The sequence below is a fragment of the Paenibacillus phytohabitans genome (assembly GCF_013141775.1).
GTDB lineage: Bacteria > Bacillota > Bacilli > Paenibacillales > Paenibacillaceae > Paenibacillus_AQ > Paenibacillus_AQ phytohabitans.
The window spans coordinates 1-100839 of sequence record NZ_WHOB01000041.1; the positions used below are offsets into that span (position 1 = coordinate 1).

General features: G+C 52.7%; 82 protein-coding genes, 1 pseudogene and 1 riboswitch. Of the genes and pseudogenes, 64 read left to right on the forward strand and 19 right to left on the reverse strand.

All coding sequences use genetic code 11. From position 1 onward, the window contains the following. Positions 1-105: 105 nt before the first annotated feature. The gene (locus GC101_RS15025; RefSeq protein ID WP_171717897.1) at positions 106-906 is read right to left on the reverse strand and encodes a polysaccharide deacetylase family protein; all 801 of its coding nucleotides are present in this window, start codon (positions 904-906) and stop codon (positions 106-108) included. Between the two features lie 635 nt (positions 907-1541). Between GC101_RS15025 and bglB the strand changes: the two genes are divergently transcribed. The 8 genes from bglB (at position 1542) to GC101_RS15065 (ending at position 15961) form a co-directional block, all read left to right on the forward strand. Then, a complete protein-coding gene (gene bglB / locus GC101_RS15030) occupies positions 1542-2606 on the forward strand; it encodes a beta-galactosidase BglB (RefSeq protein WP_171717898.1) in 1065 nt (354 codons plus the stop codon). Beyond that, positions 2599-3624 carry an SGNH/GDSL hydrolase family protein gene (locus tag GC101_RS15035; RefSeq protein ID WP_171717899.1) on the forward strand — a complete coding sequence of 342 codons (1026 nt, stop codon included), beginning with the start codon at positions 2599-2601 and terminating at the stop codon, positions 3622-3624. Before bglB ends, GC101_RS15035 begins: the two co-directional genes overlap by 8 nt. A gap of 192 nt (positions 3625-3816) precedes the next feature. Beyond that, the gene (locus GC101_RS15040) at positions 3817-4746 is read left to right on the forward strand and encodes an ABC transporter permease (protein ID WP_171717947.1); all 930 of its coding nucleotides are present in this window, start codon (positions 3817-3819) and stop codon (positions 4744-4746) included. A 12-nt stretch (positions 4747-4758) separates the two neighbouring features. Continuing rightward, entirely contained in the window at positions 4759-5634 is an 876-nt protein-coding gene (locus tag GC101_RS15045) for a carbohydrate ABC transporter permease (RefSeq protein ID WP_042239768.1), read from the forward strand. Positions 5635-5691: 57 nt separating this feature from the next. After that, positions 5692-7356: an extracellular solute-binding protein gene (locus GC101_RS15050; protein ID WP_171717900.1), complete on the forward strand. Its 1665-nt coding sequence runs from the start codon at positions 5692-5694 to the stop codon at positions 7354-7356. 30 nt (positions 7357-7386) lie between these two features. Further along, entirely contained in the window at positions 7387-9162 is a 1776-nt protein-coding gene (locus tag GC101_RS15055) for a hypothetical protein (RefSeq protein WP_171717901.1), read from the forward strand. A 368-nt stretch (positions 9163-9530) separates the two neighbouring features. After that, a complete protein-coding gene (locus GC101_RS15060) occupies positions 9531-13607 on the forward strand; it encodes an Ig-like domain-containing protein (RefSeq protein ID WP_171717902.1) in 4077 nt (1358 codons plus the stop codon). 83 nt (positions 13608-13690) lie between these two features. Further along, a complete protein-coding gene (locus GC101_RS15065) occupies positions 13691-15961 on the forward strand; it encodes a helix-turn-helix domain-containing protein (RefSeq protein ID WP_171717903.1) in 2271 nt (756 codons plus the stop codon). Positions 15962-16274: 313 nt separating this feature from the next. Here GC101_RS15065 and GC101_RS15070 read toward each other — a convergent pair whose 3' ends face one another. Continuing rightward, positions 16275-17141 carry an AraC family transcriptional regulator gene (locus tag GC101_RS15070; RefSeq protein ID WP_171717904.1) on the reverse strand — a complete coding sequence of 289 codons (867 nt, stop codon included), beginning with the start codon at positions 17139-17141 and terminating at the stop codon, positions 16275-16277. 97 nt (positions 17142-17238) lie between these two features. Here GC101_RS15070 and GC101_RS15075 point away from each other — a divergent pair, with 97 nt between their 5' ends. From GC101_RS15075 to GC101_RS15105, 7 genes are all read left to right on the forward strand, one after another. Beyond that, positions 17239-17904, forward strand: coding sequence for a hypothetical protein (locus GC101_RS15075; protein ID WP_246354345.1), 666 nt, complete (start codon positions 17239-17241; stop codon positions 17902-17904). Next, positions 17901-22076, forward strand: coding sequence for a glycoside hydrolase family 2 TIM barrel-domain containing protein (locus GC101_RS36140; RefSeq protein ID WP_246354346.1), 4176 nt, complete (start codon positions 17901-17903; stop codon positions 22074-22076). The genes GC101_RS15075 and GC101_RS36140 overlap by 4 nt, the downstream gene beginning before the upstream one ends. Positions 22077-22125: 49 nt before the next feature. Continuing rightward, entirely contained in the window at positions 22126-24600 is a 2475-nt protein-coding gene (locus GC101_RS15085) for a GH36-type glycosyl hydrolase domain-containing protein (protein ID WP_171717906.1), read from the forward strand. A 909-nt stretch (positions 24601-25509) separates the two neighbouring features. After that, positions 25510-27477 carry a heavy metal translocating P-type ATPase gene (locus tag GC101_RS15090; RefSeq protein WP_171717907.1) on the forward strand — a complete coding sequence of 656 codons (1968 nt, stop codon included), beginning with the start codon at positions 25510-25512 and terminating at the stop codon, positions 27475-27477. Positions 27478-27675: 198 nt separating this feature from the next. After that, entirely contained in the window at positions 27676-28617 is a 942-nt protein-coding gene (trxB, locus tag GC101_RS15095) for a thioredoxin-disulfide reductase (protein ID WP_042217706.1), read from the forward strand. An 82-nt stretch (positions 28618-28699) separates the two neighbouring features. Further along, a complete protein-coding gene (locus tag GC101_RS15100; protein ID WP_039308604.1) occupies positions 28700-28933 on the forward strand; it encodes a glutaredoxin family protein in 234 nt (77 codons plus the stop codon). Between the two features lie 87 nt (positions 28934-29020). Next, positions 29021-29470 (forward strand): GNAT family N-acetyltransferase, encoded by a 450-nt coding sequence (locus GC101_RS15105; protein WP_171717908.1) that lies wholly within the window; start codon positions 29021-29023, stop codon positions 29468-29470. A gap of 100 nt (positions 29471-29570) precedes the next feature. Here the strand turns inward: GC101_RS15105 and GC101_RS15110 are convergent, their stop codons facing one another. Both GC101_RS15110 and GC101_RS15115 read right to left on the reverse strand, forming a co-directional pair. Further along, on the reverse strand, positions 29571-29771 hold the full coding sequence (locus GC101_RS15110) for a hypothetical protein (protein WP_039308602.1): 201 nt from the start codon (positions 29769-29771) through the stop codon (positions 29571-29573). 229 nt (positions 29772-30000) lie between these two features. Beyond that, the gene (locus GC101_RS15115) at positions 30001-31161 is read right to left on the reverse strand and encodes an ROK family transcriptional regulator (protein ID WP_171717909.1); all 1161 of its coding nucleotides are present in this window, start codon (positions 31159-31161) and stop codon (positions 30001-30003) included. 456 nt (positions 31162-31617) lie between these two features. Here GC101_RS15115 and xylA point away from each other — a divergent pair, with 456 nt between their 5' ends. The 9 genes from xylA to GC101_RS15160 all read left to right on the forward strand — a co-directional run bounded on the left by xylA (position 31618) and on the right by GC101_RS15160 (position 46807). Further along, positions 31618-32937, forward strand: coding sequence for a xylose isomerase (gene xylA, locus GC101_RS15120; RefSeq protein ID WP_171717910.1), 1320 nt, complete (start codon positions 31618-31620; stop codon positions 32935-32937). Positions 32938-33389: 452 nt separating this feature from the next. Beyond that, entirely contained in the window at positions 33390-34886 is a 1497-nt protein-coding gene (gene xylB / locus GC101_RS15125) for a xylulokinase (RefSeq protein WP_171717911.1), read from the forward strand. A 383-nt stretch (positions 34887-35269) separates the two neighbouring features. Next, on the forward strand, positions 35270-36826 hold the full coding sequence (locus tag GC101_RS15130; RefSeq protein WP_171717912.1) for a response regulator transcription factor: 1557 nt from the start codon (positions 35270-35272) through the stop codon (positions 36824-36826). 175 nt (positions 36827-37001) lie between these two features. Then, a complete protein-coding gene (locus tag GC101_RS15135) occupies positions 37002-38792 on the forward strand; it encodes a sensor histidine kinase (RefSeq protein ID WP_171717913.1) in 1791 nt (596 codons plus the stop codon). A gap of 113 nt (positions 38793-38905) precedes the next feature. After that, positions 38906-39892 carry an ABC transporter permease gene (locus GC101_RS15140; RefSeq protein ID WP_171717914.1) on the forward strand — a complete coding sequence of 329 codons (987 nt, stop codon included), beginning with the start codon at positions 38906-38908 and terminating at the stop codon, positions 39890-39892. A gap of 14 nt (positions 39893-39906) precedes the next feature. After that, entirely contained in the window at positions 39907-40806 is a 900-nt protein-coding gene (locus GC101_RS15145; RefSeq protein ID WP_042140026.1) for a carbohydrate ABC transporter permease, read from the forward strand. Between the two features lie 189 nt (positions 40807-40995). Further along, on the forward strand, positions 40996-42741 hold the full coding sequence (locus GC101_RS15150; RefSeq protein WP_171717915.1) for an ABC transporter substrate-binding protein: 1746 nt from the start codon (positions 40996-40998) through the stop codon (positions 42739-42741). A 97-nt stretch (positions 42742-42838) separates the two neighbouring features. Then, the gene (locus GC101_RS15155) at positions 42839-45220 is read left to right on the forward strand and encodes a glycoside hydrolase family 95 protein (RefSeq protein WP_171717916.1); all 2382 of its coding nucleotides are present in this window, start codon (positions 42839-42841) and stop codon (positions 45218-45220) included. Positions 45221-45667: 447 nt separating this feature from the next. Continuing rightward, a complete protein-coding gene (locus GC101_RS15160; protein WP_171717917.1) occupies positions 45668-46807 on the forward strand; it encodes a transglutaminase domain-containing protein in 1140 nt (379 codons plus the stop codon). A gap of 27 nt (positions 46808-46834) precedes the next feature. Here GC101_RS15160 and GC101_RS15165 read toward each other — a convergent pair whose 3' ends face one another. Together GC101_RS15165 and GC101_RS15170 are read right to left on the reverse strand one after the other, a co-directional pair. Next, a complete protein-coding gene (locus GC101_RS15165; RefSeq protein ID WP_171717918.1) occupies positions 46835-47152 on the reverse strand; it encodes a DUF3889 domain-containing protein in 318 nt (105 codons plus the stop codon). Positions 47153-47307: 155 nt separating this feature from the next. Beyond that, complete coding sequence (locus tag GC101_RS15170) at positions 47308-47676, reverse strand: helix-turn-helix domain-containing protein (RefSeq protein ID WP_171717919.1); 369 nt, start codon at positions 47674-47676, stop codon at positions 47308-47310. Positions 47677-47797: 121 nt separating this feature from the next. Here GC101_RS15170 and GC101_RS15175 point away from each other — a divergent pair, with 121 nt between their 5' ends. Further along, positions 47798-48448, forward strand: a complete 651-nt coding sequence (locus GC101_RS15175; protein WP_171717920.1) for a nitroreductase family protein — start codon at positions 47798-47800, stop codon at positions 48446-48448. Positions 48449-49438: 990 nt separating this feature from the next. On the opposite strand, the gene GC101_RS15180 is transcribed toward GC101_RS15175, so the two are convergent. Then, positions 49439-50926 carry an amino acid permease gene (locus tag GC101_RS15180; RefSeq protein WP_171717921.1) on the reverse strand — a complete coding sequence of 496 codons (1488 nt, stop codon included), beginning with the start codon at positions 50924-50926 and terminating at the stop codon, positions 49439-49441. A gap of 154 nt (positions 50927-51080) precedes the next feature. Further along, a riboswitch (Lysine riboswitch) is annotated at positions 51081-51297 on the reverse strand. 97 nt (positions 51298-51394) lie between these two features. Further along, the gene (locus GC101_RS15185; protein WP_042140019.1) at positions 51395-52528 is read right to left on the reverse strand and encodes a virulence factor; all 1134 of its coding nucleotides are present in this window, start codon (positions 52526-52528) and stop codon (positions 51395-51397) included. 448 nt (positions 52529-52976) lie between these two features. Here GC101_RS15185 and GC101_RS15190 point away from each other — a divergent pair, with 448 nt between their 5' ends. Then, positions 52977-53975, forward strand: coding sequence for an MBL fold metallo-hydrolase (locus tag GC101_RS15190; RefSeq protein ID WP_171717922.1), 999 nt, complete (start codon positions 52977-52979; stop codon positions 53973-53975). Positions 53976-54241: 266 nt separating this feature from the next. Beyond that, positions 54242-55867, forward strand: coding sequence for an ABC-F family ATP-binding cassette domain-containing protein (locus GC101_RS15195; RefSeq protein WP_039309280.1), 1626 nt, complete (start codon positions 54242-54244; stop codon positions 55865-55867). A 109-nt stretch (positions 55868-55976) separates the two neighbouring features. Here the strand turns inward: GC101_RS15195 and GC101_RS15200 are convergent, their stop codons facing one another. Then, on the reverse strand, positions 55977-56162 hold the full coding sequence (locus GC101_RS15200; protein ID WP_039309279.1) for a hypothetical protein: 186 nt from the start codon (positions 56160-56162) through the stop codon (positions 55977-55979). A 138-nt stretch (positions 56163-56300) separates the two neighbouring features. On the opposite strand from GC101_RS15200, the gene GC101_RS15205 reads away from it, so the two are divergent. Next, positions 56301-57170, forward strand: a complete 870-nt coding sequence (locus GC101_RS15205; RefSeq protein ID WP_042140017.1) for a cation diffusion facilitator family transporter — start codon at positions 56301-56303, stop codon at positions 57168-57170. 211 nt (positions 57171-57381) lie between these two features. After that, positions 57382-58461: a C40 family peptidase gene (locus GC101_RS15210; protein ID WP_171717923.1), complete on the forward strand. Its 1080-nt coding sequence runs from the start codon at positions 57382-57384 to the stop codon at positions 58459-58461. A 248-nt stretch (positions 58462-58709) separates the two neighbouring features. Here the strand turns inward: GC101_RS15210 and GC101_RS15215 are convergent, their stop codons facing one another. Further along, a complete protein-coding gene (locus GC101_RS15215) occupies positions 58710-59108 on the reverse strand; it encodes a hypothetical protein (RefSeq protein ID WP_171717924.1) in 399 nt (132 codons plus the stop codon). Between the two features lie 316 nt (positions 59109-59424). After that, positions 59425-59592 carry a DUF1328 domain-containing protein gene (locus GC101_RS15220; RefSeq protein WP_171717925.1) on the reverse strand — a complete coding sequence of 56 codons (168 nt, stop codon included), beginning with the start codon at positions 59590-59592 and terminating at the stop codon, positions 59425-59427. Positions 59593-59779: 187 nt separating this feature from the next. On the opposite strand from GC101_RS15220, the gene GC101_RS15225 reads away from it, so the two are divergent. The 10 genes from GC101_RS15225 (at position 59780) to GC101_RS15270 (ending at position 70691) form a co-directional block, all read left to right on the forward strand. Next, positions 59780-60286, forward strand: coding sequence for a DUF948 domain-containing protein (locus GC101_RS15225; RefSeq protein ID WP_039309267.1), 507 nt, complete (start codon positions 59780-59782; stop codon positions 60284-60286). A 64-nt stretch (positions 60287-60350) separates the two neighbouring features. Then, positions 60351-60887: a hypothetical protein gene (locus tag GC101_RS15230; protein WP_171717926.1), complete on the forward strand. Its 537-nt coding sequence runs from the start codon at positions 60351-60353 to the stop codon at positions 60885-60887. 91 nt (positions 60888-60978) lie between these two features. Further along, the gene (locus GC101_RS15235; protein WP_171717927.1) at positions 60979-61326 is read left to right on the forward strand and encodes a YflT domain-containing protein; all 348 of its coding nucleotides are present in this window, start codon (positions 60979-60981) and stop codon (positions 61324-61326) included. Positions 61327-61540: 214 nt separating this feature from the next. Next, positions 61541-62713: a SpoIIE family protein phosphatase gene (locus GC101_RS15240; protein WP_171717928.1), complete on the forward strand. Its 1173-nt coding sequence runs from the start codon at positions 61541-61543 to the stop codon at positions 62711-62713. Further along, entirely contained in the window at positions 62710-66378 is a 3669-nt protein-coding gene (locus GC101_RS15245) for a response regulator (RefSeq protein ID WP_171717929.1), read from the forward strand. The genes GC101_RS15240 and GC101_RS15245 overlap by 4 nt, the downstream gene beginning before the upstream one ends. Positions 66379-66460: 82 nt before the next feature. Further along, positions 66461-67330, forward strand: a complete 870-nt coding sequence (locus tag GC101_RS15250; RefSeq protein WP_039309260.1) for a CheR family methyltransferase — start codon at positions 66461-66463, stop codon at positions 67328-67330. Positions 67331-67347: 17 nt separating this feature from the next. Then, positions 67348-69018, forward strand: coding sequence for a response regulator (locus GC101_RS15255; RefSeq protein WP_171717930.1), 1671 nt, complete (start codon positions 67348-67350; stop codon positions 69016-69018). A 96-nt stretch (positions 69019-69114) separates the two neighbouring features. Beyond that, positions 69115-69453: an STAS domain-containing protein gene (locus GC101_RS15260; RefSeq protein WP_171717931.1), complete on the forward strand. Its 339-nt coding sequence runs from the start codon at positions 69115-69117 to the stop codon at positions 69451-69453. An 18-nt stretch (positions 69454-69471) separates the two neighbouring features. Further along, the gene (rsbW, locus tag GC101_RS15265) at positions 69472-69924 is read left to right on the forward strand and encodes an anti-sigma B factor RsbW (RefSeq protein ID WP_042140008.1); all 453 of its coding nucleotides are present in this window, start codon (positions 69472-69474) and stop codon (positions 69922-69924) included. Continuing rightward, positions 69921-70691, forward strand: a complete 771-nt coding sequence (locus tag GC101_RS15270) for a sigma-70 family RNA polymerase sigma factor (RefSeq protein WP_039309251.1) — start codon at positions 69921-69923, stop codon at positions 70689-70691. Before rsbW ends, GC101_RS15270 begins: the two co-directional genes overlap by 4 nt. 169 nt (positions 70692-70860) lie before the next feature. On the opposite strand, the gene GC101_RS15275 is transcribed toward GC101_RS15270, so the two are convergent. Beyond that, positions 70861-71193, reverse strand: a complete 333-nt coding sequence (locus GC101_RS15275) for a DUF5665 domain-containing protein (RefSeq protein ID WP_039309250.1) — start codon at positions 71191-71193, stop codon at positions 70861-70863. Positions 71194-71372: 179 nt separating this feature from the next. Then, entirely contained in the window at positions 71373-71909 is a 537-nt protein-coding gene (locus tag GC101_RS36920; RefSeq protein ID WP_081970286.1) for a YtxH domain-containing protein, read from the reverse strand. Positions 71910-72268: 359 nt separating this feature from the next. Between GC101_RS36920 and GC101_RS15285 the strand changes: the two genes are divergently transcribed. Then, positions 72269-72988: a pirin family protein gene (locus tag GC101_RS15285; protein WP_171717932.1), complete on the forward strand. Its 720-nt coding sequence runs from the start codon at positions 72269-72271 to the stop codon at positions 72986-72988. 117 nt (positions 72989-73105) lie between these two features. Here GC101_RS15285 and GC101_RS15290 read toward each other — a convergent pair whose 3' ends face one another. Further along, on the reverse strand, positions 73106-73330 hold the full coding sequence (locus tag GC101_RS15290; protein WP_039309247.1) for a DUF1128 domain-containing protein: 225 nt from the start codon (positions 73328-73330) through the stop codon (positions 73106-73108). A gap of 146 nt (positions 73331-73476) precedes the next feature. Here GC101_RS15290 and yyaC point away from each other — a divergent pair, with 146 nt between their 5' ends. Beyond that, positions 73477-74004: a spore protease YyaC gene (gene yyaC, locus GC101_RS15295; protein ID WP_246354347.1), complete on the forward strand. Its 528-nt coding sequence runs from the start codon at positions 73477-73479 to the stop codon at positions 74002-74004. 88 nt (positions 74005-74092) lie between these two features. Then, a complete protein-coding gene (locus GC101_RS15300) occupies positions 74093-74878 on the forward strand; it encodes an alpha/beta fold hydrolase (protein WP_042140005.1) in 786 nt (261 codons plus the stop codon). Positions 74879-74954: 76 nt separating this feature from the next. Here the strand turns inward: GC101_RS15300 and GC101_RS15305 are convergent, their stop codons facing one another. After that, a complete protein-coding gene (locus tag GC101_RS15305) occupies positions 74955-76262 on the reverse strand; it encodes an MFS transporter (RefSeq protein WP_171717933.1) in 1308 nt (435 codons plus the stop codon). Then, a complete protein-coding gene (locus GC101_RS15310; RefSeq protein ID WP_171717934.1) occupies positions 76263-76829 on the reverse strand; it encodes a winged helix-turn-helix domain-containing protein in 567 nt (188 codons plus the stop codon). Between the two features lie 328 nt (positions 76830-77157). Here GC101_RS15310 and GC101_RS15315 point away from each other — a divergent pair, with 328 nt between their 5' ends. The 3 genes from GC101_RS15315 to GC101_RS15325 all read left to right on the forward strand — a co-directional run bounded on the left by GC101_RS15315 (position 77158) and on the right by GC101_RS15325 (position 82526). After that, entirely contained in the window at positions 77158-77820 is a 663-nt protein-coding gene (locus GC101_RS15315) for a DUF6483 family protein (RefSeq protein ID WP_171717935.1), read from the forward strand. 45 nt (positions 77821-77865) lie between these two features. Next, positions 77866-79059 (forward strand): class I SAM-dependent methyltransferase, encoded by a 1194-nt coding sequence (locus GC101_RS15320; protein WP_171717936.1) that lies wholly within the window; start codon positions 77866-77868, stop codon positions 79057-79059. Positions 79060-79862: 803 nt separating this feature from the next. Then, on the forward strand, positions 79863-82526 hold the full coding sequence (locus GC101_RS15325) for an O-antigen ligase family protein (protein WP_246354348.1): 2664 nt from the start codon (positions 79863-79865) through the stop codon (positions 82524-82526). A 99-nt stretch (positions 82527-82625) separates the two neighbouring features. On the opposite strand, the gene GC101_RS15330 is transcribed toward GC101_RS15325, so the two are convergent. Next, the gene (locus GC101_RS15330) at positions 82626-83279 is read right to left on the reverse strand and encodes an SdpI family protein (protein ID WP_171717937.1); all 654 of its coding nucleotides are present in this window, start codon (positions 83277-83279) and stop codon (positions 82626-82628) included. A 116-nt stretch (positions 83280-83395) separates the two neighbouring features. Further along, positions 83396-83662 (reverse strand): annotated as a pseudogene (locus GC101_RS15335) (autorepressor SdpR family transcription factor); the annotation flags it as partial. A 253-nt stretch (positions 83663-83915) separates the two neighbouring features. Here GC101_RS15335 and uptA point away from each other — a divergent pair. From uptA to GC101_RS15425, 18 genes are all read left to right on the forward strand, one after another. Further along, on the forward strand, positions 83916-84530 hold the full coding sequence (gene uptA, locus GC101_RS15340; RefSeq protein WP_171717938.1) for an undecaprenyl phosphate transporter UptA: 615 nt from the start codon (positions 83916-83918) through the stop codon (positions 84528-84530). Next, positions 84527-85093: a thioredoxin family protein gene (locus GC101_RS15345; protein ID WP_171717939.1), complete on the forward strand. Its 567-nt coding sequence runs from the start codon at positions 84527-84529 to the stop codon at positions 85091-85093. The genes uptA and GC101_RS15345 overlap by 4 nt, the downstream gene beginning before the upstream one ends. Positions 85094-85095: 2 nt before the next feature. Next, positions 85096-85728: an MBL fold metallo-hydrolase gene (locus GC101_RS15350; protein ID WP_171717951.1), complete on the forward strand. Its 633-nt coding sequence runs from the start codon at positions 85096-85098 to the stop codon at positions 85726-85728. Between the two features lie 281 nt (positions 85729-86009). Then, positions 86010-86216: a hypothetical protein gene (locus GC101_RS15355; RefSeq protein ID WP_039303119.1), complete on the forward strand. Its 207-nt coding sequence runs from the start codon at positions 86010-86012 to the stop codon at positions 86214-86216. 56 nt (positions 86217-86272) lie between these two features. Beyond that, positions 86273-86815, forward strand: coding sequence for an RNA polymerase sigma factor SigY (gene sigY, locus GC101_RS15360; protein WP_171717940.1), 543 nt, complete (start codon positions 86273-86275; stop codon positions 86813-86815). Further along, positions 86805-87131 carry a DUF5345 family protein gene (locus GC101_RS15365; RefSeq protein ID WP_171717941.1) on the forward strand — a complete coding sequence of 109 codons (327 nt, stop codon included), beginning with the start codon at positions 86805-86807 and terminating at the stop codon, positions 87129-87131. The genes sigY and GC101_RS15365 overlap by 11 nt, the downstream gene beginning before the upstream one ends. Beyond that, the gene (locus GC101_RS15370) at positions 87128-87349 is read left to right on the forward strand and encodes a hypothetical protein (protein ID WP_076248484.1); all 222 of its coding nucleotides are present in this window, start codon (positions 87128-87130) and stop codon (positions 87347-87349) included. The genes GC101_RS15365 and GC101_RS15370 overlap by 4 nt, the downstream gene beginning before the upstream one ends. Positions 87350-87405: 56 nt before the next feature. Then, on the forward strand, positions 87406-87597 hold the full coding sequence (locus GC101_RS15375; protein ID WP_042139999.1) for a PLD nuclease N-terminal domain-containing protein: 192 nt from the start codon (positions 87406-87408) through the stop codon (positions 87595-87597). Continuing rightward, on the forward strand, positions 87597-88511 hold the full coding sequence (locus GC101_RS15380) for an ABC transporter ATP-binding protein (protein ID WP_171717942.1): 915 nt from the start codon (positions 87597-87599) through the stop codon (positions 88509-88511). The genes GC101_RS15375 and GC101_RS15380 overlap by 1 nt, the downstream gene beginning before the upstream one ends. After that, positions 88508-89275 (forward strand): ABC transporter permease subunit, encoded by a 768-nt coding sequence (locus GC101_RS15385; protein ID WP_171717943.1) that lies wholly within the window; start codon positions 88508-88510, stop codon positions 89273-89275. Before GC101_RS15380 ends, GC101_RS15385 begins: the two co-directional genes overlap by 4 nt. Before the next feature lie 157 nt (positions 89276-89432). Further along, positions 89433-89816: a hypothetical protein gene (locus tag GC101_RS15390; protein ID WP_042139996.1), complete on the forward strand. Its 384-nt coding sequence runs from the start codon at positions 89433-89435 to the stop codon at positions 89814-89816. 789 nt (positions 89817-90605) lie between these two features. Next, positions 90606-90893 carry an Asp-tRNA(Asn)/Glu-tRNA(Gln) amidotransferase subunit GatC gene (gene gatC / locus GC101_RS15395; RefSeq protein ID WP_042139983.1) on the forward strand — a complete coding sequence of 96 codons (288 nt, stop codon included), beginning with the start codon at positions 90606-90608 and terminating at the stop codon, positions 90891-90893. 25 nt (positions 90894-90918) lie between these two features. Further along, a complete protein-coding gene (gene gatA, locus GC101_RS15400; protein ID WP_171717944.1) occupies positions 90919-92376 on the forward strand; it encodes an Asp-tRNA(Asn)/Glu-tRNA(Gln) amidotransferase subunit GatA in 1458 nt (485 codons plus the stop codon). A gap of 292 nt (positions 92377-92668) precedes the next feature. Further along, positions 92669-94114 (forward strand): Asp-tRNA(Asn)/Glu-tRNA(Gln) amidotransferase subunit GatB, encoded by a 1446-nt coding sequence (gatB, locus tag GC101_RS15405; protein ID WP_076248503.1) that lies wholly within the window; start codon positions 92669-92671, stop codon positions 94112-94114. A 103-nt stretch (positions 94115-94217) separates the two neighbouring features. Continuing rightward, on the forward strand, positions 94218-94691 hold the full coding sequence (locus GC101_RS15410; protein ID WP_171717945.1) for a GNAT family N-acetyltransferase: 474 nt from the start codon (positions 94218-94220) through the stop codon (positions 94689-94691). Between the two features lie 37 nt (positions 94692-94728). Continuing rightward, positions 94729-96654 (forward strand): DUF4097 family beta strand repeat-containing protein, encoded by a 1926-nt coding sequence (locus tag GC101_RS15415; protein ID WP_246354350.1) that lies wholly within the window; start codon positions 94729-94731, stop codon positions 96652-96654. Between the two features lie 125 nt (positions 96655-96779). Beyond that, a complete protein-coding gene (locus GC101_RS15420) occupies positions 96780-97211 on the forward strand; it encodes a Fur family transcriptional regulator (protein ID WP_039310392.1) in 432 nt (143 codons plus the stop codon). A gap of 179 nt (positions 97212-97390) precedes the next feature. Then, the gene (locus GC101_RS15425; RefSeq protein WP_171717946.1) at positions 97391-99112 is read left to right on the forward strand and encodes a glycosyl hydrolase family 18 protein; all 1722 of its coding nucleotides are present in this window, start codon (positions 97391-97393) and stop codon (positions 99110-99112) included. A gap of 100 nt (positions 99113-99212) precedes the next feature. Here GC101_RS15425 and GC101_RS15430 read toward each other — a convergent pair whose 3' ends face one another. Next, positions 99213-99578: a DUF2614 family zinc ribbon-containing protein gene (locus GC101_RS15430; RefSeq protein WP_039310396.1), complete on the reverse strand. Its 366-nt coding sequence runs from the start codon at positions 99576-99578 to the stop codon at positions 99213-99215. 131 nt (positions 99579-99709) lie between these two features. Here GC101_RS15430 and GC101_RS15435 point away from each other — a divergent pair, with 131 nt between their 5' ends. Beyond that, positions 99710-100585, forward strand: a complete 876-nt coding sequence (locus GC101_RS15435; protein WP_042239683.1) for a nucleotidyltransferase-like protein — start codon at positions 99710-99712, stop codon at positions 100583-100585. Positions 100586-100839 lie beyond the last annotated feature (254 nt).

Sequence of the window (100839 nt, forward strand, 5' to 3'; positions counted from 1 at the left end):
CTGTGCCCGCGCCCCCGGCCGCGCCTGCGACCGTGTCTGAGCCCGCGCCCCCGGCCGAATGCTCATAAGCCATGGATCAGCGCCCTAACAAACCCGCAGCAATTCCTAACCCAGCTGCACCGTAGCCCCTCCGGATATCCGGCAAGCCTCGTCCCCGGCGGTGATCCATACATCCACTGCTGACGGATTATAGACCATCTCCCGGGAAGCGGAGAAGCGCAGTCCTTGTACAGCGGACAAGTAGTCGGCAATCTCGATATTGGTGGCATACCAGATCTCTTCATGGCCGCCCATCATGGCGGCGAACTGCTCAAGCTCCTCCCAGTTATCATTGTCGTTGAATTCGTAGCTGTGGCCCCATACATACAGAAGCTGCATATGGGAGAACCGGGGCTGCTCCTCCAGGAACTGCTTGCCCAGCGCCAGCATGTCGCGGTGATGGCAGGTGGGATGCCAAGCCAGGAGGTTGTCCGGCAGGCTGAAGCTGCCATGGGACTTTACCGTACGTGAATATTCAATTCCCAGCGCCGGCAGAACGCTCAGCACCTGATCACTGTAATCGCCGAACGGATAGGACATGCCCCTTACGGGATAGCCCGCTATCGCTTCCAGATGTCTGCGGTCCTTCAGAATCTCTTCGGCGATGCCCTCACGCGGGGTCATGGAGAGGAAGGGATGAGTACTGGTATGTGCTGAAATTTCATGCCCCTGATAGAGCGCTGCCACTTCGTCTTCAGTGATATAGCCTTCATTGCCGAAGAACCCCGAATTCAAATGGAATGAGCCCTTCAGCCCGTGCCGGTTATGAATCTCCACAAGCCGTCTGTCGTGGATTCTTCCATCATCCCAGCTTAATGTGAGCGCTTTAGTAACGCCGCCCGGGAAAAGATCAAATTTGATTTTCATTACCTGTTAGCCTCCCTGATTTCTCTCTTATAAGACTGAACTGAAAATTTATAATTTGGGATGGGTTCCCGGCTCCGTGGAGGGTTATGCCTTCCCGGCACGGCCAGTCTGCGGATTTCCTAAAAGTTAAGAATTTATAAGCTTCGCGCAATATATATTTCTTATCTTTCCCGCGGAAACGGATGCCGTTCTTTAAAAGGACGGCGTAGCAGTTTCTACTTGATCCGCTTCTCCCCAATATAAATTTACAGGCTCAATCTATACAAGACGCACTTCAGATTTGAACTTGAAGCTTAGTCGTCACAGCGGTGAACCCTTGAACTTCCGGCCGCTACCCGCACCTAAAGTTGCAAATTTCCCCTCCGATTCTTTTCGCTTTTCGTTAATTTCTGTAGTGCTTCTTATCTTTAGAGATGGTGAACGTGAGCATGTACTCCTCCTAATGATGAATACAGCCCCATCATGAACAATGCCAGAAATGAAAGCGATTAGCAAGATTCTTGTTAATGGACGGCATTCCGCCGCTTGACTACAATGGGGGGGGCGAACAGGGCTAATCAGTCATCAACAGGCTTCAGGCTTCACATGCTCATGGCCCCAGGTTCAGAGCAGGACATTGCAGAAGGAGGAGCATTATGGAAGCAGTATCACGGACAGTACTTGAAGGACATATCGGCCGCGTCATTGAGCGGATGAAGGATATGAGAGGCTCCATTCAGGAGACCGCGCCCATCGGTATTATCTCTATGGACAATTGGGAATGGCCGCAGGGGGTTGGATTGTTTGCCTTATACAGCTATTACCGGGAAACCGGAGATGAAGAGATTCTGCACTATCTGACCGGCTGGTTCGACAGCAAGCTTGACGGGGGCATTCCCGTAAAAAACGTCAACACAATGTGCCCGATGCTTACCTTAAGCTATCTGGCGGAGGAGACCGGACGCGCAGATTATCTGAAGCTGTGCCGGGAATGGCTGGATTATGTGCTGAATGACATGCCCCGCACAGAGGAAGCGGGTATTCAGCATGAGGTTACCGGCAGCCCGAATCCCGGACAGCTCTGGGACGACACGCTGTATATGACGGTGCTGTTCGTAGCCCGGATGGGGATTGTACTGAAGGAAGAGGACTGCATACAGGAGAGTATCCGCCAGTTTCTCGTCCATCTCAAATACCTGACCGATCCCGCAACAGGGCTATTCTTCCACGGGTGGACCTTCGAGGGGGGCCATCACTTTGCCCGCGCGTTGTGGGCGCGCGGCAACTCCTGGTATACGGCGGGGCTGGTGGATTACCTGGAGATGGTGGAGCTGCCGCCGGGTGTGAGCAGCTTCCTGCTGTCCTCGCTGGAGCGGCAGGTACGCAAGCTGCTTGAGCTGCAGACGCCGGAAGGCGCGTGGCATACCCTGCTGGACGACAGCAGCTCCTATCTGGAGACCTCGGCTACCGCCGCTTTTGCTTACGGCATGCTGAAGGCAGTGCGGCAGGGGCTGCTGGATGAGAGCTGCCGCAAGCCTGCCCTGGCAGCTCTTCACTATGTGCTGGGCCAGATTGATGAAGAAGGGATAGTACAGGGTGTATCTTACGGAACGGGTATGGGAGCTACGCTTCAGGACTACCGCGAGATTCCGGTCTGTCCGATGCCCTACGGGCAATCCATGACGCTACTGCTGCTGGTGGAGGCGATGAAGCATGGTTGATTCCGCCATGGTCAAGGGGCTGCCGGGACTGGACCGGATTGCGTTCCATAACGTCGCTGAGCTGGAACTGGCAGCAGGGAATGGCGTGTATCTGCGCCGTATTCCCCGCAGCGTCAGGGAGCAGCTGAATGAGCGGGGCCGGTTCATCGCCGGGGAAGCGGGCGGCTGTGAGCTTCGTTTCGTTACAGCCGCCCCGAATATCCGGGTAACCCTGTCTTTGCCGGAGGCGGATGGCTGTGTGACCGTATTCAAGGGCGGACTGTTCCATTCCAGGCATGAGCTTCAGGCAGGGACCATCCGCACGCTTCAGTTAAGCGAGCCGCCGCGGCTGGCGATGGCCGCCCGCCAGCTGCTGATGGGAACGGGCTTTGCACCGGAGGTGTGGCGCATATGCTTCGGACGGTATGCCTGCGTGGTCTGCGGCATTGAGACCTTCGGTCATCCGCTCCGCCCGCCGGAGGAAGCAGAGACTCCCCGGAAGCGCTGGATTGCTTACGGCTCCTCCATTACCAACGGTGAGAACAGCAGCCTGCCGTACATCGGCCAAGCGGCAAGAAGGCTGGCTGCCGATGTGCTTAATCTGGGCATGAGCGGCTCCTGCCAGTGCGAACGGGAGATGAGTGATTTTCTTGCGGAGCAGCAGGACTGGTCGTTCATGACGCTGGAGCTGGGCGTGAATATGCGCGATCATATGCCGGCGGATGAATTCCGTGAGCGGACCGGCTATTTGCTGGACGGGCTGGTAAGCAGGCATCCGGAGAAGCCAGTGGCGGTAATTACGATTTATCCCAACTTTGCGAATTTCCCGGCCAGCGGGATTGCGGACAAGGATATCCAGTTTAACGGGATTCTGCGCAGTCACGTACAGCGCCTGTCACACCCCAAGCTGAGCCTGATTGAAGGAAGCCGGGTGCTGGATGACCTTAGCGGGCTGTCCTGTGATCTGATTCATCCCGGGGATGACGGACATATCCGGATGGGGGAGAATTTGGCCCGGGAGCTGGGCGGAATCCTCTAACCCCAGGCTGCATAAGGGTTCTGCGGCGATTAACAGGTAAACTGAATATTGCTCTAACCGTCCGGAGCGGCTATGGTGAGGACATGAAACGGCCATTTCAGATCAACAGCAACATTTTTTAGAAGCAAAAACAGGCAAGCGAAAGGAGGCACCGATATGAAAGCGAATGGAGCCAGCGAAGCGGTGCTGCGGATGGATACTCTGCGGAAGACGGGAAGCAAGCGCTTCTGGCAGACCCGCCGGTTCAAGAACAATTTGCCGCTGTGGGTCATGTTCGTTCCGGTCATCGCGTTCTATATTATTTTCAAATACACGCCCATGCTGGGACTGGTCATTGCCTTCAAAAATTATACCTTCTACGAGGGGGTATGGGGCAGCCAGTGGGTCGGCATGGACAATTTCACCAATCTGTTCACCCAGGCGCAATCGGTGCAGATTATCCGCAATACGCTTGTGCTCAGTATATTGTCAGTGCTGGTCAGCTTTCCGTTTCCGATAGCGCTTGCAATTATGCTGAATGAAGTCCGGAACAAGGTTTTCAAAAAATCGGTCCAGACGCTGGTGTATCTGCCCTATTTCTTCTCCTGGGTCATTGTCGGCGGACTGGTAGTGACGATCTTTGCCCAGACCGGGGTTGCCAATGTGCTGGTTGAGAAGCTGTCCGGCAAGCCGTTTCCGTTCCTCTTCAAAGAGTGGTCCTGGGTATCGATCTTCCTCGGCTCGGGCATCTGGAAGGATGCGGGCTTCAATGCGATTATCTATCTGGCTGCACTGACGTCCATTGACCCCAGCCTCTATGAAGCGGCAAGTATGGACGGAGCGGGCAAATGGAAGCAGATCCGCAACATCACACTGCCCGGGATCAGCCCGACCATTGTCATTATGCTGATTCTCGCCATGGGACGGGTGATGGAGGTAGGCTTCGACCATGTGTATGTGCTCCAGAACTCGATTGTATCGGGGATCTCCGAGGTTATAAGTACGTACATCTACGCGATTGGACTACAGGGAGGGCAGTTCAGCCTGACGGCTGCACTGGGAATGTTCGATTCCCTCGTAGCGCTGACTCTGGTGCTGATATCCAATGCCATTGCCCGGCGTTTCAATAAAGGCTTGTGGTAACGGGAGGACACTATGCAAAGTACAAAAGGTGAAAAAGTATTCTACGGCTTCAATTATCTGCTGCTGACGCTCGCAGGCATTCTCTGTCTGCTGCCGCTGCTCCATCTCGCCTCCCTGTCCCTCAGCGGCAAGGACGCGGTGCTCTCCGGTTTTGTCACCCTATGGCCGGTGGAGTTCACACTTAGCTCTTATACCATGCTCTTCGAGGGAACGCCGGTGGTGCGTGCCTTTGGCAACAGTCTCCTGATTACCCTGGTCGGTGTGGCGGCCAGCATGCTGTTCACGATCTTCGCCGCCTATCCCTTGTCCCGCCGTGATTTCTACGGAAGACGCACGCTGACGCTGGCGATTGTGTTCACGATGCTGTTTACAGGCGGCCTGATCCCGACCTATCTCGTGGTCAGCAGTCTCGGGCTGGTGGATTCCTACGCGGCACTTTGGCTGCCGGCCCTGGTCAGCACTTATAATATGATGATCATGCGTTCCTTTTTCGAGAACATTCCCGAGGAGCTGGTGGAAGCGGCCAGAATTGACGGCTCCGGCGAATGGCGGCTGCTGGCGGGGATTATTCTTCCGCTGTCCCTGCCTGTGCTGGCGACGATCGGACTCTTTTACGGCGTGTATTACTGGAACTCGTTCTTCAACGTAATGATCTACATGAACAGTCCGGAGAAAATCAATCTGACGGTTCTGATCCAGCAGATGGTGAAGAGCCAGGCCGTCCTGCAGGAGCTGAATACCATGAACTCGCAGGAGGTCGTCAATATTACACCGGAGGGCATCAAGGCCGCCGGGATTATGGTTATGGTCATTCCGATGCTGATTGTGTATCCGCTGCTGCAGCGGTATTTTGTCAAAGGTGTAACCATCGGGGCCATCAAAGGCTGATCATTGCTGCTCATATCCGTAAGTACAAGAACATCATTATAGGAGGGTCACATTCATATGTCCAAACCCATTTGGCTTAGAAAAACAACTGCTGCCGGTGCAGCATCCCTGATGCTCGCTATCGCTGTCACAGGCTGCGGCGGCAATAATGCCGCCACGCAGGGCGGAGACTCGAACAAGGGAGATACCCCGGAGAAACGCGGGTCCATCACGGTATCTTTGTATGACCGTGGCACAGTCCCTGCAGAAGAGGGGACGATGAGCGACAACCGCTGGACGAAATGGGTCAATGAGAACGGGCCGGTGAATGTCAAATACGTTACGGTTCCGCGCTTTGAATCCCTGCAGAAGTTCAATGTGCTGTTCGCATCGAAGTCTGCCCCTGACCTGATCTTTGAATTTGATACCGCTTACCAGGGACAGCTTTACAACCAGAAGCAGCTCCTGCCGCTGGATGACCTGATTGCGGGCAGCAGTACAGAATATAAGGCGATGCTGGAGAAGTATCCGGCGCTGCGCAAGGCAGGCACGATGGCAGACGGCAAGCTGTACACGGTGGGACGTCCGATCCAGTTCGGTCCGCAGCATTACCTGTTTATCCGCAATGACTGGCTGAAGAAGCTGAACTTAGAGGTTCCCACTACCCCTGAGGAGCTGCTGAAGGTGGCAAAAGCGTTCACTGAGCAGGACCCGGACGGCAACGGCAAAGATGATACGCAGGGAACCGGACTCAGCTTTGTAGCCGGGATTATTCTGAACAACATGTTCGGCACCGGATTTACGCTGTTCGGCGAAGACCAATACCCTTGGGTACTGGAGAATGACAAGGTTGTGCATGACTGGGATCGGATCAAGGCGGCGATCTCCTTCCAGAAGGAGCTGTATACAGCGGGTGTGGTGGATAAGGACTTCGTCACCGATAAGAACGGGGAGAAGCAGAAGCAGGACTGGATCTCCGGTAAGCTGGGGATTTACGGCGGCAACGGTGCCGATGTCAGCACCTATGAGACGCTTAAGAAGAACTTCCCGGAAGCTGAGGTAATTCCGATTGCCTTGCCGACGACGGAATTCGGCCAGTTCAGTCCGACGCTGACCTCTCCGATCCAGATGACCGGGATGGTGAATGCGTCAGCCAAAGACCCTGAATCCGTGATAAAGATGATTGATTTCATGGTCACAGAGAAATACACCACCACGATTCAGAACGGTATCGAAGGCGTGCATTACAACAAGACAGCCGACGGCCGCGCTGAGGTGATCGATCCGGAGAAGAACAAGAAGGAGCTGGAATACAACCGCGATATGGGCATGCTCACTCCGCTGATCGGCAAGAATTACGGGCTGAAGAACAAGGTGAACCCTACACCGGCTGAGCAGGATTTCATCGCAATCTATGAAATGGCCGAGAAGCTGTATATGAACCCGGACCGCCCGATCGTCGGCATTACGCAAAAGGCCTTTCTGCCGCTGCTGCCGCAGGATCTGACCCAGATCAACACCAATGCGAATAAAACGATCCTCGACCGGGCCATGCAGGCCATCGTCAGCTCCGATCCGGCTTCGGTGGACCAGTTCATTGAGGAAGCCAAGGGGGTCTGGAACAAGGCAGGCGGACCCAAGGTCGATGAGTTCTATGCAACCTGGTATCAGGACAATAAAGCAGATGCCATTATGCTGAAGGATATTTATGAGATGGGCGAGCAATTGAGCGCGGTCGAATAAAGGTGAAACTTAACATAGGGGGCGGCGGAGTTGAACAATCAGGTTAGACAGATTCTGGAGCAGAGCTTTGCGGCTGCCTCGGAGGATATTGTGGTCGAGGAGGGGCTGGTCCGCTACGACTGGCCGGGTCATACCCGGCAGGTCTCCAAGCTGCCGTACTGCCACGAATCCCGGTTCTCGGCAGGGTATTATGCTTACGGCACATTGCTGGGCCGGATAGATGAGGCGGCAGGGCTGGAGATGCTTGAAGCGATTGCCGGGCTGCAGTTTACAGACCCGGAGCATGCGGATTACGGAGGGTTCCTCTGGTACCGGGAGGAGAGCATGATTCAGGATTCCAATGCGGCATTCTTCATTCTTATGCCGCTTGTGGCTGTACGCCTCTGTAAGCCCGGTGTATTCCCGGCCAGCCACCTGGTGGTGATCCAGCGGATGTTCAGCCATGCGGCGGCCTGGTTCTCCCGGGAATGCCGGACACCGGAGCTGTTCTACCCGAACAAGACGATGAGCGACGGCGCCATGCTGCTGGCCATCGCCCACTTCCTGGGGGAGCCTGCGTATCTGGAGACCGCAACCGGATACTTCCGCAGATGGGAAGAATATACGGTCCGCCGGGGCTGGGGCTGGGGGGAGAACATCAGCCTGGTCTATCAAGGAGTGATGATGAACGCGCTGAGGATTGCCGGTTCTGTTCTGCAGGAGCATGACCGGGAGCTCGCCGGACGGCTGTCAGAGCGGATGGATGCACTGAAGAACATTCTTGTCTTCCATGACGGGGAGGAACTGGTTCCGTCCATCCGCAGCTACAACTTCCGGGGAGAGACGAAACGGCCGAGCCTGCTGTGGCCGATTGCTGGTGTGACGGGGCTGGGCAGTCTGGCAGAGCAGACATTCTCGCTTAATGATGCGGCGACGCTGCTGCTGTTCGAAGATGATTTCCTTCAGGGAGAAGACTCTCCGTCTGCGCAGCCTGTGCCCAGGGTTCTTGAGGAGCGGATCTTCGACGCCTCCCGTTCCTATAGCTGGATCGGACAGCGTACCCGTCTGGGCAGCATCAACCGCTTCCCGGTCATGCCCGGAAGCTACCAGCATCCCACCTGGGGGCTGGGCTGGCAGAGCTTCCCGGTCAGCTTCAGCGTAAGGGACCAGCAGGTGTCCTATCTCCGCTGGTACGTGGATGATTCCGCTGCGGTGCGTACGCATCCGGCGGAGGATTACCGCACGGCCTATCTGATGCCTGCGCTGTTCGCAGAACCGCTGTACCCGGAGGTGGAGACACGTTCGGCCCAGCAGGGGAATGCCCTGCTGGTGGTCCGCAGCATGACCCGGCTGCATAACCGGGCAGCGGAGCTTGCGGATGAATGGGTCATCCACCGCTATGCCGGTGAAGTGGAGCAGGTAATGAACACAGCCGGAGGCCGGGAATGGCTGGTGCTGCATTATCCGGGCTGTGCGGTGGCGGTCACGGCGCTGAGGGGTATTTGTGCCGGGGCGGAGACGCGCGCCGCACTGCCTGTCACGGTGGTGCGGGAGGAAGGGAGGATCAGGCTCCGCCAGATCCTCTACACCGGGGACAGCACCGTTCTGGCGCAGCCCCGCCTGGAAGCGGGCTGGGCGGTGATATGTCTGGACGAAGCTGCCGAAGCGGGCGATGTCCGCAGCCTGCTGGATACGGTGCGGATCGATGACTACGAGGCGGATGACCGTGAGGTGCCGCGGGAGCCTTGGGCCCGGGTGCGGGAGATTGTGCTGGCGGCGGGCAATCTGCCGCCGGTTCAGCTCACTGTTGATCCTTACGCACCGTGACAACAGAGTTCAAGCTGATTAATGTAATGACTGACGTATGCTTACTCTTAATTGCACTTTGTACAACTAAATCGCCTGATGTTCCACCGAATATCTGTTTAGTTGTATTTCATACAATTAAACAGCCATTTGTACCTTGGCTTCACCCATTCGGGCAGATTTAGTTGTACAGACTACAGCTATAAGAGGCAAGCCTTCCTTTTGACTTTTTTTAATTGCACATTATACAACTATCACTTGATATCACTGAATGTTCACTTCAAACTGAACTTTATAAACTTTTGCACATGGTTGAGTGAATTCACTTCTGTAGCCCTAATGTTGTACTAGAACCGGTATACTTGCTTCCATACGGAAAGGTGGCTATTATGAGAAAATCAAGCCGGAAACCATTTTTTGTATGCGTTATCATTATGATTCTGCTGATGGGCCTTCTCCCCGCAGATTTGGGCTCTGTCGCCCGGGCGGACAGCACCTATAAGCTGGAGGAGACATTCGAATCCTATGGCCTCGGCACGAAGCCGGCCGGATGGACGATCAAGACGCCGCCGCAGGGTGTGAGTGTTGCTGTGCAGTCCTGGGAAGGCTATGCCGGCAAGCTGCTGGAGATCCATCAGGCGGCCAAAACGGCAAGCAGCTACAGTATAAGCAGATCCGTTACGGATGTTACGTACAGAAGCATGTTAAGTTATTCGTTCAGAGCGGAGCAGACAGGGGCAGTGGTCTATCTCCCTACCCCGCAGAGCGGGTCCGTTCCGCTGGTGAAATTCGCCATTAACAATGGCGCATTCAGCTATATGAAGAAAGGTGCCGGATCATGGACCTCCGTGCTGCCGATTTCGGCAGGCGTATGGTATGATGTGCGCCTGGCGCTCGACGGCGGAAGCCACAGCTTCGATCTGTCCATTGACGGCAGCAGGCTGCTGACGAAGGAACCGATGGCAGAGGGAGCAGCGTTAACCTCCTTCTATATGGGATTCTACAAAGACAGCATAGGCAAGATAGGCTTTGACAATTTTATTGTAAGCGGATACAAGCAGGCGGAAAGTGCAGCCTTCTCTCAAGAGAATTACGAGCTGCGAAGAGGCGCCAAGCTGCCCTTGCCGCTCCAGTTCACACCTGCGGATGCTACGGATCAGACGGCTGTCTGGTCTACCGGCAGCGAAGAGGTGGCAACAGTGGACGGGAATGGCCTTGTGACAGGCATCCGCCAGGGAATTACGACGGTTACGGCACAGCCGAATGAGGGGCTTCCGGCAGTAACGGCTACGGTAGCCGTGTATGAAGATCCGATCACGGACATCGTGCTGGCTCCGCTGGAGCAGGCGGTTCCCGAAGGCTCCCGTGTGCTGTTACATGCCTCGGTAACTCCACTGGACAATACGGATACAGGTATCCAGTGGGGAACGGAGGACGAGAGCCTTGCCGTGATTGACCGCTACGGAGAGCTGACGGGGATAAGCGCCGGAACGACTACAGCCTTTGTCACGGATGAGACCGGGAGCGTGCGCGCCGAGACAGCCGTTACTGTGACCGGCCGGACAACCGGACAGGAGCTGTATGTTGCTCCCGGCGGATACGACAGCAATGACGGGACAGAAGCATCGCCCTTCCGGACAATTGCCCGGGCCCAGGCCGCCGTACGCCAGTTGAATGATGATATGGACTCGGACATCGTTGTGAATCTGCGGGAAGGGACCTATATCCTGACGGAACCTCTGGAATTCACACCGGAGGATTCAGGGACGAACGGGTATTTTGTCACTTACCGCAGCTATCCCGGAGAGCAGGCGGCCATCAGCGGCGGACGGACTATTACGGGCTGGACAATGTTTGACAGCGCCAAGGGCATCTACCGGGCGAATGCCGGAACCGGCCTTACGACACGCCAGCTGTTCGTGGATGGCATCCGGGCGGTCCGGGCACGGAGCGCAGCGGGACTGGTGAATCCGCTCAGGACAGCAACCGGCTATACCTCCGATAATACGGAACTGGCCGGATGGGGCAATACTGCCGATATGGAACTGGTATTCAATGAGCTGTGGACGAATTCCCGGATCAAGGTGGAGTCTGTAGCTTCATTCGGCGGCAAAGCGCAGATTGTCCTCCAGGAGCCGGGCCGGAGCGCAGTCTTTAACCGGGGATTAACTTCGGCAACGGTACCTGTATATTACGAAAATGCGTTTGAACTGCTGGATGAGCCCGGAGAATGGTACTACAACCGGGTAGAAGGCATGCTGTACTACAAGCCGCGTGCCTGGGAGGATCTGTCAACGGCTGACGTTGTAGTTCCGGTGCTGGAGCAGCTTGCTACCATGTACGGGATATCGGCTGATGAACCTGTGCGCAATCTGAATTTTGAAGGCCTGAAGTTTATGTATACCACCTGGAACCGCCCCAGTACGGCAGCGGGACATTCCGATTCGCAGAATAACCATCTGCGTTATCCGTCCATTCCCGATGAGCTGACTGATGCGGCGGTGATGCTGGAGCTGGCTAATAGCGTGAATTTCCGCAGCAATGAATTTACCAAGCTCGGCATTACGGCGGTACGGATGCAGAACGGCGTTCAGAACAGCTTAATTGAAGGCAACCGCTTCTATGATATCTCAGGCAGCGCGCTGAACGTGGGCCAGCCGGATTCCTCGGACCGCATGATCTACCACCCGGCTGACCACAGGCTGCTGATGAAAAATAATGATGTGCTAAACAATGTGATTCATGATATCGGCATTGACTACAAATCGGCATCCGCCGTATCTGCGGGGTATCCGGTAGATATGGACATCAGCCATAATGAAATGTACAATCTGCCCTACAGCGGAACGCATATCGGCTATGGCTGGGATAAGCTGTTCGATGCCGCTACCCGGAACGTGAAGATTCAGAATAATCTGATCTATGATCTCATGGGAATGGGCTTGCGTGATGGAGGCGCCATCTACAGTCTTGGACCTACCGGGGCCACAGCTGGTGAGAAAAATCTGGTCAGCGGCAATTACATCCGCAACCAGATGGACGGGAACTCCGCCTTATACACGGATGAAGGCTCCGCCTACTGGAAATTTGAGCATAATGTGATCGACCTGAAGGATACGCCGCTGTGGCATTCACCGCTCCGCTGGGCGATGGCCTATGTGCCGACGATCCATGACGTGGATTTCGTGAACAACTATACAACCACGGACGGCTATACCAACAACGGGCGCAATGTTCTGTTTGCGGACAATACGGTCCAACCGGATGCAGAGTGGCCTCAGGCGGCAATGCCGATCATTGACCAGGCCGGGCTTCAGCCGGAATATGCCTGGGCAGCAGAAGGGCAGGTCAGCCGCTGGAAGCTGGATCCGCTGAAGCTGGCTATTGGAGGGAGCGAACTTGCACCCATTCAAGCGCTGGACGGCAAAGACAGACCACTGGGCACGGCAACCAGCCGCTTCTTTTACAGTATCGTTGATCCTGCCGTGGCCTCCGTTAATGCAGCGGGCGAGGTGACCGGACTCAGCCAGGGGCAGACGAAGCTTATCGTAAGCATCATTAACGGCTCCATTCTGCGGACAATCACCACGGATGTATTCGTAGGAGACACCTTAGCCGCAGTCCGCCTGGAAGGGCATGACGGCAATGTGGCGTATGTTCATGAAGGCGCGGACATGCAGCTGCAGCCTTACGGCGAGACGCTGTTCGGCAACCGCGAGGAGCTGGAGGAGGTCACGTATACAAGCAGCGATCCTTCCATCGTCAGTGTCAGCGGGAACGGCCTGTTAACGGCACATCAGACCGGAACAGCAACGCTGACGCTGTCAGGCGGTTATCTGGGCACGGTGACGCAGGGACAATATGAGGTTAAGGTATGGAATGAGACCAGCACCTACGATCATACCCTGCAGACCGAGGTGCAGGACCCGGATGGCTGGTATGTATCGGCCACCGCCAACGGGCTGAAGGAGACCGGAGCAGACCAATTGACCCTTCGCGCTCCCGGGGGGCATGTCATTTACCAGAACCGCAAATACCAGAATGAGCTGCTGGATTTCACTATGAAGATCAATGACAGCGCGGTCTCGTCCAATTGGTATGCCCTGATGCTGAATAATCAGAGCAAGGAACTGAGCTATAGTACCGGTAGTATGTACCTGGTGGTTATAGGGACATCGGGTATTGAGCTGCACCGCTTCAACGAAGGGGTGCGGACCGTGATTTACGGCAAGATTGACGGCCTGACCAGTCTGGGCGGGCCGGCTATTCCGAATACAGCCATAACCTTCGGGGAGCAGAGCCGCGTTCAGCTTGGCGCTTTTCAAGAATCCGGGGGTGTGCGCCTGATCCTGAAGGCTGACGGGGTGCAGATCTTTAACTATCTGGACACCACCGCAGGAGCGATTGGAGAAGCGGGATACTTCGGGCTGATCTCCCGCAATGCGAGCACAGAACTGGGGTACTGAACAGACTACACTTATGAACCCGGCCCCGTAGTCAATATCACTTAAGCGATAGCCAACATCTGGACTTACAGGGGATGACACCGATGCATAAGAAATGGCTGTACCGACTGATTCTTTCCTATCTGCCGATCCTCTTTGCTGTGGTATTTTGCCTGATTATCCTCTTTTTCCTGACCTTAAATGAAGCAATGGAGAGACAGACGGCCAAGGCAAACGGTGTATACGCAGAGAATGTGCTGCAGATCGTGGATACCACCCTCCGCAACCTGGAGACTACAACGATCAAAAGCCTGCTGCTGGATGATCAGGTGAGCAGTTATTTTGACCGCCCGGGGCAGCTTGACCCTTATCATGATTACGGGGTAACGGAGGTGCTGCTGGATTTCATGTCGCCGCTGCCGATGATCGATTCGGTCTATTTGTACCGTGCGGCCGACGGCAAAGTGCTGATGCAGCATTTCTCGTCCAGTCTGCCGGATTTCGGGGACCGCAGCTTTATTGAGACAGCGATGAAGAATACGGGCGGCCCTGTCTGGAGCGGAATCCGTGATTTGCAGCTTTTCTCCGGTGAGGATCAGCCCAAATCAGTCATTTCGCTGGTGGAGCAGGTGCCTTATTTCTCCGGTGAGCAGGGATTGATTGTCATTAACGTGCGGAAGCAGTCTCTGCAGGCGCTGATTCAGGATATGAACATGGCGAATACGGAGATCTGCCTGAAGGATGCCGGAGGGCGCGCTTTTGCAGGGGCGGATACCTGCTCAGACCCGCAGGCTCAGGAGCAGGCGGTAAGCCGCATGTCCTCCTACACGGGCTGGACAATTAAGGTTGGAATGGCGCGCGCAGAGGCCTTCTCGCTGCTGTCAGCCTTCTCTAATGTCTGGGCGATTCTGGGCTTTGCGGCGGTCTTCGGCGGGATTGCGGCCATGACGTATATCAGCCACCGGAATTACCGTCCGATTGAGCAGGTAATGAGCCGGATTTACACGTTCGGAGCGGACCGTTCCTCAGGCTGGAAGCCGCAGAGCAAGGGGGATGATGAATTTTCCTTCATCGGCCATGCGCTGGAGAGTCTGATTGAGCAGACGAACAGCTATGAGAAGCAGCAGGCCGAAGGAATCCTGCACAGGCGGAATCAGTTGTTCAAAGAGCTGCTGGAGAACAGCGGTCAGGTGTCTGCAGAAATATGGAGCCGGGAATCGGAGCGGATTGGAATGGCCGGTGAATTTGCAGGCGCGGTTGTGGGCATTGCCGAGATCGATTTCTATGAGGCTTTTGCTGCAGATTACTCTGCCCGTGATCAGGCGTTGTTCAAATTCACCCTCCGCAGTGTGATTCAGGAGATCGCCGAGAAAGAAGGGGAACCGCTCTGGACAGAGTGGATTGGACCGGGGCGTCTCGGGCTGCTCTTCCGCCGTTCCGCCGCTGGAGCAACGGCTGATGGTGCCGAGAAGCCGCTGATGATTGCCGAGAGTGCCCGCTCCTGGGTGAAGCAGCATCTCAAATTCACGGTAACCTTTGGCATCAGCGGGCCGGCGGCCGGTCTCGGCGGCTTATCGGATGCTTACCGCAAGGCCGTAGGTGCGCTGGAACGCAAAATCACCGGCGGTCCCGACCGCGTCTATGCTGCACCGGCAGAAGGCAGTTCCCCGCCCCAGGCGGAAGGAATGGATGTGCTGGTGCAGGCCATCGGTGCGGTTCCCCAGCTGTACCGGCTGGGGAACGACGAGTGGAAGCCGCTGCTGGAGCGGATCTTCGGGCTGCTGGCAGGCGGCAATTACTCCAAGGAGGACATTGTCCGCCTGCTGCAGCTGCTGGAGGCTGGCCTCTCCAGGGAGATGCAGGAGCTGCCGCCGGAGATGAAGGGGATATGGAATAACGGGCGGTTGCGCGGAATTCCGCAATCTCCGGAATCCTTCGAATGGATAGAGGAGCTGCGCGGGGAGCTCCTGGCTTCTCTGGAGGAGATAGAGGAGGCGCTGCACGGCCTGCGGATGAACCGGGAGCAGTATACGCTGGCTAACAAGGTGCGTGAGTATATTGCCCTGCATTACGCCGATCCAGATTTCTCCCTGACCCATGCCGCCGACAGCTTCGCGATGAATACCAAAGCGCTGAGCCGGATCTTCAAGGAAGAAATCGGTGAGAATTTCGTCGATTATCTGGCCCGGCTGCGGATGGACGAGGCCAAACGCCTGCTGACAGAGACCTCCGAGCCTGTCCAGAATATCGCTGAGCGGGTGGGGTATTTGTATCCGATGTCCTTCATCCGCGTCTTCAAGAAGCTGGAGGGCGTAACCCCGGGAGAATACCGCAAGGAGCGGAGCGGCCCTCCGCATGGCGAGCGGCAGGGCTAGGCCCGGACCCGGGACCGGGCGGCTCTTGCCGGGGGATCAAGGGCAGTTCAGATGCATTTTCCACAGGCCCAAGGGCGGGTATATAGCTTAAAAAGGCGGCAGGGGGAGTTTCCCCTTGCCGCCTTTCTTTGTACTTGTCCCCAGAGAAGGGAAGGGAAGTGGAGGTTCTATGCACTTTGTAACGAAATGCAATAGAATATCATTTTTCCGCAATTCCAAAGGAGTTTTATTGCACAAAGTACAGTCCGCCAAACCCGCAACATTATCCCGGTTGCCGATATTGAGAAAACTGCAGTTTTCCGCTTGTCTGCCGCTACATTCCGGCCTTATGCATCCGGTACTCGGAGGGCGTGCACAGGAACACTTTTTTGAATTGTCTGGAATAATAATTATGATCCCGGAACCCGCTGTCCATGGCCACCTGTGAGATGGTTAATCCGGCATTGCGCAGCAGCGTGCAGGAATACTCCAGCCGTTTGCGGATGACATAATCCATGGGCGTCGTATGATAATTCCGGGTGAATACGCGGAGGAACTGGCGCTTCGACATATAAGCCAGATCTGCCAGAGACTGAAGTGAAACAGGCTGCAGGAAATGCTCCTCAATATAGGTAACCGCCTCACCGATCTGCAGCGCCCTGTTCTCCGTTCCGCCGCCATTCTGCCGGTAATATCGTGATAGTGTGCCGACAAGCGCGGTGAAATACGTACGGATCATCAGCCTATAGCCGTCATACTGCCGGTCATACTCCTCCAGAATCCGGTCCAGCAGAACAGTAGCCTCTTCCAGCTGCGCGGGCTGCAAGGAGAGCATGCCTTTGTAATACATCTCTTTGCGGAAGAACGGCTCCAGATAGAACAGCGCCTGAAACCCCGGCAGGAGCTTCAGCTCAGGCAGCTGCAGCAGCTGATCGGGATGGAACATCACATTGATGTACTCAATATTCTGCACATTTTTGTACCCATGCGAAATATCGCTGTGGATAAAAAACACCTGACCCGCCGATACGGGGTACTCCCTCCCTTCAATGATATGAATCGCGCTTCCCTCCAGAATGACCACCAGCTCCGAGAAATCATGGCAGTGAACATAATAATCCTGAGTCAGCGGGCATTTCTGAATGCGGAAAGTAAAGCCAGGCTCGAGTCCTAAATCCCGTGCATAGAGTTTATTTGTCATGTCGTTATTATGCTAAAGAAGGGCATGATCGTCAAGGAACCGTTCCGCCGTTTGCGTTAATCTTAAGAGGAAGATGACACACGGTTGGAGGGAATTTATGCAGCGATGTTTATATAGAGCCGAATGCAGAGAGGGATGCGGCCCGGCTGCTTTTTTGGGCTCACAGGTGGAATTGCTTAATGAACGTATGGACTGGCTGGGCATTTCTTGGCTAAGCATCTTTCAAGACGGCCAGGGGCTGTTTCTATATTACGAATGCAGCGGCAAAGAGGCTCAGCCGGAGCAGCTGTTTCCGGGCGCATTGGAGATCCTCAAGGTCTGGCCGGGCGGGGAGTATCCTCGGATGTGGGTGCCGATGATGGACATTTTTCATTATCAGCAGCCGGTGTCCGGGCAGCATTGGAAGCGCAACCAGATTCCGGGGGCGCCCTACGGCAGGCTGGCAGTACTCAAGCCGGAGCAGGTCTCAAGCTATGTCTATTACCATTATCAATATCAGGAGGAGCGCCCGGGAGACGGTGACAAATACGGGATCATCGGTCTTCATGAGAACCTGCTGTTCTTTTATTCCGAGCTTCCTGCAACTGTGGAGCCCGCTCCCTATAAGGGGAAACTCACAACGAATCTGCGTCCGGAGCAGTGGGGAGAGGTTATGGAGCCGCATTTTATCAAGTGGAAGAATGTAGAGCCGGATCAGGAAATCTGGAAAAAGCTTACGCCTGTCTTAACGATCACCCTCCCGCAAAGGGGAAAAGGAGAATGAATATGCTGCGCACATCCATATGCCTGAACGGCGAATGGGATTTCATGCCGCTCTACGATCAGCCGCGCTGCCGCAGTCTTCCTGAGAGACTGCAATATGAGGCGCGCAAGATACAGGTGCCTTCGAGCTGGCGCCACAGCTATAAGACGCCTTCGGGCAGGAAATTTGGAGAAGTACCGGACCATAACTTCGTGCCGTTTGATGTGTACGGCTACCCGGGAGAATGGGATGCGGCCGAGGCTGGGGTGCTGCACCGTTCTTTTCAGGTGCCGGAGACTATGCTGGGGCAGCGGATTGTGCTGCGCTTCGATGGAATCATGCAGAAGGCAGCGGTATATCTGGACCGCGAGCGGATTGCCGTCTGGGAGGACGGGTATTTGCCTTTGCGGCTGGATATCACCCGGCTGGTGAAGCCCGGCCGGGAGCAGCAGCTGCATGTGGTATGCGGAAGCTTCGACATGGCGGTGCTCCCCTCCGGGGAGGAGAGAATCACCGGACTTGCCGGTTCGTGGTTCGGCAGGATCGCAAGGGGAATATGGCAGGATGTCTTCCTCGAAGGCTACCCGCCTGTATCGCTGGAGGATCTCACGATCCGCACCTCTGTCCGGCAGGGCATGCTGGAAGTAGAGGCCCTTATTGGGACGGAATCCGGCGGACCTGCGGTGGAATCGCTGCAGGTGTTCCTGAAAGTCAGGGAACGGAAGGCCGGTACCCTGCCTGTGAAGGGTGCAGAGCCGCTGCCGGTGCTTGAAGCGGAAGCAGGAGTAGATGTTCTGCCTGTGCAGGCGGGAGAAGGAAGGCAATTATGCTGGAACACCGGCAGCCGGGAGTGGGGCGGAGCATCTTTTGCGCTGCCCTGGCAGGATGCCGTGCTGTGGAGTCCGGAGCACCCGGTTCTATATGAGCTGGAGCTGGAGCTTCAGGCAGACGGGGAGGTCCTTGACCGGCGGACCGATGTATTCGGCTTCCGGGAGTTCTGGTGCGAAGGCCCGCAGTTCATGCTGAACGGGATTCCCGTTAACCTGCGGGGCGATTCCTGGCATTTCCAGGGGGCGGCGCAGCAGACAGAAGACTATATCCGCAATTGGTACCGTCTGTGCAGACAGGCGGGCATCAACAGCATCCGGCTGCATGCCGAGCCGTATCCGGCTGATTATCTGCGGATTGCCGATGAGGAAGGAATGCTGATTGTCGATGAGACAGCCATCTACGGGTCGAGCAAAACCATGGATGCTGCCCACCCTGATTTCATCTCCAATTGCCGGACGCATGTGCAGCGGCTGGTACAGCGGGATAAGAATCACCCATCCGTCATTCTGTGGAGCGTGCAGAACGAGATGCGCTGGGTGGACGGCCGGGATACCTATAAACAGCATATCCCGGGTCTGATGGAGCTGATGAGAGCCCTTGATTCTACCCGCCCGATTATGGTGGAAGGGGATAACCGGTTGGTCACCAAGCAAGGGACAGAGGTGGAGAGCCGCCATTACAACATTGACGGCACGATCGCGCAGTGGGACCGCAGCGTTCCGCTCACCTTCGGCGAGCATGGCGGATGGTGGTACATCTGCCCGCAGAACAGCAGCATGTATGTCGGACTGGACGCATACCGTGACTCAGATGCAAGTGCTGCCGGCTTGGCCCAGAAGGAAAGGCTGTTCGTGGAGTATGCACGCCGCCAAGGTGTCTCCGGTATCTCTACCTTCAACTTCGCCCATTATTTCATGCGGGCGATGCCGGAACGGAATATTCAGCTGCCGCCTGCCGACCTGACCACACCAGGCCCTAAGCCTGCGGTAATTCCGGCTTACTCCCTTTCCCTGAACAACGGGCTGCTGCCGGAGGAATATCCGGCATTCAAGGCCAATCCCGCTTTTGCCATTATGGCTGAAGCCTTCAAGCCGGTGACATTGATTGCCGCCGAATATAACCGCTGCTTCTTCGATGATGAGCCGGTCCGCCGCAGCTTCGATGTCTACAACGATACGCTGGCAGAACAGGAAGTGACTATTGAATGCACCGTCCGGCAAGGCGGACATGTGGTTCATAGCCAGACGTTCCGTTTCCGCCACGAGCCTGCCGCCCGCCGGAGCATCCGGCTGGAATGGATGCCGGAACCGGTCAATGGTGAAGGAGCAGGAGTGAGAGGGGATGAAGGCGTAGGCGTAGGAGCAAGAGCAGGCGATGGGGCAGGAGCAAGAGCAGGAGATGGGGCAGGAGCATCAGCAGGAGTAGCAGAAGCGGAAGCGGTGCTGTCTGCCCGGCTGTTCCATGGCACGGAGCTGAAGCATGAGCTTCAGTTAAGCTACCGGCTGCTGTCTGGGAGCTGCAAGACAGAGCCGGTAGAAGTAGCGCTTCCCGCTTCTTATATAGGCTCTGACCGGGACTATGAGGCGATCCGCGCCCTGGTGCCCGGTCTGGTCCGGTCAGAAGCGGAGGCGGTAGAGCGGCTTGCGGGCGGGACGCTGCTGATTGTCGGCAGCCGCATGCAGGACAAGGACGGGGCGCTGGACCGGAAGCTGAGAAGCTACGTGCAGCGGGGCGGCAGATTACTGCTGCTGGAACAGCTTCACCTCTCCCCCGGCAGGCTCCCGCTGGTACGCAGGGAATTCATCCGTGCCCATGCAGGCGACTATGGGCATCCGGTGCTCCAGGGTCTGCGTGCTGAGGACCTCATGTACTGGCATGAGGGGCCGCGCGAGGACGGGCCGCTGCCGATTATCCGTGCAGCGTTCGAGAAGCCGGTGACCGGTGATTTCACCCTGCTGCTGGAATGCAGCGCGGGTGACTTTGGAGACGGCGGCGATCTGTGGTCGCCGCTGCTGGAGTACCGGAGCGGAGCGGGCATGTTCCTGGCGAATCAGCTGGAGATCATGGATCATCTCCACCGGATTCCCCAGGCCTGCCTGCTGCTGCGTAGCCTGCTCCAGTATGCGGGCCGCGCAGTCCACGCGGCCGCTGTACCGGTGCCCGCTGCGGTGTGGGTCCGCAGCGGCGGGGCGGCGGAAGCCTTGCTGGGCAAGCTCCGCCTGAAGGGCCAGAGGCTGGACAGCGCCGCAGGCTTGTCCAGCCTGAACCCCGGCCTCCTGGTCGTGGAGGCCGGACTGCTGCACGGCCCGGGCGCGGCGGAAGCCGTCCGGCAGGCGGCAAGTGCAGGCAGCGCAGTGCTGGTGCTGCCTGCAGAGCCCGGCGGGCAGGAGGCGCTTGCCCGCCTGCTGGACCGCCCCGTGCGTATAGCGCCGCACGGGACCTATCATCTGGCGGCGGACTATACGCACGCCGCCGTCCGCGGGATCAGCCCTGTCGACCTGTTCGGGTTCGACAAGGTGCATCTCTCGCCCCGGGACGTGGTCAACCGGGAGCTGGCAGGTCACAGGCTGGAGGTGCAGGGCGCGGAGGTGCTGTGCACCAGCGTGGAGGGCACAGCCTGGAAGGATTACTTCGCCGGGTTGCATACGGCGGAATACAGCAGGCTGGCGCTGGTCGAGCTGAACCGCAGCAAGGCCTGTGCTCCCGGAGCTTTTGTGATCCGCCAGGCAGTCGGCGAGGGTGAGATTATCTGCTCGCAGCTGCTCACCGACCCGGGCAGTGACAAAAGCCTGAGGCTGTACACCCGCCTGTTAGGCAATCTGGGGGCCGCCTTCACGGATGAGCTGCTGCAGCTGGATAAAGGAGATGCGCAGTGGGCGGTGGAAGCCGCAATGACGCTGTTCTGTCCGCCGTATACCGATTATCAGGCCATGAAGGATTACTATACCGACCCTGAATTCTCCCTGAACAATCTGGGCGAAGGCCTGTACGGCTGGATGAAGAAAAAAGAACGGCGCGAAGACGGAACGCTGCTGATCCCGGCGCCGGAAGGCCGTCCGCTGTTTCTGAGCTGCTTCGTGCATCTGCCTGCGCCCGTCTCCGGCAGCGGGGAACCTGCGGATATCCGAACCGGCAGGCTGCGGGTGAACTCAGAATGTGCTTACGAGATCTATATGAACGGTCAGCATGTGACTCAGCCGGAGCGCGAGATCACTCTGACAAGCGGGATTAACCGGCTGGTTGCCATCGTCCGGGGAGGCCGGGAGGATATCTCCTTCGGCATGGTTTTCCTGAACCCGGATGGCACGTATATGAATGATTTGGAGTTCCGCATGACAATGGATGAGGTTGAGCCTAAATAAGCAATAAGAATAAGCAATGAGTAATCCTAAATGGAGAGGAGCCAGACTAATGACAAAGCAACCGGGAACAATCCATCCGGCAGGCCATTCCGGCCGCACACAGAGTAACAAGGCTGCAAAGCCGGCAGCCGGGGGCAGCGCGTTTGCCCGCGAGCAGGAGCTGGACCAATATTTCACCTTCCGCGATGACGCAAAGGAGGTAGAGTTCAAGCGCCATGATATGCCGACCCCATGGCTGAACTATTTATCCAACGGCACCTTCCATACCATGCTGTCCCATGCGGGCGGCGGATTAGCCTTTTATAAATCTCCGCAGATCTGGCGGATTACACGCTACCGTTTCTTTCATCTGCCGACCGACCGCTCCGGGCCTTATATTTACCTGCAGGATGCCGGGACGGGCAGCTATTGGTGCCCTACCTATGAGCCGGCTTTTCAGAAGCCGCAGGAATGGAAGAGCAGCCACGGCATGGGGTATACCCGCTTTGAAGCCGCGCAGGATGAAGTTTCGGCAAAGACCGTTTATTTTGTCGGACCTTTCGAGAACTCGCTGATCTGGAATTTGACGCTGACTAACCATAGTACAGAGGTCAAGGAGCTGAACGTGTATGCCTATGCCGAGTTTGGCATGATGGAATTCATGCGCGAGCTGCAATGGCAATGCTACAACAAGCATCAGGTGTCGGTGCAGTATCATGACAAGGAAGCCCTTATCTACAAGTACGGAGTTGAGAATCAGCCTAAGCCGGATGAGACGCCGCTGGTCTATATGATGTCGGATGCGCCGCTGGCCGGTTATGACGGGGACCGGGAGGAATTCATCGGCAGCTACCGCAGTGAATCCAATCCGGCTGCGGTCGAGCAGGGCGGCTGTACCGGCTCGACAATACTTGGCGGAGATCCTTGCGGAGCGCTGCAGGTTCAAGTGAGGCTGCAGCCCGGCGAGACCCGTACCGTGAACTTCTTCCTGGGGACGGCGATGAATGAGGCTGAGATCGAACAGGCCATCGGCCATTCCCGGGAGGCGGATTTCGTCACCCGTTCCTTTGCGGCGCTTAAGGAGAACTGGGACAGCTATCTGGGCGCCTGGAACTGTGAATTGCCGGATAAAGATGCGCAGCGCATGATCAATATCTGGAATCCGTATCAGTCGCAGCGGAACTTTCTCTTCTCGCGCAATATTTCGTTCTATGCTACGGGGACATTCCGTGGAGTAGGCTACCGGGATACTGCGCAGGATATATTGGCCGTAGCTCCATTAGATCCGGAGGCGGCCAAAGACAAGGTCCGCCTGCTGCTTGGGCAGCAGTATCAGGACGGGCATGTGAATCATTACTTTTTCCCGAATGAGGGCTGGGACCCGGTGACCAGTATTCACTCGGATGACCACCTGTGGACGGCGCTGGCCGTATGGGATATTCTCGCAGAGACCGGCGATGCCGGATTCCTGCAGGAGAGTCTGCCTTTCTATGATGGCGGGGAAGCGCCGCTGTATGATCATTTGAAGCGTGCGGTAGACTTCACCGTCTCCCGGCTGGGGCCGAACGGCTTCCCGCTGATGCTCCGCTCGGACTGGAATGACCAGCTGTTCCGCGTCTGCCGTGAGGGCAGAGGGGAGAGCATCTGGACGGCGATGCAGTTCGGAACCGTGCTGCTGCGCATGAAGGATCTCGCGGCGGCAGCCGGTCATCCGGAGCATGCGGCGGACTATGACAGGCTGTACGAGGAGCAGAAGCGGCTGGTGAACACGCTGGGCTGGGACGGCCAATGGTTCCGGCGGGCAGTCATGGATGACGGCCGTTATCTGGGCACCGCTGAGCATGACGAAGCCCAGATTTGGCTTAACGCCCAGACCTGGGCGACCCTGTCCGGCATGGGAGAGCCTGATAAAGCGCTCCAGGCCATGGACAGTGTCCGCGACATTCTGGATACGGAGCTTGGCATTAAGAAGCTGCACCCGTCCATCACCAATTTCCCCGATCCTGCAGATCCATTGACCAATTACAACAAGGGGACAGGCGAGAACGGAGCTGTCTTCTGTCACGCCAATACCTGGGCGATTATTGCGGAATGCATGCTGGGCAGAGGAGATCAGGCCTACAAATATTACCGCCAGCTGATTCCTAATATTGCGATGGAGCAAGCCGGATTATGGCGCTATAAAGCGGAACCGTACGTCTATGCCTCCAACCTGTTCGGACCGGAATCTGACAGATTCGGGCTGGCGAATGTATCCTGGCTGACCGGAACTGCTGCGTGGATGTATGTAGCCGCTACGCAGTATATTATGGGCATTAAGCCCGTACTCGGCGGACTTTCGGTTAACCCGTGCATCCCTTCTTCATGGGAGGGCTTCTCCGTTTCCCGGAGATTCCGCGGCTGCTTGTATGAGATTACCGTGAAGAACGAGAGCGGTGTCTGCACAGGCGTCAAGGAAATCCGTGTTGACGGTGAACTGCTGGCAGGTACGGTAGTGCCTGTCTATCCGGATCGTAGCTCGGTGAAAGTGGAGGTTCTACTATAGTTATAGGCAGAGCTTAATGCATACTCAAAAGTGTCCCGCCAGCTGCACCAGCAGAATTATGGCGGGCATTTTTTATCCCTCGAAATAGAAATTATCCTCAAATTCTCCGTCACGGGATGCTGCGGCGGCCGGAAATAGCAGTTGGATTTTCTCCACTTGCTGATGAACGAAGAGCGTCTGCTGAAACAGCAGTTGGATAAACAGCACTTAAATCGCTGCGTATGAGCTACATGAAGGTAAATGAACTGAATTAAATGCCTTTTTTCCAATTGCTTGCTTGAAATCACTCCATTCGTCCGAATTAAGATACGTTTTTCCACTTATATATGCTGAACCTAAGAATGATGACCTGCCGATGGATGAACCCCTTGCTACCCAAGGGTTCCGCACATGCAACAAGTTGGATACTTAAGTTCACACTATGTAGCATCATATGGGCGGTCTCTCATAACAGCACTCAGCAGCCGGCTTATGCAAACTCCACACACCTTTCGCTCGCATCACCAGCGCCATTCTCAGCAGCCTCCGTAATTTCCGCAAAGCTTCCCTCAAAACATTCCCCAACCGGCGCGCGGGCTTTGCTCAAGGTGGTGGTCAACCCTCCGAAAAAACAGGCTTGTTTCCGGGTTTACTTTTACGCCGGGCGTGATATAGTATAGCTATAAGTTGCATTGAGGAAATATAGTTGCATTATCGCAACAATGATTATCATTCTCATTTAACATGCTGTCCCGGCTAAGCCGGGGCAGCATGTGTCATTTTAAGGGTCTTAATAATGGCTCTCATTCTCAGTCGAGTCATAATGGTTCTCATTCGGCTCCCATTCTCAGTTGCGCATAATGGTTCTCATTTTGGCTCTCATTCTCAAGTGTGCCTCTTATACAACTACAATCAGGAAGGTGATTTATAATGCAAGCAACCTCGAAACAAATGCCCAAATCCGTCGCGCGTCAAGGAGGCGCTAAGCAGCCGCGGACGCCGGAGCCGCGCCGCTTCGATCCGCTGGCGATGATCTCAAATACCGAAATGCAGGCAGCGCTTGGAAGCGGGCTGATGATGCTCATCGCCTGGGCGGCCAGCGGCTGGTCTGAGACAATATCCGTGATTCTCTATGTGATCTCCTATTCGATAGGCGGCTGGATCAAGGCGAAGGAAGGCGTAGAGACGCTGGTCAAGGAGCGTGACCTGGATGTCAATCTGCTGATGATTGCCGCGGCTCTCGGCGCAGCTTCCATCGGTTACTGGAATGAAGGCGCGATGCTTATCTTCATCTTTGCGCTGAGCGGAGCGCTGGAGAGCTACACAATGGAGCGCAGCAAGAAGGACATTTCCTCGCTGCTGGCGCTCAAACCGGCCACGGCCGTACGCATTGAGCAGGGGGCAATGAATGAGGTGGCGATTGATCTGCTGGCCATCGGAGATCTGCTGCTGGTCCGTCCCGGTGAGCTTATCCCTGCTGACGGTAAGGTATGCCGCGGGGAATCCTCCGTCAATCAGGCGTCCATTACCGGAGAATCGCTTCCCGTGGACAAGGCAGCCGGAAGTGAAGTGTTCGCCGGTACAGTCAATGGCGAAGGCCCGCTATATATTGAAGTTACCAAATCGGCAGAGAATACCCTGTTCGCCAAGATCATCCGGATGGTCGAAGAAGCAGAGAATGAGGTGCCGGATTCTCAGCGTTTCATCAAACGGCTCGAATCCATATATGCCCGTGTTGTAGTAGCGTCAACGGCCCTGTTGATCACTTTGCCGCCGTTTCTGCTGGACTGGAGCTGGAATAATACCTTCTATAAAGCAATGGTATTCCTGGTAGTGGCTTCTCCGTGTGCACTCGTATCCTCCATTATGCCGGCCATGCTGTCGGCCATCTCGAAGAGTGCGCGCAAAGGGATTCTGTTCAAGGGCGGGGTCCACCTGGAAAATATGGCGCGTACCTCCGTAGTTGCTTTTGACAAAACAGGCACATTGACGGAAGGGGTTCCGCAGGTCACGGATTTCATCGCCGGAGAAGGCTACGGACGCGAAGAGCTGCTGGCCGTCAGTGCTTCGATTGAGAAGCTGTCCGGTCATCCGCTGGCGGAAGCCATTGTTGCGCTTGCTGAAGCTGAGCAGGTAGAGTTGCATACCATTGAAGAGAGTAAATCAATTACCGGCTGGGGCATTGAGGGAACCATTAACGGCCAGCTGTGGCGGATCGGCAAGTCTAATCTGCTGGATGATGTGGACGGCGCTGTACCGCAGGAGGGTTCGGAACACTGGAGAGCACTGCGCAGCCGGCTGGAGCAGGAAGGTAAGACCGTGTCGCTGATTCTCGCCGGAGATTCAATCGCCGGAATGATTGCGCTGCAGGATACCGTGCGCGCCCAGGCAGAGACAGCAGTACGTAAGCTGCAGGAGCTGGGCATTAAGGTAGCGATGCTTACCGGCGACCGTGAGGCCACCGCACGGGTGATTGCCGGGAAGACCGGAGTGGACCTGGTATTCGCCGGTCTTTTGCCGGAAGATAAGGTATCGCATATCAAAGCGCTCCGTGAACAATACGGCCATGTAATTATGGTTGGTGACGGTGTTAATGATGCGCCTGCGCTGGCTACAGCAACGGTCGGTGTGGGGATGGGCATGAAAGGCAGCGGAGCTGCGCTGGAGATTGCCGATGTGGTGCTGATGAACGATAATATCGAGGAGATTGCTTCTACGATTGCCCTGGCCCGCCGTACACAGCGGATTGTGAAGCAGAATATGATTTTTGCCGTGACCGTAATCGCCACACTGATGATCAGCAATTTTGTACAGGGGATCGCGCTGCCGTTTGGCGTGGTGGGCCATGAGGGCAGCACTATTCTTGTAATCCTTAACGGGCTGCGTCTGTTGCGCTAAAAAAAGCCGGAAAGGCCGTTTCACCGAACCTGCCAAATATTTAATTGCTTAAAATTGAATTGTTCACAAAATAGGAACGTTTACACCGTGTCTGGCATATTGACATATTCCCTTGAGATGATCATAATAAATACTACATTATAATAATTTTAATTAAGAAATGGCGTCTTTGCCGTCCATCTCAAGGAGGATATAATCATGTACAAATCAATTATTGTAGGTACTGGACCGGCCGGATTGACGGCTGCCATATACTTGGCCCGGGCGAACCTGAACCCGCTCGTTATCGAAGGTCCGCAGCCAGGCGGACAGCTTACAACTACAACAGAGATCGAGAACTTCCCCGGATTCCCGGAAGGTATTCTGGGTCCTGATCTGATGGACAATATGCGCAAGCAGGCTGAGCGTTTCGGAGCACAGTTCGTTACCGGCTGGGTGAACAGTGTAGAGCTGGGCGAACGTCCGTTCAAGCTGAATGTTGAAGGCATGGGTACACTGGTTACAGATACATTGATTATTTCCACCGGTGCTACAGCGAAATATCTCGGGATTCCCGGGGAGCAGGATAATATCGGACGCGGTGTCAGCACCTGCGCAACCTGTGACGGATTCTTCTTCCGCGGCAAAGAAATTGTGGTTGTCGGCGGCGGCGATTCGGCGCTGGAGGAAGCAGGCTTCCTGACAAGATTCGCGTCAAAAGTAACCCTGGTGCACCGCCGTGAAGAGCTGCGTGCCTCCAAGATTATGCAGGACCGTGTACGCGATAATGCCAAAGTTACCTGGGGACTTAACCGTACGCCTGTTGAAGTGATTGCCGGAGACAAAGGTGTGACGGGCTTGAAGGTCATTAACAATGAGACCGGTGAAGAAGAATTTATTGAAGCCAGCGGTGTATTCGTAGCTGTCGGCCATCATCCTAATACTTCTTTCCTGGGCGGACAAATTACTACCGATGCTAACGGCTACATTGTGTCGAATCCCGGAACCTCCGAGACGAATATTCCCGGCGTGTTTGCTTGCGGTGACGTGCAGGATACCCGTTACAGACAAGCGATTACGGCTGCAGGCAGCGGCTGTATGGCGGCGATGGATGCCGAGAAATATATCGAGAGCCTGGAGCACAGCGCGGTTATTCTGTAAGATTCCATTTGGAATAGAAGGCACTCCGGTGCTACAATAGATCACAGATTCTTATACTTACACATTAGGAGGAAATCATACTATGGAGAATGTAATTGTGTACACTTCAACCAATTGTCCGCATTGCCGTCAGGTGAAGAGCTTCCTGAACGATAAAGGGGTAGCCTACGAGGAGCGCAATATCGAGCAGAACGATGATTATGCACAGCAGGTATGGGATATGGGCATGAGAGCTGTTCCTATTACGGTTATCGGTGAGTTCAAAATCGTCGGCATGAACAAAACCAAGTTCGACAAGGCTTTGGCTACGATTTAACATAGCAGACCGGACAGAAAAGAATACATTAGCCGCTTCCCTCCGGAGGCGGTTTTTCGTTGTCCTGAATGAGAGGAGAAGAGGGAATTGTTAATTAGCTTAAAGAATTACTGGGACAGCGATGCGGTGAAGAGCCTGCTAGCAGAATGTATGTGGGCAGATGATAACAGGGTTAATGAAGAGCTGAAGAGATATCTTGCTGCGGAGGGCTGTGAGCTGTTTGGCTGCTTCATTAACGGGGAACTGGCCGGAATCACAGGAATCAGCTGCGCTGCTGCACATGAGGTGGAGATCAGACATCTGGCTGTCCAGAAGAATTGGCGCGGACGCACGATTGGCAGCAACATGATCGCAGAAATTTCCGGTTGGGAGCAGGTAGAGCTGCTGAAGGCAGAAACGGATCAGGATGCGGTAGGCTTTTATAGCAAGGCAGGGTTTGAGATTCACAGTCTGGGAGAAAAATATCCGGGGGTTGAGCGGTTTGAGTGTGTACTGCGCACCAGGGGAACAACGGATATATCAAAAAGCAGTCATTGAATCCAGGCTGCTTTTTGTATTTCCTGCTAAAACAGATACATGAGAAGGATACAAGATATCGCTGTCTTGCAAGCGTGAACCCCGTTTGGAGGCCGCTAGGCTAAGTATGAGTAAACGACATGACAATTTGAAAAACAGCATATACGGCAATGCCGCTGCTAATAAGCATGAATCCGGATTTCTTCCTTGATTGGAACAGGCGCAGGACGCCAAGGCTGATGAGTGGGGCGATAATAAGCAGCAGCAGCAGCACGGTGATGAACATCTTCGCCGAAATATCTGACGTATCAACATAGGTCATGGACGCTCTCTCCATTCAGAAAAAGGGGTATGGTGATAAATGTCACACGTATATCCTTATTATATAGGATTGCTATTCCTTTTAGTGCAGGAAATGCGGCTGCAAATGCGGCAATTTTACGAAAATATAAGAGCTTATATGCTCTACGCTAAAATCATCCTTCTATTTCTCTCTAAAACGGGTGCCCTCCTAAAAAAAGGACGGCACCCGTTTCTACTTGTCAACATGTCTATAGGGTTACCCGGATGTTGCCGAGAAAGTGCATGACTGCAGAAAAGCCTGCGCCAATCAACGTTCCGCGGCTGCCCAGCCTGGAGAAAGTGATCTCAAGCTGCTGCTTGTGGTAAGGAAGCGTACGCTCGGCTACTACCCGGCGCAGCGGCTCGCCCAGCCACGGTTCGGCTTCAGACAGAGCTCCCCCAATGACAATCAGCTCCGGATTGAAGCTGTTGATCAGATTAGTGACTCCGATGCCCAGATATTCCCCGATGGATTCAAAATGGCGCAGGGTATCCGGCTGCCCCTCCAGCGCATACGCCACCAGTTCGGTCGTGGTGCGGGCAGGCAGGGAAAGGCCGGGATTATCATACGTTTTCTCCGAAGCATAGAGCTCCCAGCAGCCCCGGCTGCCGCAGCTGCAGGGCTTGCCTTCCGCCTCAATCGTCATATGCCCGGTCTCCCCGGCGTATCCGCGTGCACCCTTATACAATTCTCCGCCGATGATGATTCCGGACCCGATCCCCGAACCAGCGCTGATATACAGCAGATGGCGCACATCTCGCGCCGCCCCGAAGTTCAGCTCTCCTTGTGCCCCGGCATTGGCTTCATTGTCAATGGTGACCGGAACCGCGAAGGCGCTTTCCAGAATCGACCGCAGATCGACCATTTCCCAGCCAAGGTTGGGTGCAAACAGGACGACTCCGTGTTCATCCACCATTCCCGGCACGCCGACTCCGATGCCGACAATGCCATAGGGCGAAGGAGGTGCCTCGGCAATCAGCTCCGAGATCATCTGCTGCATCTGCCCAAGTACATAAGGGAAGTCGTGGGCCTCCAGCGCACAATCCCGTTCATGTAGAATACCGCCTCCCAGATTGCAGAGCACGGCCTTAAGCTGTTTAACACGCAGCTCGATCCCGATAACGCTTCCGGCCATTTCGTTGAAATGCAGCATAAGCGGCTTGCGTCCCCCGCTGGATTCTCCGGGACCGGCCTCGGTAACCAGCTCCTGCCCGCAGAGCTCGGCGACAAGATTGGAGACCGTGGCCTTATTAAGGCCTGTCATCTCGGACACCTTGGCCCGGGAGACAGGGGACTGCATACGGATCGTATGTAAAATAATCGATTTGTTGATTTTTTTGACCAGCGCCTGATCACCGGTAACTTTCAAGAAGCACACTTCCTTTTTTGAAATATAAGACTATCCGGCCTGCTGAGTACGGCACATAACAATGAGGAAGGCACTCAATCAGGGCGGTGCTTATAGGTTTCGGTTTTCCCGCATACGTAATGCAATAAGCCATGAAGCAGCGCTTACGCGGAGAAGGTATGCCATTTAGTCTAGAATGAAGAGCGGCAAAAAGCAACTAGATTAACGTCCGGGTGAGGCGGGGAAATTACAGTTATACGCATAGGCTGCACTGCCGGAGGGTACTTTATGTTCAGCATCATCAGGTGAAAATCAAGGGAGAAGAGAGAGGCAGCTCTGCCCGGCACAGAATAAAAAACAGGTAAAATAAAAGTTCTCAAAAACTTTGTTTAACCAATATACAAAGTCCAAAAGATGTGTTAAGATGTTGCTGTAAACGCTTGCGGGCGAAGCAAAATATCGAGGAGGATTTTACAAATGGCTTATTTTGAAACAGTGAGCAAGATCTCTTACGAGGGAAGCCGTTCCACTAACCCTTACGCATTCAAATTCTACAACCCTACAGAAATCGTTGCCGGCAAAACTATGGAAGAGCACCTGAAATTTGCAATGGCATATTGGCATACATTAACAGCTGGCGGTTCCGATCCGTTCGGCGCTGAAACTGCAGTCCGCGCTTGGGATAAGCTCAGCACACTGGACAAGGCGAAAGCCCGTGCAGAAGCAGCATTCGAATTCATGGAGAAGATGGATCTGCAGTACTACTGCTTCCATGATGTGGACATCGCTCCTGAAGGCGCGTCCCTGCGTGAATTCTACAGCAACATCGATACAATCGTAGATATCCTTGAACAAGGCATGAAGGCTTCCGGCAAAAAATTGCTGTGGAACACAGCTAACATGTTCACCAACCCGCGCTACATGCACGGTGCAGGCTCCACTTGCAACGCTGATGTGTTCGCACACGCTGCTGCACAAGTGAAGAAAGGTCTGGAAGTTGGTAAACGTCTGGGCGCTGACAACTATGTATTCTGGGGCGGCCGTGAAGGTTACGAAACGCTGCTGAACACCAATATGAGCCTTGAGCAGGACAACATTGCCCGCCTGTTCAGCATGGCTGTTGATTATGCTAAGGAAATCGGCTTCGATGGCCAGTTCCTGATCGAGCCTAAACCGAAAGAGCCTACCAAACACCAGTATGACTTCGATGCAGCAACCTGTATCGCATTCCTGCAGAAGTACAACCTGGATAAGCACTTCAAGCTGAACCTTGAAGCTAACCATGCTACACTGGCCGGCCATACGTTCGAGCATGAGCTGCACGTAGCCCGTATCAACGGCATGCTGGGATCGCTTGATGCGAACCAGGGCGATCCATTGCTCGGCTGGGATACCGATGAATTCCCTGCAAGCATCTACGATTCTACCCTTACTCTGTATGAAGTACTGAAGAACGATGGTCTGGGCAAAGGCGGAATCAACTTTGACTCCAAAGTACGCCGTCCGTCCTTCGAGCCTGAGGATCTGTTCCTGGCACACATCTCCGGTATGGACGTATACGCTAAGGGTCTGAAGGTAGCTGCTAAGCTGCTGGAAGACGGCGTATTTGAGAACTTCATTGCTGATCGTTACAGCAGCTTCAATGAAGGTATCGGCGCGGACATCGTATCCGGCAAAGCGACACTTGCTTCGCTTGCTGACTATGCACTGAACAACGAAAACCCGCGTCCGAACAAGTCCGGACGCCAGGAACTGCTGAGAGCTACACTTAACCAGTACATCCTGACAGTAGAGTAAGACTTCACCGGATTTGCGGCAGCTGCCGCAGATTCATCAGAGGATAAACGCAACGGGGGTTGCTGAAGAGAGCATTCTTCGGCAGCCCCTTTTTATTGGTGGAGAATAGATGTGTAAGGCGGAGAATGGCTGATGCACAGGCTTCAGTAATAGGGTTAATGCTTCATATAATTAAGCAGATGCTTACAAAGCGGGTTTTACTTGAAGTGAATTCAGGAAGCAGAAGCTCGCAAAACTTAAGATTATGCTTACGAGGCGAGTTATATTGCGGAGATGTTCCAATAGAAGTAATGCTTCATATAACTAAGCAGATGCTTACGAAGCGAGTTTTGCTTGAAGTGAATTCAGGAAGCAGAAGCTCGCAAAACTTAAGATTATGCTTACGAGGCAAGTTATATTGCGGAGATGTTCCAATAGAAGTAATGCTTCATATAACTTTTAGGAGGATAACTATGAAATATGTAATCGGTGTCGATCTCGGAACCAGCGCAGTGAAGACTGTATTGGTAGATCCCCAGGGCAAAGTTGCGTTCGAGCACTCTGAGGCTTATCCGCTCAGCAGACCCCAGCCGAACTGGAGTGAGCAGAATCCGGAGGATTGGGTTAAAGGAACAATCGTCAGCCTGAAGCGGCTGATGGAGGTATCCGGTGTAGATTCTTCGCAAGTGGACGGAATCAGCTTCTCCGGTCAAATGCACGGACTGGTGCTCGTTGACGGCGAAGGTAAGGCTCTGCGTCCGGCGATCCTGTGGAACGATACACGCACAACAGCCCAGTGCCGCAAGATTGAGAAGACGCTTGGCGGCAAGCTGATCGAAATTGCCAGAAACCGCGCGCTGGAAGGCTTCACGCTTCCGAAGATTCTATGGGTTCAAGAGAACGAGCCGGAGGTAATGTCGCAGGCTGAGCTGTTCCTGCTGCCGAAGGATTATGTGCGTTACCGCCTGACCGGTGACTATGCTATGGATTATTCAGACGCAGCCGGAACCCTGCTGCTCGACGTAGGCTCCAAGGAGTGGAGCCCGGAGATTGCCGAAGCCTTCGGTCTGCCGCTCTCTATCTGCCCTAGACTTGTGGAATCCTTCGAGCAGACCGGAACCCTGCTTCCGGAGATTGCCGAAGCTTCCGGATTGCTGCCTTCCACCAAGGTGTTCGCCGGTGGTGCAGACAATGCGTGCGGCGCACTCGGTGCCGGAATTCTGGGTGAAGGCCGGACGATGTGCAGTATCGGGACTTCCGGAGTCGTGTTGTCTTATGAGAGCAACAAGGATCTTAACCTTGAAGGCAAAGTCCATTTCTTCAACCATAGTGAGAAGGATGCCTTCTATATCATGGGCGTTACACTGGCGGCGGGCCACAGTCTGACCTGGTTCAAGGAGACTTTTGCCGCTGAGAAGAGCTTCGACGAATTGCTCCAGGGCGTAAAAGAAATCCCGGCCGGAAGCAGCGGCCTCTTGTTCACACCGTATATCAGCGGAGAACGTACACCGCATCCGGATGCGAACATCCGCGGCAGCTTCATCGGAATGGATTCCGGCCATACACTGTCCCACTTTACACGCGCTGTGCTGGAAGGCATCACCTTCTCGCTGCGTGAATCGATTGAGATTGTACGTGAATCCGGCAAAGAGATCACCGAGGTGGTGGCGATCGGCGGCGGCGCCAAGAATGAAGCCTGGCTGCAGATGCAGGCCGATATCTTCGGCGCTTCGATCATCAAGCTGGAGAGTGAGCAAGGTCCGGCGATGGGCGCGGCGATGCTCGCTGCTTACGGTGCCGGCTGGTTTGAATCGCTGGGAGCGTGCGCGGAAGCCTTCATCCGTCCGGCTGAAACCTACACTCCTAATGCAGAGCAGGCTGCAATCTACGACGGAATCTTCGCCTTGTATCAGGAAGTTTACGGCCAGACCCGCGAGCTGAATGAGAAGCTGGCTTTGTATCGTAAATAATTTAGTGTAAAATATAAACAATCATATAAAGAGTTAAATAACCACCTGTATAATTTTGAGTATTAAAAGACAATAAGAAGATGAGAGTGACGGAGTGGATTTTGAAACTGTAGGAGCGGTAGCGTCCGCCTGAAAGCTTTCCGCAGGAAAGCTCGCTCCGGAAGCATCATCAGTCTGCGGATTTCAACCGCGAACAGCGGTACAAATCAAGAAATCTGCAGACGGGCAGCGGCCGGAAGTTCAAAATCCACGCAGTTACGGCCGCAGTCTCCATTGAAATTATCTCTAGTTCAATCAATACAGTCGTATATCCAGCACTTAATGTCTGCCATTCCTCACAGGGTGGCAGCTGTTTTCTTTTTAAATGAGGGGGTGAACCCATATTGATCAAAGTACTGATTGTAGATGATGAGCCCAAGCTAAGAGAAGGGATGCGGACGCTGATCCCCTGGGAAGAAGAGGGATACACCGTAGTGGCAACAGCGGCGAACGGATACGAAGCATTGGACAAGTTCCATGCGCTCGCGCCCGGCCTTGTGATTGCTGATATCCGCATGCCCGGGATGGACGGTCTGGAACTGATCTCCGAGCTCCGCAAAGAGAGCCCTAACTGCCATGTGCTGATTCTTAGCGGCTATGCCGACTTTGAATATGCCAAACGGGCGATTGCCTACCATATCGACGGTTATTTGCTTAAGCCGGTCGATGAGGAGGAATTGATCACCTATCTGCAGGAGCTGCGTGAGAAGATAAGCCTGGAAGAACGGATGATCGAATGGCAGTCCGGGGAGCCGGCGAAGACCGCCGAAGTGCTGCTGCGCGAGCTGCTGCAGCCGAAGGAAGGCGGAGAGGCTTCCGCAGAGGCTGCGGCTCAGCTGGGTCTTGAAGGATGCAGCTGCGAAGTGATCTTGCTGGAATTGAAAGGGCTTAACAAAGGGGAGGACAGCCGTGAGGAACAGGTGAAGAGCCTGATGGAGCGGCATTGGCTGGAGGAGGAAGAGCGCGGCTTATTCTTCACGCTTCCCCCGTATATGGGGATTCTTTTGAAGGAACCGCTTGCAAATGACAGTGCCCGGGAGTCGCTATGGCAGGAGCTGCATTATATTACAGCGAAGGAAGGACTGGAGTTTCAGGCCGCAGCAGGCGGTGCAGCGGGCAGCCCGGAAGAGGCGTTCCTGTCGTTCGCCACAGCACGTGCCCGGCTGGACGATGCTTTTTTCGGGCAGAAGGACACGCTGCTCAGCGGGAAGCCGGATAACTGGAATGAACCCGTGAAGAGGACCGGGGAATTCGAGGAGGAGCCGGACCCGGAGCGGGATGTGGAGGTACAGCTGCTGCTTGCGGTTGAGGCCGGAAGCGGTGAGGTGGCCCGCGGGCTTATAGGGCAAATCGTCCGCCAGCTGGTTCATGCCCGGCGCGAAGAAACTTATATCAAGGATAACCTGATGCGGATTGTCAGCAGTACCATTGCCCGCCTGGAGGCAGCGAATCCGGACATCCGTCCACTGATTGCCGGTCAAGCCTCGCCTATGGGTGAAATGTACAGCAGTGCTAACCTGCATGATGTGGAGCAGCTGGTATCAGCTTATATGGAGCAAATTTCCGGGCTGATCGGCAGCGGCGGGCGCGGAGATGAAATCAAGCGGATCACGGACCTGATCCAGCGCCGCTATAATGAGAATTTGAAGCTGGGCTCGCTTTCCGAAATTTTCAACTATAATAGCGCGTATTTGGGCAAAATGTTCAAGAATCAGGTGGGAGAACACTTCAACACGTATCTGGATAAAGTCAGAATTGAGAAAGCCAAGCAGTTCCTGACCCAAGGCATGAAGGTCTATGAGGTTGCAGAGCGGGTCGGGTATATGAACTCCGATTATTTTAATGCAAAGTTCCGCAAATATGTCGGAGTATCCCCGTCGGCCTACCGCAAAGAGAATTAATATCCCGGCTGCCGGGCAGGCCCGCGAGCAGCATGGGCGGTTAGAACTGTGAACTTGCCGAACGTTCAGCGTGAGGCTTATGATATACAGGCTGTTCCCTATCTGCAGAGGATAAGGGGAGCAGCCTGTTTTCCATTGAACGGAAGGGGGAAGTGTTATTAAGAAGCTGGTGCGAATGATCAATAATATGAAGCTGAAATATAAGCTGATTTTTTTCTACATTATTGTCGTCATGATACCTGTGCTGATTGTTGGTATTATTCTTACAAACTATTTTCGTGAGGGAGCCTTGAACAGAGCGATTGATCAGGCCACCAACAACGTGGAGAAGATCAAAAGCCAATTGTCCAGCAAGCTGCGTGTTCCGACGGATATTTCTAATCTGCTCTATTTTGACGAGGATCTTGAGCGGCTGGTCACTACGCATTACCCGGATGCATTGGCGCTTACAAAGGCTTATTTGAATTACACGGATATCCGTGTATATGTTCTGCGGTACCGGGAAATTTCTAATATCCGCTTTTTCATTGATAATCCGAGCCTGGTTGATGATATGTCGATTGCACCATTGACTCCGGAGCTGGAGTCGAGAGACTGGTACAAGAAGGCCATGCAGACCGGAGAGATTTACTGGATGTATATTCCCGACAAGGAGAAATATTTCAACAGCCCCAGAGGGACGATCAACAAGCTCAGCCTGATCCGTCAGGTGTACTACCGGGAATCCGGCAAATCCGGAATACTGATGGTGCAGGTTTCTCAGGATGAACTGAATCAGATGCTCTATCAGGAGCCGTTCGATACGTTAATCATCGATGAGCAGGGTTATATTGTATCGGCCAATGATCCGCAGCTTGTAGGCAGCACAGTGGATGATTTTGACATTGGCGTTGATGTGCAATTGCAGTCCAAGGGTGTGCTCAAAACCAGGGTGAAGGACAAGGATTCTTACGTCATTATTGATGAAATGTCTCCTGAGCTGAGCAGCAGCAAGCTGAAGATCATCTCTATATTTGAAACGAAAAGCATTCTGAGCGATGCCAATAATGTCAGCAAGCTGGGCCTCCTGATCGTTATTGGTGTGCTGCTGGTTGCCCTTGTGTTTGTATACACCATCTCCCTGCTGACCACCAACCGTCTGCTGCGCCTGAGCCGCCAGCTGAATCAGGTAGCCCTTGGCAATCTGAATATCGTCTCCCGGATTGACGGGACGGATGAGATCGGCCAGCTGTCGCGGCAATTCAATTACATGGTGGCAAGTATTAACCGGCTGATCACCCAGGTGATTGAGAGCAATGAGAAGAACAGTGCACTGGAGATCGCCCAGCGGGAGATCAAATTAAAAATGATGGCGAGCCAGATCCATCCGCATTTCCTGTTCAACGCACTGGAATCGATCCGCATGAATGCGCATCTTAAGGGCGAGAAGGAGCTTGCGAACATCGTCAGACTACTCGGTAAGCTTATGCGCAAGAACCTCGAAGTAGGCCGCGAACGGGCGCCGATCAAGGAAGAAGTAGAGATGATCCGCTCTTATCTGGAGATCCAGAAGTTCCGGTATGAGGACAGGCTGGAGTATGAGATTAAATTTGACCCTAGAGCAGCTGAAATCATGATCCCGCCGCTCATTATCCAGCCGCTTGTAGAGAATTCCGTAGTCCACGGGCTGGAGAACAAGCAAGGTACCGTTCATGTCAATGTCAGTATAACACTGGATGAGAACCAGGAGGTTCAGGTGCTTGTGACAGATGACGGCATCGGCATGAAGGAGGAAAGGCTGTCCGAGATCGTGGATGTGATTAGCAAAGTGGAGGAAGAGGAACGGGGACGGATCGGCCTGCGCAATGTGCATCAGAGACTGACTCTATATTACGGAGAGGAGCATGGTCTGAGAATTACAAGCCGATCAGGTGAAGGTACTGAGATAGCGTTTTCTATTCCCGTTGAAAGCGAGTTCAAGTCTTAAGCAGCGCGGCCTGGGAGAATCTCTAATTTAGACAGGATTTTACGTGAAATCTGTTGGGTATTCTCTCCCGGGGTGCTGCGGTAAGATAAGACTATAAAAACGAAGGGGGAATAATGATCGTGAAAGCGCTCACTGAAAACGGTGTTACAGCAAATGAAAGCGTAACCCCCCGCCCACCTGCGAAACGGAATAGTGGATTTTGGAAAAGCGTACTGCAGCAAAAGTACTTATATCTGATGTCTCTTCCATTCGTGATCTGGGTATTTATTTTCAGCTATGTACCCATATGGGGATGGTTGATGGCATTCCAAAATTATAAGCCGGCTAAGACATTCGGCGAACAGAAGTGGGTTGGACTGGATAACTTCAAGGAGTTGTTCCATGACGAACGTTTCTATCTCGTATTAAGAAATACCCTGTCCATGAGCATCCTCGGGCTGATCTTTGGTTTCGTGGTTCCCATTACGTTTGCTATCATGCTCAATGAGCTGCGGGGGAGTATTTTCAAGAGAACGGTTCAAACCGTATCTTATCTGCCTCACTTTGTCTCCTGGGTCGTTGTAGGCGGGATTGTCTACAAGACACTCGCGATCGACGGAGGAATCGTGAACGATTTGCTGATGTGGTTACATATCACTGATGAGCCAATCCAATTCATGGCCCAAGGTAAATATTTCTGGGGAATTTTGACTGCATCCGATATATGGAAAGAAACAGGCTGGGGTGCAATCATCTATTTGGCAGCGATTACAGGGATCGATAAAGAGCTGTACGAAGCCGCAAAAGTGGATGGTGCAGGAAGAATTAAGCAGGCATTCAATATTACCTTGCCGGGTATCCGTTCAACCGTTATGGTGCTGCTCATTATGAATATCGGCCATCTGATCGGTATCGGCTTCGAGAAACAGTTCCAGCTGCAGAACAACCTGGTCACCGATTATTCGGAAGTGCTGGATTTGTATGCGCTTAAGTATGGTATTCAGATCATGCGGTTCTCTTATGGTACTGCAATAAGTATGTTCACCTCCGTAGTCAGTGTAATCCTGCTGTTCGCGGCTAACGGTCTGATGAAGAAATTCACTAAAGAAAGCATTATGTAAGGAGGGGACCATAAATGGGTGGCAAAGCATTTCAAATGACAAAAGGTGAGCGTGCATTCGACATCTTTCTGTACACTGCTCTTACATTAATCATGATTGTGACGTTGTATCCCTTCCTGAACGTACTGGCGATTTCTTTCAATGAATCTACAGATACCGTTCGGGGCGGCATCTATATCTTCCCGAGAGCCTGGACGCTTGAGAATTACCAGCGGATCTTCAGCTATACCGGCCTGATTCAGGGCTTCAAGATATCTATTCTGCGTACCCTTTCAGGTACACTTCTGGGTCTGATCAGTGCTTCCATGCTGGCCTTTACGCTCAGCCGTCCGGAATTCAGAGCGAGAAAATTCATCTCGACTTTCCTGGCCCTGACAATGTATTTCTCCGGCGGTATGGTACCTATGTACATTCTGATGAAAGATTTGAATCTGATCGGAACGTTCTGGATTTACATCCTTCCGGGTATGGTATCCGCATTTAACGTCTTCATTATCCGTTCCTTTATGGACGGGCTGCCATTTGCTCTTCAGGAATCCGCCAAGCTGGACGGTGCGAATGACTTTATGATTTTCTATAAGATCATCCTTCCGCTCTGTAAACCGGTACTGGCAACCATCGCGCTGTTCCTGGCCGTTGGCCAATGGAATGAATGGTTCACAACGTATCTGTATAACGGTAACAAGCCGCATTTGACTACATTGCAGTATGAGCTGATGAAGGTATTGTCGTCTACCAATCAGGGCAGCGGCATGGTGAATGCGAACGATATGGCGCGGCAGATGGCGCAGATTTCACCTGAATCGATCAAGATGGCGATTACGATTGTCGTAACTGTACCTATTCTGGTTGTATATCCGTTCCTGCAAAAGTACTTCGTAGGCGGTATGACGCTGGGTGCAGTTAAAGCGTAAGCCTGGCAATAGATTGAAATGGAACAGCTGCCTGGTTCAGTGCAGGATCAGGCGGCTATCCAATCTCAGGGTTATTGTTAAATAGTGGAATTTATATTTATAGTAGTTTTGCAAGCGTTCACAATGGTATATTCAGGTCAATCCTGATATGCATAGATGAAACATACTAATTTACAAGGGGGATATACAATGAATCGCAAGAGTACCAAAACAATCTTTACACTCATGCTTATGAGCTCTATGCTGATCGCCGGTTGTGGAGGCAATAACAATAATGCGGCCAACAACACGACATCTAACAACACAGGAAACACACCTGCAGCCAGTAATGCAGCAGCAGATGATACCGCATTAGATACTTCTCCGTTCACGATCTCTTTCTTCGGCGGTGACGCCAGCCCGAACTGGAACAAAATGCAGGATGAAGTCGGTAAAGCCATTACTGAAAAAACAGGTGTTACTATTGAAGCTGAATTTGATGTAGGCAGCGGCGGCGGCGACCAAAAAATCCCGATGATGGCTGCCAGCGGCGACGTGCCTGATCTGATCTTCGCCAAAGGAAACTTGAGCACCCTGGTGGATGCCGGCCTGATTATTGATATGACGGAACTGATTGATAAATATGCTCCGAACCTCAAGAAGGTCTATGGCGAAAACATGGGCCGTCTGAAATACAGCCTGGATGACCAAGCGATCTATCAGATTCCTACGAATATGGGTGTCGGCCAACAAGCCTTCGACGCTACAGGCGGATTTGAAATTCAGCACCGTGTATTGAAGGAACTGGGCTATCCTGAAGTGAAAACACTGGCAGATTATGAGAAAGTACTGAAGGATTATGTGGCTCTGCATCCGGAAACCGATGGTCAGCCGACAATTCCATTGACGCTGAACGCTGATGACTGGAAAATCATGATCACCGTTACGAACCCGGCCTTCACTACAACAGGTGCACCGGATGATGGCGAGTATTATGTAGATCCTGAGACCTATGAAGCACAGCTGCACTACAAACGTCCGGCAGAAAAAGAATATTTCCGCTGGTTGAACGGAATGTACGCTCAAGGTCTGCTTGATAAGGATACCTTCGTACAAAAAGACGATCAATACAAAGCTAAAGTTGCCAGCGGCCGTGTACTCGGTCTGATCTCCCAGGAGTGGGAATACTCCGATGGTGAGAATGCTCTGAAGGCAGCCGGTAAAGATGAGTATACTTACGGTCACTTCCCAGTAACCCTGTCCGATGAGTATAAAGATCATTCCTTCATGCAGACAGGTATCGACGGCTATGGCCTTGCGATTACTACTGCAGCCAAAGACCCTGTCCGGATCATCAAATGGCTGGACTGGATGTCCTCCGATGAAGGTCAGATTCTGAGAACCTGGGGTATTGAAGGCACGCACTACACTGTAAATGCAGATGGTAAACGCGAAGTTCTTCCTGAAATCAGCGACGGATTAGCTAACGATACTGCAAACACCCAGAAAAAAACCGGGATTGGCCAGTACCTTATCTTCGGTGCACGTTATGGTGATGGTGTGAAGGATTCCACTGACAACTACTACACTACAAGCTTCCCGGATCAGATCGTAGCTTCTTACTCCGATGCTGAGAAGGAATCACTTGCCGGATACAAGGCTACTACATGGAAAGATTTGTTCCCTAAAGAAGATGAATTCCCGATCAAAGAAACAGGCGCCCTGTACAACCTGCCGGTTCCAACTGACGGTCAATATCAGGTAATCTACAAGAAGACACAGGATATCATCCGCAAACGTATTCCTGAAGCCATCCTGTCGAAACCGGCAGACTTTGATAAAGTGTATGACGCCTTCCTGGCAGAGCTGGATAAAGCCGGCGCTCAGGATATGGAAAAAGAATTCACAGAGCTCGTGAAAAAGAGAGTAACCCTGTGGACAGGTAAAACGTTCTAATCAATAATGGGATGTAGGTCATTCCATACAGCGAAGGCCCGACTTAGGTCAGGGCCTTTTGCCGTACTCAGATATTATTACGGAGGGCGAGAAGCGAATGGATAACAACAGGCATCACCCGTGGAAATTAAAGTACGGCCAGCCGGCGGCAGTCTGGGAAGAAGCGCTGCCGCTTGGTAACGGGCATATGGGCGCTATGGTGTTTGGCGGTACCGCCAAAGAGCAGATTCAGCTGAATGAAGATACCCTGTGGTCCGGTTTTCCGCGGGACACGAACAACTATGAAGCCCTGCGGTATCTGAAGAAGGTACGGGAGCTGGTATCCTCCGGCAAATATGGGGAAGCTGAGGATGTAGTCAACGCGCATATGCTTGGAGTGAATGCCCAAGCTTATATGCCGCTGGGGGATCTGCTGCTGGAGCAGGCTGGTGTAGAGAACTGTACATCATATGAACGTGAACTGGATCTGGACAGCGGGATTGCCAAGGTGAGGTATCACAATGAGCAGGGGGCATTTACCCGGGAAGTATTCATCAGTGCTCCGGACAAGGTGGGTGTCGTTCACCTCACAAGTGCGGTGCCGGGCGGACTTCATCTAGAACTTGCTCTCAGTAGCCAGCTGAAGCATACGGTCAGTTCTGAAACTGAGCAACAACTGGTGCTCCATGGCCGCTGTCCGTCGCATATTGCTGACAACTATCATCAGGATCATCCCGTGGCCGTTCGCTATGAGGAGGGTCTCGGGATTGCCTTCGAGCTGCACCTGCAGGCACAGGTAACCGGGGGAGGAAGCATCCATCATTCGGATGGCAAGCTTGTCATATCCGGCGCTGATAGTGTACTTCTGCTGCTTGCGGCCGGCACGGACTATGAAGAGGTGCAGTCCAGTGCAAGCCACAAAAAAGCAGGAGCGGTGAAGGATTCCGAAGTTATTGTAAGCCCTGCGGAAGTTTGTGCAAGCAGGCTGACCGCAGCTGCGGGCAAATCCTATGAGGAGCTGCGGAGACGGCATACAGAAGATCATCAGGCGGTATTCCGCCGCATGGATCTGGATCTGGGCGGTCATGAAGCGGACAATCTGCCGACCGATGAACGTCTGGCTGCCTATAAGAACGGCCAGGAGGACCCGGCGCTGGAGGCGCTGCTGTTCCAATACGGGCGCTATCTGTTGATGGGCAGCTCGCGTGCCGGAACACAGGCCGCCAATCTGCAGGGCATCTGGAATAATCATGTACAGCCGCCATGGAACAGCAATTATACGACCAATATTAATACGCAGATGAATTACTGGCTGGCAGAGGTCTGTAATCTCAGTGAATTCCATGAACCGCTGATTGACCTCATTAAGGAGCTCAGTGAGACCGGGGCCAGAACGGCTGCCATTCATTACGGGGCACGCGGCTGGGTAGCTCATCACAATGTCGATTTGTGGAAGGCGTCTAACCCTTCCGGCGGAGATGCCAGTTGGGCGTTCTGGCCGATGGGCGGCGTCTGGTTGTCCCGGCATCTGTGGGAGCATTACGAATTCACGCCGGATGCCGTTTATCTGGAAGAGACGGCATATCCGTTAATGAAGGGAGCGGCACTCTTCTGCCTGGACTGGCTGGTGGAAGGGCCGGACGGCAAGCTGGTAACTAGCCCGTCTACTTCACCGGAGAACCGGTTTGTAACAGAAGACGGCAGAGCCAGCAGCATATCCATGGGCTCGGCCATGGATATAAGCCTGATCAATGAATTGATGCAGCACTGCCTGCAGGCTGCACGGATTCTCGGCGTGGATCCGGAGTTCCAGGCTGAATTGGAGAAGACGCTCTCCCGTCTGTCACCGCTGAAGATTGCTGAAGACGGGCGGCTGCAGGAGTGGATCTATGACTTCACTGAATCCGAGCCGGGACACCGTCATGTCTCGCACTTGTACAGCCTCTATCCGGGCAACCGTATCAACAAACGGGACACACCGGAGCTGCTGGAGGCGAGCCGTTTATCTCTTCAGAAGCGGATCGCTTCCGGCGGCGGGCATACCGGCTGGAGCTGTGCCTGGCTGATTAATCTGTATGCCCGGCTGGAGGACGGTGATTCGGCTTATGGTTTTGTCCGTACGCTGTTAACCCGTTCGGTCTATCCGAATCTGTTCGACGCGCATCCGCCGTTTCAGATTGACGGTAATTTCGGCGCTGCTGCGGGGATTGCGGAAATGCTGCTGCAGAGTCATCTGGGTGAGCTTGCGCTGCTTCCGGCGCTGCCCGGAGCCTGGAAGAACGGCCGGATCAGCGGCCTGAAGGCACGCGGCGGCTATGTGGTTGACATGGACTGGCAGGATGGACTGCTGGTATCCGCCCGGATCACAGCGAAGTATGATGGACTGCTGCGTCTCAGCTATGCGCAGGAGCTGAAGCTGCAGCTTCCTGACGGCAGCGCGCAGGTGGTAGAACCTGCGATTGAGGTTAAAGCGGGCGAGACTTATCTTGTGACGTTGTAGGCAGTGAACTGTAAGCTGTGAACGTGAACGCTTAAGTGTATCATAGATAAGTGCAGCCGAAGCTGCTGCTTCCCGGAGATGGACCGGGAGGCAGCGGCTTTTTGATGATCTATTTTCACGCCCGCATACCTCCTGAGCATTCCGCCTGCCCCAGCCCACTCCGCCGCCAGCCCACCCGCCAGCCACCTACCAGCCCACCCACTCACCCGCCAGCCACCTACCCACCCACCCACTCACCCGCCCACCAGTGCTTGTCCTGATAATATTTATGGGGAGGATACTTATGCGCCGGGTGTGCCGGGCCGATAATAAGGAATATAACAGGTATCTCAGGTTCAGGTTCAAAGGTTTCGGGGGTTGGAGTTGTATACAGGGGATTTCCGGCATTTACTATAGAGTAAACGGCTAATCATCCATTATATAGATTGCAGGAGGCACTTGAAGGCTATGGGGAAGAGACGTATATCGCTGATGAAGACCGTGATTTGCGGCATGCTGGTTTTTGCTGCTATCCCGCCCGCAACATACTGGGGGTATGAGCATGCCTATGCTGCTGCTGATTCTGTGGTGCTGCGTTCTGTCAATGAGATGGCGCAGAAGCTGACCGGGGCGATGAGCAACCGCAGAGAGACAATTACCTTCACTTATCAGGGCAAGACAAATAAGCTGAAGAGCCAGGTGCAGACGGCAATCGATCAGGCGATGGGGAGCGATCCGTATCTCTATTATATTATTGACAGCTATGCGTTTTCTTACCGGGGGAGCACACGCTCTGCCAACGTGACGGTTCAGGTGGAGTACCGGGAGACGCTGCAGCAGACAGCATATGTTAACAAGCAGGTGAAGACCGTTCTGCAGGAATTAATTACACCGGGGATGAGCAGCCATCAGAAAGTCAAAGTCATCCACGACTGGGTGGTGCTGCATTTGCAATATGATAATTCATACCGTAAATATACGGCGTATGAGGGACTTCAGACGGGCAGTGCGGTATGTCAGGGGTATTCCCTGCTGACCTATAAGCTGCTGCTGGGAGCGGGTATACCGAATAGAATTGTGGAGGGTACTGCGAGGCCCGAGGGGGGCGTTGCCCAGTCGCATGCCTGGAATCTCGTGCAGCTGGACGGACTATGGTATCATCTCGATACGACCTGGGATGATCCGGAGCCTAGTCCGGAGGGTGGAATCAGTACCGTATATTACATGAGAACGGATGCCCAGATGCGCCGTGACCACAGCTGGACCAAGACGTATCCGGCTGCTTCAACCGGTTATGCCCAGACACTGTCACAGCTGGTCAGCCGGGGCGGACAGGGGACAGACGGATACAAGAAGCTGCAGGAGGTTCTGGATTACAGGCTGTATGAGGAGGATCAAGTGATCGCTTCGGCGGCAGACTTGAAAAAGCTAGCGCAGCAGGCGGCGGATTCAGGCCAACTCTCACTGCTGTTCCGTTACCGGGGCAGTGAGAAGCTGCTGAGGCAGGACCTGCAGGTCCTCTATGAAATAGGGCTGAATAATCTGGCATTCAACAGTTCACCTTTTGACAATACAGGGGACCTTAAGGTGTATGTGACCTGGAAATAAGAGTATTGAAAAGGATACAGTATAGCTTTATCGCCACTGATCCGTCTCCGAGAAAAGAATGGTTTGCAGCTGATCGTCCGACGGGTCAAAGCGGACCATGACGAATATGCCAAATTCCCGGCCGGCTTTGCTGCGGATCCACAGCTTGAATTTCTCCTCCGCAAGCGTTGGCTTTATTTGAGTACGGCCTACATGCTTATAATCGATAATCTCGGCATTGTATTTCTGCTGCGCTGCTTTCACAGCTACGATACCCCATTTGGCATACTCAGGAGCGGCTGAACTCACCGGGCTGTTAAGGGTGAAGATAAGCGCCAGCAGGGCGGTGATCCAAATTTTTTTCATGGCAGTCTCCTTAGATTGTAGATTGTGAATATGTATTAGCTTGCCCCCAAAATAAAAAATTACATCATAACAGCAAACAAACAGGGATGTCTGCCGCGCCGATAGGCTGCGGGACATCCCTGTTTGTTGTAATTCCGGATAAACGCCGGAAGCGCTCAAGAATACTTTCCGAACCCGTCCTCGCATGTTATATCCAGCTCAAGAAGGTCATAAAGAGATTGCTTGGAATCCTCAAGGTTTTTTTGGGCAGCTTCAATATCTGCTATTTTAGCTTTGATGATTCGTGTTTGTTCTTCTTTGGAGATTCCATTTTTAGAGATCATGGATTTTATATCATTAATTGAAAAACCGACAGCCAGACAATTCTTAACAACACCCAAATGGTGAATGATCTCTGCATCATAATTCCGGTAATTGTTCTCTTCCCTGAGGATATATTCATCCGTGATAATGCCCATTTTCTCATAGTACCGGATGGTTGATATAGGCAGATTGACAATTTTTGCGACTTCACTAATTTTCATGTTTAAATCACCCCGTTTTTCCCTCTTGCTATAAAGTATACTTCATAGTTTAGAATTCTTGTAGTGATGATAAGTGACATTTCAGCACAAGAAAACCTATAGATAAAGGAGAGAAATTTACATGAGTACAATCACTGGGAAATACCATACAACCAACGATTTCAATGAGATCGTCCTGGAGCGCCGTTCCGTGAAGGCCTATGATCCTGAAGTCAGAATCAGCCGGGAGGAAATGAGCGAGATTCTGGCGGAAGCCTCCCGTGCCCCGTCTGCCATTAACATGCAGCCATGGCGTTTCCTTGTTATTGACAGCGCGGAAGGCAAAGAAAAGCTTGCCCCGCTGGCCTCGTTCAACCAGACGCAGGCTCTGACTTCCTCGGCAGTTATTGCGGTATTTTACGATGCGAATAATATTGAATATATGGAGGGAATTTTCGGCAAATCCGTGGAACTTGGTTACATGCCGAGCGACGTCAAGGATATGCAGCTGCAACAAGTGAAGCCTTATTATGCTGCCATGTCCGCATCCGAGCTGCGTGAAGTGAACCTGATTGACTCGAGCCTTATTTCGATGCAGCTGATGCTTGTTGCCCGTGCCCATGGATATGACACCAACCCGATGGCCGGTTATGAAAAGGACAAAATCGCGGAAGCTTTTGGCCTGGACAAAGACCGGTTCCAGCCGGTCATGCTGATCTCGATAGGGAAAGCAGCCAAAGAAGGCTACCCTTCCTACCGCCTGCCGGTTGAGACAATCACAACCTGGGCATAATCAACAGCTCCAAGGGGACGTTCTTCAGTACAAAAGCATACTTAACTTAATCTCCTGACGCAAAAAAAGACCGGTTCAGGCCACGATAATGTGGCCGAAACCGGTCTTTGTACTGAATCCGCCGAAAGTGGGCGGTATGGAGAAATCAAAGGGATAAATCCCACTAATTCCGCCGAAAGTGGGCGGTATGGGGAAATCAAAGGGATAAATCCCTCTAATTCCGCTGAAAGTCGGCGGTATGGTGAAATCAAAGGGATAAATCCCTCTAATTCCGCTGAAAGTGGGCGGTATGGGGAAACCAAAGGGATAAATCCCACTAATTCCGCTGAAAGTCGGCGGTATGGTGAAATCAAAGGGATAAATCCCACTAATTCCGCCGACGGTCGGCGGTATGGGGAAACCAAAGGGATAAATCCCACTAATTCCGCCGATGGTAGGCGGGATGGAGAAATCAAAGGGATAAATCCCTCTGATTCCGCTGAAAGTCGGCGGTATGGAGAAATCAAAGGGATAAACCCCACTAATTCCGCCGACGGTCAGCGGTATGGAGAAACTAAAGGGATAAATCCCTCTGATTCCATCGCACGTTGGCTAAAGGAGCAAATGAGGAGCATTAGTGCCCTTGAATTCCCCAAATGTGAGCCAAAGGAGCAAATGAGGAGCATTAGTGCCCTTGATTTCCCCGGATGCGAGCTAAAGGAGCAAATGAGGAGCAATAGTGCCCTTGAATTCCCCGAATGAGGGACAAAGGAGCAAATGAGGAGCATTGGTGCCCTTGATTTCCCAAATGCGAGACAGGTCGCACAAGCCCTCAGCTTGCTTTACCCGTAAGGGTGATTTTGTTCAAATATAAGAAATGATATGTTTCACATGATCCACTTAACCTTCTATTTCTCGCTAAAACGGCTACGCTATCCTTTTAAAGGACGGCGTAGCCGTTTCCAATTGTTATATGTAGCCTTGGCGCTTGAAGATATGACCTGCAAAGAGTTACTCTGCGTGAGTGCTCAGATCACATTTGTCCAGCGGGACAATGCTGCTCTTCCGGAACCAGCCGTAGCCCAGCCAGATCAGCAGGAACAGAGGTACGCTGACATAAGAGACGAGAATGCCGTACCAGTCGATTTTGGAACCGGTGAAGGCGCCCATGTTCTGGCCGAATACGGCCACCATGCAGAGGGCGAAGGCAAATAGCGGACCAAACGGGAACCATTTCGCCCGGTAAGGCAGTTCATCCAGCGAATGCCCCTGCTTGACGAAGGCACGGCGGAAGCGGTAATGACAGACGGCAATCCCGAGCCAGTTGATGAAGCCGCACATCCCGGAGGCGTTCAGCAGCCAGTTGTAAACCGCACCGTCTCCGAAGAAGGAGGCGAGGAAGGCCAGCATGCCGACAGCTGTGGTCACGAGCAGCGCGCCTACAGGCACGCCTCTGCGGTTCAGCTTGCCGAGGGCACGCGGAGCCATGCCGTCCTTCGCCATGGCGTAGAGGACACGTGTAGAGGCGTACATCCCGGAATTCCCGGCAGACAGCACGGAGCTGAGGATGACGGCGTTCATTACGGAAGCGGCAATTGCCAGTCCGGCTTTGTTAAAGACGATCGTGAACGGGCTGACACCGATATCATCGATCCCGCCGCGGAGCAGATCGGGATTGGTATAAGGAATGAGCAGACCAATTACGAGAATGGCGAAGATATAGAAGATCAGGATGCGCCAGAAGACCTGGCGGATGGCTACCGGTACATTCTTGCGGGGATTCTCACTCTCGCCCGCAGCGACCCCGACCAGCTCCGTCCCCTGGAAGGAGAATCCGGCGGCCATGAAGACACCGACGAAGGCGAAGAAGCCGCCGTGGAACGAGCTGCCTCCCAGCTGGAAGTTGCTGAGCCCCACCGCCTTACCGCCCATAATACCGAAGATCATAAGGACGCCGACAACGAGGAAGACAATGACGGTGATGATTTTAATGATGGCAAACCAATATTCCGATTCGCCGTAACCGCGCGAGGAGAGGAAGTTCAGGCCGAACATGATCAGCAGGAACAACAGGCTCCAGAGCATGGAGGGGCTGTCCGGGAACCAGTATTTAATAATGACGGTAGCAGCCGACAGTTCCGCTGCTATCGTTACCGCCCAGTTGTACCAGAAGTTCCAGCCGATGGCGAAGCCGAAGGCGGGGCTGACAAACCGCGTTCCGTACGTGCTGAAAGAACCGGAATCCGGCAAATAGGTAGCCAGCTCACCGAGGCTGGTCATCAGGAAATAGACCATGATGCCGACTGCGGTATAGGCAAGCAGGGCTCCGCCTGGACCGGAGGAGGCGATCGCACCGCCGCTGGCCAGGAACAGCCCGGTTCCGATGGAACCGCCCAGGGCGATCATGGTCAGATGTCTTGCTTTGAATGTTTTGCGCAGGCCCGGAGTACTGGCGTTACCTGCCTGTGCAGCCGGCTGCTTCTCTTGCTTCGCTTGCATGAATAGGACACTCCCTTTGAGTTGTTGGTTCGGTTCACAGCGGGGAGTTGCTGCAGCCTGCTTGGCCCTGTGTCTTCTGCTTAGCGTTATGCACACAAAAAAACCGCAGACGGACGCTGCGGTTTCCTGATTATAGGCTCCGCATCATACTCCCTGTTAAGATAGCGCAACACGGTGCAATTCCCGCAGTTTCCTGGCAGGCATATACACGGTGACAGTTCCGCGCCTTTCGGCTGACGGCCCCAATCCGCGCTGCTAAACTAAGAGCAGCAGCCCGGATTTCGGCGGATATTCCTTTCGGCGCGTATCATAGATGGCTCTTAGGCATCTCCACGCGCGTACTCTTTATATCCGCGACCTCTACCTCATCCTAGGTATGATGAGGCTATCTTGTAACGATATGAACAACAGGAATCAGTATAATGCAACTTGGCCTCGCAGGCAATGACAAAATACGGCAGGTTGACGTCAGGTCCGCCGGCGCTCCGACATCTGCTGCCAGACGGTGCCCGCGGCCTCTTCGCCGGACAGAATCCGCTCCAGCGCCATCTTGGCCTGCAGCCCGACCTCGAATTCAGGATCCTCGGCCGCAATGCTCAGGGCTTCCTGGGCTTCGGCCGTGCCGACCTCATACAGGAAGCGTGCCGCCCGCCAGCGCACCAGCTTGCTGGCATCACGCAGCGACGCCGTCATCACCGGCGTCGCTGCCGGGTCGCCGATGTCGGACAGTGTGTCGCCGGCGGTGCGCCGGACGGCGGGGGCGCTGTCCTGCATCGCCTCATAGAGCAGCTCCATCGCCCCTGGCGTGCGGATGTCGCCAAGGTACACGACCGCCAATCTGCGGATATGCAGCTTGGGGTCGTGCAGCGCCGTGCGCAGCTCCGGCAGGAGCTGCTCGCTAGGCGCCAGATCCTCCAGCGCGGCGTAGCGCACGCGCCAGTCCTCATCATGCAGGTCCCGCAGCAGCTCGGCCTGCTCTTTCTTGTGCCGCTGCTCGACGAACTCGCCGGCAGCCCCGTGCGCGATCGCCTGCTGCACGAGGGAGTCGAGGCGTTCCTGCGGATACGCCGCCTCCAGCTCCTGCTCGACCTCGCGCGCAATGTCCGGCGGCTCGCCGTAACGTACGCCGTAATCGGTGAGCTTACGCTCCTTGATCAGCACGGCGCTGGCCACATCGGTCACCGCCTGCGTGAAGCGGCTCGACAAGGCGATGCGCTCCTCCTTCGCGCCGGTCTTGACGCGGATCTGAATCGGGATCGCGCGGAACATCTGCACGAACACCTGGGCTTCCCCGAAATGGGCGCCGGCGTTCTCATCCTCCAGGCTGAAATCGGCGGCGAGGCCGTCCGCTCCGAAGCGGTTCTGGACCTCGCGGAGAATAGCGGCCCAATCGGCACTGCCCTTGCGTTCCAGGGCCGCGAAATCGGCAGCGTGATAGATACTGGTGACGCCTGGGATTTCCAGCATATCCTGCGCCCAGGAAGGGGCAGAGCGCCGGCTTTCCGGCGTGTAGGTCCGGCGGATGCCGGGTTCCAGACTTTCGTCCAGGTGAAGCTTCATCGTATTTGGACTTGGAGTCGGTTCAATAAAGGTGATCTTCATACGTCAGCTCCTCTTTGATAAGTGGCATAAGCACCGTGCTCTTTACCCGCATTTTACATCATTTCAGCGGTGGAACACAAAAGGGCAGAGGTGTGAACCCGCTAAAATTTAAAATATTAGTATAGATAAGAGATGCATAAGTTAATAACTTCCAGACCAGTCGTTACTACGGTGTAGATTTGGACTTCCGGCCGCTGTTGCCTCCAGATTTCCTGATTCATAACCGCAATCTGCGGTAGATTTGTTAATCCTCTATTTCACGCTGACGTTTCCGTTTGGGCCAAACGGGTAACATTTGTAAGGGGAGGATTACACATCGGCACACTCATGTACGCACCTGCACACCTCTGTGATTTTGCAAATGGCTCTGCGGAACCCTATAGTTAGAGTATCTGATTTGCCGCACCAGAGAGATCCGGCAGAGCGGTTATAAGGAGTGGTTTCAACCATGGCTAAAATACGTTACAACAACATCGATAATGTAAGTACCGATAAAACGCTTAAGGAATTCCGCCAATGGCGCGAGGAACGCCGCCGGAAGAAGAAGGATTATACCTATAAGGTGCCCAATCATCCGCCGCAGCTGAGTTATCTGGCCGGAAACCGGCTGGAAACAACGATTACGTGGATCGGGCACTCCACTTTTTTTCTGCAATATGAAGGGCTTAATATCATTACGGACCCGATCTGGGCGCGCAGACTGGGGTTTGAGAAGCGGATCGGGCAGCCGGGCATACCCCTTGGCGATATTCCGCCGATAGACCTTATCCTGATTTCCCATTCCCATTATGATCATCTGCACATAGCTTCCATCCGCAGATTGTACCGGGCAGGAACGACGACCCTTGTGGTCCCGGAAGGACTGAAGCGCAAAATGCTCCGCAAAGGGTTCCCGGACTGCCTGGAGATGCAGTGGTGGCAGGAGCTTACGCTCGGTGCCGTCAAGCTGACCTTTGTCCCGACCCAGCACTGGACCCGGCGGACGCCGTTTGATACGAATTCCTCGCACTGGGGCGGTTATGTGCTTCAGCCGGCGGACCCGCAGAAGCATCCGGAGGGCGAAGAGGGCAAGGGGCAGCGCAAGCTTCCGCCGAATCTGTATTTTGCCGGAGACAGCGGCTTCTTCCCGGGCTTCAAGGAGATCGGCAGCCGCTTTAAGCTGCATGTCGCACTGATGCCAATCGGGGCCTATGAGCCGGAGTGGTTCATGAACTCCCAGCATGTGAATCCGGAGGAGGCTGTGCAGGCATTCCTGGATGTAGGGGCAGAGCTCATGATTCCGATGCATTTCGGGACGTTCCGGCTGGCTGATGACACCGCGCGCGAAGCGCTGGACCGGATGGAGCTGGCACGTGCGGCACACGGGATCAGTGAGGAACGTATCCGTACCTTAGGTTATGGGGAGACACTGGTGGTGCATCCCGAAGAGCGCCCGCCCGGACAATAACTGCCGGCGGCTGACCGGGAGAAGTCCCGCATAACCCTTCTACTTAAAAATATAAGAAATTATATGTTTCACACGATAACTTATCCTTCTATTTCTCGCTGAAACGGTGCCTTCCTTAAAAGGACGGCAAAGTTGTTTCCACTTGATAAGATATTTGCCTGGAAAAGGGCAAAGATGCCCCTTAAAGGGCTACAATTACGGGCCATTTGCCTTGATTTTATGCTATAATGAGCCGGAACCCTAAGTGAAAAGGATGGTAATGCTTAATGATTAGCACAAGCGGCGTAACACTCCGCTACGGAAAACGCGCACTATTTGAGGACGTAAACATAAAATTCACACCCGGCAACTGCTATGGTCTGATCGGCGCGAACGGCGCCGGCAAATCGACCTTTCTAAAGATCCTGTCCGGAGAGATCGAAGCCAACATCGGCGATGTGCATATTACACCCGGTGAACGTCTGGCTATACTGAAACAGAACCATTTCGAGTATGACGAATTTCTGGTACTGGAAACGGTAATTATGGGCCATACCCGCCTTTATGAAATCATGAAGGAGAAGGATTCCCTGTATGCCAAGAGCGACTTCACGGAAGCTGACGGCCTTCGCGCCGGTGAGCTGGAAGGCGAATTCGCTGAACTGAACGGCTGGGATGCAGAGCCGGATGCTGCTGCAATGCTGATCGGACTTGGTATTATGCGCGAAATGCATGATAAGAAAATGGCCGAACTCAGCGGTAACGAAAAGGTCCGGGTACTCCTGGCGCAAGCCCTGTTCGGACGTCCGAACAACCTGCTGCTCGATGAGCCTACCAACCATTTGGATCTTGAATCCATCGGCTGGCTGGAGAACTTCCTCATGGACTACGAAGGCACCGTTATCGTGGTATCCCATGACCGTCACTTCCTGAACAAGGTCTGCACGCATATTGCGGATATCGATTTCGGCAAAATCCAGATGTACGTCGGCAACTACGACTTCTGGTACGAGTCCAGCCAATTGGCCCAGGCCCTGCAGCGCGACTCGAACAAGAAGAAGGAAGACAAGATGAAGGAGCTGCAAGCCTTTATCCAGCGCTTCTCGGCTAATGCCTCCAAATCGAAACAGGCTACTTCCCGTAAGAAGCAGCTGGAAAAAATCACACTGGACGATATCCGTCCTTCCAACCGTAAATATCCGTTCCTGAACTTCAAGCCTGAACGTGAGGCCGGCAAACAGCTGCTTACGGTCAGCGGACTGAGCAAGTCGGTTGACGGTGAGCAGCTGCTGGATGAAGTCAGCTTTGTCGTGAACAAAGGCGATAAAATTGCTTTTGTAGGTCCATACTCCCAGCCGAAATCACTGCTGTTCGATGTCCTTATGGGCGAGAAGGAAGCGGATGCCGGTGAATATACTTGGGGCGTTACAACAACCCAGGCTTACTTCCCTAAGGATAACTCGAGTTATTTCGACGGTGTGAACATGAACCTGGTAGAGTGGCTACGCCAGTATTCCAAGGATCAGGATGAAACTTTCCTGCGCGGTTTCCTGGGCCGGATGCTGTTTGCCGGTGAAGAAGCGCTGAAGAAGGCCAGCGTACTGTCCGGGGGCGAGAAGGTCCGCTGCATGCTGGCCAAGATGATGCTGAACGGGGCGAATGTGCTCGTGTTCGATGAGCCAACCAACCACTTGGATCTGGAATCGATCACAGCGCTCAATAACGGCCTGATTGACTTTGACGGCACGATCCTGTTCACTTCCCATGACCATCAGTTCATCCAGACAATCGCCAACCGCATTATTGAAATTACACCGGCTGGTGTCATCGACCGTTCGATGAGCTATGATGAATATCTGGAGAATCCGGAAATTAAGGAAATGCGTGCACGCATGTATCCTGTAGAGGCTTAAGAACTAGATATAGGTAGGATGAACGGTAATGAGTTCATACGAAAACGGCTGCGTCGTCCCGGAAGGGATAACGCAGCCGTTTATGTTCACATATAAGAGTGTAAGAAGCCTAAGATCCGCCTGTACGACGGCGCTGGTTGTTTGGCTTCTTATTGTTCTGGCTTTTCAGCGGCTTCGCGGAACCGGCTTGAAAAGTTGAACCCGGTTTACCCGAAGCATGCTGTTTCTTCTGTTCAAGCTTCTGGCGGATCGCCTCGGCCAAATTAATTTTTGGTTTATCATTGTTCTCGCTCATTATGTTAACCCCCTTAGGCAGCAAGTCCTTTTCCTTATTCTAATTGTTTTTAAATGCTGCCACAAGGGCAAGAATAACTCAAAGAAAGTTTTCCTGTATTTATGTGACAAGGATGGAGATTGACAGGGGGTAGCAGGGATGTCCGATATTTATGAAGATATACGCAAAGGAGAAAAGGGCGCACTGGTCAGTATTGTCGCTTATCTGGTTTTGTCAGCTTTCAAGCTGGTCTGCGGCTACTTGTTCGCTTCCAGCGCTCTCCTGGCAGACGGCTTCAACAATCTGACCGATATTGTGGCTTCGCTGGCTGTGCTGATTGGTCTGCGCATCTCGCGGAAGCCGCCGGATTCAGATCATACCTACGGGCATTTCCGGGCCGAGACGGTCGCTGCGCTGATGGCTTCTTTTATTATGGCAATGGTCGGCATTCAGGTTATAGTGGAAGCGGTGCGATCCTTGTTTGAAGGGGCGAAGGCAACGCCGCAGCTCTGGTCGGCAGGAGTTGCCCTGGTGTGTGCCGTAGCCATGATGGGGGTATATATATATAACAAGCGTTTGGCGAAGCAGATTAACAACAATGCGCTGATGGCTGCAGCCAAGGATAATTTCTCGGATGCCATGGTTAGTATCGGAGCTGCAATAGGTATCGTCGGAGCACAGTTCGGCCTCCCTTGGATCGATTCCGCAGCCGCTGTTGCTGTAGGACTGCTGATCTCCAAGACGGCCTGGGATATATTCCGCGACTCCACTTACCGGCTGACTGACGGCTTTGACGAAGATAAACTGCTTGATCTGCGCAGCACCATTGCCCGGACACCGGGAGTGGAGGGCATCAAGGATTTGAAAGCCCGGGTTCATGGCAATCATGTGCTGGTTGATGTAGTGGTACAAGTGAATGCACAGATGACGGTGATGGAGGGCCATGCCATCAGTGACTCCATCGAAGAGCGGATGAGTAAGCTGCATAACATCATGAATGTGCAGGTTCACGTTGAACCCAAAGATTAACATTCCTTAATTTCTCCTAGTTAGCTGTAATTTCCACCAAATCCAAGGAGAAATCGTGACTATAGACCTGGGTGTTACCATAAGATGGAAAGGTTTTTTGTGAAATTTGGAGCATGTTCCAAATCCCGGGCAGGCCTATAATGAGGGCAGAAAGCAACAAACGTAGCGCGCGCCGTTGTTGAATTCTCAATACGCTAAGCGGGGGAACGCTATGATCGTATCACATAAGAAACTGACAGCATCGTTATTGGTCTCGGCAACACTTGCACTATCCTTGGGAGTGTTAAGTCCTCAGCAGTCCTTCGCCGCATCGGCTTCTGCCAATTCGTCTTTGGCTGCGTCGGCGGTACAGACAGGTATAATTCAATCCTCGGTGCGGCTGCGCACGACTCCATCTACCAGCGGTAAGGTATTGAAGTACCTCAGTAAGGGAGACCAGGTAACGATTCTGGAAGCGACTAACAGCTATTGGTACAAAGTCAGAACTGCAGACGGTGAGATCGGTTATACCAGTACGGGAGACCAATACATCAGTGTGATTACGGCTCCGGTGGCTACACCTGCAGTACAAACAGCAGTCATCCAGTCCACAGTCCGTCTTCGGGAGACACCTTCCACAAGCGGTAAAGTGCTGGGTTACCTATACAAGAATGACCAGGTAACAATCCTGGAAGAGACCAACAGTTATTGGTACAAAGTAAGAGCAGCTAACGGTACAACCGGATATACAAGCTCTGCGGATCAATATATTGAAGCAACGGCGGCACCTGTTCCGACACCAATACCGACACCAATACCGACACCAATACCGACACCTGCACCTACGCCAGTTCCTACGGCTCCGCCGCAGGCTGCTGTGATTGAAAGTGTAATAGCCGCAGGCATGGGCTACCTCGGTACACCGTATGAGTACGGGTCCAGCCGGAATGATACCAGCACGTTCGACTGCTCGGATTTCATCCGCCAGATTTTCATGGATGCAGCTAATTTGAAGCTGCCTGCCGACTCCCGGCAGCAGGGTGACTGGGTGAAGCAGAATAGTAATGTAGTAACGGACATTGCTGGGTTGAAACGCGGTGATTTGATGTTCTTCATGGATTATAAAGGAAGCTCGGCTTCCGCCTATGCGGGGATCGACAAGTCTACAGCAAGAATTACGCATGTAGCGATGTATTTGGGAGACGGGCAGTTATTACAGACGTATTCCGTATCTTCCGGCGGCGTTAGAGTAGACAAATTAAGCGCTTCTTGGATGAACCGTTTCCTTTATGGAGGCTCGGTCATCCGCTAATATAACAATAGATGTAGAGAGCATGAAGCGGCAATAGTACGAGTTTGTGACGGGTGAACTAACTAGGGCGGATGTTTTGTGGGGTTATCCTTTCAGTAGATTCTTCTACTGAAAGGATAACCCCTTTTCCTTATACACAGCAAAAAGGCCGTCAGGACTAACGTCCATGGGCCTCTTGAGTATACCAACTGCGAAGTCATAGCAAAGGTAGCACATCAGCTGTTATGACTTCGCTTATCGTTAAGTATTTATGGAGTAATTACATAAGCGGAAGCAGGAACCTTGAGCCAAGCTTTGCCCAGCCAAGTATATACTTCTCTCCACTCATTGCCCCAAGTGTCGGTCATGATTACACCTGTTGTATCGACAGTCTGCGCACCCAGCCAGCCGATAGGGGTTGTGCTGCCCACGGAAAGGTGGAAAGCAGTGATCTTGGTCAGGATAATCTGAGGAGTCGCTAGTTTGATGTCTGCTGGAGTGATTATAGTATCGAATGGCTCCAGGTATGTACTTCCGGTTACAGACACTGCTGCATCAGAAGTAGGTGTAGTAGTAGTTGTTGTACCTGTTACTTCAGCAGCAGAAGCGGTTGCTGCTATGGAAGCCATAAGACCCATTGCTACTGTTAAGCTGGCTAATTTTTTCATCGATGATTCCTCCTGATTTTGGTTTAGTAGTGTACTTTAACATGTTCGTGCTGTGCTAATAAGCATGTAAACATAAAGTGTATGTAATGAACCAGACATCGGAATGAAATATTTTAATTTTGTTTTATGCCGGGCGGCCTTGTATTTCTGATTCAGAGGGCAAGTGACAACCTGAGAGGAAAGGCCTATACTTTCTGAAGGGTGAATAGGATATATCAAGCGGAATAAGTTGCATAAATAGAAAAAAGCCCGGGGCTTCTCGTGGAAGCCTCAGGCTATACAGCAATGCTTGGGTTTCAGTTAGCGGAATGAATGACTACATTGACCTTCCTCTGCGTCCCATAAAGAGCGAAACGACGAAGAGAACAAGGAAGATGTAGAACAATACTTTGGCAATGCCTACAGCGGCTGCCACAATATTGAAGAAACCGAAGATACCGGCAATCAGAGCAACTACCAGCAGAATTACTGACCATCTTAACATGAGATGTCATCCTTTCTGTGTGGTGATGTAGTCATTGTTTAAACGGTGCCTATCATTTTGAAACAAACAGAAGGGGATGGTCTTTAAGGCGCTTGACAATTTGTTTCGGCCTAATTCCGTAAGGGTAACTATGCAGTAACAGGCAGAGCCAAACGACATTATAAGACATTCGGAAGGGGTTATGGAAATGATCATTGAACTTAGCGTAGCACTAGTTGCTGTTGCATTCGCAGTCCTCGTATTCTTCTTAATTAAAACCTTGAAATCAGCGAAGGAATCCCTCGACAAGGTTAGTCAGACTCTGCAGGAAGTGCAAAAGACCATTGATGAGCTTACCTATGAAGTGAAAACAACGGTCAGACATGCCAACGATATCACTGCCGATGTTCAGGGCAAAATTCAGAAGATCGATCCTATTGTCGATTCTGTGAAGAACCTCGGTGATGTGATGAATGAACTGACACTGACCGTGAAGCAGGTATCGGTAACCGTCATTGAGAAATTCCGCAAATCACGCGAACTGAAGGATAAGGCCAAATCTGTATCTATTGCAGAAGTTCCGCTTACTCCGTCCGAAGAAAGAACGATTCAATCCTATGAAGCGGTAAACGAAAGCAAGTCCAAGGGTAAAATAGCAACAGCGCTTAAGGGCGTGGATGCTGCAGCCGCCATCTGGCAGAAGTTCCGCCATTAATCAGGTTAAGTAGCGCAGGGTTCAGGCCAAGGGCAATTACAGCTTATGAGAGGCGGGAGTTTATATGAAAATCGTTATTCTTTTGCTTAGTCTGCTTTCTCCCTTTATCACCATTCCGCCGCAAGCTGAGACTGTCCCTGCCGCTTCTTCGGCAACCGTGCAACCGCCGGTAAGGCTCGCATTCGAGCATAGTGTCAATACAGTTCCCTACATAAGCAGTTTCGAGTCTCTGGCGGGGGTTACCCTGTATATGCCGGAAGAAGCGCTGCTGCAGACCAAAGGTATCCCGCCTGCGATTACTCCGGACCCTTGGGGAGATTGCCTGGAATATCAATATGCTGACGTCTCCGCCGGTGTTTGTGAGGGCGTTGTCCTCTATGTACATGCTTCACCTTCCCAGGCAGAACAGTTCGGCCTGAATCTTAACGGTCAGGAACTGAATCCGGTAACGGCCAGCCTGCAGGAGACATTGGGGGCCCCGGATTTTGAAGCCGAGGACGGCGATGTATATATAAGAGGAAGTGCAGCGCTCAAAGTCTACCGCAATATGAACACCGGACAATGGGAGGGTATTGATTTATTTGACGGAAATTCCTTCTGAGGCTGTTTCAAGGGCGGCAATTTAGGTTAATGAATGCTCAGTCATCTTTTAACTGCGTTGCCCTCTTAAACAATACAAGGAGAGTGATTTCATGGATTCAATCGGTACACAGGCATATGCCAAGTTGCTGGAGAATGGTGTTCAGGCGATAGAAGAAGTGAATCGTCTGCGTAGCAGCGGCTATACAAGAGATGACCTCTACGTGATCAGTCACGATGAAGACCGTGAAGGCCGTATCGTGGATGCTGCAGACGTGAACGAAGTCGGGCTCAGCGAAGAAGGATTATTTGGTGCGATTGCTAACCTTTTCCGTTCACGCGGCGATGCTCTCCGGTTCAAGATTACTTCGCTCGGCTTTAGTAGCGCGGAAGCGGCATTTTATGAGAAGGAGCTCGATTTGGGCAAAGTTCTCGTTATCGCCAAAAGAAATCCGAAATAATTGCCGGTCAGCCTTCTGTGACCTCTATAGTCCAATAGCGTAACCTCCAGCCCCACTACAAGCAGTGGGGCTGGAGGTTACTTTGTTGAAGACGAGGGCCTGGTTCTCTTCCAATATCTTGATATATGGAAACAGGCCGTTCAAATATCGTATGATAGAGTGATAGAATTACAGGTTTTACGGTCCTAATACTATTCGTGTGAGGTGAGGGAGCTTGAGAATTTTAATCGTAGATGACAATCCGACCAATGTAATCATTATCCGTGAAATCCTGAAAAAAGAAGATTACCGGAATTTTATAACGGCTTCGTCCGCTAAAGATATGTTGAAGCTGCTCGGTGTGGGTTCTGGCGTAGATGAGAAGCAACCTAAGCAGTCGGATGTGGATTTGATACTGCTGGATATGATGATGCCGGAGATGGACGGGATTGAGGCATGCCGTGTGGTTCAGCAATATGAGCATCTGAAGGACATTCCCATTATTATGGTCACCGCTGTGGGAGATTCCAAGAAGCTCGCAGAAGCACTGGATGCAGGTGCCGTGGATTATGTTACGAAACCGATTAACAAGGTGGAACTGATGGCCCGCATCCGTCTGGCACTGCGGCTGAAACGCGAGAAGGATTGGCATAAGGAGCGGGATCAGCGCATCCAGGATGAGCTGAAGCTGGCTGCCTTAGTGCAGAATGCAGTACTCAGCTTGCCGCTTACCGAGGAAACGTTTGAGGTGCATGCCATTTATCAGCCGTCCTTTGAGCTGGCCGGTGACTTATACGCCTGGTATCCGCTGGGTGACGGGCGTTATGCTGTCATTCTGCTGGATATGATGGGACACGGGATCTCTTCATCGCTGTTCTGTATGTTCCTGGCCTCGGTATTGAAGGATACCGTGACTACCTATGTTGAGCCGGAGAAGGTTATCCAAGAACTCAACAGGCGCTTCAACCAGCTCTACATCGAGAAGCAGCTGGTCCAGTATTACTTCACGGCAATCTATCTTGTCATTGATACACGGATGAAGCGGATTGATTATGTGAATGCCGGACATCCGCCGGCGCTGTTATTCGAAGGAGAGGCCAAGACTCCGGTTCTGCTGGAGAGCAACTGCCACCCGGTCGGGCTGTTTGACCGGATTGATATCCAGCCGCAGAGCCTCAGCTATGAGGAAGAAGGCCATCTGGTGCTGTTTACAGACGGCTTACTGGAAATGGTCCAGGGAGAGCAGGCGGAGCAGCTCGAATTCATGATCGGGCATTTGAATGCCGGTCATGACTGGCAGGAAGAGGTTATGCGCACTGCTTTCCTGAATGAGCCTGTGAATCAGGAGCGCGATGACGATAAGTGTCTGGTATGGATTTCGCTGAAGAAAGGAACAGATAGGGAATGAAGATAAAGGCTAAACTGCTAATCGGCTTCAGTGCCATGCTGGCCATTATGCTGGCTCTTACCATGATCGGGTATGACCGGCTTCATTATATGAGCGGACAGCTTGACAGCTTCCAGGAGAGATACAGCAAAGGCCGCTCCTCTTCGGGGCTTCGCGGTGAAGTGAATGATATGGCACGGATCTTAACCACCTCGATGCTTAACGCGGATACACTCTCTGTGGATGCCCAGAAGGCGGAAATTAACAGCAAGGTGCTCAAAGCTGAGGAGCATCTGAAGAATATACAGGACTCCATGAAGACCACAGAAGAATTACAGCTGTTATCGCGGATTGAGGCTTCTTATTCTGCGTATAAGAATTATCAGAATAAAGTGCTGGAGATGCTGACCGCCGGGTACTTCCAGAATGCCAATACTTACCGTAATACAGAAGGACAAGATATCCAGAATGAGGTGCTGAACAGTCTGAATGCACTTTCCGATTATAATGCCTTCCGGATGACTGATGAGACCGCCAAAGCCAAGGAGGCTTCCGAGCGTTCGATTCAGATGGTAACCCTGATTATGATTGTGGGACTGCTGCTGGGGCTTGGGGTGATCCTGTGGGTTATTCCGAGTATTACGCGCGGTCTGAGTGTCGTATCCATGATGATTACCAGCTTTGGCAACGGCAAGATACGGGCGATCCGGCGGATCAAGGTCAAATCCAAAGATGAGATTGGTGATGTAGCCCGTGTGTTCCAGCAGATGGCTGAGGATATTGAGCAGAAACAGCAGCTTGAACGATCCTATGCCCAGGCGCAGAGTGATCAGGCTTGGCTGAATGCGAACATAGCCCGGGTAACGGAGCTGCTGCGCGGCGTCAGTTCACTGGATCAGGTGTCGCAGACTTTTATCAGTGAGTTCACGCCTGTGCTGGGAGCCCAGTACGGTGCTGTATATTTGAAGGATCAGAACAATCCCAACCTGCTGGTCAGCAGCGCTTTCTATGCCGGTGAGGAAGGCCTCAAACCGAAGGAGAGCTTCGAAATCGGTCAGGGGCTGGTCGGGCAGAGTGCCTTGGACAAGCTGCCGATTAAGCTGACAGAGGCTCCGGATAATTATATTTCCATTTCCTCCGGATTCGGGGAATCGCATCCGAGTTACATTTCCATCCATCCGCTTTTATTTGAAGATGAGCTTATGGGGGTAGTGGAATTCGCTTCCTTCACTCCTTTCTCGGTGCTGCAGAATGAGCTGCTTCATCAGCTTTCGAATAATCTGGGTATCATTCTGAATAATATCGGCCGCAGGCTTGTCGTTGAAGAGCTGCTGCGGGAATCGCAGGCGCTTACCGAAGAGCTGCAATGCCAGTCAGAGGAACTGCAGACCCAGCAGGAAGAACTCCGCCGTTCCAACGAGAATCTGGAGGAACAGACGGATGCGCTGAAGCGTTCCGAGGAGCTGCTGCAGCGGCAGCAGGGAGAGCTGGAGCATTATAATACGGAGCTGGTCGCCAAGACCCATGCGCTGCAGGAGCAGGTGCAGGAGGTCGAAGAGAAGAAGGATGAGATTGAGCATGCCCGCGTCCAGCTTGAGAAGCAGGCGATGCAGCTTGCTGTGACCAGCAAATACAAATCCGAGTTCCTGGCGAATATGTCTCATGAGCTGCGGACGCCGCTGAACAGCCTGTTAATCCTGTCCCAGCTTCTTACGGAAAATAAAGAAGGGAATCTGAGCGACAAGCAGGTGGAATTCGCCCATACCATTTATATGTCAGGTGCGGACCTGCTCAAGATGATAGATGAGATCCTCGATCTGTCCAAGGTGGATGCCGGCAAAATGGAGCTCAATTACGAAGAGATTCCGCTTACGGAGCTAAAGACCTTCGTGAAGCAGAACTTTGCACCGCTGGCCAGTAAAAAGGGGCTGTCGCTGCGCTTAGCCTTCGAAGAGCCGCTGCCGGATCATGTGTTCACGGACAGCCACAGACTGAAGCAGGTGCTGCGCAATCTCTTGTCCAATGCCTTCAAATTTACCAGCGAAGGACATGTGGAGTTCTCCGTCAGCCGGGCGGATACCAAGCAGCTGCCTTCCTATCTGCCGCATGAATTTGAATACATTGCACTGTCCGTCAAGGACAGCGGAATCGGCATCCCGTCCGACAAGATGGATATTGTCTTTGAGGCCTTCCAGCAGGTCGACGGGACAACCAGCCGCAAGTATGGGGGCACAGGTCTCGGGCTGTCGATCAGCCGCGAGCTGGCCCGTCTGATGGGCGGGGCAATTGGATTGGAATCGCGCGAAGGACAAGGGAGCATCTTCACCTTGTACCTGCCGGTCAAAGGGAATTACAGCCTGCTCCCGGGAGTGGCAGAAGCCGCCGCCGCACGGGATGCGGTGACGCTTGAAGAGTACCGGGATGAACGTTCATGGGATGAAACCGGCGATGTGGCCCCTACGCCCCTCGTGCCGGTTATTGTTGAGGACGACCGCGAATCGCTGACCGCCGGCGACAAGGTTCTGCTCATTATCGAAGATGACGAGAGCTTTGCCAAGATACTGCTCGGCATGGCCCGCGGCCGCGGCTTCAAGGGACTGGTGGCTCTTCAGGGAGATACCGGCCTGCAGATGGCCAAGACCTATTTGCCTGACGCGATTATTCTCGATATCCAGCTGCCCGTCATGGACGGCTGGTCCATACTCAGGGAACTTAAGGGTGCATCCCAGACCCGGCATATCCCTGTGCATGTGATCTCTGTGAACGATGAGATTAAGCAGGGCTTAATGATGGGCGCAATGGCCTACTTAAGAAAGCCGTCTTCACGTGAGGCGCTGGAACGGGCATTCTCGCAGATTGAGAACTACACCGCCAGCACGCTTAAGCATCTGCTCATTGTAGAAGATGATGATATCCAGCGCCGGTCCATCATGGAGCTTATCGGGCATGATGATGTAGCCATTACTGCGGTTTCCACCGGCCATGAAGCCCTGGGCGAGCTGCGCAAGCAGAGGTATGACTGTATGGTCCTCGATCTTATGCTGGAGGATATGACCGGGTTCGAGCTGCTGGATCAGATCCGGGACGATGAAGAGCTGAACGATCTGCCGATCATTATTTACACCGGTAAAGATCTGGACAGCAAAGAAGAGACACAGCTGCGTAAATATGCGGAATCGATCATTATCAAGGATGTCCGCTCGCCGGAACGGCTGCTGGATGAAACTACGCTGTTCCTGCACCGGGTAGAGGCAAATCTTCCGGAAGATAAGCGTAAAATTCTGCAAAAGCTGCACAATAAAGAAGAATTGTTCGACGGCAAAAAAATATTGCTCGTTGATGATGATATCCGAAACGTCTTTGCCCTCTCCAGTGTTCTCGAAGGGTATCACATGGAAGTGAAGTTCGCCGAGAATGGGCGGGAGGCCATAGATATGCTGGTGGAGCAGACGGATTATGATCTGGTGCTGATGGATATGATGATGCCGGAAATGGACGGCTACGAAGCGATGCGCCGTATCCGGCAAATGCCGCAGTACCAGAAATTGCCGATTATTGCACTTACGGCTAAGGCGATGAAGGAGGACCGGGCGAAGTGTATTGAGGCCGGAGCCTCCGATTATATGAAGAAACCGATCAGTACAGATCAGCTTCTTTCCTTAATGCGTGTCTGGTTGTATTCGTAAGGGCGATTTCGGGGTAATAGCTTTACAGTACCATTTGGAACGAGTCCGGAAATAAGGCTTAGGCAAGGGAGTATTGATAACAATGACAGCTATGGAACGCGGATATGAGGAGCAGGCTATTCAGGCAGGGAGCAAACAGGAGCTTGAACAGATTGAAATTGAGCTGCTTCTAAGCGGGGTACACCGTCTATATGGATATGACTTCAGGAATTATGCGCTGCCTTCCTTGAAACGGCGCATCTGGCATCATGTCCATGCCGAGAATGTGCCCAGCATATCCGCCCTGCAGGAGAAAGTGCTGCATGACCGTGCCTGCTTTGAACGGTTTGTATACAGTCTTTCGATCCCTGTAACGGAAATGTTCCGCGATCCGGGACTCTTCCTGACCTTCAGGCAGAAGGTGGTCCCCCTGCTGCGGACCTATCCGTATATCCGGATCTGGCATGCCGGCTGTTCCACAGGCGAAGAGGTATATTCCATGGCTATTATGCTGCATGAGGAAGGGCTTTACGACAAGGCGCGGATTTATGCAACGGATATGAACGCCCGTTCCCTGCAGCAGGCCAAAGAAGGCGTGTATGAGATCGGGAAGATGAAGCAATATACCAAGAATTATCTGGAGGCGGGCGGTACACGCGCGTTCTCGGAATACTACACAGCGAAGTATAATTCAGTGATTCTGCAGCCTTACTTGCGCAAGAATATCATTTTTGCGGAGCATAATCTGGCGACAGACACTTCATTTAATGAATTTAATGTTATTTTTTGCCGCAACGTAATGATCTATTTCAACGATGAGCTCCGCGATCATGTTCATGGCTTATTCCACGAAAGTCTCAGCCGGTTTGGAGTGCTGGTCCTTGGTTCCAAGGAATCCATTCATTTCACGAAATACAGTGACAGCTACGAAGCTTTGGACAGGGTGGAAAAAATATACCGCAAGAATAAGTAGCGGGTAAGGAGGGGCCTATGGGGGTTCAGGAACCGATTCATATACTGCTGGTTGACGACCGTCCCGAGAATCTGCTGGCACTGGAAGCAGTGCTTGAGAGTCAGCATTACAAGCTTGTCAAAGCCAATTCTGGTGAAGAAGCACTGCGGTGCTTATTAAGATATGAATTTGCAGTTATCGTACTGGACGTGCAGATGCCGGGTATGGACGGAATCGAAACCGCCAAATTAATCAAAGCCAGAGAGAAAACCAAGGATATTCCGATCATATTTATCTCTGCCAACAGCAAGGAGGCGGAGCATCTGTTCGCGGGTTATTCTGCCGGTGCCATTGATTATATGGTCAAACCCTTTATTCCGCAGATTCTGAAGTCCAAGATCGAAGGCTTTGTTAACATGTATCTGACCAGCAAGAAGCAGCAGCTTCAGTCTATGCTGCTGCAGCAGAAGACACAGGAACTCGAGCGGATTAACGGGGAACTGGTCAAAGCCAAGGAAGAGGCGGAGATTGCCGCTAATGCCAAGACCGAATTCCTCGCGATGATGAGCCATGAGATCCGTACGCCGATGAACGGGGTAGTGGGCATGATCGATCTTCTGATGGAGACGGAGCTTGCTCCTGAACAGAAGGAATATACGGAGATTATCCGCAAAAGTGCGGATACCCTGATTACGGTCATTAACGATATCCTTGATTTCACCAAGATGGAATCAGGCAAAATGGAAATGGAAGAGCAGTTGTTTGAGCTACAAACCACCATCCAGGAGGTGTTTAGCTTATTTTCTGCGGAAGCTGGCAAAAAGAATCTGGAGCTGGCTTATTTCATCGACCAGAAGCTGCCCAAGCTCATTTACGGGGATATGGCCCGTTTGCGGCAGGTATTAATTAATCTGGTGGCCAATGCGGTCAAATTTACCAACCAGGGCGGCGTATATTTGGTTGCGTCCAGCGTGCCTACAGCTGATAATAAACTGGTAGTGGAATTTACAGTGAAAGATACAGGCATTGGAATTTCACCGGAGAAATGTGACCGGCTGTTCCAGCCCTTCTCTCAGCTTGATTCATCCATGACCCGCAAATACGGAGGGACGGGCCTGGGGCTCGCCATCTGCAAGTCACTTGTTGGGATGATGGGCGGAGATATCCGTGTGGAGTCGATGGAAGAGAAGGGAGCTACATTCGTATTCACGATACAGGCAGCTGTCCCGGAGGATGAACTGGCAGGCAGCTGCCAGGAGGAGCAGAGTGCGGGAAAAGTGGTTGACCGGCATTGGCGCAGCAAGGTGCTTGTAGTGGATGACCATCCGATCAACCAGCGCCTGATGGTAAGCATGCTGGACAAGCTGGGCTATAATGCCGAGGTTGCCGAGGATGGCAGCCAGGCTGTAGAGATGGCCCGGAACTCTGCTTACGATTTTATATTCATGGATTTGCAGATGCCGGTGATGGACGGGCTTGAAGCAACCTCCCGGATCCGTGAGAACAGCAGTGGTTCTCCGGACAAGACTATTATCATCGCCATGACTGCGAATGTCATGGAGGGCATTCAGAATCGCTGTATCGCTGCCGGTATGGACGGCTATATCAGCAAACCGCTCAAGCTAAGCAGCATCAAACAGGTTTTTTCCAGATATTCAGTCGAGGATAACCCCGCTGCGCAGCGGAATGCCTCACTTTTTAATGCATGATCCAGTAATTACCACAGCCGTTAAGTCCCAATTGTTGTTTCAACAGTGTACCATTAGGGTTATTGGTAAAGAAAACATTTATCAGGAGAGTTGTCTATGAATACACATAAAAGCGAAAAATTCCACGCAAAAACCGAAACAGAAGGCACAGTATGTACCGTTTATCTGACTGGAGAGCTTGATCTGTCTGTGACTCCTGATTTCCGTCTGGTCATGGAACCGCTGGTGGGAGATACGGGACTTGATCTCGTGATTAATCTTAAGGATTTGAGATACATTGACAGCACAGGAATCGGGATTTTGTTGTCGATTCTCAAAGCAAGACACGGAATGGAAGTTAAATTTGCCGTTGAAGAAGTTCCTCCACAAATACAGAAATTGTTTGATATGACCGGCATTTCCAAGTTTTTTGCCCCCCAAGAGAATTCCCACTAGGAAAGGATCGAACTAAGGATGAGTGATGACGTGCAAAGAGTAGTGCTTCAGTTACCCGCCAGTGCAGAATATGTCGATATCGTCAGACTTAATTTATATGGCATTGCCTCTAAGATGGGTTTTACTTATGAAGATATTGAGGATATGAAGGTAGCAGTCTCGGAAGCCTGTAACAACTCCGTGCTTTATGCTTACGGGCAGGAAGACGGTTTGGTTGATGTAATCTTTGAAGTAGGATCAAGTGCTTTGTCCATTACTGTCAAAGATGAGGGGGAGAGCTTTGACGGTTTGGATTCGTCCGATGAACGTATGACGCTGCACGACAAGGAGCTGAATGATGTTCAGGTGGGCGGACTGGGATTTTATTTAATGCAGGCGCTTATGGATGACGTTAGCGTCGTTAGCGAAGCAGGGAAAGGGACAGTCGTTACCCTGACTAAGCGGCTTAATTACAGCGAGGAGAAAGTATGAACGACAAAGTGACTCCCCCAGAGTCCATGAATGAAGCAGTAAGCCTGATCTGGGAATACCAGCAGACGAAAGACAATGAAATAGCTACAGTGCTCATCCGTAAATACGAGCCCATGGTGAAGATGGCAGCCGGCAAAATTGCCCGTAACCGTCCGGATCTTTATGAAGATCTGTATCAAGTGGGACAAATGGCGCTGATCCGGCTGTTGCAGCAGTATGATATTAGCCTGGGGATACCTTTTGAGCCCTATGCTATGAAAAGCATGATCGGACATATGAAGAATTTCCTGCGTGATAAATCCTGGTACATACAGGTTCCAAGACGGATCAAAGAAAAAGGAGCACTTGTACAGCAGGCCATTGATGAACTTACCATTCGATTGGAACGTTCCCCTGCGGTGGAAGAAATTGCCCATTATCTGGATCTTACCGTGGAAGAAACTGTGGAAGTACTGGCCGGCAGGGAATGTTATCATTATGTTTCCCTGGATTCACCGCTCTCACAGGAAGAGACGGGTGCTACACTCGGCGAATTGATCAGCTCTGACGCCAATGACTATGAGACTGTGGAGAAACGCATGGATCTCCAGCAGGCTCTGGGACAGCTGAAGGAGCAGGAGCAGCAGGTGCTGCTGCTGGCCTTCCAGGATGGCCAGTCACAGCGTGCCATCGCCCAGAAGCTTGGGGTATCGCAGATGAGTGTTTCCCGTATACAGAAGCGTGCTACCGAGAAGCTGAAGCAGATTATGGCTAACTCTTCTTATTAAGCTTAAGAAGTATGCCGTTATATTGAATAGCAGGACAAGCCCTTCCCCGCCGGGATAGGGCTTGTTTTGCTATAGGCTGGAATAATTCCCCGTGGTTCCACGAGCAACACCCCTCCTGCAGTCTAATCTGGCGGGAGTAGGCTGCAGGAGGGGTGAGCGGGAAATTCATTTAGCTGTTGGCATCAATATACTTTTTGATTTCTCCAAGATATTCCCCGATAACCGGCACATCAAGGAACAAACTAAGAATATAGCCCAGCAAACCGAGGATCACGAACGTACCAAGGGAAAGCCCCAGGCCTCTGGATACGCCGGCCATCAGATTGGTAATGATCCGCTTCTTGGGGTCCGTATAATTCTCCAGGATATCCTTGAATTCTGATTTTTCGAGTGAATCTGCGATTTTGTCGAGCCGTGCATTCAAGCGTTTGACCTCATGCCGCAGCTCGAAGGGATGCTCATCAACTTCATAAGCTTTAGTTCTGCTGTCCGCTTCTCCCATAAGGCGTACCTGCTTTCTATAGCCTGGAACAGGCTTTATTGAGAATATGAGGGTATAATCCATTTCGGCTTAGTGGGGGCTTATAAGCCTAAAAAAGGCATGCATAAATAGAGAGCAGCCAGCTACGGCGAGCTGGCTGCTCTCTTGTACTGCCTGAATAGGCCGTATATCGCCGTTTTTTAATAATTGGACTTGTAAGAGGATTTAACTTCCTCTTTAGCATCCTTAGCTTCATCAGCTATGTCTTTGGAAGCATCTTTAGCCTTGTCGGCTACCTCTTTAGAGGAGTCTTTGGCTTCATCCGTGACATCCTTGGAAGCGTCTTTAACGTCACCAGCCACATCCTTAGAGGCTTCGCTTACGGTTTCACCAATCTTCTTGCCTGTTTCCGACAATGTAGCAGCAATTTGTTGTTTGCTGTCGCTGACCGTTGTGAAGATGTCAGAGGCTTTAGCAGATACTGTACCTGCCAGATCGGTTGCTTTTTCGCTGACTGTAGTTGCCAGTGTTTTGGTCTTGTCTGTTACGGCTCCTGCAACCTCTTTGGTTTTGTCCGTGGCAATCGAGAGCTTGTCTGACAAATCACTGCGCATTTCACGACCGGGTTTCGGTGCGAACAACAGTGCCGCCGCAGCCCCAAGCAGACCGCCTATGAAAATTCCCTTGAAAAATGTGCCGCCGCTTTCTACTGGATATTCCGTTTCTGCCTTGTTCATCACCAATCACTCCTCATTAGATTATTATGATTTGAACTCAGGCTGCTATGCTGCCTGCCGTCATTCAAATTCAGGATAGCCTGAAGTATCTTACTTCGTATATAAACGTAGGGGTATATCCTGAAACAGTTGGTGAGCATGGGAAAGATTGCCGGAGTATAGGGAAGCATCCAGGCCATAAAGGGTCTTTTCTATATATAAACGGCCACATTCACGGCTTTACAAACGGTTGATTGATGAAGAAAGGAAGGGGGTAAGAGATACTAAATCACAGCGCCTATATACATCTCATATAAGGAGCATTTATCCCCTGTTTAAGATATGGAGAAGGTTCCAACATCTATGGAGGTGCAAAGTTTATGATTAAAGTAGTCACATCAGCAGAGCGTCATACTTCGAATAGAGAATGGATACACAGTGAATTCAGCTTTTCTTTTGCCGATTATGATGACCCCAGCAATGCCCACTTTGGCGCACTGCTGGCCCATAACGACAATGAATTGAAGCCGGGGCAAGGCATGCACGAGCATCCGCATCATGATCTGGAGATTATTACTTATGTAGTTTCCGGAGTCCTGAAGCATCAGGATGATCTCGGTAATCATGCGGATCTGCAGGCCGGAAGTGTACAGATGATGAGCGCGGGTACAGGCATCAATCATTCGGAGACGAACCCGTCGCTAAGCTCGAATGTGCGTTTCTTGCAAATCTGGCTGCTGCCGGACCGTCCGGGAATGACGCCGAGGTGGGACGCGAGATTCTTTCCTGAAGAGCTTAAGCTGAACAATCTGCTTCCGGTGGCTTCCGGATCAGCGGACATGGGAGCGCTTAAGCTGGGCGAGGATGTTACGGTCTATTTGTCCCTTCTGCAGACGAACCGGGAGCTGCATTACCCGCAGCAAGAGGAGCGGCGCACTCATATTTATCTGATTTCCGGAAATCTGGAGATTAGCTGCTCAGACGGCGTGTTTCAGCTTCAGCAGGGAGATGCGGCGCGTATCCGCAAGAGCTGTGATCTGACCATTAAAGGGACAAGCAATGGCGGAGATGCAGAGTTCATCCTGATTGATCTGCCGTAAATGCCGGGCGCAGACCTGCCTATATTCGAGCATCCATGCACAAAAGCCCTTCATCTTCCCTGTCCATTCCTGCGGACGGGTCGGAGAGAAGGGCTTTTATCATGCCAATTGACCGGTTTATTTCTTGCGCAAGCGTCCAAGCTCAGAGACAAGCGCCTCCACCTGTGAGATGCTCAGCCTGTCGCTGCCCATGGCAACCTCATAAATATCCTGAATATCCTCATAATGCTCCACCGAAAAAGCCGAGGCCTGCATAGCTGCAGCACTGGCCATTTTCAGCTTGTTCTTGATACCCTCGATCATATACTCAACATTTTCCTGGCTTGGTTTCGATAAATCCATGGGGTATAACAGTCCTCCCTAAGTGATAGTTCAAGTATTTTATCATGTTTGGATAGTGAAAGACCATTTTTTTGTCTGGATCACAGAAAACATGTTAAATTAGAGGGAATAATTCGCAGGCAATGGAATGAGGGGGAGAGAAGTCTTTGGCAATCAGAGAAGAAGAGAGCAGGAAACGCCGCAAAATGGATGCTGACGGGCTGGCTTCTTTCTTCCGGGAGATCGCCGCCTTGCATCCGGCAGAGCAGCTGACCTTTCTGTGCATCGGAACGGACCGCTCCACTGGTGATGCTCTGGGGCCGCTGACAGGCAGCCGTCTGCTGGAATATGGTTTCCCCCATGTTACCGGTACGCTGCCGGCACCATGCGATGCGGATAATCTGATCCGGCGGATAGCAGAGATTCCGGAAGGGCAGATTATTATCGCTGTGGATGCCTGCCTGGGGCCGCCCGCTGCGCTCGGGTATTACTTCGCGGCTGCGGAGCCACTTCGTCCGGCACAGTCTGTCGGGCTGCTGCTGCCCGCAGTCGGAAACTACAGTCTGGCGGCGATTGTCGATGTGAACAGTCCCCGGCCTTACCGTACGCTGCAGACCACGCCGCTACACCGGGTGATCGTTATGGCCGACCAGATTGCCCGTGCTGCCGCCCAGGGTTTTGGGCTCACGGGCTGAGAGCGTTTCAAAGGTACCTGATCTAGCTTAATAATAAAGACAAGCCGCGGTCTTCAACCGGATACTACATAGAAAGAAGGAAGCAGCCATGGAAAATGTTCGATGCGAAGGAAACAACATTTGTTACAGTGATCAAGGTAAAGGTGATGTCATTGTTCTGCTGCATGGATTCTGCGGGAGCTCGGAATACTTTGAGAAGGTTATTCCTGGCCTAATCGCCAATTACCGGGTCATTGCCCCTGATTTGCGCGGACACGGATCTTCAGATGCTCCGCTCGGAGCCTACACGATCGAACAGATGGCCGATGATGTTCTTTCACTGCTGAATGCCCTGGAGATTCCTGAGTGTTATTTGCTTGGACATTCCCTGGGAGGCTACATTACTTTGTCGTTTGCCCAGCGCCATGCCTCCAGGCTGAAGGGCTTCGGACTGATTCATTCCTCCGGTTATCCGGATAGTGAGGAAGCCAAGGAGAACCGGCTGAAGAGCGTCAGCATGATCCAGAATGAAGGGATCTTTGCTTTTGTAGATCAGCTGGTGCCCGGACTCTTTGCTTCCGGAGCAGCTCCGCAGCTGCTGGAACGGGCCAAGGAGATCGGCTATAAGACCCCGCCGCAAGGCGCGGTAGGCGCGGCCATGGCTATGCGTGAGCGCCCGGACCGGCGTGATGTGATCTCGGCAACAGCGCTGCCGGTGCTGCTGGTAGCCGGAGCGGAGGATTCGAAGGTGACTCCAGAACGGACCTTCACCTCGGATAATCCGAATATTACCAAGGTGACAATAGCAGGAGTGGGCCACATGAGCATGTTTGAAGCTCCGGAGCATTTGTCGCAGATTATCAAGGATTTCGTACACACACCTGTGCAGAAGTAATTCATTTAGCAGGCAAAGAGGCAGCACCCGCCGGATGGCGGAGTGCTGCCTCTTTGTGTTGGCCGCGCTGCGGCTTTTATTGAAATTTACGGATAGCCGGAACGCAGAGCACGAGAGCGACACAGGTAAGTCCCAGACTGGAGAAAATAATTATGGTCGGAACCCCGCCAATCAGGTCGGCCAGCCAGCCGACAAAGATATAGCCGACCGGCAGCAGGGCGAAGGAGCCGAATAAATCGAGACTGGCTACCCGTCCGAAGGCTTCCTTCGGAACCAGCTCCTGCAGGCTGATCTCCCAGATCAGTCCGAATATCATCAGCCCGAAGCCTTCAAGGGCAAAGAAAGCGATGGCTGCAGCCGGAGTACCCGCAAACGGCATCAGCAGCAGAGCCACACCACCCAGCATAGCACCGCCGTAAGCCATAATGCCGCGGTTCTTCCATTTCGGCCGCAGTCCGAACAGCAAGCCTGCGATAATTGCGCCTACTCCGGAGAAAGTAACGGCAAGCCCGTAGACATAAGGAGGCCAGCCGTGATGGACCTTGAAGAGCCAGGGAAGAAGGACACTGCTGATCCCCGCGTAGCAGATGTTGATGAAGCAGAAGGCCAGAATCGTAATCCACAGCCAAGGCTGGCTGCGCAGAACGGAGATTCCCTCGATGAAATCCTCTTTCCAGTTAGGAGTATTCGGAGCTTCAGTATCCGGCAGAACGGAGGCGGCGGAATCTGCGGCGGGTCCGGGCTGTAATTTGACGATCAGCACTCTGCGCAGGTAGACAAGGCAGATTAAGGAGATCAGATAAGTGAAGGCATCCAGGCCGAAGCCGACACCTGCGGACAGGTGAGTGATCAGCAGGCCGCCCAGTGCGGGGCCGATCAGGCGTACGGACTGGGTAGTGATTTGGGTCAGTGAATTCGCAGCCACGCGGATGTCCGGAGTGAATACTGTGGCCCGGACTGCAGCATAGGCAGGCTGGAATAGACCATCGAGCAGACCGTAGAAAGCTACTAGAACATAAAGTAGCGGAATACTGAGAATTCCGATCAGCGCCAGAACTGCCGTTATCATCATCACGGCAAAGCGGGCAATATCCGCCAGCATCATAATCCGTACACGGTCGTAACGGTCCACGATATGTCCGGATACCGGAAGCATGATCACATTCGGCAGCATGTAAGCAGCCATAACCAGACCCATCGTGGTGGTTGATCCGGTCAGTGAATAGACGAGGACGGGCAGAATGACCATCGTCACCGAGCTGCCGAGGAATGAAATTAAATGTCCCAGCCACAGATAGGGAAAAGCGCGTGAGCGGACAAAAGGAGCAGCGAAACCCTGCAGCGGATTGCGACTTTCCTGTCCGGTAGGACCGGCGGTATTCATCTACTCCTGTACCTCCGCATCTGTATCCGGTTCCGGTGCAGGATCAGCAGGCTGCAGACGTCCCATCACGATCTCAACACCATATTCGTCACCGGCAGTAACTTTGGATTCCCAGGCGGTGATCAGCTCCAGCATCTCCTGATGGAATTTCGCAAGCTCCGGAGGAGAGAGGGTGAGTCTGGTAATGAAATGCTCCACTTGGTCTTCTTTGCGGAAGTGGAAGCTGCTAAGCTGCTCCGAGCGGAACATCGTCCCTTTGGAGCGGTAGAATTTCTGGATGATGCCTCCTGCTGCTTCGGTGCGGACAAGCTCCAGAAGCCCGCCCTCATACAGCTTGATGATGTGGTAGTGGATGTTCCCCGGTGTCTTGTTCAGCTTCCCGGCAACCTGCTTGGACGTGAGGGGTTCTCCCGACAGCGTATGCATGATCTTAATCCGCAAGGCGCTTTCCAGCAGCTTATCCTGTTCCGGGGTGACCTTCAATGGCTGTACGTTATCTTCCAGATGAGACTTGCTCGAAGCAGTTGTTTCCGGCGGGCTTTGCCCGGGGTCAGCGGATTGTGACATAGGATTTCCTCCAATATGTAATTTAGAATAACGGATATTAACAATAGTAATTCTATGGATAATGTATTTTCAGGAGCCATTCGATCTGCATAATAGTATGATCTGGATTACAGATCGAGTATTTGTATTGTATTCGGGCCGGCTCTTTTATGTCAAGGATTATTGATTGCAGGCATAGCAGAGATGGGCTGATGTTCTGGTACTGAACAAGGTGGCGCTGCCGCATGAAATGGCTTAAGATTAGTCCAAAGGCTATAGACTTAGACGATGGCCAGCTTTTGGCGGGATTGTAATAAATGTGGGTGCGGATACGAAAGGGTGAGCAAACATGTTCCGGAGAGATTATATCGTACGCATGATCGAGGATATGACGGCAATGGTTGCCAAGGTAATGACCTTGAAGCAGGATAAAAAAACAACAGAAGCCCTGTGGGAAGTGGACGAGCTGCTGATGCGGCATTTCCGCATAAATTCCCGTCTGCTCAATTCGCTGTCCGTAGAGGACATTATTGATATGTTTCGTCTCGGCGGTGTGCTGGAGTCCGATAAGCTGCAAGGGGTAGCCCGGCTGCTGAAGGAGGAAGGCGGTATATACGCGGCAAAAGGGGATCAGGATCAAGCCCTCTACAGGGCGATGCGGTCCTTGCATTTGTTTTTGTATGCGGATCTGCATGGTGCCGACCGTGAGCTGCTGAACATGACGGGCGATATCAATGAGCTTTTGGAGGAAGTAGAGCCTTACCGCCTTCCGGCCAAAACAGAGCGGCTGCTGATGGCCTACCAGGAATCCCTGGGACATTACGCCAAAGCGGAGAACAGCCTGTACCGGCTATGGGAGCAAGGGGAGGATGTTGCGGCGGAGGGCAGGGAGCTGTACGGACGGCTGCTGCTGCTGAGTCCGGAGCGGTTAGCCCAGGGGGGGCTTCCTCTGGAGGAAGTGCAGCAGGGCGGGGAAGAATGGAGCAAGCTTACGGTTAATGCTATAATATAACGATATTCAGGAGACAACGTGCTCCATTTATAAATTGAAAGTGAGATGTACCCATTGGAATCTTTGAAAGCATTGATCGACCAAGTGATTACCGGCCGTACGCTGATTACGGCTACACTAAGCCAGCTGCGCAGCAAGGGTGGGGTCACCTACAGCAAAGTGCAGATCAAACCTGTTGAATTAAAGGGCAAGCTGCACTATCAGTTCGCCTACTATATCGGCCCTAAGGTCGAACACCGCAATATTCCGGCAGAGGATGCCGCTGAGGAAATGCTGACTCTGCTGAGAGAGACCTTCCGCCAAGGCCTGCTCTGTACCGCCAGTGCCGACTACCAGGTGCTGATCAGCAAAAAATACAAGGTGTCTATTCTGACCAAGTCTGCCAGCAAACAGGAGGCACCGGACCTGGCGCATAACCGCCGGAAGCAGTATGTCCTGGACGAAGGAGAACCGGTGCCGTTTCTCGTGGAGCTGGGCATTATGAACAGCGAAGGCAAAGTGCTGGCTAAGAAATATGATAAGTTCCGCCAGATTAACCGGTTCCTGGAGATGGTCCAGGATGTGCTCGGTGATCTTCCGGCAGGACGTCCGCTGACGATTGTTGATTTCGGCTGCGGCAAATCCTATCTGACCTTTGCACTGTACCACTATCTGGCCGTCCGTGAGCAGCGGGAGCTGAATATAGTCGGTCTTGATCTGAAGGCGGATGTCATTGCGCACTGCGGAGCCCTCGCTGCCAAGCTGGGCTACGACCGTCTGCGGTTCCTGGTCGGCGATATCGCGGACTATAATGAACTGGACCAGGTGGACATGGTTGTTACCCTGCATGCCTGTGATACAGCGACAGATGCCGCTCTGGAGAAGGCGGTACGCTGGGGCGCATCGGTCATCCTCTCGGTGCCTTGCTGCCAGCATGAGCTGTTCGCCCAGGTGCAGAGCGATGTGCTGAGTCCGCTGCTGTCACACGGAATCCTGAAGGAACGCTTCTCGGCACTGGCCACGGATGCAATCCGGGCCAAGCTGCTCGATCTGATGGGTTACCGCAGCCAGCTGCTGGAATTCATCGACATGGAGCATACGCCGAAGAACATTCTAATCCGTGCCGTGCGGAGCGACAGCGGCGACAACGCCGCCAAATGGCGCGAGTACACCGCGTTCCGCGATTTTCTCGGTGCCAAGCCTTATCTGGAGCGCGTCTGCTCTGATCTGCTGCCCGTGGGAAATGCGGAGCTTAATTAATCAGCTTAATAGTTCAGAGTGTGACAGAACGGCTGCTTCCTATGGGGGGCGGCTGTTTTTTGTGCAAATATAATTTATTTCTCGCTGAAAGGGTGCTTTAATAGGACCGCAAAGTCGGTTCCACTTGGGATTGCTATTGGAAGCTTCGGCCGCTATTGAGGTGCTGCTGTGATGCATCTGTGGTGCATCTGTAGTGTTTCTGTAGAGTATCTGTGGTGCTTCTGTGGTGTTTCTGTAGAGTATCTGTGGTGCATCTGTAGTACTTCTGTAGAGCATCTGTAGAGCATCTGTGGTGCTTCTGTGGTGCATCTGTAGAGCATCTGTAGAGCATCTGTGATGCATCTGTAGTGCATCTGTGGTGCTGATGTAGTGCTGACTGTGGTGCGTTTGTAATGAATTCGTAATGTTATTTTAGTGTTATTTTTGTGCTATTGTAGGGCCCCTGTGATGCCCTGAATTAAAATCCTGCACCAAATACAACATTTCCTTCACTCCGCCGCCTCTAATCGGAAATTGTTGTACAAAATGCAACATTTCCCCCTCCTCCAGCCGATTTATGGAACTAATCTTGTATTTTGTACAACAATTCATCCAAACACCCGGGTATTTCTGAAGCAAAGTTGTAATACATACAACATTTTGAATCATCTCGTTTGACCACCGCCGTTCTCCGGTTATTTAGCTGATTGCAGTCTTAGGTGCGGTTCATGTTTCTATATCGATTTTATATGTATCTATTTTCTTTTGCATTGCGATAGATATGGGAAGAATGTTAAGCAACAATAGGAATAGGGGATTTAGGAATGCGGATGAAACGATTTCAGCAGTACGGAGGAATGGCGGTCACTCTGGCATGCAGTTTGGCGTTGATAGCAGCGGGCGGAGCGGCCTGTGTGCTGCGAGGATTCTTTTTTGCCAAGGAAATGTATCTCTTCCTGACCCTATGGTTTGTGCTGTGCGGAGTTCTAACCCTAGGGGGACTTGTCCTGTATGCCGCCTCCTGCTGGGAAAAGCGGCTAAAGCTGAAGAGGGAGCTGGCGGGGAAGACGGAGACCGTGCGGGCGCTACCTGGAGGTGTCGTAAAGGGAGATCTAGCTGAAGCTGAGAGGTTAGCCGGAAGTGGGCGGTTGGTGACAGATAATGCCGGGAAGATTGCTGTAACGCACGCAGCAGATGAGGCACTGTCCGGGAGTAGCCGTATGTCGGATGGCAGAGTGAGTAAAGTTACGAGGTTGAGGGCGATTGTATGGTTGTTGCCGGGCTGCTGCATTGTCATCTGTATTCTTTACGCAATTCATGCATTCCGTGGCCCCCTATCCTCGCAAGGAACATTGGATGAATTGCTGCGCTGGGGATTCTACGCCAGCTTTGCTGTATTTGCTGTACTTGTTGCGGGGACCCGCCGGGGAGGAACTCTTCTTGCAGCAGTCTGGCATCTTCTGGGTCTCGTGATCAGCCTGTCTGCTTTATTGGCGGTATGCGGAGGCCTGCCGGTTCCTTACGCGGTAGCCTACAGCCAGTCACCTGAGGTCAGTGCTACCGGTGCCCGGCTGGCCGGACTGCTTCAGTATCCGAATGCCTTTGGCGCGGTGATGGCTGTGTTTCTGCTGGAGCGGCTATTTGCTGCTGCTTATGGCTTCAGGCTGACAGGTCCTTCGGGAACCGTGAGTGGAGAAGACTGCGCAGAGGGAGAGGTTGGAACATCCCGTGGAACGGTAAACCGAGCGGAGCAGGAGGACATAGTCAGCGGTGAAGCGGAGGGTGGAGCGGTAAGCAGAGCGGAGCAGGAGAACATAGCCAGCGGTGAAGCATCCCGTGGAGCGGTAAACCGGGCGGAGCAGGAGAACATAGCCAGCGGTGAAGCGGAGGGTGGAGCGGTAAACCGGGCGGAGCAGGAGAACATAGCCAGCGGTGAAGCGGAGGGTGGAGCGGTAAGCAGAGCGGGTGAGACCGCTATAGCTGGCAGAGCGGACCGTGCACGGGGCTGGTCCGCAGGGCTCTGGCGGACAGCGGCGCGCCTGCTGCCGCTGTTCCCGTACGCCGCCGCGCTGCTGCTCAGCGAGTCGCGCGGCGCATGGCTGGCTGCGGCCTCCGCCGGCGCCGCAGCCCTGCTCTGGAAGCGGCAGCTGTCCGCGCCGCTTCTAATCACCGGCGCCGCGCCTGTGGCCGCCGCGGCGCTCCTGTACCGCCAGCTGGCCCGTACCGGGCTGGCGGCAGAGCCCTTGCCCGGCCTGCTGCTGCTGGCCGGGCTCTGGGCCGGCGCGCTGCTGGCCGGCCTATGGCTGCACCGCCGCAGCTGCCGCGCGGCGGGCTGGCACCACGCCGCCATGCTGGCGCTGGCGGCGGGGGCCTGGACGGCGGCAGCCAGCGCCGTCCTGCTGCAGGTACGCGCGCGGATCACGGGGCCGTCCCCGACGGCCGCCGCGCGCGGGCTCTTCTACCGCGATGCCTGGAAGCTCGCGGCAGAGGCGCCCTGGCTGGGGCGCGGGGGCGAGACCTGGCGGCATTCGTACCTCGCCGCCCAGTCCCGCCCCTATGTAGGCAGCCAGGTGCACAGCGGTTATCTCGACATCCTGCTCAATCTGGGGACAGCCGGTCTGGCTGCTGTCCTCCTGCTGCTGCTGGCCGCAGGCTGGCTCATATTCAAGGCGTCACCAAGGCTGCTTCCGCCTCTGCTTGTCATCATTCTGCATAGCGCAGTTGATTTTGACTGGAGCTACGGATTGATATGGCTGCTGCTCCTGCTGCTGCCTGCATGGGCTCTTGCAGAAACTATAGCTCGGCCAGTTGCGGAGGATACCGCCATCCTTACACGGCTGCGGCGATCATGGCCGTATGCAGGAATCGCCGTTCTCTGCGCCTTGACCTTCATGCTAAGCATTCTTTCATATCAGGCGATGAGAGGGGCTGCCTTGTATAAGCAGGCCGCCCGCGTAAGCGGTGATCCTGCTGCACAAACTGCGCTGCTGCGGCAATCGCTGGCATGGAATCCAAGAGAGCCGCAGACGGCGGCCGCATTATCACGGCTGCTTCCAGAGGAGCAGGGAATGGACCTGCTGCTGGACAGTTTGCAATTCTCCCCCGGAGATGCGGCTCTGCACTGGGAACTTGCAGAGCGTTATCTGCAAGGCCGCGATCCGGGAGAGGCCTTGTACTGGGTGCGCCGCAGCCTGAAGGCGGACATATTTAACGCCGCCAAAAGACGGGCGGCGATTGAAGGGATGCTTAAAATGGCTGAACGCGGATGGGCGGAAGGGGACAGGCGGAGGGCTGCAGACAGCGCAGCTGCCGGACTGGAACTGCTGCGGCAATACAGCCTGCTTGCTGGCAGGGAGTATAGCGCAGGCCGGCGTCATAATGACCGCGGCTTCGGGATCAATGAACAAGCCGAAGGGGTTTACCTTCGGCTGAGAGCTTTGCAGGCACTGGCTACGCTTGATAAGCCGGAGAAGATTGTGGCCCGCTGAACACTGAATCTCTAAGCAGGCACTCTGTCCGGCTGAATTCATTATATGTGCATCTCCGGTAGCGTTCTTCCGGATCCCGGTGCAGTGCTGCGACCGGCTTCAGGCCTTGATCCCCCTTGAGATCAGCCACGAATACACATAAGGCACGATTGTAGCGATAACCAGGGCGGTGATGATCATGCTGACCGACAGAGCTTTTGGCATAAAAGCCCCCAGTGCAATCAGCAGTCCGCCAATCACCCACATGATTCCGGAGAGACGGTGGGTCTTCCGCCAGACTACAGGATTAGCCAGCGTCCAGGGTGTACGGACACCCGTGAAATAATTATCCCTGATCTGCGGCATGAAGTTTCCGATTACTATAAACAGCAGGCCGAGACTCACAGTAGCCCACTTTCCGGCGGCAAATTGCTCATCCAGACCGTGCGTGACCGACAGCACAAGTGCAGCATCGCATATGATGCCCACTGCCAGGCGGATCATTTTATAAGCGCTTTGAAACTTAGTGTAGTTGTCTCTTTTGGGATCAATTGTACGCATAAACTGCATGGCTATTGGGAAGATCAGTCCCATGAAGGAGAAAAAAGCAATGAGGGAGCCCTTGCTCCAGTAAGTGTTAACCTTGCCTGTAATGCTGAACTGGGCAGGAAGCTGATCCGGCAGCTTGCCGTAATTCAACAATGCGTAGCCCAGCGAGAATAATCCCAAAATGACAATCAGTGTGTCCTGCCATTTCCATTGGAAATCCTTCATCTTGATTCACCCTCCGTGTCAAAATAATGCTCCCGGCTTCTGGCCCCCTTTGAACCTGCGCCTTTTGAGCCTAACGCATCTTCAGCCGGTTCATCCGCAATGGTCTTACTCTCCGTACCGTCCTTACCCGTACCCGTCAATTCCAGGAACCAGCCCAGCACCTCTTCGAGCACCGTGGAGTCCAGCGAATAGAGAATAAACTGGCCTTTTCGTTCGTCCTGCACCAGTCCCGCATGCTTCAGTGCATTCAGATGATGGGAGATGCTGGGTTTGGACATATTGAAAAAATCGGCAATTTCTCCGGCCGTCCTATCCTTTTCCCGCAGCAGGCGGAGAATCTGTCTCCGGGTCGGATCAGCCAGCGCCTTGAAGGATTCATTCAACTCCGCAGCCTCCTTTCGATATTTAAATAATTATCTAAATGTATAATAGATCTTCATTCCACACTTTGTCAATGCTGGAATACCTGCTTTTCTATAGCAGAGAACCGAATGTCCATTTTCCATAAGTAGAAGTCGTAAGCCTGCATATGCTAGAATAGGCTAGGAGAAGCTGGATACATAGAGCGGACGAGGCTTAGGATTCTGCCAGCAGAATGCCAGGCTGATTACGCAACACACGGAAGGAGAGCTGCAGTTGCATTTTATATCTGAACTGATTTCGCAATTATTTGAATGGATTCAGAGTTTGGGTTACTTTGGAATAATGATTGGCCTTATGATTGAAGTCATACCAAGTGAGATTGTATTGGCTTTTGGCGGCTATCTGGTGTCGCAAGGGGATATCAACTTTTTTGGCGCGGTACTGTTTGGTACGATCGGCGGTGTAGTCGCCCAGATTTTTGTGTATTGGATCGGCCGTTACGGCGGCAGACCTGTACTGGAGAAGTACGGGAAGTATATTTTTATCAAAAAGAAGCATATTGACCATTCTGAAGAATGGTTCCAGAAATACGGGACCGGCGTAATCTTCACCGCCCGTTTTATCCCGGTTGTCCGTCATGCGATCTCTGTGCCCGCTGGTATTTCGCGCATGCCGCTGGGTAAGTTCACTATGCTGACCACGCTGGCTGTTATTCCATGGAGTGCACTGTTTGTATATCTGGGATATACTCTCGGCGATAAATGGGAGACTATTGATGAGGTCGCAGCTAAGTATACGCATGAAATCATTCTTGCCGCACTTGCGGTTATTGTTCTGTATTTCCTGTTCAAGTGGTACAAATCCAAGAAGAAGGGTAGTGCAGTATGAAACAGAATGTAGCTTCTAAATTTGGTCAGGGATTGACTCCGCGCCAGTTCGTGGAAGGCATGACGAAGAACCAGCAGGCTTTTGAATCCTGGTATGAGAAGTTCGCCTGGACAGATGAGAGTGACCGGGAATATTTCGAGAGCCTGAATCACCGGGATGATCTGCGGGTACTGATTCTGGCTGCTGACTGGTGCGGAGATGTGGTTCGTAATGTCCCTGTGGTGTTCCGCATCCTGGAGACGGCAGGCATTAAGACTGAAGTGCTGATTCTGGAAGAGAATCAGGATGTTATGGATAACTTCCTGACCATGGGCGGACGTTCGGTTCCGATCGTGATTTTTGCCGATACCGGCGGCTATGTGCTGGGCCATTGGGGACCGCGTCCGGAGCATGTACAGTCACTGATGAGAGAGTTTAAACAGCAGAACCCGGACCGCGAAGCTGCGGATTATGAGGGCAAAATCACCGAAGTGCGCAAAGCCATGGGCCAAGCCTACGGAGAAGGAACGGAATCACACGCGGTTATTGCCAAAGAGCTGCGCAGTCTGATCTCCGGATTCTAATGCTGATGCTTAATATTAGGTCTTATAATCTTGGACCGCTTCAGACGAACGCTTATCTCCTGACAGGAGCCGACCCTGCCAAAGGTGTGATTATTGATCCCGGTGCCAATCCGGCTGCCCTTCTCCGTGCTGCTGAGGGTATGGAAATAGAGGCTATCCTGCTGACTCACGCCCACTTTGATCATATTGCCGGTCTGGATGAAGTCCGCAAGGCCAAGAAATGCCCAGTGTATATCCATGCTCTGGAGAGTGATTGGCTGGGCAGTCCCAAGCTGAACGGCTCGCTGATGTGGCCTGAATCTTCCCCTCCGGTCAGTACAGATCCGGCAGAATACGATTTGGCGGAAGGCCAGATTCTGAAGCTGCTCGGTTTAACCTTCCGGGTGCTGCATACGCCTGGACACTCACCGGGGAGTGTCAGCTTCCTGTGCGGAAATGATCTGTTCTCCGGCGATGTATTGTTCAAAATGGGAGTAGGACGCACCGATCTTCCCGGCGGCAGAGAACGTGATCTGTTTGATTCGATCCGCGGTAAGCTGTACCGGCTGGATGAAGAAGTGAGGGTATTTCCCGGACATGGTCCGCGCACCTCTATCGGGTTTGAGAAGCTAAATAACCCATACGTTCAAATATAAGAATCTATCTGTTGCACACGATAAATTCCCCTTCTATTTCTCGCTGAAACTGTACTGTCCTTAAGCGGACAGTACAACCGTTTCCACTTGCTATGTAACGACGTGTTTATACCGGTTATGACATCATTCGGGAAATTAGAGATGGACAAGAAGATACAGAGTTGCTACAATAATGTTAATTAAATGTAACATTTACCTCGCGAAGCACGCAGACTGTGGAATAATCCCGGTTTGCGTTCTTTTTTTTGTCTATATGTCTTTAATTTCATGGGAGGAAGCAGATGAAGGAAGATATGCATCACCAACTGGACTATGGGGAATTGAGAACAGACGGGGAAGGCGTGGCGGAGCAGAATTCCGTAGAATATGCTGCAGAGAATGGGGATAATAAGATATCTCTGTTCTGGCGCTTCCCCAGAGGCAAGGGAGCCGTCCAGCCATGGAGGCGCAGGCTGTGGGAATTGCAGAATAATTCTGACCCTGAATGAACGATCTACAATACATAATCGTATTACAGATGTGAGGAAGAGAAAGAGGAGGGACTATGGGCGACGGGACGCTGGAGAAGATCAGACTGGCGCAGCAGGGGGATGCCAAGGCAACAGCTATGCTGCTGCGGGAGCATTATCCCTTCCTGTACAAGTATCTGATTAAAGCTACAATGGACCCTTCACTTGCGGAAGAACTGGCTCAGGATACAATGGTCAGATGCATGGAGAAGATGGGAAGTTACAATGGAAGCTCTGCATTTTCTTCATGGCTGATAACGATTGCCAGCCGGCTCTACATCGACCGCAAGCGGCGGTGGAAGCGTGAGTTGAAGTGGCAGAAGGAGCAGGCTCAGGAGCAGGGAAGCCGCAGTATCCGCTGGAGGTTTGAGAGCCGGAATATGGAGTGGAGTGAAGTGCTTGATGCCTTATCCCGCCTGTCTACTGCCCACAGAATGGCTGTACTGCTGAAGCATTATTACGGATATGGCTATGATGAAATCGGCCAGATGCTGCAGATCCCTTCCGGCACGGCCAAATCAAGGGTAGCAGCCGGATTGAATCAACTGCGAAAGGAGCTGGACGAGGATGAGGTTTAACAGTGATGAAGAGCTGCTGAATAAGCTGTCAGCAGAACTGGAGATTCTGGATCAGCACTATGCCGATGTGGCGCCCCCCTCCTTGCTGGAGCTGGAGCAGCTTATTGCGGCAGAAGCAATCCGCCGCGTGAAGCGGCAGCGCAGGGAACTGCTGATATTCTCTATAGTGGCTCTACTCCTGCTCAGCGTAGTGCTGTCTATTCTCAACTCTGCCCCGGTACTGTTCTGGGGCTTGCAGGCGCTATTTCCCCTGGCAGCACTTGGCAGTCTGGGAGTAGCACGGATCAGGCTGCGACGGGAGGATGCTGAAGAGTGAGTGAATTGCAGAAGGCGCCTTTGTGGCTGTGGCTATGTATAGCTGCTGTACTGATGCTGCAGGGGACTTGGCTGTTCCGTAATGCTCAGGGCAGAGGGAAGGGCAGAATGGCCTGGTTCTGGGGAATTTGGGGCCTTACCGGCTTCCCGTCACCCGCTTTGTGTTATCTGCTGTTCGTAGTTCTCCCGGCTCGGCGGAAGGCCCGGCAGGAGCGCTGAAGGCAGACATGGAAGGCGATCTCAGAATAGCAAACTGGAGTATGGAGGGTACACGGATGGATAAAGTGAACTGGGGGTTGATTGCTCCGCTGCTGGCGCTGCAGATTCTGCTGGCAGTTGTGGGTCTGATCTCGCTGGCCAGGACAGAGCAGGTCCGCGGGCCCAAATGGATGTGGGTGCTGCTCCTGGTATTTGGCAACCTGCTAGGAAGTATAGCTTATTTCACACTGGGAAGGAAAGAACTCTGATGCCGCTGCTTGAGGTTACGAATCTCCGCAAAAGCTTTGGCGGACATCCCTCCGTGGACGGCATCAGCTTCGGAGCCGAAGCTGGGCGTTGTGTCGCTTTGCTGGGACCCAATGGAGCAGGCAAAACCACCACACTGCGCATGCTTGCCGGTCTTCTGCCGCCTACCGGAGGGAGCATCTCCTTTGGCGGCGATCCTCCCGGAACGGATTACCGCCGGCAGCTTGGTTATTTGCCGCAGTCTCCGGCTTTTTACAGCTGGATGAGCGGACTTGAATATATGATCTTTGCCGCCAAGCTTAGCGGCATGGCCGCCAAAGAAGCTGCGTCGGTGTCGGGCGCAGTGCTGGAGCGCGTGGGGCTTAGTTCCGCAGCGCGCCGCCGGATCGGCGGATATTCTGGCGGTATGAAGCAGCGCCTGGGGCTGGCCCAGGCCTTAGTGCACCGCCCGCGCCTGCTGCTGCTTGACGAGCCTGTCTCCGCGCTTGATCCTATAGGGCGCCGGGAAGTGATGGAGCTGCTGCGGGACATCCGGGAAGAGACAACTGTGATTTTCTCCACCCATGTACTGCATGATGCGGAAGAGATCTGCGATGACGTCATATTGATGAACCGGGGAGCTATAGCTGTGCAGGGGACCTTGGCCCGTCTCCGGGCAGAGTACAGTCTTCCGGTTATCAGAATAACCACAGCGAAGGAAGATAAGGCTGTCCGGTGGCTGGAGGAGCTTAGGCACAAAGCTTTTATGGAAGAAGCAAGTATTTCGGACGGCAGGGCAGTCTTTAACGTAAGCGATGTCGGGCTCGCGCGCCGGATGATTCTGCAGGAAGCGGCAGGGCTGGATATTCCGCTGCTGCAGTTTGAAGCAGGTTCATCAACGCTGGAGGACCTGTTTATGAAAGTGGTGGGAACATGAGCAAGCTCTGGACCCTGTATTACAGAGAGATGCTGGAGGCAGTGCGCAGCTATAAGCTGATCTGGATACCTGTAGTGTTTATTATTCTGGGCATCATGCAGCCGCTGGTCACCTTTTATATGGCTGATATACTGGCAGCCTCTTCAAATGTCCCTGCAGGATTTATGGACAGCTACGAGATGCCTGGGGCCGCTGCGGTAATGGCCCAGGCTCTGGGCCAATACGGAACGATTGGCATCCTGATTCTGGTGCTGGGGACAATGAACAGCCTGGCCGGGGAGCGGAGCAGCGGGACAGCCGAGCTGCTGATGGCCAGACCTGTTTCACCGGTATCCATCGTTGTTGCCAAATGGGCGGCAAATTTCACAGTGCTGATAATTGCACTGGTACTGGGGGTTGCGGGAGCGGCTTATTATACAGTGCAGCTTATGGGGGGCTTGGCCTGGGGCGCAGTTGCGGCGGCTTCCGGACTCTATGCACTTTGGCTGCTGTGTGCGGTGTCACTTACGCTGCTCTTCAGCGCCTGGCTGCGCGGACCTGCTGCTGCCGGGTTTGCTCTCCTGCTGGCTGCGGGCATGAGTCTCGCCCACAGCCTGCTGCCTTCCAGGACTGCCTGGTTGCCTGCAGCGCTTCCTGGAATGTCTGCCAGCGTGCTTGCAGAAGGCAGAGTAACCGGCGGGCCGATGATCTCAGCAGCGCTGTTAATCGTTGCTTGTATTGCCGGAGCCTCGCTGCTCGTTCGCAGGAATAAATTGCCGAATTGATAAAATTGCAATGGAATAGCACGTTTTCAAGAATTTTCAGAGTATTTTCTGCGAAAAATCATCGGACTACTCTCCTGCGGCTGGACAGCTCTATCTTTTTTTAGTAGACTGTTGAAACAAGCAGAACCATGATAGATTTTGGTCAGGAGGTAGGACGATGCTGCGTTTAGGAGAGAAGATTGTCATTGTCGCGGACGCTTTTGAGCAGAGTCTTCCTATCGGAGACTACGGCTACCTAATTGCTTACGACCGCAATCCAGATAATGCGTTTGATTATGTCATTCGTGTTCCCGAGGCCAATAGAAATTTCTATGTTACGGCGGAGGATATTGAGGCCGAAGAGCAATTGCTGGTACTAGAAGCTGAAAGAGCCACGCACGAAGCTTTGATAGATTATGCTCTATCGACGTACAACGAGAAGCTGTTCCATCATCTGATGAACGGTGAAGAAGTTGAGGCGGAAGAGATAGAGGCAACATCCAAGGAAAGTATGTCCCAAGCGGATTTCATCAAACAGGTGAATCTTCGCGCTTGGATTTAAGTAGAGCCGGCGAAAGCCGGCTTTTTGTTTTGTTATTAAGGAAATTATGATATTCCAGGAATACCACTAATTCCGCTGAAGGTTAGCGTTACGGAAAAATCAAAGGGGGAAAATCCCACTGATTATCCTGTACGTTATCCGTAGGAGCCAATGAGGGGCATTAGTGCACCTGATTTCCCCGTATGCGAGCCAAAGGAGCAAATGAGGAGCATAAGTGCCCCTGATTTCCCCGGATGCGAGCCAAAGAAGCAAATGAGGAGCATTAGTGCCCTTGATTTCCCCGGATGCGAGCCAAAGAAGCAAATGAGGGGCATTAGTGCCCCTGATATCACCGCATGCGGACCCCATAAGCTCCGGCTTGATTCATCCATCAGGGGGGATTTGTCCTTTCTAAAGTCTGAACGTCATGCGGACTGTAGAGTTTTTAGTTCGCGGATCCATACTTTTTCAACTCCAATGTTCCCCGCAATCCCGCTATTCGCCACTCTGCTCTGCCCACACCGTTCCAGCACACCGTTCCCGCCTTAATCGCACCCACCGCCACCCGTCCTGCACGATCCTAATATCCCCAATCTCCGTTAATCAGGCTAAGCTCAAGTTTAGCTCACCTGTACCGATGATTTCTCTAACATAAGGCTCTAATAGGTTCCCTGTAATCACTCCATAAATTTCTTTCTACTTCATATATCTCCCTCAATCGACAAGCGCATTGAATTGTAAGGCCGTCTACAATATAATTAAAAACGTTATCCGGGCGCTTTAGCCCTTTAAACAGGAGGGATATTCATTATGAGCATCACCGTCAAAGATGTGCAGCATGTGGCCAAGCTGGCCCGACTGCAATTAAGCCCGGAAGAAGAGGCTACCTTCACCGAACAAATGAATGCTATTTTACAATATGCCGAGAAATTGAATGAGCTTGACACGGAGAATGTAGAGCCGACCACACATGTGCTGCAGGTCAGCAATGTGATGCGTGACGATGTAGTCAAGGAGAGCCTGTCCCAGGAGGCAGCGCTGCTTAACGCACCGGAAGATGAAGACGGACATTTCAAAGTTCCCGCTGTTCTGGAATAACTAAAGCCTGAGAGGAGGAAGCAAGTTGAGCCTGTTTCAATATCGATTACCTGAAGTACATAACATGCTGCACAGTAAAGCGGTCTCGGTCAGTGAACTGACGGAAGCGTCGCTTTCTGCCATTGCGGAGCATGACAGTAAGGTTCATGCTTTTTTGACGCTGAATGAAGAGGGTGCCCGTGATCAAGCACGCGCACTAGACGATAAGCTGGCTTCCGGAGCCGCGCGCGGTCTGCTGTTCGGACTTCCTGCCGGAATCAAGGATAATATTGTCACCAAAGGTCTGCGCACCACCTGTGCCAGCCAGTTCCTGACCAATTTCCAGCCGGTTTACGATGCCACAGTAGTTTCCAAGCTGCGCCAGGCCGATGCCGTAACGATCGGCAAGCTGAACATGGACGAGTTCGCCATGGGCGGCTCGAATGAGAATTCCAGCTTCGGCGCTGTGCGTAATCCATGGGATTTGGAGCGTGTTCCCGGCGGGTCGAGCGGTGGTTCGGCAGCGGCGGTTGCGGCCGGAGAAGTGTTCTTCACCCTCGGCTCCGACACCGGTGGCTCGATCCGCCAGCCGGCTTCCTACTGCGGAGTGGTCGGCCTTAAGCCAACGTACGGACTAGTGTCGCGTTACGGTCTGGTGGCATTTGCTTCCTCGCTGGATCAGATTGGCCCGATTACCCGCACCGTTGAGGATTCCGCATATGTACTGCAGGCTATTGCAGGCTATGACGCCCAGGATTCCACCTCGGCCAAGGTCAGCATTCCGGATTACCTGAGCTCGCTGACCGGCGATATCTCCGGTTTGCGTATTGCAGTGCCGAAGGAATACATCGGCGAAGGCGTAGATGCATCGGTCCGCGAATCTGTGCTGTCAGCGCTTAAAGTACTTGAAGGTCTTGGCGCCGTGTGGGAAGAAGTTTCTCTCCCGCATACTGAATACGCCGTAGCCGCTTATTATCTGCTCTCCTCTTCAGAGGCTTCCTCCAACCTGGCCCGTTTTGACGGCGTCCGCTATGGGGTTCGTGTAGACAATGGCGGCGGTTTGCTTGACCTGTACCATAACTCCCGTAGCCAAGGCTTCGGACCTGAAGTCAAGCGGCGGATTATGCTCGGTACCTATGCACTGAGCTCCGGATATTATGATGCTTATTATTTGAAGGCGCAGAAGGTGCGCACGTTGATTAAGCAGGATTTTGATGAAGTGTTCAAGAAATATGATGTCGTTATCGGTCCGACTGCGCCAACCACAGCCTTTAAGCTGGGCTCGCAGACCGAAGATCCGCTGACGATGTACCTGAATGATATCCTGACCATTCCTGTCAGTCTGGCTGGTATTCCTGCAATCAGCATTCCTTGCGGCTTCGCGGAAGGCCTGCCTGTCGGCCTGCAGATTATCGGCAAGGAGTTTGACGAGAGTACGGTACTGCGCGTTGCGCATGCCTTTGAACAGCATACAGAGCATCACAAGGCCCGTCCGCAAATGTAGCTTTTATATTAAGATGCACTTAAGTTTTGAACTTGAAGCTTCATCGTCACTGCGGTGAACATTTGGACTTCCGGCCGCTGCCCGTCAACAGATTTCTTCATCTAATCCGCTATACGCGGTTGAAATCCATTGACTGCTGATGCTGTAGATAGCGAGCTTTCCTGCGGATAGCTTTCAGGCGGTCGCTACCGCTCCTACAGTTCCAAATTTCCCCTCCGCTTCTTTTGCTTTTTGTTTATTTCTTTAGTGCTTCTTATATAATTTGAGTATATGCTCACAAAACTTTTAAGGGATGAGATTATCTATGTCTAAATATGAAACGGTCATCGGGCTTGAAGTTCATGTGGAGCTTCATACCAAGTCCAAAATCTTCTGCGGCTGCTCCACAGAATTCGGCGCTCCGCCCAATACACATACCTGCCCGGTCTGTCTCGGCCACCCCGGCGTATTGCCGGTTCTTAACCGCCAGGCCGTAGAGTACGCGATGAAAGCCGCAATGGCGCTTAACTGTACGATCGGCGATGTCAGCAAATTCGACCGCAAGAACTATTTTTACCCCGATTCGCCAAAAGCGTACCAGATTTCGCAATATGACCAGCCTATCGGCCTGAACGGCTGGATTGATATTGAAGTGAACGGAGAGACCAAACGGATCGGTATCACCCGTCTTCATCTGGAGGAAGATGCGGGCAAGCTGACTCATGTGGACGGCGGCTTTGCTTCACTGGTTGACTTCAACCGGGTGGGGACTCCGCTTATTGAGATTGTCTCTGAGCCCGATCTGCGTTCACCGGAGGAGGCGCGCGCCTATCTGGAGAAGATCCGCGCCATTATGCAGTATTGCGATGTATCCGATGTGAAGATGGAAGAGGGTTCGATGCGCTGTGATGCCAATATCAGCCTGCGGCCGGAAGGCCAGGAGGAATTCGGCATCCGGGCAGAGCTGAAGAACATGAACTCCTTCCGCGGCGTACTCCGTGGTTTGGAGTATGAGCAGTTCCGTCAAGGCGAGATTCTGGACGACGGGGGGATCGTTGTCCAGGAGACTCGCCGCTGGGATGAAGCTGGAGGCAAGACCTTGTCTATGCGCGGTAAGGAAGAGGCGCATGACTACCGTTATTTCCCGGACCCGGATCTTATCGTGCTGCATATTAGCGAGTCTTGGAAGGAACAGATCCGCGCAACCATTCCTGAGCTTCCGGATGCGCGGCAGGCCCGTTACAGTGAAGAATTTGGTCTGACTGCCTATGATGCCGGAGTCCTTACTTCATCCAAGCCGCTCGCTGATTTCTTCGAGGGCAGTCTGGCCTACACACAGGATGCCAAGGCTGTCGCCAACTGGATGATGGGAGACCTGCTGGGATACTTGAACAGCAATAATCTGGAATTATCCCAGGTGAAGATTACGCCGCAGGGGCTGGGTGAGATGATCGGCCTGATCGCAGGCGGAACCATCAGCAGCAAAATTGCCAAGACCGTCTTCAAAGAAATGCTGGAGAGCGGTAAGCTGCCGGCAGTTATTGTTGAAGAGCAGGGGCTGGTCCAGATCAGTGATGAAGGGGCGATCAAAAAAATTGTCCAGGATGTGGTCGCTGCCAATCCGCAATCTGTAGAAGATTACAAGGCCGGCAAGAAACAAGCGATCGGCTTCCTCGTAGGACAAGTTATGAAAGAAAGCAAAGGAAAAGCAAACCCGGGTCTGGTTAACACACTGCTCGCTGACGTATTGAACAGCTAGGGGCTGCTTTTGGCTAATAGATTGGGTAATAAGTCATAGAATCATGAGCACTGGGCTTGTCGGCAACGGCAGGCCCTCTGCAGTATATAAGGGGACTGTACGGATGGATACAATTGTGAAGCTGAATCTGCAGGATGAGATAACGCTGGATGAGCTCTGGAGTCTTCAGCATAAGGCGTACCGCCTGGAAGCGGAGATCATAGGGTTCCGTGATATCCCGCCGCTGCTGGAGACCAGAGACATGCTGAGCCGGGTTAAAGAGGACTTCTACGGCTGTCTCGACGACAATGAGGAGCTCATGGGGGCTGTTGCAGTAATGGAGGAGGCTCCCGGTAAGCTGACCGTTACACGCATGATGGTAAGTCCGGATCATTTTCGCCAAGGGGTGGCGGGCAGAATGTTAGAATTTATCTTTGCCCGTTATGCGGAAATGGAACAGTTTATCGTATCCACGGGGAAGCTGAATGTTCCGGCAGTAACGCTCTACACCAAACACGGGTTTATTCCTGCAGGTGTTGAAGAGGTAGCTCCGGGTGTGGAGCTGATAGAGTTTCACAAGAGCGGCAAGATTGAATGACAAGCGAAGCAAACGTTCTGAAAGGAGGAGTGCCGAGATGAATTCAGGTCAACATGATCATGAGAATAATCCCGTGCAGGATGAAGAGAAGGAAGCTGCTTTGCAGGAAGCTGAAGCTGGCGGAGAACCTAAGGCCCCTTATATCCCTCCCCGCCAAAAGCGGCGTCCCCGCAAACGCAAATTTATAGCCGGCCTGCTGGCTGCAGTTATTCCCGGCACGGGACATCTGTATCTCGGGCTGCTCCGTAAAGGGATTTCGTTTATCTTTCTTATTCTGCTGGATATTGTGGCTCTGCTGTATTTCTCATCCATCGGGATGCAGATCAATGTACCGCTGCTAATTTTGCTGGCGCTCCTGATCCCGGCGTTGTACTTCTATAATGTGTTCGATGTGCTCCAGTCTGCAGACCGGATATTGCGGTTCCCTGAAGAGCATGACCCTGAACTATCGGATATGAAGGATTCTGCGAAGAATGCAGGGCGCCGGGTGAGAATCAGCGAGCCGGGGGTTTCCTTTGGTCTGCTGCTGCTCATTGGCGGGGCGCTGCTCTTCCTCTTCCGCCAGAAGCCGCCCTGGCTTCAAGTGTTCATTGAGAACTCCGCAGGTGCAACCGTAGCGGTTCTGCTGATGATTCTGGGCCTGCTTCTGGGTGTACGGGAGATAGCTAAGGACTCGGGTGCACGTCTGAGCAAGGAACGGCGGAGCCGGCGTGTGGGCAGATATACTGCATCCGCAGTGCTGATTAGTGTCGGAGTTCTGTTGCTCATGGATTGGCGTGACGGAACTGATTATATGATGCTGCTGCTGAAATGGTGGCCTGTTATTCCGGTATTATGGGGAGTGGAGTATCTGCTGATCCACTTCTTTTCCCGCCGCCGCAGCCAGAACGTCACTACTGCCAGAGCCCGTATGGACCTGCGCGGACTGTTCTCGGCCATCCTTCTCTCGGCATGCGTATTTATCGTAACGGAGCAGGAGCATTATCTGCATCTGTGGAACCGGGTCAGTCTTAATTTGACTGTAGCGGCAGTTGATTATGGAGAAGCTGAAGGAAGCCGTTATGAGAAGGCTCCGCTTATTGTTCCAGTTGAACTGAATACGTCCGGAATCAATATTGATGCGATTAACGGGGATATTCTGATCCACCGGGCTGCTGTGGAGGATATTGAGATTACAGCAACAGTCTGGGTGGATCAGCTGGACGGGGTACTTGCCGAATCCATAGCGGATCAGTCTTTTGTCGATGTGACAGAAGACACGACGATCAAGATCACTCCCCAGGGGAAGGCGTACGGTGAATCCGGCAAACGCCAGCCGCGGATAGATCTGGACATTTCCCTGCCCGAGGACCGCCGGTTTGATCTGGGGGTCCGCACGATGAACGGTGGTATTACTCTGCAGAACGTGGAGGCTATTTCAGATATTTCTCTGGAGACAGGGAACGGGGAGCTTATCCTGCACCGTATTTACGGCAATGTAAAAGGTAAAACCCTCAATGGCGCAGTACGCGCCAGAAACGTACAGGGGAGTGTTGAACTGACTACGAGCGGTGGTGATATGGGGGCCTGGGAGGTTAGCGGGGCTCTGAAGCTGTCATCGGCAGTCGGTAATATATCGGCAACGGATAGTGGAGATGCACTGGATCTGTCCACGAAGAACGGCAATGTGGAGGTAGCCGGAGCCAGATCGAAGCTGCACGCCGAATCTTTGAATGGCAGAATCAACATTCGTTCGAACGACTTCGGCGGAGACTGGGATATCTACAGTGCTGTCGGAGATATCGATCTCTACTTGCCGCTTACGGGGAATTATAAGGTGGAGGGCTCAAGCGGGTACGGGGATATTGTAACGGACCTGCCGGGACTTGTAATCGACAAAAAAAACCTCTCCGGCCAGATCGGAACGGGTGAGTTCAAGCTTCGTGTGGATGGAAATAGCAATTTAAATGTGAGCAAATATTGAAATAAGTAATTTTTATTATATAATAATGAATATAATGTAAGGACTTCGTTGACAACATTGAAAGCCCGGTCTTACAATTACATTAGAGTTATTATTAAGTTGTATAATTAAAGGCGGTGGCATGGATGGGTAGTGGCGTACAGCATGCATTGGAGCAACTGAAGACAACCGGTGTCCGTATTACGCCTCAGCGTCATGCGATTCTTACGTATCTGATGGAAGCGATGAATCATCCTACGGCAGACGATATTTACCGAGCGCTTGAGCCTCAGTTTCCCAGTATGAGTGTGGCAACGGTGTATAACAATCTTAAGATGTTTATAGAAGCGGGTATGGTCCGCGAGCTGACCTACGGTGATAATTCCAGCCGTTTCGATGCCAATGTGTCTGATCATTATCATGTCATCTGCCAGGAATGCGGTAAGATTGAGGATTTCAGCTATTCTTCTCTCCATGAGGTAGAGGAGCGTGCCGAATTGGCTACAGGCTTTAAGATTCATGGATTACGTATGGAACTGTATGGTGTTTGCAAATGCTGCAACGAGAAGCAGCACTAAGATATGGAATTGCAGGCGTGTAGAATCCGAATGCGGATTTTACACGCTTTTTTCTATGGAGCTGTTACAAAAATACAAAGCTTCCAGCAGTTTGGCGCAACCAATAGGGCCGCGATGTCGTATACTTAACAGAAGTGCTATCTGATTATAAATTTATCATACTGTTTGGAGGATATATTTTGGACAGAAGACAGAGACAAAGACGCGTCAAAAAGCGTGGAAGTCTTTTTCGCCGCTTATTGGGACTTGTCATTATAGCTGCCGCAGCCTTTTGGGTTGTATATTATGTATTACCGAACCGTCAGCATCTGGATCCGGATTGGAAGGGGCTGGAGAAGCCTGTTTTTGTTAAGGGAGAGCTTACCGGATACTCAGCCTCAGGGACAGGGGACAGCCTGCTATTACCACTGCCGCTATTACAGGAATACGTAGATTCATCTATCCGTTACGAGGAAAAGAGCAAGTCTGTGATTCTGTCGACAGACAGCAGTCTTTTATATATGCAGGAAGATTCAACAGCAGCAAGTTTGAACAATGAGCCCCTGCAGCTTCGTCTTGCGCCTGAAGAGAAGGATGGGGTGACATATCTTCCGGCAGATACACTGGAGGACTTATATGGCTTTGAGGTAGACGAGGATAGCAGTACCGGTGCTGTTCTGTTAATGACTGCCGGCGAAACGGTGCCGTTAGGCAAGGTGAAGGGTAAGGAAGGCGGACGGACCAAAGCGCTCCGCAGCGGAGCCTCCGTACATGCGCCAATCCTTGCTGATATGCCGCCGGGAGCCACAGTGAGAATCTGGAATTCAGACATCAAAGGCTGGCTGTATGTGCAGCTGGAGAGCGGATATACAGGCTTCGTCAAGGCGGACGATATTCTAGCAGACGGGAATAGAACAGTAGTGCAGCAGCCTGTGGCTCCTACCCGTGCCGAACGCAGCTGGAAAGGAAAGCCCGTTAATATGTTCTGGGAGGCAGTCTACGAACGCAAGCCGAATCCTGCGAAATTCGCTGATTTGCCTGGGATTAATGTGGTTAGTCCAACCTGGTTCAGTATTATCGATGTTAATGGTAATGTTCGCAGCCAGGCTGATAGCGCCTATGTAGAGTGGGCTCACACCCAGGGCATGGAGGTATGGGGTCTGCTCAGCAACAGCTTTGAGGCGGACCTGACTACGGAGGCACTATCCACGTATGACAGACGGATGAATACAATTGTGCAGATGCTGAAGTACGCGGATCTTTACAACCTGGACGGTATTAATATCGACTTTGAGAATGTATACACCAAGGATGGACCTAATGTAACCCAATTCATGCGGGAACTGAAGCCTATGGCACAGAGCCGGAATCTGATTGTCTCTATTGATGTAACACCGAAATCAAACAGTGAAATGTGGTCCTTGTTCCTGGATCGCCGGGCGCTTGGAGCCGTGTCGGATTTCCTGGTCGTGATGGCTTACGATGAGCATTGGGCGGCTAGTCCGGTTGCCGGTTCTGTAGCTTCCCTGCCGTGGGTGAAGAATTCTATAAACCGGATTATTGAAGAGGATGCAGTCCCTGCCGAGAAGCTGATTCTGGGGATACCCTTGTACACTCGTATCTGGACCGAGAAGACCGAGAAAGGTGAAACCAAAGTAAGTTCCAAGGCCGTCAGTATGAATGCGGTCCAGGAGATACTTGCCGAGAAGAAGCTGACACCGGTTCTTGATAAGGATGCAGGACAGAATTATGTGGAATATAAAGAAGAGGATGCTCTGCGCAAAATATGGATCGAGGATAAAGTTTCGCTGGCAGCCAGAGTCGAGCTGGCGCAGTCCTTCGGCCTTGGCGGGGTAGCCTCATGGAATCGGAGCTTTGCCAATCCGGAAGCGTGGGAAGCACTCAAGGCAATTGTTGAATAATGCTTAAGTGGATTAATTATAAAACGGGTGTCATCCATTAGAGGACGACACCCGTTTTATTTGTATCCGGCAGGAGATTATTAAAGACATATGAATTCGATTATTGCTTCAATTGCTGGACTTCAAGTTCTTCAGCAGTAATTGTGGCTTGTGCAGGGTCCATCGTAAGGATGGTGTGACAGAACATACAGCGGTCCGTTTTGCCAAGCATTTTGGTCAGCTTATGGCATTCGGGACATTCCACCTGGACAGCACTGGTTGAGAGCATGCCCGCCCAGAAGTAGATGGCCAGACTGGCCATCATGGAGATTAGACCAATGACGAGACCGATAGCAGCGACAACCTTGCCTGCAGATCCCCAGAATACAATGCCTGCGGTTCCCATAATCATAAGACCCATACCCAGCATCGTAAGAAGCAGTCCCCAGGTGCGAAAAGCGTTGATTTTGGCCGATTTAAATTTCATGAGTATTATCTCCTAACTGAAATATAGTTCGGTTGTCCAGGAGGAACTGACATGAATATGTAGAATATCATTTATGTAAAGAGAATTATAACTGACTGGATGCAAAATCGCCAAATTTGATGGAGGGAAGTATGGAACTGTCCAATTTGACCCTATTAAGTGGGGAGACATTTGATGAGAATGTTCTTGGAGCCGTTGCTTTGCGGCAAAGAGGCAATGACACATTTCAGAGCGCGCTGCTGCACGACTTTGATATGATGGTGCTCATGCTGCATGAGGAACAGGAGACAGAGCGAATTATAACCCACACCATTGCCGGGGACCGGCGGACGCAATCCGTGCATGTGGGTCTATCTGCTTTGGAACGCGCTGTGATGGCAGGGGACAATAATGAACTCCTTACCAGTTTAATGTCCGGTGAGGTGATCTGGGACCCTAAGGGAATATTGGCGGAGATGCGGAAGGAACTCATCCAGTTTCAAGGTCCGCTGAAAGAGCGGGTATTGTTTATGGAATTCTCCCGGTTTCTACATATGTATGTGAAGTCGAAACGTTACCTTGAAGCAGGCTGTACTATGGATGCTTATAACTGCGTGCTGATCGCTCTATACCATTGGGCACGTATTGAAGTGAGCGAGGCCGGATATTTTCCGGAACCCGCAGTTTGGGGACAGGTCAAGAATTTGAATTCTCCGGTTCATAAGTTATATGAAGAACTTACAGTAAGTACAGAAACGCTCGAGCAGAGAGTCGAACTGATTTTGCTGGCCTGCGAGTTTGCATTAATGTCAAAAATGGCGGATTGTTGCGCTATGCTTCTCCATATCCTGAGCAGCCGTAAGGAGGCTTGGAGTATTAAAGAACTTCTACAGCATTCAGGACTGAGCCAGCTTCAGGCAGAGCTGCCGCTTGTTCTGCGCAAGCTTGTATCGCGTTCATTAATTAGAGAAATTACTTCTTGGGCTGTTGAGGCCGGGGACGGGCATGCAATTCGGTATACCCTTTAGTTAGGTGGCTGTCCACGGATATGAATAGACCTATAATAGAAAAATAAGCAGGAGGATGGAGAGAGGTAGTGTACTCTCTTTTTTTATTTGTCCTTGCTGCATGAGCGCAGATAATGAGGGGAATATTTAGGGTTGACTAGGACGCAACTTATGTGATAAATTATAACTCGTCCCTCTGACATAACGATGCGCTGCAAAGCAGTCGTAAATCAGCCGAAAAAAGAAATCAAAAAAAAGGTTGACTAAAACGAGGG

Bases quoted from the DNA above. Each gene is read 5' to 3' on its own strand.
- GC101_RS15025 (WP_171717897.1), bottom strand. From the start codon at position 906: ATGAAAATCAAATTTGATCTTTTCCCGGGCGGCGTTACTAAAGCGCTC.
- bglB (WP_171717898.1), top strand. From the start codon at position 1,542: ATGGAAGCAGTATCACGGACAGTACTTGAAGGACATATCGGCCGCGTC.
- GC101_RS15035 (WP_171717899.1), top strand. From the start codon at position 2,599: ATGGTTGATTCCGCCATGGTCAAGGGGCTGCCGGGACTGGACCGGATT.
- GC101_RS15040 (WP_171717947.1), top strand. From the start codon at position 3,817: ATGGATACTCTGCGGAAGACGGGAAGCAAGCGCTTCTGGCAGACCCGC.
- GC101_RS15045 (WP_042239768.1), top strand. From the start codon at position 4,759: ATGCAAAGTACAAAAGGTGAAAAAGTATTCTACGGCTTCAATTATCTG.
- GC101_RS15050 (WP_171717900.1), top strand. From the start codon at position 5,692: ATGTCCAAACCCATTTGGCTTAGAAAAACAACTGCTGCCGGTGCAGCA.
- GC101_RS15060 (WP_171717902.1), top strand. From the start codon at position 9,531: ATGAGAAAATCAAGCCGGAAACCATTTTTTGTATGCGTTATCATTATG.
- GC101_RS15065 (WP_171717903.1), top strand. From the start codon at position 13,691: ATGCATAAGAAATGGCTGTACCGACTGATTCTTTCCTATCTGCCGATC.
- GC101_RS15070 (WP_171717904.1), bottom strand. From the start codon at position 17,141: ATGACAAATAAACTCTATGCACGGGATTTAGGACTCGAGCCTGGCTTT.
- GC101_RS15075 (WP_246354345.1), top strand. From the start codon at position 17,239: ATGCAGCGATGTTTATATAGAGCCGAATGCAGAGAGGGATGCGGCCCG.
- GC101_RS36140 (WP_246354346.1), top strand. From the start codon at position 17,901: ATGAATATGCTGCGCACATCCATATGCCTGAACGGCGAATGGGATTTC.
- GC101_RS15085 (WP_171717906.1), top strand. From the start codon at position 22,126: ATGACAAAGCAACCGGGAACAATCCATCCGGCAGGCCATTCCGGCCGC.
- GC101_RS15090 (WP_171717907.1), top strand. From the start codon at position 25,510: ATGCAAGCAACCTCGAAACAAATGCCCAAATCCGTCGCGCGTCAAGGA.
- trxB (WP_042217706.1), top strand. From the start codon at position 27,676: ATGTACAAATCAATTATTGTAGGTACTGGACCGGCCGGATTGACGGCT.
- GC101_RS15100 (WP_039308604.1), top strand. From the start codon at position 28,700: ATGGAGAATGTAATTGTGTACACTTCAACCAATTGTCCGCATTGCCGT.
- GC101_RS15110 (WP_039308602.1), bottom strand. From the start codon at position 29,771: ATGACCTATGTTGATACGTCAGATATTTCGGCGAAGATGTTCATCACC.
- xylA (WP_171717910.1), top strand. From the start codon at position 31,618: ATGGCTTATTTTGAAACAGTGAGCAAGATCTCTTACGAGGGAAGCCGT.
- xylB (WP_171717911.1), top strand. From the start codon at position 33,390: ATGAAATATGTAATCGGTGTCGATCTCGGAACCAGCGCAGTGAAGACT.
- GC101_RS15135 (WP_171717913.1), top strand. From the start codon at position 37,002: ATGATCAATAATATGAAGCTGAAATATAAGCTGATTTTTTTCTACATT.
- GC101_RS15140 (WP_171717914.1), top strand. From the start codon at position 38,906: ATGATCGTGAAAGCGCTCACTGAAAACGGTGTTACAGCAAATGAAAGC.
- GC101_RS15145 (WP_042140026.1), top strand. From the start codon at position 39,907: ATGGGTGGCAAAGCATTTCAAATGACAAAAGGTGAGCGTGCATTCGAC.
- GC101_RS15150 (WP_171717915.1), top strand. From the start codon at position 40,996: ATGAATCGCAAGAGTACCAAAACAATCTTTACACTCATGCTTATGAGC.
- GC101_RS15155 (WP_171717916.1), top strand. From the start codon at position 42,839: ATGGATAACAACAGGCATCACCCGTGGAAATTAAAGTACGGCCAGCCG.
- GC101_RS15160 (WP_171717917.1), top strand. From the start codon at position 45,668: ATGGGGAAGAGACGTATATCGCTGATGAAGACCGTGATTTGCGGCATG.
- GC101_RS15165 (WP_171717918.1), bottom strand. From the start codon at position 47,152: ATGAAAAAAATTTGGATCACCGCCCTGCTGGCGCTTATCTTCACCCTT.
- GC101_RS15170 (WP_171717919.1), bottom strand. From the start codon at position 47,676: ATGAAAATTAGTGAAGTCGCAAAAATTGTCAATCTGCCTATATCAACC.
- GC101_RS15175 (WP_171717920.1), top strand. From the start codon at position 47,798: ATGAGTACAATCACTGGGAAATACCATACAACCAACGATTTCAATGAG.
- GC101_RS15180 (WP_171717921.1), bottom strand. From the start codon at position 50,926: ATGCAAGCGAAGCAAGAGAAGCAGCCGGCTGCACAGGCAGGTAACGCC.
- GC101_RS15185 (WP_042140019.1), bottom strand. From the start codon at position 52,528: ATGAAGATCACCTTTATTGAACCGACTCCAAGTCCAAATACGATGAAG.
- GC101_RS15190 (WP_171717922.1), top strand. From the start codon at position 52,977: ATGGCTAAAATACGTTACAACAACATCGATAATGTAAGTACCGATAAA.
- GC101_RS15195 (WP_039309280.1), top strand. From the start codon at position 54,242: ATGATTAGCACAAGCGGCGTAACACTCCGCTACGGAAAACGCGCACTA.
- GC101_RS15200 (WP_039309279.1), bottom strand. From the start codon at position 56,162: ATGAGCGAGAACAATGATAAACCAAAAATTAATTTGGCCGAGGCGATC.
- GC101_RS15205 (WP_042140017.1), top strand. From the start codon at position 56,301: ATGTCCGATATTTATGAAGATATACGCAAAGGAGAAAAGGGCGCACTG.
- GC101_RS15210 (WP_171717923.1), top strand. From the start codon at position 57,382: ATGATCGTATCACATAAGAAACTGACAGCATCGTTATTGGTCTCGGCA.
- GC101_RS15215 (WP_171717924.1), bottom strand. From the start codon at position 59,108: ATGAAAAAATTAGCCAGCTTAACAGTAGCAATGGGTCTTATGGCTTCC.
- GC101_RS15220 (WP_171717925.1), bottom strand. From the start codon at position 59,592: ATGTTAAGATGGTCAGTAATTCTGCTGGTAGTTGCTCTGATTGCCGGT.
- GC101_RS15225 (WP_039309267.1), top strand. From the start codon at position 59,780: ATGATCATTGAACTTAGCGTAGCACTAGTTGCTGTTGCATTCGCAGTC.
- GC101_RS15230 (WP_171717926.1), top strand. From the start codon at position 60,351: ATGAAAATCGTTATTCTTTTGCTTAGTCTGCTTTCTCCCTTTATCACC.
- GC101_RS15235 (WP_171717927.1), top strand. From the start codon at position 60,979: ATGGATTCAATCGGTACACAGGCATATGCCAAGTTGCTGGAGAATGGT.
- GC101_RS15245 (WP_171717929.1), top strand. From the start codon at position 62,710: ATGAAGATAAAGGCTAAACTGCTAATCGGCTTCAGTGCCATGCTGGCC.
- GC101_RS15250 (WP_039309260.1), top strand. From the start codon at position 66,461: ATGACAGCTATGGAACGCGGATATGAGGAGCAGGCTATTCAGGCAGGG.
- GC101_RS15255 (WP_171717930.1), top strand. From the start codon at position 67,348: ATGGGGGTTCAGGAACCGATTCATATACTGCTGGTTGACGACCGTCCC.
- GC101_RS15260 (WP_171717931.1), top strand. From the start codon at position 69,115: ATGAATACACATAAAAGCGAAAAATTCCACGCAAAAACCGAAACAGAA.
- rsbW (WP_042140008.1), top strand. From the start codon at position 69,472: ATGAGTGATGACGTGCAAAGAGTAGTGCTTCAGTTACCCGCCAGTGCA.
- GC101_RS15270 (WP_039309251.1), top strand. From the start codon at position 69,921: ATGAACGACAAAGTGACTCCCCCAGAGTCCATGAATGAAGCAGTAAGC.
- GC101_RS15275 (WP_039309250.1), bottom strand. From the start codon at position 71,193: ATGGGAGAAGCGGACAGCAGAACTAAAGCTTATGAAGTTGATGAGCAT.
- GC101_RS36920 (WP_081970286.1), bottom strand. From the start codon at position 71,909: ATGAACAAGGCAGAAACGGAATATCCAGTAGAAAGCGGCGGCACATTT.
- GC101_RS15285 (WP_171717932.1), top strand. From the start codon at position 72,269: ATGATTAAAGTAGTCACATCAGCAGAGCGTCATACTTCGAATAGAGAA.
- GC101_RS15290 (WP_039309247.1), bottom strand. From the start codon at position 73,330: ATGGATTTATCGAAACCAAGCCAGGAAAATGTTGAGTATATGATCGAG.
- GC101_RS15300 (WP_042140005.1), top strand. From the start codon at position 74,093: ATGGAAAATGTTCGATGCGAAGGAAACAACATTTGTTACAGTGATCAA.
- GC101_RS15305 (WP_171717933.1), bottom strand. From the start codon at position 76,262: ATGAATACCGCCGGTCCTACCGGACAGGAAAGTCGCAATCCGCTGCAG.
- GC101_RS15310 (WP_171717934.1), bottom strand. From the start codon at position 76,829: ATGTCACAATCCGCTGACCCCGGGCAAAGCCCGCCGGAAACAACTGCT.
- GC101_RS15315 (WP_171717935.1), top strand. From the start codon at position 77,158: ATGTTCCGGAGAGATTATATCGTACGCATGATCGAGGATATGACGGCA.
- GC101_RS15320 (WP_171717936.1), top strand. From the start codon at position 77,866: ATGTACCCATTGGAATCTTTGAAAGCATTGATCGACCAAGTGATTACC.
- GC101_RS15325 (WP_246354348.1), top strand. From the start codon at position 79,863: ATGCGGATGAAACGATTTCAGCAGTACGGAGGAATGGCGGTCACTCTG.
- GC101_RS15330 (WP_171717937.1), bottom strand. From the start codon at position 83,279: ATGAAGGATTTCCAATGGAAATGGCAGGACACACTGATTGTCATTTTG.
- GC101_RS15345 (WP_171717939.1), top strand. From the start codon at position 84,527: ATGAAACAGAATGTAGCTTCTAAATTTGGTCAGGGATTGACTCCGCGC.
- GC101_RS15355 (WP_039303119.1), top strand. From the start codon at position 86,010: ATGAAGGAAGATATGCATCACCAACTGGACTATGGGGAATTGAGAACA.
- sigY (WP_171717940.1), top strand. From the start codon at position 86,273: ATGGGCGACGGGACGCTGGAGAAGATCAGACTGGCGCAGCAGGGGGAT.
- GC101_RS15365 (WP_171717941.1), top strand. From the start codon at position 86,805: ATGAGGTTTAACAGTGATGAAGAGCTGCTGAATAAGCTGTCAGCAGAA.
- GC101_RS15375 (WP_042139999.1), top strand. From the start codon at position 87,406: ATGGATAAAGTGAACTGGGGGTTGATTGCTCCGCTGCTGGCGCTGCAG.
- GC101_RS15380 (WP_171717942.1), top strand. From the start codon at position 87,597: ATGCCGCTGCTTGAGGTTACGAATCTCCGCAAAAGCTTTGGCGGACAT.
- GC101_RS15385 (WP_171717943.1), top strand. From the start codon at position 88,508: ATGAGCAAGCTCTGGACCCTGTATTACAGAGAGATGCTGGAGGCAGTG.
- GC101_RS15390 (WP_042139996.1), top strand. From the start codon at position 89,433: ATGCTGCGTTTAGGAGAGAAGATTGTCATTGTCGCGGACGCTTTTGAG.
- gatC (WP_042139983.1), top strand. From the start codon at position 90,606: ATGAGCATCACCGTCAAAGATGTGCAGCATGTGGCCAAGCTGGCCCGA.
- gatB (WP_076248503.1), top strand. From the start codon at position 92,669: ATGAGATTATCTATGTCTAAATATGAAACGGTCATCGGGCTTGAAGTT.
- GC101_RS15410 (WP_171717945.1), top strand. From the start codon at position 94,218: ATGGATACAATTGTGAAGCTGAATCTGCAGGATGAGATAACGCTGGAT.
- GC101_RS15415 (WP_246354350.1), top strand. From the start codon at position 94,729: ATGAATTCAGGTCAACATGATCATGAGAATAATCCCGTGCAGGATGAA.
- GC101_RS15420 (WP_039310392.1), top strand. From the start codon at position 96,780: ATGGGTAGTGGCGTACAGCATGCATTGGAGCAACTGAAGACAACCGGT.
- GC101_RS15430 (WP_039310396.1), bottom strand. From the start codon at position 99,578: ATGAAATTTAAATCGGCCAAAATCAACGCTTTTCGCACCTGGGGACTG.
- GC101_RS15435 (WP_042239683.1), top strand. From the start codon at position 99,710: ATGGAACTGTCCAATTTGACCCTATTAAGTGGGGAGACATTTGATGAG.